Origin of the sequence: Marinobacter sp. SS5-14b (genome assembly GCF_030541005.1) — a bacterium.
In the GTDB taxonomy this organism is placed as follows: Bacteria; Pseudomonadota; Gammaproteobacteria; order Pseudomonadales; family Oleiphilaceae; genus Marinobacter.
The window spans coordinates 230,687-346,029 of the sequence record NZ_JASSVM010000003.1 but is presented as its reverse complement, the minus strand read 5'-3'; the positions used below and the strand labels follow the sequence as shown (position 1 = coordinate 346,029).

The following is a 115,343-nucleotide window of genomic DNA, read 5'->3' as shown; positions in this document are numbered from 1 at the left end:
AGCCATTGGTTCAATGCCCTGCCCAGCTCATGCTGTCCTTTGAGAATTTTCTCGCCAGCATGATGATGGCCGTAGCCTATATGTTTTTTAATAAAAGGCTCGGCACTGTGAGACAGTGGTGGGTGGCCAATGTCGTGTAACAGGCCGGCTATAATCAGATGTGCCTTCAGTTCAGGGTTGTAGCCACGGCGCGTGGAAACGTAATTGGCCAAAGCGGCTACATTCAAGGAATGGTCAGCGCGGCTTCCTGTTTGTTCTTCCTTGCGGCCAAATGCGTAGTCTAGCGCCCCCAGAAACGAGATACCCTTTAGCCTCTGGAATGCAGCGCTTTTCAGTAGCGGCTGATAGAAGTCGTCTTGCTCAATATCCGAACGCCAGTAGTCCAGCGTTTGTTCTGGCTCTGCCTGAACTTCGGGTGTAGGTGTTTGGAGCAAGCTGCGCTGTTCCATAATCTCTGCAGGTTCCTGCTAGTCGTTTATCAGGTCGCTAAGATAGCTACCGTAGCCGTTTTTTCTGAGCTCGTTAGCCTGAGCTAACAGACGCTCTTTACTCAGCCACCCCTGATTGTAAGCGATTTCTTCGAGACACGCGATTTTGTAGCCCTGGCGTTTTTCGATGGTTTCTACAAACTGCGCGGCTTCCAGCAGGCTTTCGTGGGTGCCGGTGTCCAGCCAGGCGAAACCCCGGCCCAGCAGCTCTACGTTCAGCTTGCCTTGTTCCAGATAGGCCCGGTTTACGCAGGTGATTTCCAGCTCGCCACGGTGGCTGGGTGTTACCTGTTTGGCGATGTCGACCACACTGTTGTCGTAGAAGTAGAGGCCGGTTACGGCGTAGTGGGATTTCGGGTGTTCGGGCTTTTCTTCTATGGAGATGGCGCGTTTGTTTTCGTCGAACTCGACGACGCCGAAGCGTTCCGGGTCTTTTACCTGGTAGCCGAATACGGTGGCGCCTTCGGTGCGCTGGGCGGCTTGTTTCAGTTTGGGGGTGAAACCCTGGCCGTAAAAGATGTTGTCGCCCAGTACCAGGCACACGCTGTCGTTACCGATGAATTCTTCGCCGATGATAAAGGCCTGGGCGAGGCCGTCCGGGCTTGGCTGGATTTCGTAGCTGAGGTTAATGCCGAACTGTTCGCCGGTGCCGAGGGCGCGTTTGAAGCCGGCCTGATCTTCCGGGGTGGTGATGATGAGGATATCCCGGATGCCCGCCAGCATGAGTACAGAGAGCGGGTAGTAGATCATGGGTTTGTCGTACACCGGCAGGAGTTGTTTGGAGGTGCCGAGTGTTATGGGGTACAGGCGGGTGCCGGAGCCGCCTGCGAGGATTATTCCTTTCATGCTGATGCTCCAAGGCGTTCACGTTGGTATGTGCCGTCCTGTACTCGTTGGCACCAATCGAGGTTATTGAGATACCACTGTACGGTTTTTTGGATGCCGGTTTCGAAGGTTTCTTCGGGCGCCCAGCCGAGTTCTTTCTGGATCTTTCCGGCATCTATGGCGTAGCGCATGTCGTGGCCGGGGCGGTCTTGCACAAAGGTGATCAGGTCCCGGTAGCTGCGTTCCTGCGGGCGAAGTTCCTGGAGGATGTCGCAGATGGTGTGCACGACTTCGATGTTCTGTTTTTCGTTGTGGCCGCCGATGTTGTAGGTTTCGCCGGGTTCGCCGTCGGTGACGACTTTGTAGAGGGCGCGGGCGTGGTCTTCAACGTAGAGCCAGTCGCGGATTTGGTCGCCTTTGCCATATACCGGGAGTGGCTTGCCTTCCAGGGCGTTGAGGATCATCAACGGGATGAGTTTTTCCGGGAAGTGGTAGGGGCCGTAGTTGTTGCTGCAGTTCGTGACCAGTACCGGCAGGCCATAGGTGCGCCGCCAGGCGCGTACCAGGTGATCTGAGCTGGCTTTGCTGGCGCTGTACGGGCTGCTCGGGGCGTAGGCAGTTTGTTCGCTGAACAGGTGTTGTTCCGCATTGGGTGTGTCGTTTGGGTGCGGGAGATCGCCGTACACTTCGTCTGTGCTGATGTGGTGGAAGCGGAAGTTGGCTTTCTTTTCGACTTCCAGCGTCTGCCAGTATTGGCGGGTGGCTTCCAGCAAGGTGTAGGTGCCGACGATATTGGTTTCGATAAAGTCTGCCGGGCCATCTATAGAACGGTCTACGTGGCTTTCGGCGGCCAGGTGCATGATGGCGTCTGGCTGGTGTTGGGCGAGTACGCGGTCTACTTCTTCGCGGTTGCAGATGTCTACTTGTTCGAAGGTGTAGCGTTCGCTGTCGCTCACTTCGGCCAGGCTTTCTAGGTTGCCGGCGTAGGTTAGCTTGTCGAGGTTGACCACTTCATCGCTAGTGTGGGTAATAATATGGCGGATGACGGCGGAGCCTATGAAGCCGGCGCCGCCTGTTATTAGTAGTTTCATTTTGGTGTTTTGCTCAGGTTTTAGAGATCGTCGCAGGCCTTGGGTGGGGTCTGACCGCGTAGGGTCAGACCCCTTTGTAGACTTCTGGCTCAATATTTTCTTCTTTACCGGAGCGGATAAAGGCTATGACGAATACGATGAAGACACCTAGCATCCCCCCGAGCATGGTGGCGACTATGGCTATCAGGGCGCGTTTGGGTTCGCTTTTCTCCTGGGGCGCTACCGCAGGGTCTACCGTTTTGAATACGTATTCACGCTGGGCATTGGCGAGCATCACGGTGCGTGTTTCGGTTTCTATGAGCTGGTAGAACACCTGCTGCATGCCGGCGATATTGGTTTGGCGCAGTTTGTCTTCCAGGTAGGCAATGCTGGCTTCGGCTTCTTGCACATCTTGGGTGCGCATGTGTTCATTGATGTCTTGCACCAGTTTTTCGGCCCAGTCTTTGGCGGCTACCGGGGAGAGGCTTTTGATGCTGACGGTAACCATGCCGGTGTCTTTGTTGTCGCTTACGCTCAGAAGTTCGCGGAAGGCTTTTACCAGGTCCCAGTTTGTGGGCTCTTGGGATTGTCCGGCGTCATCCTTCTGCCATTCGCTGGTTTCCGGGTTGTAGATGTCGCGATTGATTACCCAGCGTTCGTTGGTCATATCCCAGGCAGTTGTTGCCATTAGGGGGACTGATAGCTCGTGACGGTGGATGAAGTCTGTCAGGAATGCTCGAGAGCGCAGGGTTTCTTTGGCTAGTACGGTTTTGTTGGCCCCGTCTCCACCGCCTAGGTTAACGCCGGCTAAGCTCGCCAGGCCGCTGAGTTGGCCGCTGATTCGGCTGCCGCCTTCGTTCTGGGCTGGAGCTAGCAGGGCGCTGGCTTGGTAGATGTTTGGTTGGCTTAGGGCGTAGAAGACGCCACCGGCTGCGAAGACGATGGTGAAGGCGATGATTAGCCATTTTCCGCGCCATAGGGTGGCGAAGAGTTCGCGGAGGTCTATTTCGTCGTCTGGGTAGTGGGGTGTGGTTGGTTCGGCCACTTGTTTTGTTCCTTGGTTGTACTTTGGTGGGTCGTGGGGTCAGACCACGTAGGGTCTGACCCCGGCCGCTGATTTTGGTGACGTTGTGAGGTAGGCCCCGACCGCTGATTTTATAGGTTGCCTACGGCGGCGGCGCCCAGGGCCATTTGGTAGACGATCTGGCTTACGTTGGTCCAGAGTTCGAGTTGGTTCAGGCGGTCTACGTCTATTGGCATGATGACGGTGTCGCCAGGTTCAAGTTGCTGACTTCGACCGCCGAACCAGCGACTGCGTTCGGGGAGCATGACGGAGCCGTCGGCTTTTACGACGTAGACTCGGCTTTCGTCAGCCTGGCGGGTGGGGCCGCCGGAGCGTTCCAGGTAGTCATCCACGGTTAGTCCTGGCTGGTGCAGGTGGCTGGTGGGGAATTGTACTTCGCCGAATACGGTGACGGCCTGGGGGATGGTAGGCACGGTCAGGCGATCGCCGTCCTGAAGACGGATGGTTTGGTAGTTCTCGTTGCCCAGGACTGAAGCCAGGTCAATCACCATTCTGCCAACCGGGCGGCTGTTTTGTACTTCTTCAAGCAGGTCTTCTACTTGCTGAGCGCGCTCGGCGTTCTGGCCGCCTACGCCGTCGCCTTGCAACTGTACGCCAAGCAAATCACCTTGCAGGCGCTCTTCGGCTTCACGCAGGCGTTGGGCTTCCAGTTGGCGGAGTTTTTCGCGGGTGAATACGGCGCCGCGGGGAAAGGCGTTGCTGGTCAGCCCCCCTGCCCTTTGCAGTACGTCTTTAAGTGTTTCACCATCGCGGAAGGTGTATTCACCGGGGTAGCGGACTTCACCGGCCAGAGTGATGGTGCGGGTGGTGGCGAATTCCGGGATGGATTTGATGAGGATTCTATCCCGGCTTTGCAGTTGAAGCTGGGTATTGCCGGCCATGGCATCCGCCAGGTCGATGTTGAGGATGTTGGTTTCGCCAATGCCTTGCTCATCGGTGCCGTAGCGGGCTACTTCTGCGTGATAGAGGGAGGCAGAATCTTTCAGGCCGCCGGCCACGAAAATGGCATCTGCCAGGCTACGTGTGGCGGGCATGGGGTATTCTCCGGGGTAGCGCACGGGGCCGCTGATGCGGATGGTTTGCTGAGGTTCACCGGGTTTGGCCTGGCTTTTCAAACGTTGAAGCACCGGGGTAAACAGGCTTTCACGAGTGAAGTTCTCGCCGTCTTCCCCACCCTGTACTTTGCCAGCGTCGGAAAAGATCAGGATGCGGTCTTTCTCTTCCAGGGCAATGTCGTGCTCGCTGCCGGGCTGGGTGATGGCTTCGCGCAGGCGCAGGTTGAGTACGGAAATGCTGTCGGTGTTCTTGTCGGTGCGCACGATGGCGGCGAAGCGCTTATCGGCTACCGGCTGCAGGTCTGCGTCCAGGCTCTGGATGACTGAGCTCAGGCGCATGCCGGGCATCCAGGCGAATTTGCCGGCGCGAGTGGCGGCGCCCTGAATTTCGACGTACTGGCCGGTGATGTCTGAGATAGACGGTATGCGGATTTTATCGCCGGCTTGCACACGGGCCTGTCGACCTCTAGTGGTGGTGTAGTCGGCTTCGGCGATGATGCGCAGGAAGTCTTCGTTGGTGCGCTCTATGTTGATGCGCTGCGGGTAGGCCTGGGAGGTCAGGCCACCGGCCATCTGGATGAATTCGGCCAAGGTGTTTTCACCGTTCAGTTCATACAGTGCCGGGCGGTAGACTTCGCCGTCTATGCCGGCACGCTTGCCTACGGGCGGAATGAAGATGACATCACCCGGTTGCAGGCGGTTGTCGCCACTGCTGTCGCCTTTCTGGAGCAGATCGTACAGGTCCAGGGTGCCGACGAGTTTGCCATTGCGTTTGTGCTGGACGTTACGCAGGGAGCCGTTTTGTTTGATACCGCCGGATACGTACAAAGCGTTGGTGATGGTAGACAATGAACTGACGGTGTAAGAGCCGGGATTCCGGGCTTCACCCAGCACAAACACGCGCATGCTGCGCAATTCACCCAGGGTGATGGAGGCTTCTACGCCGATGTACTGCTCGGATACGCGTTTGCGGATTTGCTGACGGGCTTCGTCGAAGCTAAGGCCTGCCACGGCAACCGGGCCGGAATCCGGGAAGCTGATGGTGCCATCGCGGCTGACGGGAAGTTCCAGATTCTGGTTTTCGCTGCCCCACAGCTGAATGCGAAGCACATCACCCGGGCCCAGGGTGTAATCGGAGGGTACGGGGATTTCCGTTACTGGCGCAAAGGTGGTGGGGCTGCCGGCGAAGAGGTCGTAGCCGTAGGGCTTGAGACCGCCGTTTTTGGCGGTTTGTTTGTCTTCCTGCCGCTGTGCTTCTGACCGGGCTTTTTCCCGCTCTTCGTCGGTGATGCTGCTGATCGGCTCAACAACCTCAACCGGTTGTGGGCGCTCAGTGCGGGCACTACCGGCCTGCAGGTTGTTCAGATCTACCCCATATTGCCGGGCTAGGGCCTCTTGCTGAGCTTTGGGGAGTTGTTTGAACTGCTCGATTTGAGCCGGGGTAATAGATTGTGCGGTGGCTGCCATCGGTAGCAGCAAAGCCAGGGGTAGCAGAAGGTTTTTCAGGTTCACGGTTTTGTATTCCGGTTCTTAGCTTGAAAATTTTTGTCACTCACGGAGCCGCTTATGACGAGTATCTCTTTAGAATCGATAAGTCCAGCTGGCTCTTGCGGCCCACTGGTCTTTTTTACCGCTGATGTATTCAATTCTTTTGTCGGTGGCCTGGAGGGTCAGGTCCAACCAGCCGTTTAACATCTGAGTACCGTACGCCAAATCGACGATGGCCACGTTTTGCCCGTTAACGGGCACGGTGTAGAACACATCTGGATTAGGCGTGACCGTTCTGTTAGCGCCCGCAATGTTGAGTTCGGCGTATGTGGCTTTCACGCTGACGTTACTGCCGTTATCCAGGAAGTGAAAGCCGCCCAGGGTCAGCGCTTCGGCATCGCCATCGAAACTGGCGGCCATGTTGCGGCCGTAATGGCGGTATCCGGTCTGGTAGCGGGAGTGGTCGTAGGTGATGTTCGGGCGGGCATCACCCAGCAGGTCGTCGGCCAGGGTGTTGGTGTACTCCAGAAACCACTGTTGGTCTGCGCCCAGGAGTTGCGTTGTCCAGTCTGTGCCGAACTGCCAGGACTTTCTTCCCGGGAAGGCGCCGGCTTCGTCTTCACCCATCATTTGCGCATAGAGGCCCATGGATTGCTGACCTATGGGGAAACCGTAACGGACGTCAATGCTGCCGAGCTGGTTGCCTGGGTCCTCTTCTTCCAATTGGCCGTTGTCTTTGCCGATCAGCGCGTTCCAGATGGTGGATGCGTTTTCTGGCCGTCCTTCCCCGCCGAACATGATGGCTCGTGAGAGGCCAATATCCAGGCCGTCAATGGGCCGGAAAGTGAGGCGCATGCCAATGAGTTTGGCGTCCGGTACCGCTCGGTCACTTTCATATTGACCGGCGAGCAGGGTGAATTGCCAGGGGCCGACCCAGCTCAGCCATTGGCTTTCCGGGGCGTGGGTGCTGTTTCTGTTTACCCAGGCGGAGGGCAACGGCCGGGCGTTGTTAGACAGGATCAGGCTGGACTGCCAACCGGGGCCCCACCAACGATCAATGGCACCGGCACCCAATACCCAGTTGCCAGCCGTGGCAGCGAGGTAGGAGCCGTCCAGCAGGAATTCTTCGTCATCATCCGGGTTGTGGGCGTAGGCTGGGTTCAGGCCCATAGCCCAGAAGTCACCTTGCCACTGAAGCTTGAGGTTCGTACCGGCCTTGGCCAGGCTTGGACCTTCGAAGCCAGCGATGGCGGGGATTTCAGATTGTGCACTGAGACTGAATTCGCCCCGGAATCCCGTCTCCGCCTGTTCTTCCTGCTCAAAGCGCAGATACGCTGCGGCCATACCGGTGGCGCGCTGATCGGCCTTGATGCCGCTGTCAGTACCGCTTTCAACCGCGCTCCACATCAATGGCCAGGTGGTGACCGTGCGGTTCATGTGGCCACGGTCCGCCAGCTTTTGCGCCGCAAACCGGGCACGTGAATCGCCCGGCTCCAGCCAGGGCGCTGCTGCCAATGAAAAGCTGTTCAAGCACGCTACCGCCCCACCGACCAGGGCCCAGTGTTTTAAGGTCATAGAATCTAGTTTTCTAAGACAAAGGGATTTTACAAAAGCGAAGGGGATGCCCAACGCGCTCCCTGTCAGGTTGTGTAAGAAGTATTTCAAAACCGTGACGATTCTACGGCATGCCAGATGACACGCAAGTGACAAAAGGTCGGATACCCCCAGAATCAGGCGCCTACATGTGTAAAGAGTTGTTAAAGCATGGCAAATGCATTGAATTCCATACCTGGGGTCAGACCTCGGAGCATTTCACCGCACCAAATGTCAGGGGGTCAGACCCCGGGTCTGACCCCACCTTTACTCACCCGCGAATGGCAGAGACCGGTACCCTCACCTGTTGCTGCTTCTGCATAAACGTGATGAGCACAATGGCGCGCTCTTCACCGTCGTAAGCCTGAAAGATGGCGCTGATGCCTTTGAAGGGGCCGTCATCCAGTTCAATCGGCTGACCGGACTTTATGCCGCCCTGCTCGGCCACTTTGTCCATGCTGGCTTTTATGTGGTCGATCACTGCGTCGTCTATCGCTGCTGGCTTGTTCGCAAAGCCAACGATACGGGTTATGCCGCGGGTGGAACGGAGTTTCGCCCACATGGGATCGGTTTGCTCCAGGTTCACAAACAGATAGCCGGGGAACAACGGCTCCAGCTTTTTGGTGCGCTTGCTGGCCTTGATCTTCTCCACTTCGATTTTCGGGAAAAAGCAGGCGACATCCTGATTCTGCAAGTGCAGAACCGCGCGATCGCCCTGGGCGGGCTTGTGTTGTAGGGCGTACCAGGTCATGAAGCTTCCATCTTTGGGGTCAAATGTCTCGGGGTCAGACCCCGGGTCTGACCCCACTGCTCAAAAGTACCAGCTACCTGCCGCGATAAAGTGCGGGTTTAATACACCCTCTTTGCCGTATTGCAGGGGCTTACCTTCCAGGGTTTGCACTTTTCCGCCGGCAGCCAGGAGGATGGCGTGGGCGGCGGCGGTATCCCACTCGCAGGTGGGGCCCATGCGGGGGTAGATGTCGGCGTGGCCTTCGGCGATTCGGCAGAATTTCAAAGAGCTGCCGGCCTGAACGGTGTCGTGTTCGCCCAGGGTTTCGATGAAGGCGCGGGTTTCGTCGTTCAGGTGGTTTTTGCTGGCAACCACGCGTTTGGTGTCTTTGGGTTCGGCTACACGGATGCGATGGATGCGACCCGTTCGGTCACGCTTGTGAGCACCCTCGCCTTTGATGCCCCAGAAGGCTTCTTTTAGTGCCGGGGCGGTGACCACGCCCATCACCGGAACGCCGTCTTCGATCATGGCGATGTTAACGGTGAATTCGCCGCTGCGCTGGGTGAAGTCTTTGGTGCCGTCGATGGGGTCGATCAGCCAGAAACGGCGCCAGTGTTTGCGCTCTTCCCACGGAATTTCTGCACCCTCTTCCGACAGGATCGGAATGTCCCGGCTGATGCTGCGCAGCCCTTTCATGATGATTTCGTGGCTGGCCAGGTCTGCAGCGGTGATCGGCGAGTGGTCTTCCTTGTAGTTGACCTTGAAATCCGATTGATAGATGTGCAGCACTTTCTCGCTGGCTTCATCCGCCACTTTAATCACATCTGGAAGTATTGAGCTGTAATGCATGGTTGCGTCCTGCCTGGCTGCCTTTTCGGATTATAGTAACAAACTTTGGGGTCAGACCCCCGCGCATTTCACGGTGCAAAATGCTCCGGGGTCGGGTCCCGGGTCTGACCCCAACTTGAAATTTCTGGCGAGTTGGGGCAGATTGTTGCACTTTCAATACACCAATATACTTCACAAGGAATGTGAGATGGCCCGCCGCCCCAGGATTTGTCCGGCCGGTATGCCCCAGCATGTGATTCAGCGGGGGAATAACCGGCAACTGTGTTTTCAGGATTTTGCAGACAAAGCCACTTATATGATGCTGCTCACGCGGTATTTGAAGAAGTATAAGCTGGATATTCATGCCTGGGTGTTCATGACCAACCACACCCATCTGCTGGTTACGCCCCACTCGGATGATGCGCTTTCCGGGTTCATGAAATCGGTCGGGCAGGCTTATGCTCAATACTTCAACCACAAATACGAGCGCACCGGCACCTTGTGGGAAGGCCGGTTCAAGTCTTGCCTGGTGGATACTGAGAGCTATTTACTGCAATGCCAACGTTATATTGAACTGAACCCGGTGAAGGCTGGCATGGTTGAATACGCCGGGGACTACCAATGGTCCAGCTATCGTTGCCATGCTTACGGGATGGGATCATCGATTCACAGCCCTCACCTTAGTTACCTTGAATTCCAGCCAGACCCGGACCGACGCGGCGAGAGCTACCGGAACTTTGTGGGCACCCCTATGCCCAAAGAGCTCGACGAACTGATCCACTACACCGCCATTGCCGGGAAACCCCTGGGCTCCGCCGAGTTTCAGGAAGAGATGCAAGCTCGCTTCGCCTGAAGGGGGGGGCAGACCCCGGTGCATTTCTCTGCTCCAAATGCCCGGGGGTCTGACCCCGGGTCTGACCCCACTAGATTTCGACTTCTTCGAAGAGGTCTGGCACTTCTGCGTCCCAGCCGAACTTTTCGGTGATGCGTTTTCGCATGGTGTCGCTGGCAACGGCTTCGCCGTGGGTCACGTAGACTTTTTCGGGCTTCAGGCTGCCCTGTTCAAGCCAGGTGAGTATTTCACGGTAGTCGCCGTGGGCGCTCATGGACGCGAGGTTATGAATTTCGGCCTTCACTGGCCAGTATTCACCGTGAATTTTCACCGACTCAGCACCGTTCACTAGTGCATCGCCACGGGTGCCAGGCGCCTGAAAGCCTGCAAAGACAATGCTGTTGCGTGGGTTTGGCAACAGGGTTTTCAGATGGTGAAGAACGCGGCCACCGGATGCCATGCCGCTGGCCGAGATGATGATGCACGGAAAGCGCACTGCATCCAGTTCGATGGACTGCTCAACGGTGCGAACAAACTGGGTTTTGTCGTCAATCAGCTCGCATTGACTGCCGTTAAGCTTGTGTTCTTTGTGGTGCTTGCAGAATATTTCCGTTGCCTTGATGGCCATCGGGCTGTTCAGGTAAACCGGCAGTTTGGGAATGCGGCCCTGCCCCATCAGCTTGTGCACCACATAAAGCAGCATTTGCGCGCGGCCCACAGCGAAGGCCGGCATGAGGGTGATCCCGCCACGGGCTGCGGTTTTGGTGATCACTTCCTCCAATTCACTTTCCGGGTCTGAATCGCTGTGCGCGCGGTCACCGTAGGTGGATTCGCACACCAGCACATCGGCATGCTGAAGGGGTTCCGGTGGGCGCATGATGATGTCGTCTTGCCGCCCCACATCGCCACTGAACACCACCGTTCGCTGGCTTTCGCTGTGGCGAACGTGCACGCAGGATGACCCGAGAATGTGCCCCGCTGGTGTAAAACTCACTTCAAACCCTTTCACCGGCTCGAATGTCTCGTGGTAATGCAGCGACTCGAAATGCTTCAACGCTTCCCAGGCGTCTTTTTCGGTGAACAGCGGCTCTGGCTTTTCGTGCTTGGAGAACTTTTTCCGGAACGCGTACTTGGCATCCTCCTCCTGCAGGAAGCCCGCATCCGGCAACAGCACTTTGCACAACTCATGAGTGGCTTTGGTGCAGTAAATCTTGCCCTTGAAACCGTTTTTCACCAGTGCTGGAAGGTAACCTGAGTGATCGATGTGCGCGTGGGTTAACACCACGGCATCAATGGTGGACGGATCAACCGGAAACGCCGCCCAGTTTCGCCGCCTCAGTGTTTTCACACCCTGATACATCCCACAATCCACCAGCAATCGGTGGCGGTCATCAGAAAGCAGGTAGCGAGAGCCGGTAACCGTGCCCGTACCACCGAGGAAGCGAAGTTTCATAGCAAATCCTTGGCTAGTTCATAAGCCTTTAGCTTAACGCAAAATCAGGAATGGGGTCAGGTCCGGGACCCGACCCCTGTGCATTTGGCGGGGTGAAATGCACGGGGGTCTGACCCCAATTCGGTTTTTATTGATCTTTCTCAAGATTTGGCTTTTCCGCTGGAGCTAGGCTTCGCGTTTTCCTGAGCAGTAAGGGTGCCTTATGGTTTGCAGTCCTTGGGTGAGAAGTCTGATGTTGGTGGCGGGCCTTGGGTGCTCGATGTATGCGCATGCAGATTCAAGCGATGATGCGATGGAGCAGTTGAAGGCGATTATGGCGGATGAGGAGCAACGGCAAGCCAGTTACGAGGCCGGGCATGAGCGCATTCGGTTTTGTGGCTACTGTCACGGAGAAGACGGCAACAGCAAGCGCGATTACATTCCCAATTTGGCGGCACAGCATCCGCAATACTTGTTCAATCAGTTCGAGAAATTCGGTGATGGCACCCGCGAAGATTATGTGATGTCCAAGCTGGCAAAAACGTTGTCACTGGAGGAGCGGATCAATATTGCAGTGTATTTCAGTCAGCAGACGGCAAAAGCCCGCACGAATACTGACTCAGCCCGAATTGCGACCGGAGAAGCGCTGTTTGGCACACGCTGTGCCGCTTGCCATGGCAGAGAAGCCCAGGGTTTTCAGGATATGCCGCGCTTGGCCGGGCAGCCTTCGGAATACCTGGAAATTGCGCTAAATCGATTCAAGGGGATGGACCCAACAAAACACAACACGCCAATGATAGGCATTGCCGGCGTATTGACAGAGCAAGATATCAAGGCGCTTGCCGCTTATCTCACAACCCGATAAGAATTGGGGTCAGACCCGGGGTCTGACCCCAATCGGATTTAGGCTTTCCTGCGACGGAAGGCCAGACCAGTCAGGCCGAGGCCCAGAAGCGCCAGGGTGCCGGGTTCGGGAACAGTGGATACCGGCGGTTGCTCGGTAATTTCCTGAACCTTGGTATCTACGAACGAGCTGGTAAAGGACGCCGCGTTGTTGCCACCCTGACGAAGGATGCCCAGGTTCCAGGCTGCGCCGCCGGAGTCCAGTGCCAGGTCAATGTAATCAGACTTCGTGGTACCGGCACCAGAGCCAATAACACCCGCGCCTTCACACTTGGTGAAGCCACCAGCGCCATCGGCCTGGAAGCCGTTGTCATCGCTGTCGATACCGATGGCATTGCCAGAAGACACACCGCAACCAAAGTTGTTGTTAACCACAACGTTCAGCAAGGCATTCAGGCCATTCAGGCCAGAGAGCAGGCCCGGCTTGTTAAGAGCGCCGTTGGTGTTGTCACGGTCTTCATCGGTAACCAGAACGAAGTTGACTGCCGCATTGCCACGGTAGTTCAGGTTGTTAATAGCCCAATCCAGAGCGTTCCAACCATCTTCAGTGCCACCGGTTGTGACCAGGCTCGAAGTAGCAGACGCAAACTGAGTGGAGCTACCCCACGCCTGATTACCACCGGTCCCAGCGTCCATATCGTGCGAGTGTGGGTCGAGGTGGTTTTGATTATTGGACCCACCAAAGCCGACCAGTGAATACCGGTTGGCCTCCGACACACCTACGCCCTGCCCTTGCAGACCGCTTTCCAGGCTGGCAATCATGTTGCCAAGCCATGTGTGCTCGCCGCTCATGGAGCCAGATTCATCCACCAGAAAAACCACGTCGGCCGTAATCGGCGCAGCAACTGCGGCGGTGTTCATCATCACTGCAGCAGCAACACTAGCGGGAACCGCAATCCATTTTTTGTTCATGGTAAAACTCCTTTTAAATATGTGAACATTACATCCGTTTTTAAGCGCATTTCTTGCCAACGCCCGCTTTAAATTGACAACTCAAACAGTTACAACGCTTCTACCGATCAGAAAAAGAACAATGTGTAAAGTGACTTGACAGCTTGATGCGGGGTCAGACCCCAGTGCATTTCACCGCACCAAATGTTCCGGGGTCTGTTCCGGGGTCAGACCCCGGGTCTGACCCCGCACTGTTCGGCTGTGATACAGCGCACAGGCTGAGCCATTTACCGAAGAAAGCGAAAGCTTTTTATCTTTTTATTTTCAGCGTTTTACGGGTATTTGACCTGCCATAACCGCAATCAGTGGCACTTACGTCAATGGCAGCATGGCGGTTAGCTGGGAAGCTGGCGACACGATTGATTGAACCAGGAAGGTTTGCCTGATGCGCGTTTCCGAATACTCACTGCCCCGTCTGTTCCCGTTGCTGGCCATTCTGCTGGTTATTGTTGCGCTGTCTGGCTGCTCCCCTATCGGAGCGTCGATGAAGGCAAGCCCTACCCTGAGCCATTGGGGCGGTCTGGTCAGCATGGAGATGGACGATCTGAAGGATCGTTACACCAACGAGCATTCAAAGTTTGTAAAGGTGAATGGCTACAACATTCACTACCAGGACCGTGGCCAGGGCGACACCGTGATTCTGATGCACGGGATTTTTTCAGCGCTGCAAACCTGGGATGACTGGACAGAAGAGCTGTCGAAAACCCACCGGGTGATTGCCCTGGATATGCCAGGATTCGGCCTGACCGGCGGCCCTGAGGAGCTTGACGATTTTAATGAAGAGCACGCCCTGGATGCATTCGAAGGCTTCGTAAATAAACTGGACCTGAACACGGTGTCGCTGGCCGGTAACTCACTGGGCGGCTACATCGCGGCCCGGTACGCCGCCCGCCATCCGGGCCGGGTAGACAAGCTCATCTTGCTTGACCCCTTCGGCTACCCTCAGGACACCCCATGGATTTTGAGCGTAGGCACCTTCGCGCCAGTGGCCTTTGTTGGCCAATACATTCAGCCCGCCTGGGCGGTAACTTTGAACCTGGCCTGGGTTTACGGTGATTCTGACCGTATTGATGATGAGGACTACTTCCGCTACGTTCACATGAACATGCGCCCGGGTGCCAAGCCCTTGTATATCAAGACCCTGAAAATGATCGAAGCCCGAGCGGAAAACTTCGACCCGCCGCCGTTCAAGCGCATTACCGCCGAAACTCTGCTTATGTGGGGTGAGGATGATGCCTGGGTACCGTTGGCGCTTTCAGAAAAGTGGATGGCGGATATTCCGCAGGCCAAACTGGTTGTTTACCCGACGGTGGGGCATATACCGATGGAGGAATTGCCCGAAGAAACGGTGAAAGATGCAGCTTTGTTTTTGCGGAGAGGTTTGGGGGCTTTGGCCCAGCGGTTGAATTGAAGCCTCAATTTTGGGCAGGGCCGGTGTATTGACCAGACACCGGCATGCCCTTATTCTTCGCAGCCCAACATCCCCTGCAAAGTCGACAACCCGGCTCGCCATGACGCAAGACAACATCATCACCCGGTTTCAGAAGAGTCTTACCTACGTTTTCGATTACAAGAATTGGCCGGTCAGAATCTGGCCAATTTTTCTTGCCCCGCTTATACCGATCATAGGCATTCTTAGCCTGCTTTTACTCAAAGGCTGGCGTTTTGAAATGGTTCACAGCATCGCAGAGGGGCGAAATGATCTTCCACCCGTGAATATTATTTTGTGGCTCAAGCGCGGCGCGATTCTATGGTCCGCGCTCTTCGTCTACTTTCTGGTGCCATGGATAGTGTGCCGTGTTCTGGGAGTTTCGGGAATTGTTGACTGGATTTCAGATATCCATTTGCTTTTTACCGAAGGGGTGGAAGCTTTTGTTCAGGATGTAGGCTCTGATCTTTTGACCGTCTTTATGGTGTACAGCACCTGGGCGCTGATCTCAGCACCAACGTTTCAATGCGGAATGGTTCGTTATGTTTTATCCGGGGATTGGAGAAAGCTTTTTGGCTTTTTACCGAATTTCTATTTCGTCATGAGCAACATCGGTCTGTTTACCCACTTCTTTCTGATGTGGATACTGTTTGTTATCAGTGTTGTTGTCATCGACTTACTGCTGGCGGCATCGTTTGTCGGGGTGATTCTGATTCCTCTGGTGACGGTAACCTTCTTCTATGTGGCGACCGCCCATGAGCTTGGCGAATTAGCGCTGAAGATAAAATCGAGCGCCTCGCTTGCTTATTACAAATGACCAGGAGTTATGGCTATGCTGAACGTAAACGAATACTTTGACGGCAAGGTGAAATCCATCGGCTTTCAGGGTGAGTCTTTGCCTGCCACCGTGGGCGTGATCAGCCCGGGTGAATATGAGTTCGGCACCAGTAAAAAAGAAGTGATGACCGTTGTGAGTGGTGCGCTGACTGTGCAGTTGCCGGGCAGTGAGAGCTGGGCTCGTTTTGCAGCTGGCGACGCTTTTGAAGTGGAAGCCAATACCAGCTTCAAGGTTAAGGCGGATATGGATACGGCGTATTTTTGTACTTACGAATAAGAGAGCTGGCGATGAAGGTTGGGGTCAGACCCCGGGTCTGACCCCATCATTCTTTCATAATGAGAACGGCGCGATCATCCATGCAGCTTCGGACGAATGCATTCATGGCAGCCTGATCACCGGATTCGTAGAACTCGAGCATAAGCTCGTTAAACTCCAGCTGGCGTGAAGCAGGAACATTAATAGCTGGATAGCCGTTATTCAGCAGGTTGCCATTCATCATGAACCGACCCATACGTTTATTGACGCCATAAAAAAACCGGCAACGAGCCATGGTGAGAAAAATATGAATGGCCTGATCGTAAATATCATCGATCTCTCGGATTCGCGAGATCATGTCATCGAATAATTCCGGAAGTTCTTGTGCACGGGGTGGCAAGTAGTCTGTACCCGCAATCAGCACCGAGCCAGTTCGAAAACAACCCCACTCCAGAGCCTCCTCCTTGGCGGCAATCGCATGCAAGTCGGCGGCGCATGTGCGACTTAGCTCAAACTGCCTTTCGCGAATCATCCGGAAGAGGGCTTTCCAGGCTTCACCTTGATTGACCGCTATTTGCTGGTCACTCAGCTTGTGCCCGCCCACGGTCACGCCCTGAAGAAGGGTTTGCACCTCTGGCAGGGTAAAGTTAATGCCCTCCAACCGAACTGCGTCGCAAACAAAAACCGACACCACTCGCTGGGTCAGCATTAATGCTTTTCCCCGATTCGGCGACATAGACCAATGAGTGTCGCTGGCAGCAGGCATAAGAGTTCCAGAAAAGATTTTGACCGAGCAAGAGTATAGCAGGTTGCCTATTATGATCCGACACTCCTGCTGAGGCGCGCCTGTCCATCACGGCATTTGTTCGTTGTCCAGTTCACGTGCCCATGATCACCCGTTCAGCTCAGCACCCCAGTCTCTCAAGATCCGACTGACTGTGAGTTCTCAGATACTCCTGAAGCGCCTTGTCCATTCGGGTTTGCCAGCCGCTGCCTGTGGCGCGAAACTGCTCAACGACCTCCGGTGAAAGTCTGATAGTTATCCGCTCCTTCGTAACCTCTGCCTTTGGCCGACCAACCGGACGCAACCGGCGGAACTCTTCTTCCGTGAGCTCGCGTGTATCTGCGTCTTGTGCAATCCCCTCGTTAATGCCTGACTCTTCATCGCTCGAAGGCAGTGTAAACTTCCGACCTGATTTAGATTTTGTCTGCATAAAGCCTCACCTCCCGACGATTTGCCTTTCGAAGACTGATTATGCGGCGGATGCCTTTTCGCTCTGTGTAAACAACACAGTAGACACGATCGCCTATGGGGCCATACCCAATCATTCGGCGCTCGCCATAATCATTACGAAAATCCTCCATAGCCCACACCCAATCCCATTCGAGCCTGGCGGCATCAGCTAACGAAACACCGTGCTTTTCAGTGTTCTTCTCATCCTTCCTTGGATCGAATTCAATATTCATCTGGATTTATTGTACATACAAAAATAGAGTTTGAGAAATAGCAGAAATAAGGGAAACACACTAAAACACCAAAATACTGTACATCTATACAGATCCGAATTATTGATGCATGATATGAGCATGTCAACAGTCACGGAAGACAAGGACTTCACCATGCCCAAAGCCAGAGCAGAACTGGTCAGCGTTTCAGACACCCCCTTCTACCACGTGATCTCACGCTGCGTGCGCCGCACCTTCCTCTGCGGAAAAGACCGCGCCACCGGGCGCTGTTATGAACACCGGCGGGGCTGGATTGAAGAGCGAATCCGGCTTCTGGCATCAGTGTTTGCGGTAGATGTGGCCGCTTATGCGGTGATGTCGAATCATTATCACCTGGTGGTGAAACTCAGCCCGGATGACATAGAGCCGTGGAGCATGGATGAGGTGCTGGCGCGCTGGTGCAGCCTTTACAAAGGGCCTCCACTGGTACAGCGATATCATCGGGGCGACGAGTTGTGTGCTGCAGAGCTTCGGCGAGTGGAGGCGTACGCGGAAACCGTCCGGCAGCGGTTGGCGGATTTGAGCTGGTTTATGAAATGCCTGAATGAACCAATTGCGAGGCAGGCCAACCGGGAAGATGAGTGCACGGGCCATTTCTGGGAGAGTAGGTTCAAATCCCAGGCCCTGGACACCGAAGAAGCCCTTCTCTCCTGCATGGCCTACGTCGACCTGAATCCCATCCGCGCCGCCATGGCAGAGACACCGGAGACTTCCGACCACACCAGCATTAAGGAACGCATTCATCCTACCTTCGATCTGGCGGAAGCCATTGCACGGCAAACGGAACAGCAAGCGTTGAATGATTTTTCGGTACCGTTAAAACCGCTGCTGGGTTTTGAAGGCGTGATTCGAAACGGCTTCCAGCGAGGCATCCTGTTCAGCTTTGCAGATTACCTGGAACTGGTGGATTGCACCGGGCGGATCAGCCGGAGCGACAAACGCGGCTGCATTGACGAAAGCGCGCTGCCGATTCTGGAACGGCTGAATCTGGACCCGGAACGGTGGTGCCACCGGGCGACTGCCTTTGAAGATAGCTATCAGGATTACCGAAATCCTGGACGGCGACGACAAGCGGCTTAGACTCCCTCCCCCTTCTTTTTCAAATTTAACTATCGGCGCGCACGCCGAGGACGTCGCTCGCCTGAAATCGGCAGATTTCCAGAATTCACGGTGGGATAGCACCGCTGTTTCGCCATAACCCCGAAATAGACGCAGTGAAACCGAAAGCCAGAAACGACAAAGGCCCGGGGTCGAAACCTCCGCGCCTTTGAGAATCTGGTCAGGCTAGTGCCTGTCCATGATCAGCTAAAAGCGCTCCATGCGCCAGATCCACAAGGCCGGTGAAAAATGCTTTATTGACTACTGCGGTCAGGCTAGTGCCTGTCCATGATCAGCTGAACACACCAGCATCAAGGAACGCATTCATCCTAGCTTCAATCTGGCGGAAGCCATTGCACGACAGACGGAACAGCAGGCACTGAATGATTTTGCGGTACCGTTAAAACCGCTACTGGGTTTTGAGGGAGTCATTCGGAATGGTTTTCAGCGCGGAATACTGTTCAGCTTTGAAGATTACCTGGAACTGGTGGATTGCACCGGGCGGATCAGCCGGAGTGACAAACGGGGCGCTATTGACGAAAACGCGCTGCCGATTCTGGAACGGCTGAATCTGGACCCGGAACGGTGGTGCCACCGGGCGACAGCCTTTGAAGATAGCTATCAGGATTACCGAAATCCTGGACGGCGACGACGAGCGGCTTAGGCTCCCTCCCCTTCTTTCTCAAATCAGACTATCGGCGCGCCCGCCGAGGACGTCGCTCGCCTGAAATCGGCAGATTTCCACAATTCACGGTGGAATGCCGCCGCCGTTTTGTCATAACCCCGAATTAGACGCAGCAAATCGAAAACCAGAAACAACAAAGGCCCGGGGTCGAAACCGCCGGGCCTTTGGGGATCTGGTCAGGCTAGTGCCTGTCCATTGGTCAGGCTAGTGCCTGTCCATGATCAGTTTGGCTAGTGCCTGTCCATGATCAGTTTGGCTAGTGCCTGTCCATGATCAGTTTGGCTAGTGCCTGTCCATGATCAGTTTGGCTAGTGCCTGTCCATGATCAATTTTTTTGTAAAACCGAAAGCCAGAAACGACAAAGGCCCGGGGTCGAAACCACCGGGCCTTTGGGGATCTGGTCAGGCTAGTGCCTGCCCATGATGGTCAGGCTAGTGCCTGTCCATGATTATTGTCCAGTTTTTTGGGGATCTGGTCAGGCTAGTGCCTGTCCATGATTGATCCGGTCAGGCTAGTGCCTGTCCACGGTCAGGCTCGAAACAGCAAAGGCCCGGGGTTCGAAAACCACCGGGCCTTTGGGAATCAAGTCAGGCTAAGCTAGCTGTGCCTGTCCATGATTATTTTCTTCTTATGATGGATCTTGTCCATGATGGATCTGGTCCATGATCAGGGCGAGTGCCTGTCCATGATCATTAGTGCCTGTCCATGATCAATCATTACATGATCAGCCTGGGCTAGTGCCTGTCCATGATCAGTGACAAAGGCCCGGGGTCGAAACCACCGGGCCTTTGGGGATCTGGTCAGGCTAGTGCCTGTCCATGATCAACTTCAGTGCCTGTCCATGATCAGCTTTGGATCTTTATTAACGGCAGTTAGCTGGGCGGTACTTGTCTTCAAGTGTGCCATTGATGCTACAGCTCCAACTCACCTGCTTTCCAGCGTTAGCAACATTATCCAACTCAAGCACTGTAGTTCCGTCACCCTCAACCGGAGTCAGAAGCAGTGTATTAGTAGCCGCTGGCACAACAGACGTCTTATAGCTAATTGTAATCACGCCTTTAGTGTCACTCAGCACAGACGCCACGTTCGCGTTACCAGTCAATGCGTTTGTATCAAGCAAAGTAGCCCCTATCGCATCACATTCAACCTTAGTCGAGCAGACCATAGTCCCAGGCCCACGGCTCTGAAATGTCTCTGTAATAGCCGTTTTCAGCGATGACGAAAGCGTCAATCCCTCAGAGACCTTGGCCCGTATGGTATAATCCTGATACGCCGGTATAGCCACAGCCGCCAAAATACCAATAATCGCCACAACGATCATCAGTTCAATCAGAGTAAAACCCTGCTGACCTTTGTTCATCTGAATCTTTTGCATGTTATCAACCTCAAGAGTTGTCATTTTTCGTTTATCCAGCTCCGGGGCGGTGGAGCGTTGCCCCGTTTCCGCGCTGAGCGTGGTGTAACTTAAGCAGGCACCATGCCAATTGCAAGAAAATGTTAAAAATCAGCGTTCACACAGTGACTTAAATCAAAAAACGCCAACCACGCCAGTCCACACACCCAAACCCTGGTGCCCCTCCCCGCCCAAAGGTGACAATTTCCGTCACCCAAGCCGGCAATTTCAGACAGGCCACTTTTATCTGCATGTCTCTGAGAAAGATCAAACCTGAGACACACCCCGCTTTCCAAAGCAGGGTCATCCATCTAAACTCTGGTTCATAAATCCGAGATTCAGCCACTTATAAGACTTTCCTCAGAGCATTTATGGCGAGCAGCAACCGAAACGTAACGCTTACGGGCCTGGCCCGTCGATTTGTGGATGATGGGCTTCTAGACGAAGACATCGCAAAAGATGCCTTTATTCAGGCCTCTCAGAGCCGCATTCCTCTCATCACCTATCTGACCCAGAACGATCTGGCGGACAGTTCCAAGCTGGCGTTTTCAGCAGCCATGGAGTTTGGCGTTTCGGTACTGGATCTGGACTCGTTCCTTCCCGAAATGATGCCGGAGAAGTCCGTTGACGAGAAGCTGATCCGCAAACACAACGCCCTACCTCTGTACAAAAGAGGTAACCGGTTGTTTATTGCTGTTTCAGACCCGACGAACATTCAGGCACTGGATGAAATCAAGTTCAACACGGGGCTGAGCACGGATGCGGTTCTGGTTGACGACGCCAAGCTGCGAGCTGCCATCGATAAGTATCTGGAGTCCCAGGACAACACGATGGGCGATCTGGACGATGCCGACCTGGAAGGCGTAGAAACGGAAGGGGGCGAAGGCGACGAGGACAGCACGGCGTCTACAGCCGAAGTTGACGATGCCCCTATTGTAAAATACGTCAACAAAATGCTGCTGGACGCCATCCGTGGTGGCGCTTCAGACATACACTTTGAACCCTATGAAAAAACCTATCGGGTTCGCTACCGGACCGACGGCATTCTGAAAGAGGTTTCTCGCCCTTCGATTAAGCTTGCGCCGAAAATTTCAGCTCGGGTGAAGATCATGGCCCAGTTGGATATATCGGAGCGGAGAGTGCCCCAGGATGGCAGGATCAAGATGAAGCTGTCCAAAACCAAGGCCATCGATTTCCGGGTAAACACCCTGCCCACGCTGTGGGGTGAGAAAATTGTATTGCGGATTCTTGACCCCAGCCAAGCGAAATTAGGGATTGATGTACTTGGCTACGAAGAAGACCAGAAGAAGTTATACCTGGATGCGCTTGCACAGCCGCAGGGCATGATCCTGGTGACTGGTCCGACAGGCTCCGGTAAAACAGTTTCCCTCTACACCGGCCTTAATATTTTGAACACGCCAGGCATCAACATTTCCACCGCTGAAGACCCGGCTGAAATCAACCTGGAGGGCATCAATCAGGTCAACGTGAACACCAGAGTGGGCCTCGGTTTCGCCGAAGCACTGCGGGCCTTCCTGCGGCAAGACCCGGACGTCATCATGGTAGGTGAGATTCGAGACCTGGAAACCGCCAACATAGCAATCAAGGCGGCCCAAACCGGGCACCTGGTTCTGTCTACCCTTCACACCAACAGTGCCGCTGAAACCCTGACGCGGATGATGAACATGGGGGTGCCCGCCTTCAACATCGCCACCTCCGTGAGCCTGATCATTGCTCAACGACTCGGCCGCCGACTGTGTAGTTGCAAACAGCCCGCAGACATCCCGAAAGACGTGCTTTTGACGGAAGGGTTCACACAAGAACAAATTGATACAGGCTTTACGTTGTTCCGCCCTAAGGGCTGTGATAAATGCACTGGAGGATATAAAGGCCGCGTTGGTATTTACGAGGTGGTCAAGATTACCGACGAGCTGGCAAACATGATTATGGAAGAAGCCAGTTCGATTAAAATTGCAAAACAGGCTCAGGCGGAAGGCTTCCGCACTCTCAGGCAATCGGCCCTCATGAAAGTTATGCAGGGCGTGACGAGCCTTGAAGAAGCCAACCGCGTGACGAAGGATTAAGCATGGCAGAAAAATCACAGAAGCTGGAATCGTACGTTTGGGAAGGCAAAGACCGGAAGGGTAACAAAGCCAAAGGTGAACTTAACGGCTCCAATATGGCGCTGGTTAAAGCTCAGCTTCGTAAGCAGGGGATCATTCCCGACAAGGTGAAGAAAAAGTCAAAACCGTTGTTTGGTGGCAGCAAAAAAATTACGCCATTTGACATCGCCATGTTAACTCGTCAATTAGCCACAATGATGAAAGCCGGCGTGCCATTGGTGCAAAGCTTCGACATTGTGGCTGACGGCCTTGAAAACAAAGGTTTGCAAGAGCTGGTGATGGCAATACGGAACGACATCTCGTCCGGCTCCGGCTTCGCTTCCGCTCTTCGCAAACACCCGAAGCACTTTGATGACCTGTACTGCAACTTGGTGGACTCCGGCGAACAAGCGGGTGCACTGGAGGCCATGCTTGACAGAATTGCAACCTACCTTGAAAAAACAGAGCTGCTCAAGAAAAAGGTCAAGAAAGCCATGACCTACCCAATTGCGGTTGTTGTGGTTGCGATTGTGGTGACAGCAATCCTTTTGGTCAAGGTAGTCCCTCAATTTGAGAGCCTATTCCAAGGCTTTGGCGCGGAACTCCCTGTTTTCACCCAAATGGTAGTAAGGCTTTCTGAATGGCTTCAGACCTGGTGGTTTGTCGTCCTCCTCGGCATCGTAGGTACCATATTCCTCTTTAAGGAGTTCAAGCGCCGCTCACAAAAGTTCTCGGATATTGTTGATAAATACGTGCTGAAGCTTCCAGTTGTTGGCGAGATCCTCGACAAATCCGCGGTCGCAAAATTCGGCCGGGTACTTTCCACCACCTTTGCTGCGGGTGTTCCTTTGGTTGACGCGCTGGACTCGGTTGCAGGTGCAACCGGTAACGCGGTGTACCGGGACGCCATTATGAACATCAAGAATGACGTGTCCAGCGGGACCCAGTTGCAGGTCTCAATGCGCCAACAAGATGTATTCCCTGTGATGGCGGTTCAATTAACAGCGATCGGTGAGGAGTCTGGTAACCTGGACGAAATGCTGGCCAAAGTAGCCGAGCACTACGAAGCCGTGGTAGATGACATGGTTGACAACCTGACGGCTCTCATGGAGCCCATGATTATGGCCGTTCTGGGCGTTCTGGTAGGCGGCTTGATCATTGCAATGTACCTCCCGATCTTCCAGATGGGCCAGGTTGTCGGCTAACCACTCATCCCGGCGTCACGCTTATTGGAGCCCCTCCCGACAAAACAACGGAGGGGCCTGAACCGCCCCAAACACCACCGCAAGATCAACCGAGCACATCAATGCCCACACTCGACACTTTCCTCTCAACCCCCTGGCTGCTCTACCCAACCGTCACCATCGTCTCCCTCTGCATAGGCAGCTTCCTGAACGTCGTTATCCTGCGCCTTCCGAAGATGATGCAACAGGAGTGGCGCTGCCAGTGCGAAGAGTTTCTGGAGGTTCCGGAGGGTGACCGCACCAAGGATTCTACAATCACCCTATCCTCTCCGGCCTCCACGTGCCCTTCGTGTGGCCACAAAATCCGGCCTTGGGAGAACGTTCCGGTGATCAGTTGGTTGATGCTGGGAGGCAAGTGCGCCTCCTGTAAATCCCCGATCTCCGCTCGATATCCCGTCATTGAAGCGCTCACCGCTCTAGTCTCTGTCGCCACGGTTGCGCTACTGGGGCCGTCAGAGGCTGCTTTATGGGCTTTGCTGCTGATTTGGTCTCTGGTTGCCTTGACCGTGATCGATTTTGATACGCAACTCCTGCCGGACAACATGACGCTGCCCCTGATGTGGTTGGGGCTGGTGCTGAATTACTTTGGCGTGCTGACGGACTTTGCCAGTGCCTTCTGGGGCGCTGTTGCCGGATACCTTTCGCTTTGGTCGGTTTACTGGCTGTTCAAGCTCGTGACTGGCAAGGAAGGTATGGGCCATGGGGATTTCAAGTTGCTTGCCGCGCTTGGAGCGTGGCTTGGGTGGCAGTTGCTGCCAGCGGTTATTCTGATTTCGTCACTGGTTGGGGCCATTGTTGGCATCAGTCTTATGGTGTTCAGAAAGCATGGGCGGGAGGTGCCTATTCCTTTCGGGCCTTATCTGGCAGTGGCCGGGGTGGTTTGCTTGTGGTTTGGTGGAGAAATTCAGACGTTTTGGTTTGGGTTTCTTGGAGTTTGATTGCCAGGAAGCCAGATGGTGATTGGCGGTTGATTTGGGTGGGGTCTGACCCCGAGGGGTCAGACCCCTTTGTATCCGTCTTGGCATGGCGCAATTGACCCCTTTGCATCCGTTTTGGTTTGGAGTGTTTGGTGGCTGGCTTGAAGATTGTTGGGTTGACCGGAGGCATTGGCTCCGGGAAGTCTACGGTGGTGCGCGTGTTCGGGGATTTGGGTGTGCACTGGGTGGATGCGGATGATGTTGCCCGGGACGTGGTTGAGCCTGGCATGCCGGCGTTAGCAGCTATTGCTGAGCACTTTGGCGAAGGGGTGCTTATGGCGGACGGTTCGCTGAACCGTGCAGCATTGCGCCAGAAAGTTTTTGCAGAGCCGGATGAGCGGATCTGGCTTGAACGGTTGCTACACCCGGTTATTCGCAAGGAGCTGGTTCGGCAATTGCAACCAGAAGACTACCCCCTACCCTACGTATTGCTGGTTTCGCCTCTGCTGTTAGAGACTGACCAACGGGGCCTGGCCGCCAAAATCATCGTGGTCGACGTTCCGGAGTCGGTTCAGATTGAACGCACCATGGCTCGGGACGATAACTCACGCGAGCAGGTTGAGCGCATTATGGCAGCGCAAATGGCCCGGGAAGATCGGCGCTCGCAGGCAGATGCTATTATTGATAACAACCGTCCACTGAATGAGGTTGAGCGTCAGGTTTGTGAGTTGCATAATCGGTTCCTGTTTGAGTTCAGTTAAGGGGCTTCCGCTGCACCACCTCACCCGTTGTATCTTCTTTCTGCCACTGTTCCTGGCAGCCTCTCCCTTTGCCCTTAGTGCCGAACCGGTTGTAACTGTTCGGGCCAGCACGGTAGCCGAGGTGCTGTCGCCTTACCGTTTGCCGGTTTCGTTTTATACGTTTGAACCCGATGATTACTGGGCTGAGCCGGTAGACTCCTGGTGGATGAACTTCACCAACTGGGTGATTCGCCAGGAGCGCCGTCATGGTGGCACTGTGCAAAATATCGGCGCCTGGGCCGACAGAACCTTATCGGGCTCCCGGCACGCTTTACCAAACAATGAGAGTTATCTCCGAATGGGCTTCGCCGCGGAATCCGAATACAGCGATCCGGCTCAGTTCAAGCCCGAAGTACGTTTCAGACTGGATGTTCCCACTACCAAAGAAAAGTTGCGACTGGTTATCGAGAGCGAGAGTGAGGAGCAGATTCCCCTTGCGGAACGAGAGAGAGACCGACAACTGACTGAGCCGGAACGCTCGGATACCGACACTACTGGTGCGTTACGATTCCTGACCGATGTGGGTGATGCCATCAATCTTTCAATGGATGTCGGTGGTCGCCTGCGCCTGCCTCCGGAAGCGTTCTGGCGTTTAACCGCCCGCAAAGGGTGGCAGGTAGATACCAACTGGGCCCTGAATGTTCAGCAGCGGGTTTACTATTATCACCAGAGCGGCTGGGGTTCCCGCTCCTGGCTGGGCGCCGACAGGCCGGTCTGGAATGACTGGCACTTTTACACCTCTTCTGAACTGGAGTGGATTCATCGCGACAAAAAATTCGCCGCCGCGCAGATTTTCAGTGTGCGAAAACGGGTAAGCCCGAGGTCCGTTATTGCCCCACGCATCGGCATCCTGGGGGAAAGCCAGCCAACCTGGCGTACCACAAACTATTTTGCCGATATAACCTGGCGATATCGCGCCTATGAGGACTGGCTGTTCGCAGAACTGATTCCCGCGTTGGAGTTTCCCCGGGAGGAAAGTTTCAAAGACCAAGCCTCACTGATCTTCCGCATCGAGATGTATTTTGCCGGCACGATTGACAGAGACTGAGATGACCCGACCCAGACACAAAAGCAAACCGGCAGCCGACGCCCTTACACTTACGCCCATTGCCTACACCCAATCCTGTTTTAAGGACAAATTCGGGGTACCTCGCCAGCCGGGACTGACTCGGCACGCTCATGCCGACCTGGTGATCGAACCGCCATTCGACCGGGAAGACGCCTTCCGGGGACTGGAAACCTCAAGCCACCTGTGGCTGACCTTTCAGTTTCACGAAGCGATTCGGGCCGAATGGCGGCCGGTGGTGCGCCCCCCACGTTTAGGTGGTAACAAGAAAATGGGCGTATTCGCCAGCCGCTCGCCTTTCCGGCCCAACAGTCTTGGCTTGTCCGTCGTGCGTAACGAAGGCATCGCTCGAAAAAACGGGCGGCTGGTGCTCAAAATTCGAGACCACGATTTGATCGACGGTACACCGATTCTGGATATCAAACCCTACCTGCCGTTTGCGGATTCCATACCCGGTGCGTCACTCGGCTGGGCGGATTCCGGCCCGGTGGAACGAGCGGAAGTACACTTCAGCCCGGAGGCGGAAACGAATCTGTCCGCTCTGTCTACCGAGGCCTACCCGGATCTTCGGGGACTGATCGAGGATGTGGTGAGCTATGACCCCCGCCCTTCCTTCCGAAGGGGGCGCGATGAGGAACGGATTTACGGCGTTCATTTGTATGACCTGAACGTGCGCTTCCGGTTTCTGGCCGAGAACGGAAAGGTGTGTGTGGAAGTGGTATCTGTCTGTTAAACTGCCGCTGGTGATTTTGTAGTCGACACAGGGAACTCGTGCCTTGCCTTCAAACCAGTACCTAAAGCGCTGGGGTGTTCGCCCGCTGGCTCTTCGCTTGTTGGGGTGGGTGCTTCTGTACAGCCTTGTGCTGTCACTGGTGGCGACTGGCGTTCAGATGATTGGCGAGTTTGACCGTCAGAAAACGCAGCTTGAAGCTAACCAGGTTCGCGCTGCCGAGTTGATCTCCGGCACCATGAGCTCAAACCTTTGGGTCTTGAATTACAGCGAGGTAGCCGACAGCCTCGATGATTTGCTTACCATGCCTTCGGTTCAGTTTGCGCGGGTCATCACCTCAACCGGTGAAGATTTCAGCGCCGGCACCTACCCTGAAGGCCGGGTCATTTCCCAGTCTTTCCCCCTTGAGTTCAACCGTTCAAGCTTCGATCGCCCCCAGCCGGTTGGCGAGCTGACGGTGGTGTCCTCGGTCGATACCGTCTACAACGACATCCGCGACCGAGCCCTTCTTAACCTTTTGTTTCAGTCCATTGTCGTGATGCTGGGCACACTGGGGCTGCTCTTAATTGTACGATTCGCCCTGTCGAGGCACCTGGAATCCATGGCTGATTATGCCGCCAAACTGAATCTTGATGCTCTGGTAGACCCACTTAAACTGCGACGAAAGACACCCCGCAAGCCCGACGAGTTATCAGAGCTTGAACAGGCTTTGAACAAAATGCGCCTACAGATTCTCGAGGATACCCGCTCATTACGCCAGAACACCCTGAAAACCGAAGGCGAGCGAGACGAAGCGGTGCGCGCAAACCATGCCAAAAATCAGTTCCTGGCCAATGTAAGCCATGAACTGCGCATCCCCCTTCAGTCGGTACTGGGTTACGCCAACCTGCTGACCGATACACCACTCGATCAGGAGCAACGTGAGTACGTGGGCACGCTGCTCAATGCGTCTGAAAGCCTGTCTGCGATCATTAACGACCTTCTCGACATTTCCAGTATGGAGGCGGGGAAACTGGAACTGGAAGAGATACCGTTTGATCTTCGGGAAACCCTGAACGACCTGATCCATATGCTTGGCTCCCGCGCCAGAGAGAAGGGCCTGGCTCTGGAAATGCGGGTCGACGAAGATCTGCCGTGGGCGGTGGCAGGAGACCCTGTGCGCATCCGTCAGGTACTGCTCAATCTGCTGTCCAACGCGATCAAGTTTACCGATTCCGGCCATGTACTGATCAGCGCTGAAGTGCTGGGACGCAAAGAGGGAAAGGTGCGCGTGCGGCTTGCCGTGGAAGATACCGGCGAAGGTATTAACCCGGAAGATCTGCCTCTGGTTTACGAACCCTATGTGCAGCTGGGCCAGCGGTTCAAGCGTCAGTTACCCGGTGCGGGGCTGGGGCTGACCATCTGCCGGCAACTGATTGACTTAATGGGTGGCTCCCTGGATGTCGAGAGCCGGCCCGGTGAGGGCTCAACCTTCTGGGTTGAATTAAATCTGCAGGAATCCAGCGACAGTTCCGCCAAGGTTCGCCCGGACTCCCGAAAGGTTCGCGGCCGCAGGATCTTGGTGGTGGACTCCTATGAGCTGTCCCGGAAAATCACCCTTGAGATGCTGTCGCGCTTTGACATTCAGATTGAAGCCGTCAAATCGGCCGGTGAGGCGCTGACCTCTCTGCGGCAGGCCTATGACGCCGGTGAGCCATACCATGCCATCATTCTCGATGGTTTTGTGCCAGACATGGACAGTGACCTTCTGTGCCGACAGATTCGCAGTAACGCCGTGTGGGGCGATACCCGGCTGCTGATCTTGTCGTCCAACCCCCAACGGGGCGATGCCGAGCATTTCCGCCAGGCAGGCGCAGATGCCTTCCTGAGTAAGTCATTACGGGAGTCTTACCTGATCCCGATTCTTAACCAACTGTTCAGCGACGAAGAAAAGCAGGAGCGACGCTTCCTCACGCGTTTTTCTTTGCAGACTATGGGCGATTCCGGCAGCGTTCGACGGGACCTGCCCTGCGGCCGGATGCGGGTTCTTCTGGTGGAGGACAACCCGGTAAACCGGACATTAACCAAACGGCTTCTGGAAAAGCTGGGCTGTGAAGTGATGACCGCCAACGATGGCAGGGCGGCCACCTCACTGTGGCAGGTACACCGGTTTGATCTCATTTTTATGGATTGCCTGATGCCTCAGATGGACGGTTTCGAGGCCACCCAAAAGCTTCGGGCGTGGGAGCTGGAGCAGAATCAGCCCAGGGTTCCCGTGGTCGCACTGACCGCCAGCGCGATGGAAAAAGACGAAGAGCAATGCCGGGCCGCCGGAATGGATGCGTTTGTGGCAAAGCCTGTCAACCTTGAAATGCTACGGGCAGTGCTGGAACAATACTGCCACGCCGCTGCCACAACCTGAGCGCTGGCAGTTGATTCACACAGCCCGGACCCACAGCCATGAATGTTGAATGCCCCACCTGCAGGAAAACCGTCGAATGGTCGGATGCCAGCCCCTGGCGACCTTTTTGTTCCGAGCGCTGCAAACTGATCGATCTTGGCGCCTGGGCCAATGAGGAATACCGTGTGCCTGCAGAGAATGCGTCACCAGACGACCTGGACCAGGGCGGTGAAACCACTCACCATTAACGCTCCGGCCCTGCCTTACTCGCGGCTTACAGGCTTTTAAGTTGTACTGCTAAGAGCAGGTGTTTACCATCGTCCCCAGTCAGAACTATCGCTAATGCAGGCAGGTTTTGCCCGCCATGCATTCACTAATGACAGCAATAAAGGTGTAAACATGAGAATAACCCGCATCTCTGCTTTGGCACTCTCACTGGCCACTGCCCCCGTGATGGCGGCCGACCTGGACCTGAGCCTGACCAACGATTCGGTAAAAGGCCAGGTAAACTTCTTCGGCACTCAAGAGGAGTTACAACTGGGTGCAGGCTACACCTATCGCGAAGGCAGCCGCCATATCGGCAATGTAGACTTTCACGCACAGGGCCGCACCGCGCTGGGTAACTTGCCCACAACGGCTGGCATCGGTATGCGCGGCATTGCCTGGGATGACGACCAGGTGGACGGCGGCGCCATCGGCCTCGGCGGTTTCGCCACGGTCAACATTCCGGATGTGCCCGGCCTGTCGTTCGGAGGCAACTTGCACTATGCCCCAAGCATTCTGTCGTTCGGCGATTCCGACGACATGACCAGCCTGGAGTTGCGTGGCAGTTACCGAGTCATCCGCAACGCGGAAGTGTTTCTGGGCTACCGCTACCTGAACACCGAGCTGGATTTTGCCGGCAACCCGGATATCAATCTGGATGAAGGCGTACTGGCCGGCATGAAGATTTTCTTCTGAAGCCAAGTGTCTCACGGTTACCCGCTTTAACCCGCGGGTAACCTATTCGTGCATTCCTTCACGCCGTTCACTCTGAATACCTGTTAGGCTTTTCGTTACACTTCACACGGACAAGCCCCGGCATGAGACTGAAACTAGCCCCCCTGCTTTCTACCTCTCTGATTCTTGCTGCCTGCGGCGGTGGTGACAGCGCCATTGATGGCGCGCGAAACATGCCCAACCGCTTCGGCAATACCATTAATGCGCTGGATGACTTCAATACCGGCAGCACCGGCGACTCCAGCAACGCGGTCGGGCTTGAGACCAATCAGGTCAGGGTCACCATGGAAGTGCCTGTCACCTTCGCCCCGAACGGCGAAGCCACCCGGCGCAATCTGAGGATTGTGATTCCGGATCGGGTTCAGGTCTACCGAACCAACAATTCCCTGCAAAAACTGGACGACATCAACTACACCACCTCAAGCGGTGAAGATGGCCATGTCATTATTACCTTTGAGAACGGTTTGCCGGTCGGGCCGGATGTGCTGATTGAAGCCACCTGGAACGGCGGAGGCGGCATCACCATGAAAGCCCTGGCTGCCGATTCCGACCGCGACGTGAAGGTAAACCCGTTTTCTCACTATGTCGTGGAAGAAACCCTGGGCAACTATAGCGCCAGTGAGTTTCAAACCGTGATGAACTGTGTGAACGACTCGGGCGGCGGGCTGTGCCTGAACAAATATGTATGGGCCACGCTGGCAGACCAGGTTCATGACTTTGAAATTGAGATTGGCAGTAACGCCAAACTCAACACAGCGTTGACCTTTCTAAAAGAGCGGGTCGACTTCGCCGCCTATATCGACGACCTGGCTGACTATGCACTACTGGACGGCGATTCGGCAGGCAGCATCAGCGCCAGTTCCGCCGATTACAACTCGGTATTCTTCGGGCTGGAACTCGGGCAGACATTCCGGGATGACGGCACCGCCAATGCGGGCCAGTGGGGGGTGCGTACCGCCCAGGAAGAAGACCTGAGCGATAGCAGTGGAAAGGCTTTTCTGTATCCTGCCCTGACCTTGACCTCATTCAATGCTTTTGGGCTGAGCGTAACGTCTCTGGCCACGGATATCCCCTACGACCGACAGACCATCGCACACACGGCCGACGACCGCTTTGTCACCAAGGCATGGGCACGAAACACCCACACCAGCTCACCCGGTGCAGCAACGCTTACCCCAGTGTCCTCTGTTGAAGGCTCCGCAAGGCTGTTAGCCGGCCGGGCGCTTTATCAGAGCATAACGGACCAGGGCACCGCCCAGATTAACGGGTGGACCCGCAACCCCTATTACCTGGATGCCTTTACAACAGAACCGTTGGACACCCAAACTGGGCCAGATCGCGTGTTGGCGAGCTATTTTACTGCAGGAAAAGCGATTGAACTCGAAAATGAAGGCGGACAGCTGAAGCGAAGAGCCACACTGGAGAATCATTACCTGTCGGCATTTGAGCTGCATTTGTTGCGCAGCGAGAACTTTGATCTGAACAAGGTACAAGGGGACTACAATGTGGTCTATCTGTCGGGTCAATTTGGCCAGACAGATCCGGTGGTCTTTGAAACCGGTGCTGGCACTTTGAGCGCTGGCAGCCCTTCAGACAATGAGTTGCTTGCAAATGCCAACACGGACACCTTCACCCTTCGTCGCGCAGCAGATGGAAGCGTTACCGCGCCCCCGGCGATACCCGACACTCAAACGTTGCGCATAGCAAACCGGCTTTCGCTGCTGAGCAGTGGCAGCCGGCACATGGGTCGGCTAAGCCTGTGCATCACCTGCCCCGAAACCGATTTCACAACACCGGATGTAGGACAAGGTGCCGCCTCCCCAGACGGCTCCCTGCTGGCGTTCAACCTGGACGGTCAACTTGGGGACGGCCTGATGATTGCCGGCAAGGCACCCACGGCCAGCCTACCGGAAGGTGGCCAGTACCGGGTGCAAGGGGTTGTCGTCAGCATGACCGACAACACCAACGAACTCTACCAGGTCAACAATGGGCTACTGCAACTGACGAGCGGGACCGAAGCAACGCTCGGCGCAACCGGCTTTCAGATTAGCCATACTGTGACCGAAAGCCAGGTTTCCAGCCCCAAACGCACCACGTTCAGTGAAACCTTCACCTACGCGGCGGTCGACGGCACTGTCACCCTGACAGGCTCCGGAGTCGAGCTCCAGGGTTTTTACACCGGGGAAGCCGACCAGATGTTCCTGGTGCTTGAAGACAGCTCAGCCACCAATCCGCGTACCGGGCTGCTGATGGCCACGCTGATACCCAATGACCCAAACGCCAATCCGTGAACAGGCGTAAGCCGTATAACCTGTTATAATTTCAGCCATATCGATTTTAACGAGGGTTTTTATGACGGCGGTTCATCGGGCACTGATGCTGTGTGTTCCATTGATTCTGTTTGCGGGCGCCGGGGCGCTGTATGTCCCGCCAGGCACTCAGGACGGAGGGGCAAATGCTGACGGTGACGAGGTATCCCTGGCATCGCTGCCGTCCCTGCCCGCATGGGCCAACGCCCCCCTTCCTGATTTCTCAGGCATCCGGGATACCACAGAACGTAAGGTGGCTTTTTTCTCATTCCTGTACCCCAGAATTGTGCTGGCCAATTCCCGAATACTTCTTGAGAGGGAGTATCTTGACTCGCTTGAAGCCAAATCTGAGCTTTCCGGGAAGGAATTGAAGTGGCTCCTGGAGCAGGCTGACCGGCTTCGGGTTGATGCCGCCAACGGCAGCGACGCCCAGCTTGCGTTGCTGAAAAAGCGACTGGACGTCATCCCCCCTTCTCTGATTCTCGCCCAGGCCGCCAATGAATCGGCCTGGGGCACCTCCCGGTTCGCCACCCAAGGCAACAACCTGTTTGGCCAGTGGTGCTTCTCCAAAGGCTGCGGCCTGGTTCCGCTCAGCCGTGTAGACGGTGCCAGCCATGAAGTCGCAAAATTCTCATCGCCTTACTATTCCGTACGCTCGTACATCCAGAATCTCAACCGCCACCCCACTTACCAGAAGGTTCGGGAAATCCGCCACCAGGACCGACTGGCGGAACGGCCGCTATCCGGAATTGACATGGCGGAAGGGTTGCTCGGTTATTCTGAGCGGGGCGAGGACTACATTGAGGAAATTCGCGCCATGATTCGCTACAACAACCTTGAATTCTACGATCGGGAGTTTCGGGCCCTGTTGGAAGACCGGACCCCAGGGCTCTTCCGGCAGCTTGCTTCTGCACTTGACGCCAAGGTGCTGCTGCCAGGTGGAGGTGGCGTAACGCCTTTTGAAAGCTGACCCTTTGACCTGAAGACACAGAGACGTTGATGCATGCTTGATTTCCTGCCCGCCCCTCTGAAAGGGGCCCTGGTGATTCTGCTGATTTTGCTGAACACCCTGGTTTTTCTGCCATTCCTTCTGCTGTTTGCCATTATTAAGTTGTTTGTGCCCATGATTTCGGTTCGAAAGGCGTGCACGATCGTGGTCAATGGCATAGCTTGGTACTGGATCGGATTTAACAACACCCTGATGCGAACCTTCCACAGGGTGACATGGGACGTTCGCGGCGCTCAGACCTTGAGCCGAAAGCACTGGTATTTCGTGACCTGCAATCACCAGAGCTGGGCTGACATTACCGCTATTCAGTATGTGCTGAACAGCAAGATTCCGTTGCTGAAATTCTTCCTCAAGAAGGAGCTGTTCTGGGTGCCCCTGCTGGGTGTTGCCTGGTGGGCACTGGACTTTCCTTTTATGCACCGCCACACCAAAGAGCAGCTCGCGAAGCGACCGGAACTCAAGGGCAAGGACATTGAGGCAACGCGAGCTGCCTGCGAAAAATTCCGTTACACACCGGTGACCATCTTCAACTTTATGGAAGGCACCCGGTTTACACCGGAGAAGCACCAGCGCCAGAATTCACCCTATAAAAACCTGCTTAAACCCAAGGCAGGCGGCACGGCCTTTGTCTTTGGCGCCATGGGTGACATGATTCACACCATGCTCGACGTGACTATCGTTTATCCAAAGGGACGGCCAGGCATTTGGGATTACCTGTGCGGGCGTGTAGACAAGATTGTTATTGATATCCGAACCCGTGAAGTACCGGCGCAATTTCTGGGCATGGACTATGAGGGGGATCGTGAGCTACGAGCCAGCTTCCAACGCTGGGTGAGCGACATCTGGGCTGAAAAAGACGCCTTGATCGAGCAAATCAAAACAGAAATCTGATGGCACTCAGGTACCATCGCCGGGGCTCAGAGCAGCCCCAGCTCCCGTGCCCGGACAATCGCCTGAGTTCGGGATTTTACATCCAGCTTGGCGTTTATCCTGCGCGCGTGTGTTTTCACCGTATGCAGGGATATATGCAGCTTGTCAGCAATTTCCTGGTTCGAAAGACCCTTCGCAATTAACTCGAGTACGCCCTGTTCCCGATCACTGATTGGCTCTGCCAAACGCTCCACATCCGGTGCTGCAGGCTGGCAACCGAAAAGGGCACCCAAAGACCGGGTGAACTCATCGTCCGGCAACAACGAAAACGTTCTTTCCATTAACGGTGCAAGCTCTTTAAGCAGCTCGGTAAACGGACTGATAAAGTGTTCCGCGGCGGCTTGACTCACCACCATTTCCAGCTGTTTCCTGGCGACTTGAAAGCCCTTTTCTTCACCCAACAGTATGGCATTCAACAAGCCAGTGTGAATCTGGAGCCCCGAGGGCAGTGCATCACCATAGCGACAGTGAATATTTTCGAGGCCGTCTCTGGCCCGAATCAGGTCACCCGACGCAATATCAGCGCGAACCTCAAGACAGTCGAGTAAACCGGGCATGGTGGGGAATAGCTCAGGTACGCAGCCATCATGGCGGTAGGGCTCGAGCTTGGCGATCGCCTGAGCAGCACTTTCCAGCTGGCCGCAGGCGAGCCAGCAACTGGCCTTCAGTGCTTCCAGAACCGGTACATAGAGGGATTCATCAACTTGCCAGGCGTGCATGGTGCGCTCCGCCCTGCCAATCCAGACAAACGCATCATCTATGCGATTCTGGGCCCTGCACATAAACACTCTCAAGGCCATGGCCAGTAAAAGCCCCAGATCCCGGGTCTGTTCCGCGTGGCGGGCACAGCTTACCAGCAGCCGGTCTGCTTCCTTTAGCCGGCCCTGGTGCCACAACACCAACACCAGATTTAACTGAAGCCGGGTCTCGCCGATACGAGCCGGCCTGTTCAGCTCCTGCATGGCGGTATCCAGACCGGTCCGCAAGAGCTGTTCTGCATGACCCAAAGCGCCCTTACCCAACTCAATTCTGGCGTGAGCGTAGACTGCTAACGCCTCTGAGCCGGAGTCACCCGCCTCTCGCGCCAGCTTTGCCGCGGTTCGGTTCGCTTCACGTGCCTCTTGAAAGCGGCCTGCGGCACACAAGGCGCTTGAGCGAACGATTTGAGTCACCAGTTGGGCCTGGGTCGACAGGCCACCCGTTGCCAAGGCCTTGTCCGCCATGGCCAGGGCCGGCTGAACAAAGCCTTCGCCTCGAAGAATGAAGGCCTTCAGGGCAAAAATTCTTGCTTCGTGTTCACGCCAACCTTCCGGAGCAAAACCTTCCAGTAACTGTCTGGCCTGGCGGAACTGGCCACCAATGGCATGAACCCACCCGTAAACAATGCGCAGTCTTGCGCTACGCTCAAGAAGGTTTGCGGGCAGGCTTTTACGCAGTGTCAGAAGCGAGGCGGTGTCCTGGCCCAGCAAGAGAGCCTCAGTTCCCTCCGATGCAATACGGATCACCTCATCGTTATCCCCCGCAAGAAGAGCGTATTTCAGCGCCTCAGGGAACTGCTGGCGCTGGCCGAACCACCGACTGGCCAGTAGCATGCGGGTGGCATGACCACCCAATGGTGGGCTCTGCAAGAACGCCTGCAGCAAAGGGTTAAGCCTGAACCAACGACCTCGCCCCTGAGCCTGCTTGATGGGCATACCCCGCTCTGCCGCCGCTGACGGCGCCATATCCGCGTCACCTGCTGAACCATTCAGCACATAGAAAAGCTCATCAGAACAACTGTCGGGCTCTGCCATCACTTTTAGTGACCGTATCTGGCCGGGTGTTAGCTGCTGGAGCACCGAATCCTTCAAGAACCGTTCTACATAAGGGCTTTCGTGCAGGGGGCGCCGCTCCTCTGATGTTGACAACTCCCGGCGATACAATGCCAGGGGGGTTAGCCAGCCTTCAGTAAGATTGTAAATATGGTCAATGGCCACGCTGGTGATGTGGCTATGAGCCCGAGCCTGATGAAAAAACTCGAAGGTTTCAGAGCGCGTGAGCTCAAGGCGATCACTGCCTAGTCGCCGGTAGTTGCCATTGAGTTGCAGGGTGTGGCTCTCAAACGGAAGAGGTAAACGGGAAATAATGGCGATGGCCAGGTTCTGAGGAATATGACTCATCAAGTGATGCAAAAGGCCAGTAACGGCCGGATTGGTGAGGTGCTGAAAGTTGTCCAGCACCAGAACCTCCGGGCGGTCCCCAGCCTGCCGGGCTTTGGCAACCAGCATCATCGCCAGATGGTCGTCAAAGGTACCGCTATTGCGCTGGGCCAGATCAGGCAGCCTGAGGGCAGTGGCGAGCAGGGAAAGAAACCGGGAGGGGGCGTTATCACCCGCATTCAGTGATACCCAGCGCACGGTCGGCATACCGGAATTATCGGGGGACCCAACCAGCGCACTCACCAACGAATGGGTTTTGCCATAGCCACCGGGGGCCTCAAGAAAAAACACCTGGCCGGGCATAAGGGCATCGCGAATCATCTGATCCAGTTCCGGACGTATCAACCTGTCCGAGGGAATGGCCGGAATCTGAAGCCGGTGCTCAAGAAGATCTCGCACCAGTTCGCCATGCTGAATACCTGTGTTAGCAGTCTGGAACTCGTCGTTGGCTGCACAGCCTTCGTTCAAGGATTTCACGCTCTGCCCCATTCAAAACCGGATCAGAAGCTCAAGCTACCCGGTATATAAGATGAATCGCTTCTGTTTTAGGCTTGGCGCCCTGCATCGGGTACGCCTTTAGTATGATGTTCTGGGGTGAAGGTTAAACCAAAGGCTAGGTGATCTGCAAAAATTTGACGTGTAAAGAGATTGTAAGCGGCGAGTTTTCAACACGGAAGCACCATTGCTATAGCGAGGGGCTGGACTATCAGCCAGACAAAAAAAACGGCGAGCCATTCGAAATGGCTCGCCGTTTTCACGCCAGAAGCAAATGAAGCTTAGCGTGTGCCCGCGCGGCGCAATGCTGCTGGCGTGAAGTCACGAGACTGACGCTCAACACCAAAGGTGTACGGGTTGTTTTCTTCATTGGTCAGGCCAAGGGCCAGGTAGCGACCAGAGAGAAGGTCGTACAGCACTTCGATCGCGTACCAGGGCACTTCCTGATCGTAGAACTGCATGCTATGGGCTTCAGCAACACGCCAGAGCTCACCACGACCATCGTAATGATCAATGACCGATGCCTGCCAGGTATCCTCATCAATATAGAAGTCCCGCTGTGCGTATACGTGGCGCTCACCTTCCTTCAGGGTAGCGCGTACGTGCCACACACGGTGCAATTCATAACGGGCCAGATCCTGATTGATGTGGCCAGGCTTGATGATTTCATCATACGTCAGGCTGCGATCTACCAGCTTGTAGGAGTTATACGGAACGTACATCTCTTTTTTGCCGATCAACTCCCAGTTGTAACGATCCGGAGCACCGTTGAACATGTCGAAGTTGTCTGACGTACGCATACCGTCAGCTGCGGTACCCGGGCCGTCATAGGCTACCTGCGGTGCACGACGAACGCGACGCTGGCCGGCGTTGTAAATCCATGCACGACGTGGTTCTTTGACCTGATCCAGCGTTTCGTGAACCAACAGCACGTTACCCGCCAGTCGAGCCGGCCCGGTGATGGCCTGCTTGAAGAAGAACAGAACGTTGTCGTCCTGACCCGGGGTGTAGTCTGTCAGATAGCTGTTCCAGGTCAATTCATCCTGAAACTTGACTACTGAGAAGTCACCACCAGCCGTCGGGGTAGCCTGTCCAACGTTACGCTGAACCGAGCCACCACGGTAGCGAGTGATGTGGTTCCAGATCACTTCCAGACCATTCTGGGGAATCGGGAATGGGGTTGCGTTTGCGTAGTTGCCAATGCCGTTACCGCCCTGGATCAGCTCTGAAGCCGTCGCGTTCTTGACGGTTTCATCCATGATGTCCTGAGGGTAAACCGCAGTACGGTGAGTCGGGTATACCGGGAGCTTGTAATCCGGATACTGGCGAATCATCGCGACCTGGCCCGGCGACAGCTTGTCGGCGTATTGATCAACGTTGCTCTGATCAATCACGAACTCCGGGGTTTCATTCGGGAACGGATTAACGTAGATGCCGTCGCCCTTATAACCGGCAGGAGGCGTTTTAAGCCCACCGGTCCATGCGGGAATGGCTCCGCCATTACCAGCCTTTTCTGCTCCCATCGGAGTCAGGGTATCGCCAAGCTTGGCTGCTTCGCCGGCAGAAACCGCGCCCCAGGCCTGGCCAGCAAATAAACTTGCAGCCAGTACGCCTGTGGCCATGAGTTTCTTGTTCAGTTTCATTTAAGTTACCTCGTTGAACAAATTCTGTCCGGTTCAGAATGAATATGAAACGCTTGCGCTCACAAAATCACGATCGGTCAGCTCGTTATACGGCTTGCCACCGAAATAGTTCGTGTAGCCGATGTTGCCGGTGATCTTGTTCTGATATACGCCAGTCAGGGACAGACCGATGGATTTGTTGCCTTCGTTGAAGGCACCGCCGGGTTGTGGGCCGTAGCCTTTTACATCATGAGTCCAGGCAATGCCAGGAGACAGGTTGATTCCCGCCAGCGCATTCGGGTAATCCCAGATTACGCGAGCACGGTATCCCCACGAAAAATCAGTGACGAAGCCGTCGTTGGTGCAATTGCTGGGATTGATGTTAAGAGCAGCACCGGTAGTGCCAGTTCCATCACAGGCACCGCCTGGCAAAGTGCCAATGCCGAACGTGCCGGAGCGACCGTAACGAGCTTCATCCAGCCCCGGTAGATCATGAACGTAAGTCGCGCCAATCTCAGAGATGAACGACATGCGACTGGCGCCCATGACCTGATCAAAGAACTTGATCAGTGTCATCTGTGCCTGAGAGACATTAAAACGATCGTAGCCATCCACTTCCGTGCCAGCCAGATTGGCACCACCGGACTCTTCGAGGCGCTGCTTTTGAAGCAAACTTACAGGCTCACCGGTTTCCGGGTTAACCTGCTGGAGGCCACCATAGATCAGCTCAAACGCATTCCCCTGAATCGGCAGATCCTCTCTGAAGCTATACTCAGCACCAAGGGACCAACCTCCAGGCGTAGTGGTGTTGATACTGACACCGTAAAGTTTGATGTTCTCTGGGTACTCAATGTAATAAGCAGGGAATCTGACAAAATCCTTGGTGCGATCATTCGTCTGCCCGGTTGTCGGAGCGGAAGGATTACTGACGAAACCACTGATATACGGCAGACGACTGTTGTACTGGATGTAATAGAAGCCGAGTTCAGAGTCATTCAGCTCAGGCACGTACCAGCGCATAGCTACGCCAAACTGGTCTTTGGAGTCCGCTTCCCGATCTCCTCCACGGGGTGTAATAAAACCTTGAGCGTAGGCTTGGGAATCTGGCAACTGACCGGCCAGAAGCACAGGGCCACAGCCGTCGGCTACGAAATCATTCGTAGAGAAGAAGGTTCCGCAGTCATCAATGCGAACTTTTTCCCAATCGGTCTGTACGAACGTTTCGAGGGTGATGTTCTCCGTCACACCCGCCGACATGTAGAACATTTCCACCGGCAACAGGGCGTCCTTCAGCTCGGCACCGGGAGCGCGGAAGGCAGGAATATCGACCGGGTTAATGGTATTGATCCCCCCCTGAATGAACGTGCTTTCACCCCAGGAAACGACCTGCTTACCGTAACGAAGGCTCACTGGCACATTACCAAAGTACCAATCCGAGAAAACGTAAGCATCGAGAAATTCACCACCGGAGGCATTGTCTTTGCCGTCCCGGCTGAGCTCACGGCGTTGACCGACCGGGTCAATCGCGCGGTTCTCGTCTTTCAGTTCGAAGTCATACCAGTACCGCCCACGGAGCAGGCCGCCAACGCGGGTCAAAACGCTACTGTCCACGGAGTAGTCGATGAACAACTCACTGTTGCCTTTAACAACTTTTGAGTAGGTATCGCCTTTTTCGAAATTCAGGTTGCCGTCATCGTAGTTGTTGGTCGAGGAGCCACGTGTCGTGTACGCGTATGAGGGACCAAGGTTACCTTGGGCAATGAGCCGCTGGTCAGGATCCTCTACCCGCCAGCCAACACCTGCTGAAAGCGTGGTATTAAATTGTGCCTGCCCGGCATCCCCCAAGGGAAACGAAACAGCAAAGACCGGGCTGGCTACGCCAGCGGCGATGGCGACGGCAAGTGGTAACTTGGTCCAGCGCTGCCAGGGTTGAGTTTTTCTTGTCATTGGAAGGCTACTCCGTTGTTGTTCTGAGTCGCTGCTCGGTTGTTCTGTTGTTTGGTGTTCTGCGGCTTGGAATACAGTGCCGTTATGCTTGCACTATAGCTAACGCCTTTGGCGGCTTTGATCAGTCAAAAGTATGATTTTGCTATCACTCTCTGTCAGCCGCTGTTCTCGCACCTCCACACTATAGACAAGATTCCGGGATGCAACCACTTTGGGAATGTTACTGTTCAGGGGATAATCGTGGGCCCAAGACAGGGGCTTGGGCCCGGCAAATCAAAACACTTCAATCGCCATAGCGGTCGCCTCGCCACCACCAATGCACAAAGCTGCAATGCCTCTTTTCTTTCCGTAGCGCTGCAGAGAGTGCATCAGGGTGACCAGTAAGCGGGAACCGGTGGAGCCAACCGGGTGGCCCTGGGCGCAGGCACCGCCGTGTATGTTCACCTTGTCTGGGTCCAGGCCCAGCTCTCTGATGGGCATCATGGCAACCATGGCAAAGGCCTCGTTGATTTCGAAGAGGTCAACATCGTCTTTGCTCCAACCGGTTTTCCTGAACAAGCTTTCAATAGCGCCAACCGGTGCGCAGGTAAATTCGCTCGGGTGCTGGGAGTGAGTACTGTGAGCAACAATGCGAGCCATCGGCTTAAGGCCACGCTTTTCGGCTTCGGATTCACGCATCAGTACCAGAGCAGAGGCACCGTCGGAGATGGATGAAGCGTTCGCTGCCGTCACGGTGCCGTCTTTTGCGAAAGCCGGACGCAGGGTCGGGATTTTTTCAATGTTGGCATTGTGAGGCTGTTCGTCATCTTCAACGATCACGTCGCCCTTGCGGGTTTTGACGGTGACCGGGATGATTTCATCCTTCAGCAGGCCCTCGTCGATGGCTTTTTTGGCGCGGGTCAGGGAGGTGATGGCGTAGTCGTCCATTTCTTCCCGGGTGTAACCTTTCTTGTCTGCCATTTCCTGGGCGAAGGCACCCATCAGGCGACCGGTTTCGGCGTCTTCCAGGCCGTCGAGGAACATGTGGTCCTGGGGTGCCTGGCCAGGCCCCATGCGGTAACCCTGGCGAGCGCCGATCAGAACATAAGGGGCGTTAGACATGCTCTCCATGCCACCGGCGACCATGACGTCGTTGGTACCTGCCTTGATCAGGTCATGGGCGAACATGGTGGCCTTCATGCCGGAGCCGCACAGTTTGTTGATGGTGGTGGCACCAGTACCGTCCGGCAAGCCGGCTTTGCGCATAGCCTGACGCGCAGGACCCTGCTTGAGACCGGCGGGCAGCACGTTGCCCATGATCACTTCCTGAATGTCCTCTGGCTGCAAGCCGGCGCGCTTGACCGCTTCCGCGATCGTGATGGCACCCAGCTCCGGCGCAGAGACCGGGGCAAGACTGCCCATAAATCCGCCCATAGGGGTGCGCACACCACTCACAATAACGACGTTGTCCTGGCTCATGTTGTGACCTCTCAGTTTTGGTTCTTTTGATTTATGGCTTATGGGGCGCTTCAAGATACTCACGGGACTGCATTTCCAGCAGGCGAGATTCGGTACGCTCAAATTCGAAATTCAGTCGGCCGCCAGAGTAAAGCCCGGTAATAGGAGCGGCAGCGGACATGATCACTTTGACGTTGCGGTCGTAGAACTCGTCAATCATATTAATAAAGCGGCGGGCCTGATCATCTTTGTCTTTGCCCATAACCGGCACATTGCTGATGATGATCGCGTGGAACTGGCGAGCCATTTCTATGTAATCGTTCTGACTGCGGGGACCATCACACACGTCTTTGAAATCAAACCAGACGACATCGTCCGCATGAGCCTGGGCCGGAATTTTGCGACCGTTAATTTCCATCGTTTTACTGTGCTTGCCGGCTTCAACCGCAAGGGCATCGAAACTGCTGCGCAGGCTGTTATCCGCTTCGCTGTCCAGCGGGCAGTGGTACAGCTCAGCCTGTTCCAGGGTGCGCAGACGGTAATCCACTCCGCCGTCTACGTTGACGACATCGGTGTACTTTTTGACCAACTCGATAGCCGGCATGAAGCGAGCTCGCTGCAAGCCATCTTTATAGAGGCCGTCGGGAACGATGTTCGACGTACATACCAAGGTAACGCCGCGGCTGAACAGACCTTCCATCAGGGTAGCCAGAATCATGGCATCACCAATATCCGACACGAAAAACTCGTCAAAACAGATGACTCGGGTTTCGTCGGCAAAAGTTTTCGCTACCATTTCGAGCGGGTTTTTTTCGCCTTTGAGTTTCTTGAGTTCATTGTGAACGCGTTGCATGAAGCGGTGAAAATGCACACGCATTTTTCGGTCAAACGGCAGTGACTCGTAGAAGGTGTCCATCAGATAGGTTTTGCCCCGGCCAACGCCACCCCAAAAGTACAAACCTTTAACGGGCTCTTCTCTGCCCTTTTTGAGCTTGCGGCGCAGTTTTGCGAGCCCTTTGTTTCGTTCGCTTTCAGCTTCTGCCAGTTTGTCGTACAGTGCTTGTAAGCGCCGGACGGCATCTTCCTGAGCCGGGTCTTTGTGAAAATCCGGGCGCTCGAGATCCTTTTGGTAGCGCTGCCAAGGCGTCAGGGTCGCAACGGTTTCGGTAGACATGGCTTCTGTCATCAGGATTTTCCTGCCAGCTGGATGGATTTTGGGCGCGGTATTGTCGCTTATTTCACGATTTTTCGCCACGCTACACGGGCTATGGGGCAATACGACGATTGGCGCAGTGTTTCGGCATGGGCGCAGGTGGCTCGGGGAGTTATACTCTTTGAATGAGGTTTGGCTCACTCGCATGTACTAAAAGGACGATTGTTATATGACGAACCTGATTCTGGCGGCGGTTGCCGCGCTGGTGGTTGGCGTTATTATTGGGGTTCTGGTTGGCAGGTCGGGCCAAGGGGCTTCTTTGCGGCAACGCCGGGCTGAGCAGCAGGTTGATGAGTTGCGCGGAGAGTTCACCCGCTATCAGGCTCAGGTGAATGAGCATTTTATGGAGTCGGCGCATTTACTGCGCCGGTTCAACGATGCGTACCGCGATGTAAATCAGCACATGGCACGGGGAGCGAATCGCCTCTGCAATGATGAGGAGTGGCCTGATGAACTGGGACAGGACGCGTCTGGACGCCTGGGACACTCCGAAGCCGAGCCCTCTGAGCCGCCAAGGGATTATGCGCCCAAGGCAGACCCCGAGGCTAAAGGCACCCTGGCTGAGGATTACGGCTTGAACGCTGACGGCACCAAGCGTACGGCCTGAACTTGATCTCTTTTGGTTTGGCTCCTGCTTTCTTAAACCGGATTATCGCAGTCGATAAACTGGTGCTTCACCCCGAAAGTTTGAGCCAACGCTTCCCCTAATGCCTGCACACCATAGCGCTCGGTGGCATGGTGCCCAGCAGCAAAATAGTGGATGCCACTCTCTCTCGCGGTGTGGGTCGTTGGCTCGGAGATTTCTCCGCTGATATAAGCGTCGAGCCCGGCTTCAATCGCCACATTTATGAACCCCTGAGCAGCGCCGGTACACCAAGCCACGGTTCTGATGTGCTCGGGACCGCTGCCTACGTGCAGAGGTTGTCTGTGCAGGGTTCTTGCCAGGTGTAGACCAAGCTTTTCTGAGGTCATGGATTCTGGCAATTCTCCTTGCCAGACCAAACCACCCATCGGCCTGGGGTTTTGGATACCCAGGATGTCGGCCAGTTGTCGGTTGTTGCCATATTCGGGATGATCGTCCAGTGGCAGATGGTAGGCGACGAGGTTTATGTCGTTGTCCAGAAGCTGCTTGATGCGGTTCTTTTTCATGCCGCGAATGGTCTGATCTTCGCCTTTCCAGAAGTAGCCGTGATGCACGAGGATCATGTCGGCGTTGCGTTCGACGGCGGCGTCGATCAGGGCCTGTGATGCCGTCACGCCGGATACAATGACGCTTACGGTCTCGCGCCCTTCCACTTGCAGGCCATTCGGGGCGTAGTCCTGAAAGTTTTCTGGCTGAAGCCATTCGTTTATCTTTTTCAGAACCGTATTGCGGCTTACCATGGTTACGCCTCCTGTTTTTGGGGGATCGGATCGGCGCTCAAGACTCTGTGCGATGCAAGGGGCAGGCAGGGCTTTCCAAAAAACGCTCCTGCGGCCCCCCTTTGGGGTCCGGCCTGCAATCACAGATTGCAGTCGTTCGGCTGTCGCATGAAGCTTTGCTTCATAAGCGCTCGGCCGAACCCCTGTGGCGCTTGGGCTCCGCCATCCATGGCTCCGCACATTTTTGTAAAGCCCTGCCTGCCCCTCGCTTCAGACTTTAGTGCGCGCCGAATCCTCGTCTGATCTCCGTCTGAACTTAAAGCGAATCAAGGCCTTTGATCAAGGCGTTATTCTGGTCGCTGGTGCCAATAGTGATTCGCAGAAAATCGCTGATCCGCGGTTTGTTGAAATGCCGCACGATAACGCCCTGCTCTCTCAGCTTGGCTGCGACATCCGAACCTTCATGATCCGGATGACGAGCAAACACGAAGTTTGCCTTGGACGGCAACACCTCAAAGCCGAGCCTTTCAAGTTCCTCGGTTACCCTCTTCCGCTCGCGGATAACGCCGTTGCAGGAGTCTTCAAACCACTGTTTGTCTTCAAAGGCAGCAACCGCTCCGGCCAAGGCCAGACGGTCCAGCGGGTAGGAGTTAAAGCTGTCTTTTACACGGTTCAGAGCCTCGATCAGCTCTTCGTTACCCACGGCAAAGCCAACACGCAGGCCAGCCAGTGAACGGGCCTTGGATAGTGTCTGACAAACCAGGAGGTTCGGATACTGGCTTACCAGGCGAATCGCCGTGTCGCCGCCGAAGTCCACATAGGCTTCGTCTACCACCACCACGCTGTCCGGGTTGGCTTGCAGGATTTCTTCCACGTGTTGCAGGCCCAGGTAACGACCAGTCGGCGCGTTCGGGTTCGGGAAGATGATGCCACCGTTGGGGCGTTTGTAGTCTTCCGGATTGATCTCGAAGCTGTCGGTCAGCGGGATGACCTTGCTTTCGATCTGGTAGAGACCGCAGTACACCGGGTAGAAGCTGTAGGAAATATCCGGAAACAGGATCGGTTTGTCATGCTTCAAAAGGCCCTGAAAAATGTGCGCCAGAACTTCATCGGAGCCGTTACCAACGAAGACCTGGTTGGCTTCGATGCCAAAGTCGACGTGGTAAGACGCTATCGCCTCCTTCAGAGCCAGCCCTTCAGGGTCCGGATACAGGCGAAGATTATCATTGAGCTCTTTCTGAATGGCCTCGATCACCTTCGGGGAGGGGCCGAAAGGGTTTTCGTTGGTGTTCAGCTTCACCAGGTTGGCCATTTTCGGTTGTTCGCCCGGCACGTATGGCTGCAACTCGCTGACCAGTGGGCTCCAGTATCTACTCATATCTCTTGAACTCCAGAATGGTGCAGGAATCAGTCAGTCTTTTATACGGTACTCAGCAGAACGAGCATGGGCAGTAAGACCCTCACCGCGCGCCAACACAGAAGCCACACGGCCCATGCGGTCAGCGCCTTCCGGAGTAAAACCGATCAGGGACGATCGTTTTTGAAAATCGTAAACACCCAGCGGCGAGCTGAACCGGGCGGTACCGCTGGTGGGCAACACATGGTTCGGGCCGGCGCAGTAGTCGCCAAGAGCTTCTGCTGTGTAACGCCCCATGAAGATCGCGCCGGCGTGGCAGATGTCGTCCAGCATGGCTTTCGGGTCTTCCACCGACAGCTCCAGGTGCTCTGGTGCAATGCGGTTGGAAACCTCGGCAGCTTCTTTCAGGTCAGCCACTTTGATCAGCGCACCGCGGCTCAGCATAGACGTACGAATGATGTCTTCGCGCTCCATGGTCGGCAATAACTTGTTGATACTGGCTTCCACCGCATCCAGGAAATCCGCATCCGGGCTCACCAGAATACTCTGGGCCTGCTCGTCGTGCTCAGCCTGGGAGAACAGGTCCATGGCAATCCAGTCCGGGTCGGTTTTGCCATCGCAGATCACCAGGATCTCAGACGGCCCGGCGATCATATCGATACCGACCACGCCGAACACTTCCCGCTTGGCCGTGGCAACGAAAATATTCCCCGGGCCGACAATCTTGTCGACCGCCGGCACAGTTTCCGTCCCATAAGCCAGTGCAGCAACAGCCTGAGCACCACCCAGCGCGAACACACGATCAACACCCGCAATCGCTGCGGCGGCCAGAACCATATCGTTCACCACACCATCCGGCGTCGGCACCACCATAATCAACTCACCCACCCCTGCCACCTTGGCAGGAATCGCATTCATCAATACCGAAGACGGATACGCCGCCTTACCACCCGGCACATACAGACCGGCGCGATCCAGCGGCGTCACCTTCTGCCCCAAAATCGTTCCGTCTTCATCCTGATACTGCCAGGACTTCTGATTCTGCCGCTCATGGTAATCACGAATACGTTCAGCGGCTTTCTCAAGCCCCTCGCGCTGATCTTGAGGAATCTTCACCAACGCCGCCTGCAACCGATCCTGCCCGATCTCCAACTCAGCCATGGAACCAACCGTCAGGCGATCAAACTTCTCAGTAAATTCCAGAACCGCCGCATCACCGCGGGTCTTCACCTCATGCAGGATATGACGCACCGACTCGTTCACCTGATGATCCACACTGTCATCCCACGCCAACAGCTTGGCCAGCGCACTATCAAAGTCGCCCTGGGTGGTGTTTAGTCTGGTGATTCTGTCGTTCATCTCTTTAATCCTGCGTTGGATTGAATACTAATTTCTGCCGGATTACCCGCCAGCAAACCGGGAAATGCAAAGCAGAACTCTAGGGCTTCCAAACTCCTAAGTACGCGGAAGCCATCGGGTTGGCCCTTCCAAAAATGTGCGGAGCCATGGATGGCGGAACCCAAGCGTCACAAGGACGTGCCGAAGGAGCGTTTTTTGGAAGGGCCAACCCGATGGGTGACACACTCCCCAACTATAAGGAAGCCTTACTCAGATGCAGAGCGCCGGCGCTCAACGGCAACCGCCATCTTCTCGATAATGGGATTAATCTGCCCATGCTTCATCTTCATAGAAGCCCGATTCACCACCAACCGGCTACTGATGTAATCAATCAACTCCCTAGGCTCCAAACCATTCGCCTTAAGAGTGTTGCCGGTATCAACGATATCCACGATCTCATCGGCCAGATCCAGAATCGGCGCCAGCTCCATCGCACCATACAGCTTGATGATATCCGCCTGCCGGCCCTGTGATGCATAGTAGCGCCTGGCAAGATTTACGAACTTCGTCGCCACCCGGATGCGCCCGGTCGGGGGCTGCTCGCCCTTCTTGCCTGCCGTCATTAGCCGGCAACGGGATATATTCAGATCCAGCGGCTCATACAACCCTTCCCCGCCGTGTTCCATCAGAACATCCTTGCCCGTAACCCCAAGATCCGCCGCCCCGTACTGAACATAGGTCGGCACATCCGTCGCACGAATAATCAGAATCCGAACGTTCGGATCTGTGGTCGGGAACACCAGCTTGCGGGACTTTTTCACATCATCTACCAATTCAATGCCGGCTTCAGCCAACAGCGGCAGAGTCTCTTCAAGGATTCGTCCCTTCGACAAGGCGATGGTGATGGAATCTGTCATGGGTCTTTCCGGGTTCCCGTTGATGATTGATCAGGCCGGCAAGCGGCGAATACTTCCGCCCAGCAGCTGCAGTTTTTCTTCGATACACTCATAACCGCGATCAATATGGTAAATGCGGTCAACAATGGTATCGCCCTCGGCAACCAGGCCAGCAATAACCAGGCTGGCAGACGCACGAAGGTCCGTCGCCATCACCGGTGCACCGGTCAGATGATCCACACCCTTGATGATCGCTGCGTTGCCCTCCAGGGTAATATCCGCGCCCATGCGGATCAGCTCCTGCAGGTGCATGAAGCGGTTTTCAAACACCGTCTCGACAATGGTTCCGGTGCCTTCCGCCACGGCATTCATAGCGGCAAATTGTGCCTGCATGTCGGTTGGGAACGCAGGGTAAGGAGCAGTCCGGATATTCACCGCCTTCGGGCGCTTACCCTTCATGTCCAGCTCAATCCAGTCCGGGCCGGTCGTGATGTGGGCACCCGCCTCTTCCAGCTTGAGCAGAACCGCTTCCAGTAAATCTTCGCGAGTATCCTTCAGCTTTACCCGGCCGCCCGTAGCAGCGGCAGCCACCAGATAGGTCCCAGTCTCGATACGATCAGGCAGCACGTTGTAGTGGCAACCGTGCAAGCGCTCCACGCCGTTAATTTCAATGGTAGCCGTGCCGTGGCCCTTGATGTCTGCGCCCATGGCAATCAGGCATTCCGCCAGGTCGACCACTTCCGGTTCACGGGCAGCGTTTTCCAGAATGGTTTTACCATCCGCCAGCGTGGCCGCCATCAACAGATTCTCGGTACCGGTCACCGTCACCGTATCCATGAAGATGTGCGCACCTTTCAGGCGGCCATTGGTTTTTGCTTTGATGTAACCATTCTCAACCTTGATTTCCGCACCCATCAGTTCAAGACCGTGAATGTGCAGGTTGACCGGACGAGTACCAATGGCACAGCCACCCGGCAGCGACACTTCCGCCTCACCAAAATGCGCGACCAACGGACCAAGCACCAGGATGGAGGCCCGCATGGTTTTCACCAGTTCATAGGGCGCATGGAAGTGCTCGATGGTGTTGGCGTGTACTTCAACACTCATTTTTTCATCAATCAGCAATTCAACACCCATGCGGCCCAACAGCTCGATCATGGTGGTCACGTCATTCAAGTGCGGCAGGTTGCCTACGGTGACCGGCTCATCCGCCAGCAGCGTAGCAGCCAGAATCGGCAAGGCTGCGTTTTTTGCACCGGAAATGCGAATTTCGCCGTCAAGGGGTTTACGACCCCTGATCAGAAGTTTATCCACGATTATTATCCTGTTCTGTTCAGGCGCTGGCCTGCCGCTCGGCCCACTCGCTCGGAGTGAAGGCTTTCGGGTGAAGAGCGTGAATGGTGCCGTCCATAACGTGCTGGAACAGTACCTTGTTGATCATCTGCTGCCGCTTGATGGTAGGCAGGCCTTCAAATACGTCACCCACGGCAACCACCATATAGTGGTTGCCGTCAACCTGTACCTGAACCTCGCAACCGGGCAGGGCCTCTTTGACAAGTTCGGTAACCTGGGCGGCATCCATAGGAAATCCTCAGCTGTATTGAAATCAGGAGCCGAATTGTAACCAATTCCCGGGCGCCGGTCAGCTATGTCTGGCAAATCCGGGGAGTTGGTGCTCCAGGTTGCTGAGCGCAGCAAGAGAACGTAATCGGTCACTGGCGCCTTCGAACGAGAGCGCCTGCTGTTGAGACAGGGCCAGCCTTTGCCAGCACATCAACATGGAAAGCACAACGCTGTTGGCTGCGGCCAGCCCGGAAAGGTCAACCGTCAACGAGGCCTTCGCCTCGTTGATCAGCTTCTCGCCCTGCTTGCGCAACGGCATGACTGTGACAGCATCAACGTCACCTGTCACACGTAGTGACCCACCTTCGAGAGTGGCAGTCGGGGAAGCGCTCTTCATGAACGGTCGACATCCTCTTCAAGGTTCAGCGATTTCACCGCATCGCTCCAGCCATCAATAACCACCTGAACCTGACCGCGGCTTTCCTCCATCTCCTGGGCAAAACGATCCCGGAAAGCGAGGCCAATATTGACCCCCTCAACGATGACGTTTTCCATCAACCAACGACCTTCGCCGTTTTTGTACATGGAATAGGTCACCGGATAGCGGTTGCCAGCGGCGCTGACCACTTCCAGCTGTACGGAGGCCCGATCCTGATTTTCCGGCAGAATGACGGCCTCCAATACGGAAATCTCGAAGTTATCCGCAGTTACCAACGCTTTTGCGTAGCTATCGAACAGGCTGCGCTTGAACTTCTCGACAAACTCATCACGCTGCTCCGGAGAGGTCTGCCGGGCATAACGCCCCATCACCCGGGCCGCTATGCGGCGAAAGTCGACAAAATCATCAAGGGCTTCATCCATGCTGGTATAGAAAGCTTCCGGATCCTTTTCGTAAAGACCTTTTTCTTCATTCAGTTTCTGGACAAGTTTTTGAGTATTTTCATCCACATACTGCCTCAGATCTTCTTCAGCACCGGCAGCCTGGGCCTGCCCTGCAGCCAGGACAAAAACCGCGAAAACCGCAAACAGTCGTTGTGTTAAACCAAACATTGCATTCTCCCGTGAGAGCTCGGCGTCAGCGGCCAGAAGCGAAATTGCTGATCAACCGTTCCAGATTCATGGCGGACTGGGTGGAATAGAAGGTGTCGCCCTCATTAAGCGATTCCATATCGCCACCGATGGATATATCAATGTACTGCTCGCCCAGCAATCCGGATGTACGTATTACTGCAGCACTGTCCGACGGAATGTTGTCCACATCGGCATGAATAGACATGGCCACCCTGGCCTGGAACGTTTGCTTGTCGAGACTGATGGACTCGATCGTACCGACCGTCACACCCGCCATCGACACCTTTCCTCTCGGGGTCAGACCACCGGTGTCATTGAAATTCGCGTAAAGCGTATAGGTGGCCGTAGCCGCCTTCGGTGACAGCCCGCTGACCTGCAACGCCAGGAATAGCAAGGCGATCAACCCGGCAATCATGAAAAAGCCTACAACAATTTCTGTGGTTCTCTGCGCCATAACAGGCTCCCGGAATCCTTGATTAAAAATCGCCAAACATAACAGCGGTCAGTACAAAATCGAGACCGAGCACTGCCAGTGATGAGTACACAACCGTTTTGGTGGTTGCAGAGCTGATGCCCGCCGAGGTGGGCACGCAGTCATAGCCCTGGTAAACCGCAATCCAGGCGCAGACAAACCCGAATACCACGCTTTTGATAAAGCCGTTCAGCACGTCGTCGACAAAATCCACAGACGACTGCATGTTGCCCCAGAAGGAACCTTCAAACACACCCAGCCATTCCACACCGACCAGCATGCCTCCCCAAATACCGACCACGGAAAAGATCATGGCGAGCACGGGCATTGCGATAAAGCCTGCCCATAGCCTGGGGGCAATAACCCTGCGCAGCGGGTCAACGCCCATCATTTCCATGCTCGACAACTGTTCTGTAGCTTTCATCAGGCCGATTTCTGCCGTCAGCGCCGAACCCGCTCGACCCGCGAACAGCAGGGCAGTCACCACCGGACCCAGCTCTCGCACCAGAGTCAGCGCTATCATCTGGCCAATCGCGGCCTCAGATCCGTAATCACTGAGAATGGTATAGCCCTGAAGCCCCAGAACCATACCGATAAACAAGCCGGAGACCACGACGATGGCCAGCGAAAGCACGCCCACCGAATAGACCTGCTTGACCAGCAGTGGAAAACCGGTCGCCGGTTTTGGCACTCCGGCCAGAACGCCGGCCAGAAACTGTGTTGCGCGTCCCAGCGAGCCGACCACCTCAAGACTACTGCGGCCCAGCGACGCAATACGATCGATCATGACGCCTCTCCATTGGTACCAAAGTCCGCGCCCGGGTCTGCGGCAGGGTAATGAAACGGTACCGGGCCATCAGGCTGGCCATTCAGGAACTGTTGCACTTGCTCCGAGGGGTGTTCGCGCAGCTCTTCCGGTGTGCCCTCACCGATCACCTTGCCGTCGGCAATAATACAGGCGTAATGACAGATACTCAGGGATTCCGGCACATCGTGGGAAACCAGCACGCTGGTAAGCCCCACCGAACTGTTGAGATCACGAATCAGTTTGACGAGCACCCCCATGGCGATCGGGTCCTGACCAGCAAACGGCTCATCGTACATAATCAGTTCAGGGTCCAGCGCGATACTGCGGGCTAGCGCCACACGACGCGTCATGCCGCCGGAGAGCTCCGAAGGCATCAAATCACGGGCACCCCGGAGGCCTACCGCCTCCAGCTTCATGAGCACGATATCGCGAATCATGTCTTCCGGCAGCGCCGTGTGTACGCGCAACGGAAACGCTACGTTCTCGTAAACGCTGATGTCCGTGAACAGCGCCCCACTCTGGAACAGCATGCCCACCTTTTCCCGCAGCCGGTACAAATCCTTGCGCTTGAGCCTGGGAACTTCATGACCAGCCACCGTCACCTGCCCGGAATCGGGCCTGAGCTGGCCGCCGATCAACCGGAGCAGCGTGGTCTTTCCCGTACCACTGGGCCCCATAATCGCGGTGATTTTTCCTTCCGGGATATCCAGGGTAACACCGTCGAAAATGCGCCGGCCGGAGCGGGAAAACACCACATCCTTCAGCGTTATGTATGCAGATGACTCCATAATCCATCCTTTTCAAGGAGCGCCTACATTAAGTTAAGCGCAAGCAGAGCTCAATCACAGGACGTTAAAATGTCCTGATGGCAATGTTCAGTTTCCCTGAACGTTGGCAGCCCTGCCGCTTATAAATGATATACTCCTCGCCACAGTCATCCGATCCCCCAGCGGGACCGGGTTAACCAGACCGACCGAGCATATAAGCCAGCCGAGATGACAGACTCAAACTCTTCAGATTCCCGGGATTACCGCAGCTCAGCCGTTCGGGCCATCCGGATTGAACGGGAAGCCATCGAAGCACTCGAACACCGCATCAACGGTGACTTCACTCGCGCCTGCGAGGTCATCATGGCCTGCAAGGGCCGGGTGGTCGTCACGGGCATGGGCAAGTCCGGCCACATCGGCAATAAAATAGCAGCAACTCTGGCCAGCACCGGCACGCCGTCATTTTTCGTGCACCCCGGCGAGGCCAGCCACGGCGACCTCGGGATGATTACCCCCCAGGACGTTGTCATTGCTATTTCCAACAGCGGCAGCACCAGCGAAGTGGTCACCATTCTGCCCCTGATCAAGCGGATGGGCGCCCCGCTGATCAGCATGACGGGCAACCCGGACTCCGTGCTGGCAAAGGAAGCCGTGGCCAATCTTGACGTCAGCGTCGCCAGTGAAGCCTGCCCACTGGGCCTGGCACCCACGTCCAGCACAACCGCCACGCTGGTCATGGGTGACGCTCTGGCAGTCGCCCTGCTGGAAGCTCGCGGATTCAGTGCCGAAGATTTCGCATTCTCCCACCCGGGTGGCAGCCTTGGCCGGCGGTTACTGCTGCGGGTTTCAGATATCATGCACACCGGGGATGAAATCCCTCAGGTTATGGAAAGTGCCACCCTCAGCGATGCGTTACTGGAAATTACCCGCAAAGGCCTGGGCATGACCACGGTGGTCAATGCTGTAGGGGAAATGACCGGCATCTTTACCGATGGCGACCTGCGCCGAACGCTGGACAAGCCCGTTGATGTGCACACCACGACCATCAGCCAGATCATGACTCGTAACGGTAAAACCATCCAGGCGGACCACCTGGCCGCTGAAGCACTGAACCTGATGGACGAACTGAAAATCAACGCCTTGCCGGTTATCGACGGCGACGACAAACTGGTCGGAGCCATCAACATGCACGACTTGCTCCGGGCAGGAGTCATCTGATGTCAGAACTCACCCCACCACACAGCAAAGACTGGGGCGAGGAACTTCTCGCCAAAGCCGGAGCCATCAAGCTGATCGCCTTTGACGTTGACGGCATCATGAGTGACGGCCGGCTTTACTTCAGCGCCAGTGGCGACGAACTGAAAGCCTTCAATATTCTGGATGGCCTGGGGCTGAAACAGCTGATGCAAGCCGGCATAACCGTGGCCGTGATTACCGGCAGGCGCTCTCCGCTTACCGAAAAGCGCATGAACGATCTCGGCATAACCCACCTGATGCAGGGCCGCGAAGACAAGAAAGTTGCGCTGCAGGAACTGGTCGCCAACATGGCCATTTCGCCCGGCCAGATCGCCTACATGGGTGACGACCTTCCAGACCTCCCAGCCCTGCAGTTCGCCGGTCTCGGCATTACAGTACCCAACGGATACTGGCTGGTTCAGCAACAGGCTGACTATTGCACCCAGGCAGCCGGAGGCTGCGGCGCTGTGCGGGAAGTCTGCGACCTCCTACTCTGGTCGCAGGGTCGACTGCACGACACCCTCATCCCCTATCTGGACGCTCAAAAATGATAGCCCGCCTGCTCAACCCCGGTAACGGCAAAGCCTGGGCCAGAATGCTGGCACTGGGGGGCACCTTGGCCGCAACGGTATTTCTGATGTGGCAGAGCGACGAAACCCCGCCCCCCCGGAGCGATGCCGAGGCGCTGCGAGGCCCGGCAGAACCAGACGGCTTTATCGTGCAGGCGGATTACCGCACCTGGGATGAGCAGGGCAACCCGAAGATACGAATGACGAGCCCGAGAATCGAACAGTTCGACAGCCGCAACCTGGCTGCCATGGAACAACCTCGGGCCACCCTTTACGGCGAAGGCGATCCGATGCCGTGGATTATTGAAGCCGATAAAGGTAGCCTGCAGCAAAACAACGAGCTCGTTCATTTGAACGGCAATGTGGTTGTCAGCCGCCAGCTTCAAGGCTCTGAAGCCACACTGAAAACCCAGGCACTGACACTTAACAATGCCGAGCGCACGGTGTACACCGACCAGCCCGTCGTGATGTCGGAGCCGCACGGAACCACTCAGGCGACTGGCATGAAGGCCTGGATAGACGACCGCATACTGGAACTCAATTCCCGCGTGGAAGGGCAATATGAACCCATCAGGTAACCGACTTTTCAGCCCGCTGCTATTGGCAGTTGCTCTGCTATTGGCCGGGCCGGCATCCGCATTCACCCTGGACTCGGATGAGCCGATAAAAGTAAGCGCCGATTCGGCCCGACTGGACGACACAGCAGGCACGGCCATTTATTCCGGGGATGTGGAATTGATGCAAGGGCAGGTTCAGCTGAGCGCCGAACGCGTTGTACTGTACCGGAGCCCGGAAGGCTTGAGACGGATAGAGGCCAGCGGCAGCCCCGCGCATTACCGCCAACCTGCTCGCGAAGGTGAAGGCGTCACCAATGCCCGGGCACTGAACATTACCTGGTCAGCGGAAGAAAACAGACTCACCTTTGAGCGGGAGGCTGTTATAGAGCAAGAAGGCAACATCTTCAGGGGCGACGTCATTCACTACAACACCGTCAATCGCGTGGTCACCGCTGAAGGTGGCAGCTCTGCAGAAAACGGTTCAGGCCGTGTTGAAATGGTGATCCAGCCTCGCAGTTCAGGTCAATCCAGTAACGGGAAAGGTTCTGATGGCAGTTCTCAGGGCCAGTAATCTGGCAAAAAGCTATAAACAGAAGAAAGTGGTTCTGGACGTATCACTGGAGATACGCTCAGGTGAAATTGTCGGTCTTCTTGGGCCCAACGGGGCGGGTAAAACCACCTGCTTTTACATGATTGTGGGGCTGGTGCCGGCAGACCACGGTCGCATCACCATCGACAACCACGACATCACACCCCTGCCCATGCACGGGCGTGCCAGAAAAGGCATCGGTTACCTGCCGCAGGAAGCGTCGGTGTTCCGCAAACTGACCGTGCGCGACAACATCATGGCCATTCTGGAAACCCGTAAGTCCCTGTCGAGGGCAGACCGCGATGCAAAGCTGGAAGAGCTACTGGAAGAGTTTCACATCACCCATATTCGCGACAGCGTAGGTATGGCGTTGTCGGGCGGCGAACGGCGCCGGGTTGAAATTGCCCGGGCACTGGCCATGGAACCCGCATTCATTCTGCTGGACGAACCCTTTGCCGGGGTAGACCCCATATCCGTCAGCGACATCAAACACATTATCCGACACCTTCGCGACAAGGGTATCGGCGTACTGATCACCGACCACAACGTACGGGAAACCCTGGACATTTGCGAGAACGCCTACATCGTTTCCGGGGGTCATATCATTGCCTCAGGCAATGCTGAAGCGATCCTGGCCAACCAGCAGGTCAAGGAAGTGTACCTTGGCGACGAATTCCACCTTTAAGCCGCAAGCAATCTTCCCCTACGCTGGTCCGATTGTGTTGCTGAACGCTAGCAAGTAAACTCGGCAAAGAACTTGCTTAAATTGTTGCTACACAGCCGCAAGTAACCAGCGCGCAACAATTTTTTAAACACGCAGGCAAAGGTTTTTACCAGGATACAGGTACGTTATGGATTTTCAGCCATGGTTATGAAAGCTTCATTACAGCTTAAAATGGGCCAAAGCCTGACCATGACACCCCAGTTGCAGCAAGCCATCCGGCTACTGCAGCTCTCTACCCTGGACCTTCAGCAGGAAATCCAGCAAGCACTGGAATCCAATCCGATGCTGGAAACATCGGAAGACGACGATCACGCCGAAGCGTCAGAAATCGAAGACCGCGACCAAAACAGCCAGAACGACTCGGAACCCTCACAGGAAGACCATTCAGCAGACAGCCCTGCAACCGACTGGGACGAATCTGAGAGTGCCCCGGACTGGTCCTCTGAAAACCAGATGCCAGAGAACATACCCGAGGATCTTCCGGTCGACACGGCCTGGGACGACATCTATCAGTCGGCCCCTGCGCCGGCAAGCAGGGGCGATGACGAAAACGACTCCGACTTCGAAACCCGCAATTCTCCAACCGAAACCTTGCAAGACCACCTGGAGTGGCAGCTCAACCTGACCCCCCTCAGTGATCGGGACAGGGCCATTGCTCACGCCTTGCTGGATGCGGTAGACGTAAGAGGTTACCTGACCTCACCCATCGACGATATCCACGCGGGCTTGCTGGACGAATCAGAAGAAGATCCACTGGAGCTGGATGAAGTAGAAGCCGTGCTGCACCGCCTTCAACACTTCGACCCACCCGGCGTATTCGCCCGGGACCTTCAGGAATGCCTGCTGATCCAGCTGAACCAACTGCCACCGGATACCCCCTGGTTGCGCCAGGCCCGGCTGGTGGTCACCCAGTTCCTGCACTTGTTGGGCAACCGGGATTACGCTCAGCTTCTGCGCCGGAGTCGCCTGAAAGAAGACCAGCTGAAAGAAGTTCTGTCGCTGATTACCAGCCTGAACCCCCGCCCCGGCGATTCCGTAGACAACACCGAAACCGACTACGTGATTCCGGATGTTATCGTGCGCAAACATGAAGGCCGGTGGCGAGTGGAACTCAACCCCGAAATTGCTCCCCGGATTCGCGTCAACGCCAGCTACGCCTCACTGATCCGTCGGGCGGACAGCAGCGCTGACAACACCTACATGCGAGATCAGCTGCAAGAAGCCAAGTGGTTCATCAAAAGCCTGCAAAGCCGCAACGAGACCCTTCTGAAGGTGGCCACCCGTATCGTTGAGTACCAGCAAGGTTTTCTTGACCACGGTGACGAAGCCATGAAACCGCTGATCCTGTCAGATATTGCTCAAGCGGTTGAAATGCACGAGTCCACCATCTCCCGGGTCACCACGCAAAAATACATGCACACCCCCCGGGGTATTTTTGAGCTGAAGTACTTCTTCTCCAGCCATGTAGGCACCGCAGAAGGTGGAGAATGCTCCTCCACCGCCATTCGTGCCATGATCAAAAAGCTGATTGCAGAAGAAACTCCGAAAAAGCCATTGAGCGACAGCAAGATTGCGGCCATGCTAGGAGAACAGGGAATCAATGTGGCCCGGCGAACGGTGGCCAAGTACAGGGAGGCCATGCATATACCTCCCTCGAACGAACGAAAGCGACTGGTTTAATTTATCACCGGGGCAGAACGCACCGGTACTCAGTCCGGCCACACGGCCGGCTCGATGACAACAGGAGACGCCTATGCAACTCAACATTTCAGGCCATCACGTAGAACTGACTCCCGCATTGAAGGATTACGTTACCACCAAGTTTGATAAGCTTGAGCGGCATTTTGACCACATCAGTAACTGTCAGGTGACGCTGGAAGTTGAGAAAGTTCGCCAGATGGCTGAAGCTACCCTCCATGTTATTGGTGGTGAGATTCACGCAAAGGCCGAAAATGAGGATATGTACGCAGCAATCGATGCGCTGGTGGACAAGCTGGACCGCCAGATCCTGAAGCATAAAGAAAAGACAGTAGACCGGATGCACGGTAACGGTTAACGCGCTCAATTCTGCGCGAACCAGACCGGGTGTTTCAATGAGACGCGCTGCGGCAGGTAATACCGGCCGCAGCCTTTTTTTTACGGAAATAAAGTCGATCTATGAGCGACCCAACCCTGACTATCGACAACATTCTGGCCCCGGAACTCACGCTATGCCGTGTTGCGGCGTCCAGTAAAAAGCGTGTTCTGGAGTTCATCGCGGAACAGATTCACCATCAGGATGAAACCCTGAGCGATACAGACATCTTCAACAATCTCGTTTCCCGTGAACGACTGGGCAGCACCGGCATCGGCGAAGGCATTGCCATCCCCCACTGCCGCCTGGACGGCCTCGACAGGGTCATTGGCGTTCTGATGACACTGGCAGAGCCCATCGACTTCGATGCCATTGATAACCAGCCGGTTGACCTGGTTTTCGCGCTTGTCGTGCCTAAAGAGGCGACCAGCGAACACCTGGAATTACTCAGCCAGCTTGCCGAAAAGTTTAACGAAAGCACATTTTGCGAACAGTTGCGCCAATGCCAGGATGCCGACACGCTTTACCGCGCGATGACTGCGAGCAGCCACTGACAGCACGACTGGAAGAGGCACACCAGGGGGAGGAGTAAAGACATGAAGCTAATCATTGTCAGCGGTCGTTCCGGTTCGGGCAAAAGTACAGCGTTGCACGTTCTTGAAGACCTGGGATTCTATTGCATCGACAACCTCCCGATCGGCCTCCTCTTCCCACTCACCCAGGAAGCCACCGCCCAGGAGGCCCCCAACCGGCTGCGCAAGATGGCCGTGAGCATTGACGCCCGCAACCTGTCTGGTGAACTCGCCAATTTCGAGACGATCTACCATCAACTGAAAAACACCGGCGTCGAAGTTGAAATCATCTATCTCGATGCAGACGAGCAGTCGCTGCTTCAGCGCTTCCACGCGACCCGGCGCAAGCACCCGCTCAGTGACGACAACACGTCCCTGCGCGAAGCGATCGCCAGTGAGAAAGCCCTCCTGGAGCCGCTGTCCAAGCTGGCTGACCTTTACATCAATACCACCGGGCTTTCCATGTATGAGCTGCGGGACATGGTCAAGCAACGGGTAGCGGGCCGGAAAGACCAGGAACTGGCCCTGCTGTTCCAGTCGTTTGGTTTCAAACACGGTGTGCCGGTTGATTCCGACTATGTCTTTGATGTGCGCTGCCTGCCCAATCCCTACTGGGACACCAGTTTGCGAAAGTACACGGGCACGGATCAGCCGGTGATTGATTTTCTGGAAAGAGAACCTTTATCAAGGCAGATGGTGGACGACGTCACCCGGTTTCTGGACACCTGGCTGCCATCGTTTGCTGACAGCAACCGAAGCTATATGACCATCTCCATCGGCTGCACCGGCGGCCAACACCGTTCGGTGTATGTGTGCGAGCAATTAAGGCAATATTTCCGGGATAAATACCGCAACGTGCAGGTGCGCCATACCGAGCTGCCGCACTTGCAGGCCCGGGGGGAGATCTGATTCGTCATGATCTGCCGCCCCATCACGATCATCAACAAACTGGGCCTGCATGCCCGAGCAACCGCCAAACTGGTTGCCACAGCGTCCGCCTACGAAAGCAAGGTGCGTATTCGAGGCAAAGGCCGCGAAGTGGATGCCAAAAATATTATGCAGGTGATGATGCTGGCCGCCAGCCAGGGCACCAGCGTAGAGCTGCTGGCCGAGGGCCCGGATGAGCAGCAGGCCATCGACGCGCTGGTCGTATTAATTGATGACTATTTTGGCGAGGGCGGGTAAACCTTCGCCATTCACCTACAACTCTTTCTCACCTGTGTAACCTAACTTCGCTATAATACAAAGGTTTTCTGACCGCAGGTGTTTTCATGTCTGATATTCTGGAAAAAAGTCAGGCCCGCCAGAGGCTTCGCTCGCTCAGTGAGGCCCTGGACAGTGGCGCGCTGAAGCAGGTTGCCCGCATCCTGAACGGCGGCCTGAGCCCCAGTGATATCGCCCACCTGCTGGAATCCTCCCCGCCTCGCCAGCGGGCCTTGCTGTGGAACCTGGTCGACAAACAACTCGAAGGTGAGGTTCTCCAGTACCTCGGGGACGATATCCGAAGCTACTTCCTGAGCCAGCTCAACGCTCAGGAACTGGCCGATATTATCGAAGACTTTGAATCGGACGATCTGGCCGACCTTCTGCAGCAGCTACCGGACACGGTCATCCAGGAAGTTCTGGACACCATGGACGAGCAAGACCGGCAGCGGGTAGAGGAAGTTTTGTCCTACCCGGAAGACACCGCCGGCGGTCTGATGAACACGGACACCATCACGGTGCGCCCGGACATCAGCATAGACGTGGTTCTGCGTTACCTGCGCAGGCACCGTAGCCTGCCACCGATGACCGACAGCTTGATTGTGGTGAACCGACGGGATGAGTTTATCGGCACCCTGTCCATTACCCGGATGCTGGTTTCCAACCCGGCGTCTACGGTCCGGGAGGTAATGGATACCGATATTGAACCCATCCCGGTTACCCTGTCAGACAACAAGGTCGCCACTCTGTTCGAGCGGTACGACCTGATCTCCGCACCGGTTGTGGACGACGCCAACAAACTGCTTGGCCGGATCACCATCGATGACGTGGTCGACGTTATCCGTGAAGACGCTGACCACTCCCTGATGAGCATGGCCGGCCTTGACGAAGATGAAGATACCTTCGCACCGATCATGAAGACCACACGCCGGCGAGCCGTATGGCTAGGCATTAATCTACTCACCGCCTTCACCGCATCGGCCGTGATCGGCCTGTTTGAAGCAACCATCGAAAAAGTGGTTGCCCTGGCGGTGTTGATGCCTATTGTCGCCAGCATGGGCGGCATTGCCGGCAGCCAGACCCTGACCCTGGTGATTCGCGGGATGGCCGTGGGCCAGATCAGTGGTGCGAACGTGGGCTGGCTGCTGAACCGAGAGTTTATGTCCGGGGTGCTGAACGGCATGCTCTGGGCCCTGGTGGTTGCCACTGCCGCCATCGTCTGGTTCCAGGACTGGTTGATCGGTGCAGTAATTGCCGCCGCGCTGGTGATCAACCTGGTCGCTGCCGCCCTGGTGGGGACGGTGTTGCCCCTGTTCCTGAAATCCCGCAACATTGACCCTGCCCTTGCCGGCAGCGTTATTCTGACAACCGTCACGGATGTTGTTGGCTTTATGGCCTTTCTGGGATTGGCCACCCTTTTCTACGCCTGACAGAATCGATAATCACCATGACAGACCAAACCGACGATCAACTCCCGGAATACCTTGGCCCCAGCAAATCCCAGCTGAAGCGGGAGATGCATTCACTGCAGGATCTCGGCAAGCGCATGCTGGATCTGAACGATGAACAGCTGGCCACGCTCCATATCAGTGACACCCTGCACCGGGCTATTATGGAATCACGCCGCATTACTCAACGAGAAGCCCGGCGCCGTCACCTGCAGTACATCGGCAAGGTGATCCGCCAGGAGCATGACCCGGAAGCGATCAGCAAGACCATCGATGCTTTCCATGCAGGCAGCGAGGAGCACACCCGGCGGCACCACCTGGCGGAGCGCTGGCGTGACAAAATGATCACCGAGGGTGACAAGGTGGTTGGCGAGTTTATTGACTACTGCCCGGTGGCAGATGTTCAGCACCTTCGCAATCTGGTACGCAATGCGCGCAAAGAAGTAGAGAAACAGAAAAACACCGGGCAGGCCCGCAAGCTGTTCCGCGCGCTGCGAGAGTGGATAGACGAAGCCGAGCAGTAAACCCAGGCCCGGCTATTACGGCAGGCGCCGGTGCTCCCACACCGGCATGCGTGCTCGCACCTGTCTGAGCTTTTCCTCATCGAGGTTCGCTTGTGCCAGCCCCGGGCCTTCGTCGATTTCCGCAACCACCGCCCCCCAGGGATCACAAATCAGGCTGTGGCCGTAGGTTTTTCTGCGTTCGCTGTTCTGCCCGCCCTGCCCTGCAGCCACGATCCACACCTGGTTTTCAATGGCCCGAGCGCGAATCAAGGCATGCCAGTGCGCATCACCCGTCTGCCAGGTGAATGCACTGGGCAGGCAAACCCAGTCTGCCCCCTGCTCCCGCAGCGCGCGAAACAGCTCGGGGAAGCGAAGGTCATAACACACTGCCAGGCCCAGGCGGCCGGCCGGCGTGTCTACCGTAACCACACGGTCTCCGGGCTCAAAGGTATCGGACTCCCTATACTGGCCGTGGGCGTCGTCAACGGTGGCGTCGAACAAGTGAATCTTGTCATACCGGGCGACCTCACGGCCACTGTCGTCATAAACCAGGCAGCTGGCCCGAACCCGGTCCGGAATACGGGTGCCGTCCGGCCTGTTTGCCAGCGGCATGGAACCACCCACAATCCAAAGCTTGAGCGCTCTGGCCTGCTCTGCGAGAAAGCGGCGTATCACCGGCTCATCGCCGACCTCCTGTGCACCACAGGCCCGCATTTGCCCGGTCGCCAGCACAGCGAAATTCTCCGGAAGCACCGCAATCCGGGCACCCTTATCAGCCGCCTCGCGCATAAGACGCGCCGCTTCTGCCAGGTTTTCACCGATATCGTGCCCGCTGACCATTTGAACTGCTGCAACCTGTGCCATAACCAGACTCCTGAATTACTCGCCCGTATCAAACACGCCCCGCAGCTCAACTTCCGGCTCACTCCAGCTGCCGGTTACGCTGTAGGTGGCACTCGTGAGCTTGCTGAGCGGGTCACCCAGTATTTTATCCAATACGAACAGTGCGCCACCTATCGGCGCGCTCGCACCCATCAGTATGGCAGCCAGGGGCAAATTCTGAGTCACGGGCAACACCATGACCAAGCGCATATTCAGGCTCTCCTCGGCCATATCGGTGGTGCCATTGATCTTGAAGGCCCCGGAAGGGCCAACCAACTGCAATTCCGGGTCCAGTGAAAGCAAGCCGTTGATTATTTGAGCCTTGCCCGAAATGGCATCGAACGCCACGCCACGTTCGTACAGATCGGAGAAATCCAGACGTAACCGTCGCCATAGGGTATCAGTGTTCAAGAGATTAAATATCCGAAACAGCTGGGCTGAATTATTCTGCTCCAGGATAACGCCATCATCCAGCCGCGCACTAACCGTGCCACTGAGCTCACCCAAAGCAAGATCATCCGGGCTGCCCGGCCAGTCAATATCCAGTTCTACAGCTGTTTCAGCATTGTTCATGGGAATGGAGCTTCCGGTTAAGGCTTCGAGATCTTTCAGGGCGCCGCCTGCCAGCTGGCCTTTGAACCGTGTTGTTTCCCGGCTGTCCACCACGCTCCAGGTCATATCGCCAGATAGCACCAACGAACCCAGCCGGCCCTCGATATCGTTCACGTTCAACTGGTGAGGCTGTGGCCGCAGTTTGAATGCCCAACGCCCGGCCGATTCACCCCCCAGGCTTAAATCACCGATTCGGCCATCCACTTTCGGCCAGCCCCCGATGTCCAACTGCCGGAATGCCTCAAGTTGCTCTTCAAGGGTCAGCAACTCCGGCACATCAACCGATTCATCCTGGCCCTGTCGGTTCAACCGGAGAGTCTGCAGATCAACCTGCACAACACCCTCCCCCGTCGGGACAACCACACGACCCACCGCTCTCTCGGAATCGGTGTTGATCACCCAGCGATCGCCCAGATCCAGGGCATTGATGCTGATATCCGTGAGCCGGTGACGGCCGAGATACAGGTGGCCCAATTGCAGATCTACCCCGGACTCCTTCAGGAGCAGATCGAAAGCCAGCCTGCTGGCCCATTCCCCCGTAATTCGCACCCCCTCTGGTATAAAGGGATCCACAAGGGCATTCAGCTGGGTGATATCCGGTGCGGCTTTACCCAGAGGGTCAGGCCAATCCACCGCCAGCCCGCTGAGGTCTGAAGAAAACGAAATGGCGGACGGCCCGTCAGAGCCTACCGTCAGGCCGGCGGTGTATTCCAGCGTGCCATCCAGCCCGAAGGTACGATTGTCCGCCAGCCCCACTTGTTGCAAAAAAGACGGCAACGCCAGCTTCCCGCTCTGCCGAACAGTCAAGGCATCGCCCTGACCGGTTCGGCCAAACCGGACCGCCACCGGCTGCCCCATAAACCGGGCTCGAACCGGCCCGCCAGAAAAGCCATCTTCGGTGTGGTAAGTCAGGTCGGTCGTAATATTGCGCCAACTCAGGCCACTCTCGGGCAGTGTGAATTCGGCACCTTGGGTCTGCACCCTGGCCGTTACAGCGGTCTGCTGATCACCGTCCAGGGGAATATCGATATTCAGCGCGACTTGAAACAAGCCAAGAAACTCCGAATTTGCGACGGCCGCACCTGCCATGTCGCCCAACGGGCTATTTTGCATCCACCAGCTCACCGCATCACCAGACGCCTCGGCTGAGACGTCCACCAACACGCGGGTCGACTCTTCATCACGCCCGGGAACGACGCTCACCCGCGCCGGGTCGACTTCAAGGCCACCTGTGGAACTGCGCTCAAGAGTCACCCGCGTGTCGGCATTTTGCACCTCTACACGGCCGGTTGCGTTTTCAACCAGGGGCCAGCGCTCATCGTAACGAACACGGGCATTGTCAAACTCGTACCACATGGATGAGACAAAGGAGCCAGCCGGCGCTGCGGAATCAATACGGCCATGACCGTAGTATTCGCCGTTACGTATGTCTGCCTGAAGAATGCTGGTGGTCAACCACCGATACAGGCCTTCATCCACGACATGGCCGGGGACAAAGGCCGACAGCATGGCGGCATCACCGTCTTTAACGCCAATGCGCAAGCCAAGGTTGTCTTCGCCGTCCCGGTTCATTCGCAAATCAAAAGCCCCGGTAAGCACAGTACTATCCTGGTAACCAAACCGGATGTCGTCAGCGTAAACCCTGGTAATGGGGCCAGACAGAAGCCAGGAAACACGCCCTGCAACGGAGCGAAACGTCCAGTCTTCCAGGAACAACTGAGGGAAACCCAGGGTGACGGGCGCCCGGGAATCCAGTTCTACCGAGCCGCCACGAGCAGACATCGAAAACGCCCCGTGCAGACCGGTGGCCCCCGGAGAGCCTTGCCAGGCCCGCACACTGAGGTCCCGAATCCGTCCCGACAGCCGGAAATCGCTCGCCTGTTCCGGCAGTATCAGCAGCATGTCGTCGAGGTAACCGGAGGGGCGATAATGCTCCAGCGCCCGGTTCGCCGAATCCGGCAATAACTGCAAATTGCGAACGAGTCGCCGGAGGGGGGCCACCGGCAGGGCATCGGCGACCATCGCCATGCCCGCTTCTTGCGGCTGAATCCTGAAGCTGAAAGGCTGCACGACATCCCCGGCCCATCGCCACTGCAGCTGTTGCAGCATCACGGCCTGGCCCCGCTTCCAGCCGAACCGGGCCTGAATGTCCTCCAGGGGCGCCAATGACTGATGATTCACGCCCAGCTGCAGGTAGGGCGTCTGAACCCGCCCCTGCACCTGGTGCAGTTTACCTTGTTCAAACGTCAGCCAGGCACGCCCGCCAAGATCAAATCCTTCAAGCCGGACACCCCGCCAACTGACATCATCCAACAGGCCGTCAAACAAGCGACCTGAGTCTATATCGAGGTACAACTGACCCGTGAAATCGCCGCGAAAGAAGTGCTGACCTACCAGAGCAAAACTGGCCAACTGAGTGGTGGTACCGCTTTGCATAGCACGGCCAGAGGCCTGAAAAAGACCGCCACGGTAGAGCAAATCCAACTGAGGTATATCGAGATGCCTGAGATGGTTCTTGCCATCGCCAAGCGCCACACTCACCCGGGTGATACGCACCTGCGGGTCTGAAAGCCAGCGACCGGCTATATCGAACCATTTTTGCAGATCGTCACTTACGTTCTGCGGACTTTGCAGCAGGTCTTCCACCGGGCTGGCAAAACCGGTGTCGGCGGGGCGAATATAGGTGAGGGACAGGCCATCGGCTTCAAAATCTTCAAAGACGATTCTGAAGCGCATCAGGGATGACAGAAAATCGAGCCGCAACCGAAGATACTCAAGCTCGGCCACCGCCTCACCGGTCTCAGGGTTAACCGCCGCGATGTCGGTGGCCGTAATGGCAGGGTTGAGCCACTGCCAGGAGGAGGACAGGCGACCAATTGAGACCTCCAGGCCGGTCTGCTCAGACAAAGCCTGCGCGGCACGGCTGGAAAACTGATCGATGTTGGCCGTGAGTTGCCGGCCAAGGCCGGCATAAAGTGCCAGCAGAACCAGAAAAACAAGCAGCGACCACCACACCAGTGAGGCAAGGCCGGCCAATAACTGACCCACCCAGCCACCCGGTGGCGGGGCAGCCTGCACACTGTCCTGATCGCGGCTCGACATACGGTCCGTCAGCTCCCTGGGATACTCCGCTGGTCAGGCGTCAGAGCAAGACCACGTCGTACTGTTCCTGGCTGTAGAAGGGTTCAACCTGGAATCGAATGCTTTTACTGATAAAGGTTTCGAGGTCTGCAACGTTGTCGGATTCCTCATCCAGCAGACGGTCCACCACATTCTGAGAGGCCATAACCAGATAATTCTCAGCCTCATAGGCCCGGTTCACCCGCAGAATTTCCCGGAAAATTTCGTAGCACACGGTTTCGGCGGTTTTCAGAAAGCCGCGGCCATCACAGATCGGGCACGGCTCACACAATACCTGGCCCAGGCTTTCGGTGGTGCGCTTGCGGGTCATTTCTACCAGGCCCAGTTCGGAAACACCGGTAATCTTGGTTTTTGCGTGGTCCCGCTCGAGCATTTTCTCGAGCATGCGGTGCACCTGACGCTGATGCTCCGGGTCTTCCATATCAATAAAATCAATGATGATGATGCCACCAAGATTGCGCAGCCGGAGTTGGCGACTAATAGCCCGAGCCGCCTCAAGGTTCGTCTTGAAGATGGTTTCTTCCAGATTTCGGTGACCAACAAACGCGCCCGTATTGATATCAATCGTGGTCATCGCTTCGGTTTGGTCGATGATTACGTAGCCACCGGATTTGAGCTGAACCTTACGGCTCAGGGCCTTCTGAATTTCATCTTCTACCGAATACAGATCGAAAATTGGCCGCTCACCCGGGTAGTACTCAACTTTATCGGCAAATTCCGTCACGAACTCATGCACGAAGTCCATCACCCGTTGATAGCTTTCCCGGCTGTCGATACGAACTTTCTCTGTTTGCGGGCGAATCAGATCACGAATGGTCCGGATGAACAGCGGCAAATCCTGGTAGACCGCCGCTGGCGCCTGTACTTTGGCAATGCGTTCGTGAATCGACTGGCTGAGCCGATGCAGGTAAGTCATATCGGCAAGCAACTCTTCGGCCTGGGCGCCTTCAGCGGCCGTTCGGATAATGTACCCTCCCTGAACCTCTTCCTGTTCAGTGGCGCCCTCTTCGATCAGCGACTTCAGGCGAGCCCGCTCGTTATCGTCCTCAATACGCTGGGAAATGCCGATATGCCGTACCCCGGGCATAAACACCAGATACCGGGACGGAATGGACAGCTGGGTCGTCAGGCGTGCGCCCTTGGTGCCAATCGGATCCTTGGTTACCTGAACGACAAGGGATTGGCCTTCTCGCAGCAGTGTCCGGATATCCGGTACCACCTTGGGTGTTTCAGGCACGTCGTCTATTGAGGACTGACTGGTAATAACATCAGAGGCATGGATAAAGGCGGCCCGCTCAAGGCCGATATCCACAAAAGCAGCTTCCATGCCCGGCAGCACACGAACCACTTTGCCCCGGTAGATATTGCCCACGATACCCTTGCGGCTGGTGCGCTCAATGTAGGCTTCCTGCAGCATGCCGTTTTCGACCAGTGCTACCCGGGTTTCTACCGGGGTCACGTTAATCAGAATTTCTTCACTCATGCTTGGCTCTCCTTACTGCTCGGCCAGTTCTGCCAGACCGGATGACCAGCCTCCGCCAGCAATCCCGCGGTTTCCTGAAGCGGGAGGCCAACCACGGCGCTGTAACTTCCCTCAAGGGCGCTCACAAAGATACCCCCCAGGCCCTGAATTCCGTATCCGCCTGCCTTGTCCATAGGCTCTCCACTCGCCACGTAGGCCTCAATTTCTTCTGCCCCAAGCACTCGAAAGGTCACATCGGTGACCACCACTTGAGACCGACATTGATCACCCCAGACCAGGGCAACCGCCGTCATCACCTGATGCGTGGCGCCAGATAGCCCATGCAGCATCGCCGCAGCCTGCTGCTCAGACTCGGGCTTACCCAGTATGTTGCCATCCTGAACGACTGACGTGTCTGAGCCAATCACCAAGCTGCCTGGATGCTCTCGCGAGACGGCGAGCGCTTTCTCACAGGCCAGACGATCAACATACCGTTCGGGAGACTCTGCAGGCCAGGGTGTTTCATCAATATCTGCTGGCTGCACCTGAAAATTCAGGCCGATCTGCTTCAGAAGTTCGGACCGGCGTGGCGACGCCGAAGCGAGAATCAGATGGCTCATCACACTACCCCAACTTTCGGTTGATGTGATCCAGAACACTGCTGATCAAGGGCCAGACAAGTGCACTGGTAAGCGCGGGCCAAAGATAGCTGAACCCGGAACTTTCCGCGCCCACCAACTGTTTCACGAAGTGAACCAGCATCTGATTGATCCCCAGCAGCAGGAATACCATCAGGCACTGTTGCGGCAGCGGGTACATTCGAAGGCGCTGGTGAATGGTAAGCACAAGAAAGGCAATCAAAGCCATGCCCATGGCGTTAACGCCCAAAGGCGTTGACTCCAGAATATCCAGCAGCAGGCCGAGACACCACGCCATAATCACACCAAACTGGGCGGGCGCCCGGAAGGTCCAGTAAAACACCAGGAGCCCCAGCCACTCGGGCCGAAACTCAAACCAATCGGCGGGGAACAGGGAAATACTCAGTACCAGAGAGAAAATAACCGATATCGCAAACAGCGGATAACTGATGACCGACAGCATCAGCGAGCCTCCTCATCAGTGATAAGGGGCTCGGGAACAGAATCTTCCCTGCGGGACTCTGGCTGAAACACCACCAGCACCATACGACTCTGGTTCAACCGAGCTTTCGGGGTTGTTCGTATGGTAACGAAGGGCTCTCCGGACTCTTTGGTGATCTCGCTGATTTCGGCCACCGGATAACCTCTCGGAAAACGGCCACCAAGCCCGGAACTGACCAGGATATCGCCTTCCCGGATATCGGCTGTATCTGGCACATACACCAGGTCAAGCTCGTCGGTTTCACCGCTGCCCAAAAGAATGGCCCGCAGACCATTCCGGATCACTTCAACGGGAACGGCGTGGCTGCTATCAGAAACCAGCAACACACGGGAGGTAAACTGGCTGGTCTGAACCACCTGCCCCATCAGACCCTCTGCATCAAGCACTGCCTGGCCCACGGTAACGCCGTCGCTCTGGCCTTTGTTGATAATAATTTCGTGTGAATAAGGGTCCGGTGAAATACCAACAACCTCGCCAACAATCACCCGGTCATCCAGCACTTCGGCCGAGTTCAGGAGACGACGGAGTTCATTATTTTCTGATGCCAACGCTGCGTATTTGAGCGCCCTGCGCTCAAGAATGAGCATGCGGGTCTTGAGTTCTTCGTTTTCCTGCTGGAGGTCATCCCGACTGACAAACAGCCCACCAAACCAGTCACCAAAACGGGATGGCGCGTTACCAAGCCAGTAGACAGGGGCCAGGCCGGTCGCGATGCTGCTTCTTACCAGAGACAGCTTCTCAAAACGGGCATCGGCAGCGATCAACGCTGCCGATACCAGAATCACAAGAAAGAGTCGGAAGCCGGGCACCGGCCCCTGAACAAAGATGGTTTTAATGGTGAGATCCTCCCACGGGATCAACCCTCCTGGGAGAACATTCCGATACCACCGCGATCAATGACTTCCAGAGCCTTGCCACCGCCACGGGCAACACAGGTCAGGGGGTCTTCTGCGATGATCACCGGCAGACCGGTTTCCTCACTGATCAGTTTGTCCAGGCCGCGCAGCAATGCGCCACCGCCGGTCAGAACGATTCCCCGCTCGGCAATGTCTGATGCCAGCTCCGGGGGAGATTGCTCCAGTGCGCTTTTGACCGTCTGAACAATCTGGGCCAGAGATTCCTGCAAGGCATCCAGAATTTCTTCACTGTTCAACGTGAAGGCGCGGGGTACACCTTCCGCAAGGTTGCGGCCACGCACGTCGATTTCACGTACTTCCAGGCCTTCGTAGGCACAGCCGATTTCGTGTTTGATGCGCTCGGCGGTGGAATCGCCAATCAGGCTGCCGTAGTTACGGCGCACGTAGGTAACGATGGCTTCGTCAAACTTGTCACCACCCACACGAACGGAGTCCGCATACACAATGCCGTTCAGGGAGATAATGGCGATCTCGGTGGTACCGCCGCCGATATCGACGATCATGGAGCCGCTGGCTTCTTCGACCGGCAGGCCGGCGCCGATGGCTGCCGCCATCGGCTCCTCAATCAGAAAGACTTCCCGAGCACCGGCGCCAAGGGCTGATTCACGAATCGCCTTGCGCTCTACCTGGGTGGATTTGCTGGGCACGCAAACCAGCACACGAGGGCTTGGGGTAATAAAGCTGTTTTCATGCACTTTGTGGATAAAGTGCTGGAGCATCTTCTCGGTGACTACGAAGTCAGCGATGACCCCGTCTTTCATCGGGCGAATGGCAGTGATATTACCGGGCGTGCGGCCAAGCATACGTTTTGCTTCAGCACCTACCGCTGCCACCATTTTCTGGGAGCCACTGGTACGTATGGCGACAACGGAGGGTTCGTCCAGAACGATGCCGCGACCACGCACGTATATCAATGTGTTGGCGGTGCCCAGATCAATGGACAGGTCGCTTGAGAATAGGCCTCGGAGTCTTTTGATTAACATTCGTGTTGTTTCAACCTGAGAGTTGCGGTTGCGGAGATGAATGCCGCAACTTTATCAGCGGGGCCCCGTGCAGGCAAGGCGCCATCCGGCCCGCGGGCTTACCATTCTCACATTTTCCGTCTTATTTCGGGACCAAACTTCAGCACGGTTCTGCTAGTATATCGAGCTTTATGACCGTCAGGGTCCGGTGCGCTCTTCTTATTGGTGCACAGATGCTTGTGGGTAGGGCTTTCCAAAACACGCTCCTTCGGCACATCCATGTGGCGCTTGAGCTCCGCCATCCTTGGCTCCGCACAGTTTTGGAAAGCCCTACCCACAAGCATCTCCAAACATTATTCCTGGCGTCAGAACAGTCATTAAATTGTTTTCACACTCTTTTATTCCTATTGGAGGCAACGTGAGCATTTCCCGTGAGGACATCGAAAAAGTTGCCGTGCTCGCCCGCATTAAAGTGGACGACGAGCAGGTTTCGGCTCTGGAGAAAGATCTGGGCAACATCCTGGATCTGGTGGATCAGCTGAGTGCCGCGGACACCGATTCGGTAGAGCCCATGGCACACCCTCTGGATGCGGTGCAGCGGTTGCGACCGGATGTGGTGACCGAAATCAACCAGCGGGAGGCGTTTCAGGCGATTGCGCCGGCCACCGAGGACGGGTTGTATCTAGTGCCCAAGGTTATTGAGTGAGCCGTTGCTGCCTCCTTTTACGAGCAGGTTTTCTGACCATCATAGATTTCAGGATTGATGATGCATAACAAGTCCGTAGCAGAGCTTTCCAAAGAACTGGAAAGCGGCAAGATTTCAAGTCTGGAGCTGACTCAACAGTTCCTGGACCGTCTGAAGCGAGAAGACGGCAAGTACAACAGCTTTATTACCATCTCCGACGAGCAGGCTCTGGCCGAGGCAGAGTCGGCGGATGAGATGCGGGCGGCAGGCAAGGCCACGGTGTGGACCGGAGTGCCCTTTGCTCACAAGGATATCTTCTGCACCAACGGCGTTCGCACCAGCTGCGGCTCGAAGATGCTTGAAAACTTTGTACCGCCCTACGATGCGACGGTAACCGAGAAGTTCAAGGCAGCCGGCGCGGTGTGCCTGGGCAAGACCAACATGGATGAGTTCGCCATGGGCTCCTCCAACGAATCCAGCTTCTTTGGTGCGGTCACCAACCCCTGGGGCCTGTCGAACGGCGAAAAACGCGTTCCCGGTGGTTCATCCGGTGGATCTGCGGCGGCGGTCGCAGCGCGCCTCGTGCCTGCAGCGACGGGCACCGACACTGGTGGCTCCATTCGCCAGCCAGCCGCCCTGTGCGGTATTACCGGGCTGAAGCCCACCTATGGCCGGGTATCCCGTTACGGCATGATCGCCTTTGCCTCGTCACTGGACCAAGGTGGCCCGATGGCCCGCTCAGCCGAAGACGCCGCGTTGATGATGAACGTCATGGCCGGATTCGACCCGAAAGATTCCACCTGCATTGATCGGGACGTGCCGGACTACACCGCGACCCTGAACGAGCCGTTAAAAGGCCTGAAGATCGGCCTGCCCAAAGAGTATTTCAGCGAGCAGCTGTCTCCGGCCATGGAGGAGCAGGTTCGCAATGCCGTTCGCGAGTACGAGAAGCTGGGGGCAACCGTAAAAGAGGTTTCCCTGCCCAACGCCAAGCTGGCCATTGCCGCCTACTACGTGATAGCTCCGGCGGAGGCCTCCGCCAACCTGTCCCGTTTTGACGGCGTGCGCTACGGCTACCGCTGCGCAGATCCCAAGGATCTCATGGACATGTACACCCGCACCCGGGCCGAGGGTTTTGGCAATGAGGTCAAGCGCCGGATTCTGGTTGGCTCCTACGCCCTGTCGGCGGGTTACTTCGACGCCTATTACCTGAAAGCCCAGAAAGTGCGCCGGTTGATTCAGCAAGATTTCATTAATGCGTTCAAGGAAGTGGACGTGCTGATGAGCCCGGTAACGCCTTCCCCTGCGTTTATCCAGGGCGAGAAGACCACCGATCCGGTCTCCATGTACCTGGAAGACGTGTTCACCATCGCCATCAACCTGGCGGGGATCCCGGCCATGTCGGTACCGGCCGGGTTTGTCGACGGACTGCCAGTAGGCCTTCAGATTATCGGAGATTACTTCTCCGAAGCCCGCTTACTGAACGCCGCCCATCAGTTCCAGCAGGTGACCGACTGGCACCAGCGTGAACCCCAATAAGCCCGGCTAAAGGAGTCGAACACATGCAGTGGGATATCGTGATCGGGCTGGAAATTCACGTTCAGCTTGCGACCAAAACCAAAATTTTCTCGGGTTCCAGTACCGCCTTCGGTGCCGAGCCCAACACCCAGGCCAACGCGGTCGACCTGGCCATGCCCGGCACATTGCCGGTGCCCAACGAGCAGGCATTTCGCTACGCAGTGATGTTCGGCCTGGCCACCAACGCCGAAATCGGCCGCCGCTCCATGTTCGAGCGCAAAAACTACTTCTACCCGGATCTGCCCAAGGGCTACCAGACCACCCAGCTGGCTCAGCCAATCGTTGGCCCCGGGCACGTGGACATCGACCTGGCCGACGGCACCAACAAGCGAGTGCGCATTCACCACGCCCACCTGGAAGAAGACGCTGGCAAGTCCCTGCACGAGGACTACCACGGCATGTCCGGCATCGACCTGAACCGGGCCGGAACGCCTCTGATTGAAGTGGTCACCGAACCGGACATGAACACCGCCGAAGAAGCGGTCGCCTTCGCCAAGAAGCTGCACAGCCTGGTGACCTCTCTGGGAATCTGCGACGGTGATATGTCGCAGGGCTCCATGCGCTTTGACGTCAACATCTCGCTAAAACCCAAAGGCTCCGAGACCCTCGGCACCCGCACCGAAACCAAGAACCTGAACTCGTTCCGGTTTATGGAACAGGCCATTGCCCACGAAGTTGAACGACAGATGGATATCCTGGAAGACGGCGGCACCATCATTCAGGAAACCCGTCTGTACAACGGTGATCGCGACGAATCCCGCTCCATGCGCTCCAAGGAAGAAGCCAACGATTACCGCTACTTCCCTTGCCCTGACCTGTTGCCAGTGGAAATCGACGATGCCTTCATCGAAGACGCCCGCGCCCGCCTGCCGGAGTTGCCGGACGCCCGCAAGGCAAGGTTCAAGGAGCAGTACGGCCTGAACGATTATGACGCCGGCGTGCTGTCTGGCGACGCCAAGCTCTCTGCGTTCTTTGAGGAAACCATGGCTCACGGCAAGGACGCGAAACTGGCGGCTAACTGGATTCAGGGCGAGTTCTCCGCGCGCCTGAATGCCGAGGAGAAGTCGGTTGCTGAGTCGCCCATTTCCGGCGCCCAACTGGGTGCGCTGGTGACTCGCATTGCCGACAACACCGTGTCGTCAGCCGGTGCCAAGAAGGTATTCGAAGCACTGTGGTCTGGCGAAAACGACAACGTTGACGCGATCATCGATGCCAAGGGTCTTAAGCAGGTGTCAGACACCGGCGCTTTGGAATCCATGGTCGATGAGGTGTTGGCCGGCATGCCGGATCAGGTTGCCCAGTACCAGGGCGAAGAAGATCCTAAGAAGCGCAAGAAGATGCTCGGTGGCTTTATGGGGCCTTTGATGAAGGCCTCCAAGGGCCAGGGCAACCCCAAGCTGTTCAACGAGATTCTTGTTCGCAAGCTTGGCGATTGATCTCTGACTCTGGTGCAGGGCCTCTTGCTTGGGCCCTAGCCTGCTGTATATGGGGAGGGGCGGGTAGCGCCTCCCAAAAATCTGGAGCGCCAGGGATGGCGCGACGAAGCCCTACAGGGACGTATTTACGGGCGTTTTTTGGGAGGCGCTACCCGCCAAGGCCATCCCGCACAAACAAGCAGGCTAGGGCCGAAACCAGACGCAAAACACCAGACTAAGACCCCAAACGGCGAAACAACCGCTCAAACTGGGCAATGTTCTGCTGAATGTAGTCAATGAACGCCTGCATGGCCGGAGTCGGGTGTCGAGCCTGCGGGTAGACCACGCACCAACTGCGCCGCAGGGGGAAGCCGGTGATGTGGAGGGCGTGCAGGGAACCCAGGGCCAGCTCGGAGAGCACGCTGAGTTTTGGCACCACCGCCACACCCAATCCGGCGAGCACGGCGTGCTTTACCGCATCATTGGAACCCAGCTCAATGGTGGGTTCCATCTTCAGGCGGTGTTGCTGGCAATACACCTCCAGCGCCAGCCGACTGCCAGAGCCAGGCTCCCGAACCAGCAACTGACTGTCGAGAAACGCCTGCGGGCTAACGCCTTCCGGTTCCAGCAAAGGATGACCAGCAGGCACCACCGGCACCAGTTCATTGTCCAGAAAAGGCAGCGAGGTCAGCGGGCGTTCCGGCGGTACCATGCCCATGATCACCAGGTCATCGCTGTTGTCGTTCAGGCGTTGCAAAGCCGTGGCGCGGTTGACCACCGCTACCGACACATTGACCTGCGGGTTGATCTGCAAAAATGAGCTCAGCAAATATGGCACCACGTACTGGGCAGTGCTGACCGCAACCAATTTGAGATCACCCGCCACCCTGCCCTCCAAAGCAGCCAGGCGATTTTGCATATCTCCCAGTTCCCGGAAGACCGAGCTTACACAGGCGGCCATTTCCTCACCCGCAGCCGTGCAGTAGAGCTTGCGCCCCACGTACTCGAACATCGGCATGCCAAGGGCCTGCTCCAGGTGGCGCACCTGGCTGCTGACGGCGGGCTGGGTCAGACCCAGCAGCTCACCAGCCTTGCTGTAGCTTTTCAGGTCGTAGACCGCTTTGAACACCTGCAGCTGCCGGAAGGTCAGGCGGTTAGCGAGTTTCTGGATGCTCAGGGGCATAGTGTGATTCGCTCTCGGCTTATATATAAGCAATAGATTATATATTAACGAAATAATATCAATTTTTACTCATCGATCACCAACGCTAATCTTGCAACACCTTCAATCGGGACGACGAGACGAGGAATCGCCCATGCCGAAGCCCATGTTGAAAAAAGTACTGATCGCCAACCGTGGCGAGATTGCCGTGCGCATTGTGCGGGCGTGTGCCGAGATGAACATCCGTTCAGTCGCGATCTACACCGAGCCTGATCGCTACGGCCTGCATGTAAAGCGAGCAGATGAAGCCTACTCGCTCGGGGAAGACCCACTGGCCGGCTACCTGGACCCGGCCCGCATTGTCAATCTGGCCCTGGAAACCGGCTGCGACGCCATTCATCCGGGCTACGGTTTTTTGTCTGAAAACGCCCGCTTTGCGCAATTGTGCGAGGCACAGGGTCTGACGTTTATCGGCCCGAAATCCGATGTCATTCACAAGATGGGGGACAAGACCCAGGCCCGCGACAGTATGCGAGCGGCCGGAGTGCCCATCACTCCAGGCTCCGAAGGTAACCTGACAGACCTGGACGAGGCCCTGAAGCTGGCCAGCGAGATCGGCTATCCGGTGATGCTGAAAGCCACCTCCGGTGGTGGTGGCCGGGGCATTCGTCGGTGTGATTCTCCAGAGGAGTTGAAAACTCAGTATCCCCGGGTGATTTCCGAGGCCACCAAGGCTTTCGGATCCGCCGAGGTGTTTATGGAGAAGTGCATTGTGAACCCGCGCCACATCGAGGTGCAGGTGCTGGCCGACAGCCAGGGCAATGCCATTCACCTGTTCGAGCGGGACTGCTCCATCCAACGCCGCAATCAGAAGCTGATCGAGATTGCCCCCAGCCCACAGCTCACTCCGGAGCAACGCCAGTACATCGGTGGCCTGGCAGTGAAGGCTGCTAAAGCGGTGGGCTACGAGAACGCTGGCACCGTAGAGTTTCTGCTCACCGGCAACGAAGTCTATTTCATGGAAATGAATACCCGGGTGCAAGTGGAGCACACCATCACCGAAGCCATCACAGGGGTAGACATTGTGCGGGAGCAGCTGAGAATTGCCTCCGGGCTGCCCCTGAGTTACCGACAGGAAGACATTTCCTATCGAGGTTACGCCATGCAGTTCCGGATCAACGCCGAAGATCCGAAGAACGATTTCTTGCCCAGCTTCGGGCGCATCACCCATTACTACGCGCCGGGCGGGCCCGGCGTGCGGGTGGATACCGCGATCTACACCGGCTACGAGATTCCACCTTATTACGATTCCATGTGCCTGAAACTGGTGGTTTGGGCGCTGACCTGGGACGAAGTAATCGCCCGGGGCAAGCGAGCCCTGGATGACATGCGCCTGCACGGCATCACCACGACCGCTAACTATTACCAGCAGATACTGGACCACCCGGATTTCCGCAAGGGCCTCTTCGATACCAGCTTTGTGCCGAGCCACCCGGAACTGCTGAATTATTCCGCCAAACGTCATCCCAGTGAAATTGCGCTGGCCATTGCCGCTACGATCGCCGCCCACGCCGGTTGGTAATCCACAGGAGGATTGAACATGAGCAATACCAAAAAAATTGAAGTAACAGACGTGATCCTTCGTGATGCACACCAGTCCCTGATTGCCACCCGCATGCGCACCGAAGACATGCTGCCGATCTGCGACAAGCTGGATCAAGTAGGCTACTGGTCCCTGGAAGTCTGGGGCGGCGCCACCTTCGATGCCTGCGTACGCTTCCTGAAAGAGGACCCCTGGGAGCGCCTGCGCCAGCTGCGCCAGGCTCTGCCTAACACCCGCCTGCAGATGCTACTGCGGGGCCAGAACCTGCTGGGCTACCGACACTACGCCGATGACGTAGTGGAGGCGTTTGTGCAGAAGGCCGCCGACAACGGCATCGATGTGTTCCGGGTGTTTGATGCCCTGAACGACCTGCGCAACCTGGAAACCGCGATGAAAGCGGTAAAGAAAGCCGGCAAGCACGCCCAGGGCACCATCTGCTACACCACCAGCCCGGTGCACACCCCGGCGCTGTTTGTTAAGCAGGCCCAGGAGCTCAAAGCCATGGGCGCAGACTCCATTGCCATCAAGGACATGGCTGGCCTGCTGACGCCCTATGCCACCTATGACCTGGTAAAAGCCATCAAATCCGACGTGGACCTTCCCCTGGTGATTCACAGCCACGCCACCGCTGGCCTCGCAGCCATGTGCCAGCTCAAGGCCATCGAAGCCGGTGCGGACCGGATCGATACCGCCATTTCATCCTTTGCCAACGGCACCAGCCATCCAGCGACCGAATCGCAAGTAGCTGCTCTGAAAGATACGGACTATGACACCGGGCTGGATCTGGAGCTATTGAGCGAGATTGCCGACTACTTCCGGGAGGTGCGCAAGAAGTATCACCAGTTTGAAAGCGAATTCACCCGGGAAGATGTCTCGGTACAGATCAATCAGGTGCCGGGCGGCATGATGTCCAACCTGGCCAATCAGCTCAAAGAGCAGAATGCCCTCGACAAGATCCGGGATGTCTTCGCCGAAATACCCCGTGTACGGGCGGATCTGGGGTATCCTCCACTGGTAACACCCAGCTCGCAGATTGTCGGCACCCAGGCGGTCTACAATGTACTGGCGGGCCAGCGCTACAAGACCATCACCAACGAAGTGAAGCGCTATCTCCAGGGGGGTTACGGCCACCCACCCGCGGAAGTGAACGCCGAGGTACAGAAAAAAGCCATCGGTAATGAAACCGTCAATGAAGGCCGGCCGGCGGACCAGCTCAGCCCTGAGCTGGACAAACTGCGAACCGACATTGGTCGACTGGCAAGCTGTGAAGAAGATGTGCTCACATACGCCATGTTCCCCGACCTGGGCCGGGAGTTCCTGCAGCAACGCAACGACGGCACGCTGCAGCCGGAAGAGCTGCAGCCAACCGAACACAAAGGCCGGGATCGGCTGGGCACTGCGGTGGCCACGGAATTCCGCATCGAAGTGCACGGAGAAAGCTACGAGGTCGCGGTTACGGGCGCAGGTGCCTCCGGCCCCGGCAAACGCAAGCTGTACATGTCACTGGACGGCATGCCACAGGAGGTGGTGTTTGAGTCGCTCAATGAGTATGAAGCCGCAGCGGGCGGCAGCGGCCGAAAGCGGGCCACTGATCCGGGACATGTAAGCACCACCATGCCGGGTAATGTGGTGGATGTGCTGGTCCAGGAAGGCGACACCGTGAGCTCTGGCCAAGCCGTGCTGATTACCGAAGCCATGAAAATGGAGACTGAAATCCACTCCAGCGTAGACGGCACCGTGCAGGCGGTTCACGTCACCAAGGGCGACCGGGTTACCCCGGGCGAAGTATTGATCGAAATTGCCTGACCGGCACAAGGAGAAACCATGGACCACATTGTTCGAGGCGTACTGGATTTTCGGAAAAACGTCTATCCGGAACACAAAGACCTGTTTGGCGCCCTGGCAGACAGCCAGAACCCGGACGTGCTGTTTTTCACCTGCTCGGACTCCCGCATCGATCCGAACATGGTGACCGGCTCAAACCCGGGCGACCTGTTCATCTGCCGCAACGCTGGCAACGTGATACCGCCCCACAGCAACGAAACCGGGGGCATGACCGCCTCCATCGAATATGCTGTGGCGGTGCTCGGCGTGCGGCACATCATCGTCTGCGGCCACACCGACTGCGGTGCCATCAAGGGCGCACTGGATATCCCGGCCCTTAAGGGCCTGCCCCACGTAAAAGAGTGGCTGGGTCATTGCCGCTCGGCCATGGAGATTGTCCGTGAACGCCATAACATTGCCAGCGATGAGCGGCTGGACCCCAAGTACCTGAATGAAGCCATCGAAGAAAATGTGCTGCAACAGGTTCAACACCTGCGCACGCACCCCGTGGTAGCCGCCAAACTGGCTACCGGAAAGATCGAGATTCACGGCTGGGTGTACGACATCAAATCCGGAAATATCCGCTGCTGCGGTCGCGATAGCATGGAGTTCAAGAACTTCAACGAATACTACGCGGACATCATTTCCCGAGTCGGCAAAGACTGAGCCGAACCAGAACAACAAAGCCCCGGAGTTCCGGGGCTTTGTTGTTCATTCCGAGGCTGAGGGGCTCAGGCGGGTGTTGCCCACAGATCGTGCTCATCCGCGTGCTCAACCAATGCCCGAACAATCTGCCCGGGCTCCACATCGGTGACGCCATTCAGGTATACCATGCCGTCGATCTCGGGGGCATCTGCCTTGGAACGGCCAATAGCGCCTTCCTCATCTACTTCGTCGATTAATACCTCGATGGTCTTGCCAATTTTGGCCTGTAGGCGAGCTGCCGAGATCTCCGCCTGCTTCTCCATAAACCGGGCCAGGCGCTCCTCTTTTACGTCTTCCGGCACCGCACCTTCCAGCTCATTGGCTTTGGCGCCCTCTACCGCGCTGTAGGTGAACGCCCCCACGCGATCCAGCTGGGCTTCGTCAAGCCAGTCCAGCAGGTACTGGAAGTCTTCTTCAGTTTCACCGGGGAAGCCGACAATAAAGGTGGAGCGAATGGTCAGTTCCGGGCAGATTTCCCGCCACTTATTGATACGCTCCAGGGTTTTGCTGTCGTGGGCCGGCCGCTTCATGGCCTTGAGCACCTTTGGGCTGGCGTGCTGGAACGGGATATCCAGGTACGGCAGGATCTTGCCTTCCGCCATCAACGGGATAATGTCGTCCACATGGGGATACGGGTAGACATAGTGCAGGCGCACCCATACGCCCATCTCACCGAGTGCTTCACACAACGCCTGCATCTTGGTTTTGACCGGGCGCCCCTGCCAGAAACCGGTACGGTATTTAATATCCACACCGTACGCCGAGGTGTCCTGGGAAATCACCAGCAACTCTTTGACGCCGGCATCCACCAACCGCTGGGCTTCGTCCATCACATCGCCGATGGGACGGCTGACCAGTTTGCCGCGCATGTCCGGGATGATGCAGAAGGTGCAGCTGTGGTTACAGCCCTCGGAAATCTTCAGGTAGGCATAATGGCGCGGGGTCAGCTTGATGCCTTGTGGCGGCACCAGGTCCACAAACGGGTCGTGGTTTTTATTCGGGGGCACAAACTGGTGCACCGCGCCCACGACTTCTTCGTAGGCCTGGGGGCCGGAAACCGCCAGCACACCGGGGTGGGTTTCGCGGATTTTGTCTGCTTCTACGCCCATGCAGCCAGTTACAATAACCTTGCCGTTCTCGCTGATGGCCTCGCCGATGGCGTCCAGAGATTCCTGCTTGGCGGCGTCAATGAAGCCGCAGGTGTTTACCACCACGATATCGGCGTCGTTGTAGGTGGGCACCACGTCGTACCCGTCCAGGCGCAGCTGAGTAAGAATGCGCTCGGAATCAACCAGTGCCTTCGGGCAACCCAGGCTGATAAAGCCTACTTTTCCGCCCTTGGCGGTGTTTTCTGTTTTCTCGGTCATAACGGTTCTGCAGGAATCCCGGAGCAAAGCTCCTGATGAATGTGGTCGCGATTTTACCTCAGCGCAGCCTCAACTGCAGCCACCCATACAGCACTTATTGCCGCGAATAGTACGGATTTTCCGGCACCGAGCGATTCAATTTGTGACGTCGTGTTCATCTTTTTTTCTCAGAACTGTCACAATTGTGTGCAGAATTCTTGCTGTTCACTTTTTGATCATCTAAACTTTCAACGAGTTACGCACTTTTTATGGAAGGCATTATGGGAAAGGCGACGACTTTTGATACTTCACATGCCAGAAGAGTGAACATGAAGCCCCTTATGACTAAGCCGAATCTGCGAAACCAGCAGCGTGTGGATGTTTCAACCGAGATTACGATCGAAAAATCCGATGGATGCCATCTTACCTGCAAGGTTTCCAACATTTCCCGCACCGGTGTCATGATTGACTGCGACCAGGAAACCGCCAAACAACTGGTACCCGACATGCGGCCACCCGCTCCCGGAAACCTGGTTGGCGTAAAGGCTCGCTTTTCCGTTCCCGTACTCCCGACTCAACCGGTCACTGTAGAGGCTGAGGGCAAAATTGTGCACATGCGCCGAATTGCCAGGAACGATTTCCAGGTAGGGCTCCAGTTTTCCACCTTTGAAGGCAACGGTTTTAACTACGTAGACCAATACGTTGCGAAATTATTGGCCGACGCCAGAAACGAGCAACCGTCTGCCTAAAAAGAACACCAGGCACTTCCTGCGCCAACCGCACGGCAGCTCAGCCTCTGTCCGCTGCTATATTGTTAGAATCTAAAATTCTTACCAGCGTCCTTCTTATACCCTACACCCCCCTGTTATAGTTGGTCATCTGATTTACAGCCATCATAAGGCCTGCGCGGCAACGGATGACCATGACCACATATAACCTTACCCATCTGAAACAGCTGGAAGCCGAGAGCATCCACATAATCCGGGAAGTTGCGGCCGAGTTTGATAACCCGGTGATGCTCTACTCCGTCGGCAAAGATTCCGCCGTGATGCTGCACCTGGCTCTGAAAGCCTTTTACCCGGGCAAGCCGCCCTTCCCCCTGATGCACGTAGACACCACCTGGAAGTTCCGGGAGATGATTGAGTTTCGTGACAAGCAGGTGAGCCGATACGGCCTGGACCTGATCGTCCACACCAACGAAGAAGGCGTTAGGCAAGGCGTTGGCCCCTTCACGCACGGCAGCGCCAAGCACACCGATATGATGAAAACCCAGGCCCTTAAACAGGCCCTGGACAAGTACAAGTTCGATGCAGCCTTCGGCGGCGCCCGCCGGGACGAAGAGAAGTCACGGGCCAAAGAGCGGGTCTATTCATTCCGCGACGAGCACCACCGCTGGGACCCGAAAAACCAGCGCCCGGAGCTCTGGAATCTCTACAACGGCAAGGTTAACAAGGGCGAGAGTATCCGCGTATTCCCACTGTCGAACTGGACGGAACTGGATATCTGGCAGTACATCTATTTGGAAAACATCGACATCGTGCCTCTGTACTACGCCGCCAAGCGCCCAGTCGTCGAGCGCGACGGCACCCTGATCATGGTGGATGACGACCGCATGCCGCTGAAGGAAGGTGAAACACCCATGATGAAATCGGTGCGCTTCCGCACCCTGGGCTGCTACCCACTCACCGGCGCTATTGAGTCTGAGGCGGACACGCTGCCTGAAATCATTCAGGAAATGCTGCTGGCCACCAGCTCCGAACGACAGGGCCGCGTGATCGATCACGATTCGGCCGGCTCCATGGAACAGAAAAAGCGGGAAGGGTACTTCTGAGATGTCACACCAGTCTGAACTGATCGCCGACGATATTCTGGCGTACCTGAAACAACATGAGAACAAACAGCTGCTGCGTCTACTCACCTGCGGCAGCGTGGACGATGGCAAAAGCACCCTGATTGGCCGCCTGCTGCACGACACCAAAATGATCTACGAAGATCACATGGCCAGCCTGAAAACCGACAGTGCCAAGATGGGCACCACCGGCGAAAAACTGGACCTGGCCCTGCTGGTAGACGGCCTGCAGGCCGAGCGTGAACAGGGCATCACCATTGATGTGGCCTACCGCTACTTCAGCACCGACAAGCGCAAATTCATCATCGCCGACACCCCGGGCCACGAGCAGTACACCCGCAACATGGCCACCGGCGCCTCCACCGCGCAACTGGCGATACTGATGATCGACGCCCGCCACGGCGTAATGACCCAGACCCGCCGCCACTCGTTCATCGCCTCGCTGTTGGGCATTCGACATATTGTGGTGGCGGTGAACAAGATGGACCTGGTGGACTTCAGCGAAGAGCGCTTCAATGAAATCCGCGACGAGTACCTGGCCTTTGCCACCAAGCTGGGCCTGAAGGATATCCGCTTCGTGCCGATTTCCGCCCTGGACGGCGACAACGTGGTGAACAAGAGCGACAACACGCCCTGGTTTACCGGCCAGCCGCTGATGGAAATCCTGGAATCCGTGGAGGTCTCACGGGACAAGAACCTGGAGCATTTCCGCTTCCCGGTGCAGTACGTCACTCGCCCCAACCTCAACTTCCGGGGCTTCTGCGGCACCATTGCCTCCGGCGTAATCCGCCCGGGCGACACCGTGATGGCCCTGCCGTCACGCCGCACCAGCAAGGTCAAAGAAATTGTTACGTTTGACGGCAACCTGAGCGAAGCCTGTATCGACCAGGCGGTCACCCTGACCCTGGAAGATGAAATCGACATCAGCCGCGGCGACATGTTGGTGAAGGCAGAAGACGAGCCAGAGGTGCACAACCGTTTCAACGCCAACCTGGTGTGGATGATCGACGCGCCGCTGGAAACCGGCCGCCTGTACGACATCAAACTGGGGCCCACGTTTACCTCTGGTACGGTGAAGAAGATTCACCATCAGACCGACGTAAACACCCTGGAGCAAAACCCGAATCCAAGCCAGCTGCAGCTCAACGAAATCGGCCTGTGTGAACTGACCCTGAACCAGCCCATCGCGTTCGACACTTACCAGCGCAACCACGCCACCGGCAGTTTCATTGTCATCGACCGTCTGACCAACGTCACCGTGGGCGCAGGCATGATCGCCGGTTTAACCGATGGCCTGGAATCGCTGGACCCGGTCACCCCGGAAGAACGCGAACGTCGCCTGGCCCAGAAACCGGCGATCATCGCCTGCACCGGAAAACAGGCCCCACAACTGGCCCTGGCCGTGGAGCGGGCTTTGTTTGACCAGGGCAAGACGGCGGTGGTGGTGTCCGAAGAAAACACAGGCGACGCCGACGAACGCCGGCGCGTGGCTCAGCTGCTGACTTCCCATGGGCTGGTGGCTGTGGCGGTAAACCTGGGTACTGACATTGCCAATGCCGGTGTTTCGGCTGATTCGGAGGCCGATATTCCGGCTGCCGTTGCCGGGCTTTTGCAGGAACTGGGTCGGAGTCAGCGGGTTTAAGCTCTTGATTCCCCATCCTTGGCGGGCGGGCTGCCGGGGTGGGGAATGGTTTTCTTTGGAAAAACAACTCGCTTCGCTCAGACATCTTTTTCCGGCAGAAAACCATCCCCCACCCCGACGCCGGCAGAGATTTTTAGGGGGTTCTGTAATCCAACTGTTTGTTGGTGGTTGCCACTTTTTAGCCTGCACAGTATCCTGTACAGTACAGCATTCTGTACAGGGTATATTTTATGGACGCTATCAGCTATACCGTTGCAAGAAGTAATCTGGCGAAAACCATGGAGCAGGTTTGTGAAGACCACTCACCGGTGATTATTACCCGGAGCAAGGCCCAGTCTGTGGTGATGATTTCGCTGGAGGATTACGAAGCACTGCAGGAAACCGCCTATCTGCTACGGGCACCCAAAAACGCCCGCCGATTGCTGGAATCCGTCGCTGAGCTGGAACAAGGCGGCGGTCAGGAAAAGGATCTTCTTGAATGAAACTCATCTTCTCCGAGCACGCCTGGGAAGACTATTTGTACTGGCAGAGAACTGACAAAAAGGTCGTTAGTCGCATCAACAAACTTATCAAGGCGACCATGCGGGGGCCCTTCGAAGGCATCGGCAAGCCGGAGCCACTAAAGCACAACCTCGCCGGTTACTGGTCACGCCGGATTAACGAAGAAGACCGCATGGTCTACAAAGTCACCGAAGACGCCCTACTCATCGCCCAGCTCCGATATCACTACTGACAGCAAACACCCCCTTATCCTCAGCAGTTCCAGAAAAAGCCGACTTCACTCAAATTGTCTGCCGGTCGTGGGATGGTGGTTTATTTTTCTGCCGGAAAAAGATGTCTGAGCAAAGCGAGTTGTTTTTCCAAAGAAAAATAAACCACCACCCCGCGACCCGCCCCCACAACTCGAAAGCTACAATGAATCCCACGCCGAACCATGGCAAAATCCCCCGCCACCAAGATTAACCACAGGAGCTGAACACCATGGCCATCAAACACCTGCGCACCGCCTTCGCCAGCCAGTACCAGCCGGGCCAGCCCGCCCGCCTTGTTGCCGGCGAGGCTCAGCAGGAGCCCGGTGGCGATTACGAAGCCCTGCACAAGCAAATGAAGCGCCTGTTTAACAGCAAGCCCGGCAAGAAGTACGGCCGCTTCTCGGACGACATCGGCGAATGCCCGTTCAGCGCCTGGCTCAAAGACTACCTGGAAGACAAACAAACCTTCGCCGCCATGACCGACCGCCTGTTCGGCCAGTGGCAGGAACTGCTCAACGGCAGCCAGGAAGAATTCGCTGGCCACCTGATGGTGGTTCACGACGCCCTGGCAGATTCGGAAGTGGTCTACCTGTTCATCCTCGAAACCGACGGCGCGATGCGTTTTGACGGCAGCCAGAAACTGGACGCCACGGACGTGCTGAGCCTGTCCCGCCTGAACCTCGCCGTCCGAATCGAACTGGACGAATGGCGTAATGAAAACACCAGTGACAACTACATGACCGTCGTCCACGCCCGCGGCACCGGCGACCCAGGCGAATTGTTCCTGCGCCTGTGCGCGTTCACCAACAGCGTGGACGTAGAAAAAGAGACCATGACCTTTCTGGATGCGGTGGAAGCCTTCGCCAAGTCCAGCGAACCGGAAAAGGCCGGTGAAGTCCGCGCCAAGGCCTACGAGTTCTGCAAAGACCAGCACGCCCTCGGCGAGCCGGTCGCCATCGAGGCGCTGTCGAGCTACCTGGACGAAAGCCAGCCCGAACGCTTCAAGGAATTCGCCAGCAAGAACGCGGAAATGCCCGAAACCGGCGTGCTGCACCCGGACCACCGCAAGGTCAAGAAACTGGTGCGCATTGCCGGCTCTGGTGGGGGTATGAGCGTGTCTTTCTCGTCGGACTTGGTGAACCAAGCCGTTTACTATGACCGTGACAAAGACGCCCTGACCATTACCCGCCTGCCCAAGGCGTTGCGGGAGCAGCTGCAGCGGTACCTGGAAGCCCGCGAGGACTGAGTTGTGCTTTCCTAGCCTGCTGGTTTTGGGGGCGCGTCGCGGGGTGGGTGAAGCTTTTTTCTTTGGAAAAACAACTCGCTTCGCTCAGACATCTTTTTCCGGCAGAAAAAAGCTTCACCCACCCCGCACCGGCATTGCTCCATACTGACCGCTTAGGTTTCGGATTCTATGGGGAACACTACGACGATGGTCAGTCTGATCGGGAAAGTCTATGCTTGTCTCCATGGTTGGATAATGGCGGAGTTAACAAGGGGGGCGTCACTGTGAGGTTAACGGCTGAAGAGGTACTTGTTATCAAAGCCTCTGTCAGGGAGATTTTTGGCCCGGGCGCCAGAGTGGCCCTGTTTGGGTCGCGCGCCGATGACACAGCCAGAGGGGGCGACATCGACCTGCTGGTCACTATCGACGAAGTAGCAGACCACCCTGCCTGGGATGTAGCCAGACTTCAGGCCAAAATTATCAAACAGCTAGGCGACCGAAAGATTGACATTCTATTGGATGCTCCAAATCTTGAGCGAGCCGTAATTCACCAAATTGCCCGGGCACAAGGAATTGCTCTGTGAAGGTATCACCAGAAGTGCAGGAAAGGCTCAAATTTTTGAGCCGAGTGATTGACAAGGAAATCAAGCACCTGAACTACGCCGCACAACAGGTATTTGATCCAGTTTTACCCTTTCAGGCGGTTGAAACACTGGACTCAAACCCTGAGCTGGCAATGAAGGTCGAAGCCTTCACCAGCCGCTTTTGCCGACTGCAAGACACCCTGGGAGATAAACTACTTCCCGCGTTGTTAATAGCCTTGGGCGAACCCAAACAGGCTCTGTTATTCAACCTCGAAAAAGCCGAGAAGTACGGTTGGCTTGAATCTTCTGAGCAATGGATTGCACTCAGGCAGTTACGCAACCAAATGATCCACGAGTACATCGAGAACGCTCAGACATTATTTGATGCGCTGATCACGGCGCACTCCAAGATCAGCGTGCTGACAGAATTTGCGAGCGAGCTCGAGAAACAGGTTGGAGTACTAGTCCACCAAGACTAGCCTGCTTCGATATTCTCCGGCTGCTCATCCCATCTCGGGCGATTCGCCCTTATTTTTCTGACCTCCTGCATCCAGCCTACCCCGTCGATTAACTCACCGGTTTCGTGGTCGATGGGCGGATACGGCAGGTTGCGGTCGTCGCAGTAGCGCTTCACCGTGGGCTGGCACCAACAGAACAGCAGGCGGTTGTATTCGTCATCCGGCATCCGCCGCTGATCAAACATACCCGCCAGCTTTCGCTGCCGTTGAGCCTCCGAGAGAATAATCGAGCAGGCCGAGGACACATTCAGCGACTCCACCATCCCCATCATCGGAATCACGATATGCTCATCCGCCTGCTCGGCGGTCACCGGGTTCACACCATCCACTTCGTTACCCATGATAATGGTGCACGGCACAGTGAAATCCACCTCCCGAAAATCCACCGCCCGGTCTGATAACTGCGCGGCATAAAGCTTGTGCCCCTGCGCCTTCAGCTCGGTCACCGCGTTATCCATGGTGGGATGGGTGTGCGTCGTCACCCAGTGAAAACTGCCGCCGGCTGTTTTGCGAAACGCCCGAAAACCCTCCTTGGGCCAGACCACGTGCATATTGGCCAGGCCAAAGGCATCACAGGACCGGATGATGGCCGAGAGGTTTCTGGGTTTGTGTACCTGATCCGTCAGCACCCGCAGGTCGGGTTGACGGGTGTTGAGGACTTGTTTGATTCGGGCAAGGCGTTCAGGGGTCATTTTTCAAAATTCGGTCAGTTTGCGGAGCGGTCATGGAGCAGCTTTATGTCTTTCGAGATTCCAGCTCCAACAGTTGGGGAAGGCTTTTGGGCTGGGCTTTCCAAAAATTTCGAAGGCCATGGATGGCCTGAGAGAAGCGCACATGGATGTGCTCGTAGCGGTTTTTGGAAAGCCCAGCCCAAAAGCCTTCTTGCACAGAAGCAACGAATAATAGCACAGAGCCAAATGAGGAATACCGAGACAACGGTGGTTGAAGTTTAGGCACCCCGTTATAATACGCAGTCAATTTTTGCCAGCGCCCCACACCACCCCGGCGCCAACACACCAAACTACGTGAGACCCATGGCCAAAAAGCTGTTCATCAAAACCCACGGCTGCCAAATGAACGAGTACGACTCCGCCCGCATGGCTGATCTGCTCAAAACTGGCGAAGCCGTCGAAATGACCGACTCGCCTGATGACGCCGACATCCTCCTGCTGAACACCTGCTCCATTCGCGAAAAAGCCCAGGACAAAGTGTTTCACCAGCTTGGCCGCTGGAAAAAGCTGAAAAGCAAAAAGCCCGAACTGATCATCGGCGTTGGTGGTTGTGTCGCCAGCCAGGAAGGCCAGGCCATTATCGATCGGGCGCCGTTTGTCGACATGGTATTCGGCCCACAAACCCTGCACCGCCTGCCGGACATGATCACCGAAGTGCGCACGAAGGGTAACGGCGTCGGCGTGGTCGATGTCAGCTTTCCGGAAATCGAAAAATTCGACAACCTGCCCGACCCCGGCGCAGACGGCCCCTCGGCCTTTGTCTCCATCATGGAAGGCTGCAGCAAATACTGTACCTTCTGCGTAGTGCCCTACACCCGCGGCGAAGAAGTCAGCCGGCCGGTCGACGACGTGATTGCCGAGGTCGCTCACCTGGCCAGCCAGGGTGTACGTGAGGTGAACCTGCTGGGCCAGAACGTCAATGCCTACCGTGGCGAAACCCACGACGGCGATGTCATGGACATGGCAGAATTGATCGAACTGATTGCCTCCATCGACGGCATCGACCGCATCCGCTACACCACGTCTCACCCGGTGGAATTCAGCGATGCCCTGATTGAAATCTACGAGCGGGTGCCGGAGCTGGTCAGCCATCTGCACCTTCCGGTACAAAGTGGCTCCGATCGGATTCTGGCGGCCATGAAACGCGGCCACACTGCGCTGGAGTACAAATCCAAACTGCGCCGTTTGCGCAAGATTCGGCCAGATATCAGCTTTTCGTCGGACTTTATCATTGGCTTTCCGGGAGAAACCGACAAAGACTTCGAAGACACCATGAAGCTGATCAACGATATCGGTTTCGATGCCTCATTCAGTTTCGTCTACAGCGCCCGCCCGGGCACACCGGCGGCGGATTTACCGGATGACACGCCGATGGACGTCAAAAAACAGCGGTTGTCGATTTTGCAGGACCGGATCAACCAGCAGGTGATGGACATCAGTCGCAAGATGGTCGGCAGCACCCAGCGGATTCTGGTCACGGGCCTGTCCAAGAAAGATCCTGGCGAATACTCCGGCCGCACAGAGAACAACCGGATCGTCAATTTCCGCCACGACAACCCTGAGGTGGTCGGCCATTTTGTCGATGTCGAAATCGTCCAGGCCTACGCCAATTCATTGCGCGGGGTTCCGGTTAACTCTGAGCTGTTCTGATTTTGGAGTTTGGCCTATAGCCTGCCCCCATTTGCTCTGGGCTTGGCGTGGGGAGGCAGGTTGGAGGGGCCTCCCAAAAAACGCTCCTTCGGCACATCCATGTGACGCTTGGGCTCCGCCATCCATGGCTCCGCACATTTTTGGGAGGCCCCTCCAACCCACCTCCGTCCGACAATGGAATGGCATGCCTACAAAAATGGGCGCCTCAGAGTGGGGCAAAGTCTCTCGTTAACTTATGCATCAGCGCCTACTTGTTTTTAACCCTGCGGGCCTGCACATTAGTTAGATAAGGAGAGGGCTGGTGGGGCTTTCCAAAAATCTGGAGCGCCAAGGATGGCGCGACGAAGCCCTACAAGGACGTATTTACGGGCGCTTTTTGGAAAGCCCCACCAGCCCTCAACCCAGGCACCAAACACAGAAATGCAAACTCCGGCCCAAGCACCCAGGCCAGGAGCAAACCAGACGGAGCAAGATTGAACACTCAAGACAGCAGACAATTTGACCTGCACCCAGTAGACCAAAGAAGGCTGACCACGCTGTGCGGTCAGTTTGATGAACACCTGAAGATGATTGAAAAGCGTCTGCAGGTAAAAGTGGGCCGCCGTGGCCACCACTTCCGGGTTGAGGGGCACACCGAAAACGTCGCTGCCGCCACCGAAGTTATCCGACATATGTATCGGGAAACCGAAGCCACCAGCGACATAAGGCCCGATACCGTGCACCTTTACATCCGCGAGACCGGGCTGGAAAGACTGCCTGATGATGTGCCCTACGACGACGGGCAGGTGACCATCATCAAAACCCCCAAACTGACCGCCAAGCCCCGCGGCAAAAACCAGCAGAAGTATGTGCACAGCATCCGCACACACGATATCAACTTCGGTATTGGGCCCGCGGGCACCGGCAAGACCTGGCTGGCCGTCGCCTGCGCGGTAGAGGCGCTAAAAGACGAACAGGTGAAACGCATCCTGCTGGTACGCCCGGCGGTGGAAGCCGGTGAGAAACTAGGCTTTCTGCCCGGCGACCTGGCCCAGAAGGTGGATCCTTACCTTCGGCCGCTATACGACGCGCTTTACGAAATGCTCGGCTTTGAACAGGTTACCCGGTTGATTGAGAAAAGCGTGATCGAGATTGCACCGCTGGCCTTTATGCGTGGTCGCACGCTCAACAACTCGTTTATCATCCTGGACGAAAGCCAGAACACCACCCGGGAACAGATGAAGATGTTCCTGACCCGCACTGGCTTTGGCTCCACCGCTGTGATCACCGGCGACACCACCCAGGTCGACCTGCCACGCGGCCAGAACTCGGGGCTGATTCATGCCGCAGGGGTTCTGAGCAAGGTGCGAGGCATCGGCTTTACCCGGTTTGAATCGAAAGACGTGGTGCGTCATCCGCTGGTTCAGCGCATTGTCGAGGCCTACGATTCCCTGGACGACGTGAGCAACAAAAACCAATGAGCAGGCTGAGCGTTGATTTTCAGGATGCCTTTGAAGGCTCCGGCGTTCCGGACGAAGCGCAACTTCAGGCCTGGGCTGAGCTTGCGTGGCAGGGCGAGGATCCGTCGGAGGTCACGATTCGTATTGTTGGTGCTGAAGAGAGCCAGGCTTTGAACTTTCAATACCGGGGAAAAGACAAACCCACCAATGTTTTGTCCTTTCCATTTGAAGCACCACCGGGTATAACGATGCCATTGGCCGGAGATCTCGTGATTTGCGCGCCGGTTGTTGAAAATGAGGCGCGGGAACAGCATAAAGCCCCTGTCGCCCATTGGGCTCACATGGTGGTGCATGGCATGTTGCACCTCCAGGGCTACGATCATATTGAAGACGATGATGCCGAGGTCATGGAAGCCCTCGAGATCCGACTGCTTGCGCAGCTCGGATTTATCAACCCTTACGAAGCAGAGGAAACGGAACAAGACTCATGAGCGACGATCAGTCGAGTCGCAGTCAGGGCGGTAAGTCCTGGCTGGAGCGTATATCACAGGCCTTTTCCAGTGGGCCGGAGTCCGTAGAGGACGTACTGGAAATTCTGCGGGATGCCGAATCCCAGAGCATTATTGATACCGACTCCATGAGCATCATCGAGGGTGCCATGCAGGTGATCGACATGCGGGTCGATGAAATAATGATCCCCCGCTCTCAGATGATCACCGTCAAAGCCTCTCAGGAACCGAAAGAATTCTTGCCTGAAATCATGTCCTCCGCCCACAGCCGTTTCCCGGTGATTGGCGAAAGCCAGGATGACGTGATTGGTGTTCTGCTGGCAAAGGATCTGCTTCCGCTTGCGCTGAACAACGAGCTTGTCTGGCCTCGCATCCGCGAAATTCTTCGCCCGCCCACCTTCGTACCTGAGAGCAAGCGCCTGAACCAATTGCTCAAAGAGTTCAAAGAAAACCGCAATCACATGGCTATTGTGGTGGATGAGTACGGCGGTACCGCCGGATTGATCACGATTGAAGACGTGTTGGAACAGATCGTCGGCGAGATTGAAGACGAACACGACTTCGACGAAGAAACCCACATCAAGGCCCGGGGCGACGGCACCTACGCAGTCAAGGCTGTGACTCCGATTGATGACTTCAACGATTTTTTCGAAACCACCATGGACGAAGAAGAGTTCGACACCATCGGCGGCCTGGTTCTGAAAGAGTTTGGTCACCTGCCCAGACGGGGCGAAGCGGTTGAATTCGGCGGCTTGCAGTTTACTATTGCCAACGCTGATAACCGAGTCATCCGTCTGCTGCAGGTAACCCGAAGTGAACCATGAAGCCCGTTTACGCCACCCGCTGAACCTTAACGTTACCGCCAACCCCTGGTTCGGCGCAGCGACGCTTCTGGTCGCCGGCGCCCTGCAGACTCTCACCTTTTCACCCTTTCACTTGTGGTGGCTGGGGCCGGTGTCTGCCTTTCTCATCTTACTGATCACCCTGAATCAGGCATCGGAGAAGCTATTCCGATCCGGCTGGCTGGTCGGCCTGGGGCTTTTTGCCTCCGGAGCCAGCTGGATCTATGTCAGTATCAGCGAGCATGGGAACACCTCCATACCCATCGCCATCGTACTCATGGTGCTGTTTGTTGCCGGGCTGGCCCTGTTCCATGCTCTGGCCTTCTGGTTCTGGGGCAAGCTGGCAAAACAAAGCCAGATTCGGCGCCTGATTCTGTTCCCTGCCATCTGGGTATTGGGTGACTGGCTCAGGGGCTGGCTGCTAACCGGCTTTCCGTGGCTTTATCTGGGCACCGCCCATACGGATGGCCCTTTGGGCGGTCTGGCACCGGTTCTGGGCGTTCACGGCGTTACCTTCTGGGTGGTTGCAACGGGGGCTGCGGCCTATGCAGTCTGGTGGATGTCAAGGGCATCCCGAACAAAACCCGCCATCGCAACGCTGATTCTCGCACTTATCCCCTGGTTTGCGGCGCCCGCAGTGAAGCAGGCGGACTGGACAGAGCTCAGCAAGGACCCGGTGACCTTCGCGACTATGCAGGGCAACATACCTCAGCAGATCAAGTGGGATCCGGATTTTCTTCGGGATCAGATCGTGGCTTATCTGGGCATGACTGAGGAGCACTGGCAAAAAGACATTATTCTATGGCCGGAAACCGCCATCCCCATTCCCCAGGACCAGGCTGGCCAGATCATCGCCCACATCCAGGATCGACTGGGCGACCAGAGCACCCTGATTACTGGCATTCCGTGGTACGGCTACAGTGAACGCATCGAAGACAACACCTTCCACAACAGCATCATGGCGATCGGTAATGGCAGTGGCATTTACCACAAACAGAAGCTGGTTCCTTTCGGTGAATATGTGCCGCTGCAGGGGTTATTACGGGGCCTGATCGGTTTTTTTGACCTGCCCATGAGCAGCTTTTCCCCCGGTCCGGATAACCAGTCGCCACTGCAGGCTAACGGAATCAACGTGATGCCATACATATGCTATGAAGTCGCCTACCCGGACTTCGTCGCATTCAACGCTCGCCATTCCGGACTGTTGCTGACGATAAGCAATGACGGCTGGTTCGGGGATTCACTCGGCCCTCTGCAACACCTTCAGATTGCGCGAATGAGAGCGCTGGAAACAGGCCGCTATATGCTTCGTGGCACCAACAACGGCGTAACGGCCATTATCAATGAAAAAGGTGACATCACCGAACGCATTCCCCAGTTTCAGCGGGCGGTACTGACCGGCGAAGTATTTACCGCAAAAGGCAGCACACCCTATATGCAAACCGGCTCATGGCCAGTGCTGACCCTGGCCCTGATCCTGATTGTCTTCGTTCGGGAACGGGTGATTCCCAAAAACTGACAAACATTACATCGCTTTGGGCGGCCATCGGCTGGTCACTCTTTCAAAGTAGTGTGAGCCGCAGGCCTCGCAGGGGTGCAAATGGCTGGTTTTTGTCAGGCACAGCATATGGCTGCAGTTCAGGCAGCGGAACATGCCAGCGGTGGCCACCTCTCCGGATATGTAGTGCCCGACATCTTCATTCTCGAGCTTTTGGGAGAGCTCGAGGGTGTCCACCAGTGTTTTGTCAGCCACTGATAGCAAACGATCCGCCAAGGTTTGTTCCAGCAGGGAAATATCCAGCTGGAGCCACTCTTTGAGGCCCTCCCCGGTTTCTTCCACAAATTGCATCAGATGCTCAAGGTCTCGTTCGAGGTACGCTCCCAGCAGGTCGGCCTCTTCACGGGTCATTTCTTCCAGTTCGTACTCGAATTCAACGGCCTTCTGAACTTCCTCTTCCAGGGTCTGAAGGGACGTTTCCTGAAGTTCATGCAAGCGGGTTTGAACCCGTTCAAGCATTCTGTCATAAGCCTCAAGGGCTTTACCTGAAAGGTGACTGCGTTCTGGTGTTGTCATGGACTCGTCTCGCTCTATAGTTGGCCAAGTACTCAATTCCTGACTTCGCTTTATGGTGCAAGAGCCAGAGTGCGGGTGCGCTTTCCGGGACACGCTGTGAATACGTCCGTGTACGCTTGACTGCAGCATCCCTGCTGCAGACAGTCCCGGAAAACACACCCGCACTCTGCCTCCCCCAACAGCAGGCGTGGATTCATCGGAATCCCCGACAGTGCCCCGGGGCAACGGCCGGTGAGGCCTCCTGAGACTGTGCGCAGCAGGGACGCTGCGCTCAAGCCCCCACGGACGGGTTTACGGCGTGTCTCAGGAGGCCTCACCGGCCGTTGCCTTTCTCCATAAAAAGACACCACGCCAATATCAGAAGTCTGGCACAAGTCAGCCAAATTGGCAGACTACCTGTTAGGCCTTGGGTACGTTAGAATAACCGCCCCTTTCGAACATCATTCTGATACAGGTTAATTTTGGTAATGGCTGGAATGGACGAGCAATACAACCCACGTGATGTAGAACAGACCGCCCGCGACTTCTGGGAAACCAACCAGACCTTCAAAGTTAAGGACGATCCCAGCAAGCCAAAGTACTACTGCCTGTCCATGTTCCCCTACCCCAGCGGCAAGCTGCACATGGGCCACGTCCGCAACTACACCATCGGCGACGTGATCTCCCGTTACCAGCGAATGCAGGGCAAAAACGTGATGCAGCCCATGGGTTGGGATGCCTTCGGTCTGCCCGCGGAAAACGCTGCCATTGCCAACAAGTCCGCACCGGCCAAGTGGACCCGGGCCAATATTGACTACATGAAAAAGCAGCTCAAGCAACTGGGTTTCGGTTACGACTGGGGCCGCGAGCTGGCCACCTGCGATCCCGAATATTATCGCTGGGAGCAGTGGTTCTTCGCCCGCCTGTACGAGAAAGGCCTGGTCTACAAGAAGATGTCTACCGTCAACTGGGACCCCGTCGATCAGACCGTTCTGGCCAACGAGCAGGTTGTTGATGGTCGAGGCTGGCGCTCCGGCGCCCTGGTTGAGCAGAAGAAGATTCCCCAGTGGTTTATTCGCATCACTGAGTACGCTGACCAGCTGCTGGAGGATCTGGACCAGTTGGAAGACTGGCCGGAACAAGTCAAAACCATGCAGCGGAACTGGATCGGCAAGTCAGTGGGGACTGAACTGACCTTCCCCCTGAAAGATCGCGATGAAGGCATGACCGTTTACACCACCCGCCCGGATACCCTGATGGGTGTCAGTTACATGGCTGTGGCGGCAGAGCACCCGCTGGCCAAAGCAGCCGCCGAGCGACATCTCGATGTTGCCGAGTTTGTCGAGCAATGCCGTAACAGCAAGGTGGCCGAAGCCGAGCTGGCCACCATGGAAAAGAAAGGCATCGACACCGGTTTCAAGGCGATCAACCCGCTGACACAGGAAGAGGTCCCTGTCTGGATTGCCAACTTTGTGTTGACCGATTACGGCACAGGCGCCCTGATGGCCGTACCCGGTCATGATGACCGCGATCACGAGTTCGCACTCAAGTACAAGCTGCCCATCAAACAAGTAATTGCGCCGAACGACGGCCGCGATATTGATGTTCAGGAAAAGGCGTTCACTGAAAAAGGATTCCTGGTGTCTTCCGGCAAGTACAGCGGGCTGACCAGTGAAGAAGCCTTTGAAGAAATCGCCAGCTATCTGGAAGACAGCGGTATTGGCAAACGCACGGTAAACTATCGCCTGCGGGACTGGGGCGTGTCGCGCCAGCGTTACTGGGGCGCTCCGATTCCGATGATGACCCTGGAAGATGGTACCGAAATGCCGGTACCAGACGACCAGCTGCCGGTCCGCCTTCCAGAAGATGTTGAAATGGACGGCGTTCAGTCGCCCATCAAAGCAGACGCGGACTGGTGCAAGACCGAATACAACGGTCAGCCGGCCACTCTTGAAACCGATACCTTCGACACCTTCATGGAGTCGTCCTGGTATTACGCCCGATTCTGCAGCCCGAATTACGACAAGGGTATGCTCGACCCGGCAGCAGCCAATTACTGGCTGCCGGTTGACCAGTACATCGGCGGTATTGAACATGCCATTCTGCACTTGCTGTATGCCCGCTTCTTCCACAAGCTGCTGCGGGACGTCGGCCTGGTCGACAGCTCTGAGCCCTTTAACCGCTTGTTGTGCCAGGGCATGGTGCTGGCCGAAACCTACTATCGGGATGAAGACAACGGCGGCAAGACCTGGTTTAACCCTGCCGACGTCACCGTTGAGCGGGACGCCAAGGGCCAGGTTATCCGTGCCGTACTGAACACCGACGGTCAGCCGGTTGAGATCGGCGGCGTCACCAAAATGTCCAAGTCGAAGAATAACGGCATCGACCCCCAGTCCATTATTGATCAGCACGGCGCCGACACCGTGCGCCTGTTCATGATGTTTGCCGCACCTCCTGAACAATCCCTGGAGTGGTCTGACAGCGGCGTGGAGGGTGCGCATCGTTTTCTGAAGCGGCTCTGGCGTCTGGTCAATGAACACACGGCCGGCGGCAACGTGCCAGTACTCGATGCGGCCAGCCTGACAGACGCCCAGAAAGACCTGCGCAGGAAGACCCACGAAACCATTGCCAAGGTCAGCGACGACATCAGTCGCCGACTCACCTTCAACACCTCCATTGCCGCCGTTATGGAACTGCTCAATGACGTCAGCAAGCTGACGGATGAGGAACCACAAAGCCGTGCGGTTCGCCAGGAGGCTTTGGACGTGGCGGTACTGGTGTTGTCACCGATTGTTCCGCACATCTGCCACAATCTCTGGCACGCGCTTGGGCACACCGAAACCGTTGTTGATGCCGGCTGGCCAATCGCAGACGAGAACGCCATGGTGCGCAGCGAAATCGAGGTTGTACTCCAGGTGAATGGCAAGGTACGGGCCAAGGTCAGCGTCCCGGCTGATATCGGCAAAAGCGACCTGGAGAAGCTGGCTCTGGAAAACGAAAACGTCATGCGCTTCACCGAAGACAAGACCGTCCGGAAAGTCATCGTTGTTCCAGGCAAACTGGTCAACGTGGTAGCAAACTGATATGCGCTGGGCGCCCTCCGCACTGAACAGGCTTAAGTTACCGTTTTTACTGGTACTGACCATGACTACCCTTGCGGGTTGCGGTTTTCAGTTGCGGGGCACGTCTCCGGTTCCGGCAGCCTTGCAACCTCTGGCGGTGGAGTGCCCTGACTCCCTGCCAGGGCGGTTCTGCCAGTCTGTAAGGGAACAGCTGTCATTGGGCGGCATTGAGCTCAAGCCCGCGACAGAGGCCGACTACCTGTTGCGGCTCGGGCGCTATCAGCAAGATCGGAGAGCATCAGCAATTACCGCCCAGGCTGCAGCTGCGGAATATATTCTGCGCCACACCGTCACCATTGAGCTTATGACCACTGACCGGGTTCCCCTTATTGCGGCAACGGATCTGTCTGCCAGCGAAACCTACCGCTACGATGAAACCAATGTACTGGCGAAACAACGGGAAGAAGAGGAGCTTCGCCAGCAGCTGGGTGACCGGCTGGCACAGCAAGTCATATTTCGACTTGCGCCGATGACCCGGGAACGAATAGATGCCGCGATTGAAGCTCACGCAGCCAGCCAGGACGCTGCTGGCTCACCATGAAAACTCAACCTGGCCAGCTCCCCCAGTTACTGAAAAAAGGCCTGGCACCGGTTTACCTGATCTCCGGTGATGAGCCGCTGCTGGTTCAGGAGTGTTGCGACCAGGTACGCAAAGCCGCCAAAGACGCAGGATTCCAGGATCGAATCACCTACCATGCCGACCATCAGCTGGATTGGAACACCATTGCAGATGAGTGCAACGCGCTGTCTTTATTTGCTGAGAAGCGGCGAATCGAAATTCACCTGCCTACCGGCAAGCTCGGCGATGGCAGAAAAGTCATGGAGCAGATTCTGCAGTCCCCACCAGAGGATGTCGTTCTGCTTCTGATCAGTGCCCGGCTTGATGCCGCAGAAACCAAACGCAAGTGGTACAAGGAGTTACAGGGCACCGGAGTACATGTGCCACTATGGCCGGTTGAGCCCGAAAAATTTTCAGGCTGGCTGCAGCAACGGGCCAACCACAAGGGACTGCACTTTACCCGAGGTGCCCTGGCCATGTTAGCGGAGCGGCTCGAAGGCAATCTGCTGGCGGCCAGCCAGGAGCTTGACCGGCTTGCGCTGCTGACCGACGGCAAGACCATCGATGAAGAAACCATCGAACTTGCCGTTCAGGACAGCGCCCGTTTTAGCGGTTTCGAGTTGGTGCCCGAGCTACTCGCAGGCAAAGTGGCTCATGCCGGCAAGATCATTGGCGTTTTGCAGCAGGAAGGTGAGAACCCGTTAGGCCTCCTCAGCGTGTTGATTCGCGACATTCATCTGGTCATTGAACTGAAGACAGCGCTTCCGGCCGGAGACAATCCGGCCGGATTCCTGAAGAAGAGGGGCGTATTCCAGCCCAGGCGAGCCTCTGCCATCCAGCAAGCTGCCCGGCGATTGAGCATCCAGCAACTGCATCAGGCCATCAAGCTCTGCAGCGTTACCGATCGGGCTGCAAAAGGCTTTGGCGGCCTTTCGCCCTGGCACCACCTCCGAGAGCTCTCGGCTCTCCTTTCCGGCCTGTAAAGACTGACTTGCATCAAGCCAACGAGATCCGGCGCTCACCATGCTATTGACACTTTTTTACAATCAGGCGCATTGTATTCACTCCAACTCATCAAGGAAGGAGAACGACCATGAGCCTGCAAGAAGAGTTCAACAAGCTATCCGACAAAATCAAGCAATACCGGGACGAAGCAAGGGTTCAACTTCACCTTGCCAGAGAAGACGTTAAAGACGAATGGGACGACCTGGAGCAAGACTGGGACAAGTTTCGCTCCAAGCTGGACCAGGTACTTCATGATGCGGAAAATGCCAGTCAGGAAGCCAGAGAAACCGCCAGGAAACTTGGTGAGGAACTGAAAACCGGTTACGAGAACATTCGCAACAAATTGAAATAAAACGCAAACTGGTTAACAAATATACACATCAAACCACGCACGGGGGCTTTCGTACCACCGCCCCTGTGTCATACTTCACAGTAATGAATGAACACGTCGTCATAATTTTGACGATATGATCATTTTGCCGTCAGTTGGCCGTCTGGCTGGCCACGGTATCAGCAGTATACTGTGAGGTATAAAGTCTCCATGAAAAAAATCATCGCTATACCCGCAACCTTTGCTTTAATGCTCTCAACCGGTCTGGTCATTGGCCAGAACACCCGTTTCAGCGATCCAGAAAGCGTTATCAAGAATGAATTCTGGGGTAAGCTTTACGCCGATGGCGGCACATCTTTCTTTTGCGATGTGCCGTTTAAATCCAAGGGCTTTGTGATGACAGATGGGTATGTCTACCCTCTGGCGGATATTCGCTCAGCTCTTGATTGCGGCACCAATTCTCAGTGCAAGCACGACAATCGTTATCGCCAGATTGTTTCTGACATGCATAACATGGTGGTTGTGCCTACGCGACTTGAAATGCGCCGTCGGACTGCCCGCTATGAGAATCTTGGCGAGACAATCAATACTGATGATTGTGGTATCCGGGAGAGCAATCAGTTTTTCGAACCGCCAGAGCACGTTAAAGGTGATGTAGCCCGGACGATGGCGTACATGGTCGATACTTATGGCTTACCCTGGCTTGGCGCGACTCCGGTTTTTCAGGGCTGGAGTCGCATGGATCCGCCGGATGACAAGGAGCTCACCCGGCATCGGATGGTTGCCGAGATTCAGGGCAATGAGAATCCGTTTGTGACCAATCCGGATTTGATTAACCGGCTCTGAGCTCTATTTTTGGAGCATGCGGGGGGCGGGTACAGCTCTCCGAAACACGCTGTGAATACGTCCATGTACGCTCTGCTACGCCATCCATGGCTCCGCAAGGTTTCGGAGAGCTGTGCCCGCACCCCCGCCCCGACATATTTATTAGCTTCCACAAAAAAGCAGGCCACATGGGCCTGCTTTTTTGTCTTTCGGGGCTTAGAAACCTGATCAGATTTCGTTAGCCGCCAGGGCCATCATGGCATCACTGCCACTGCGAATACCTTCGGCCAGAGACACAGTCTTCGGCAGCAAACGATCGAAGTAGAAGCGGGCTGTTTTCAGCTTGCCGGTGTAGAAGCCAGAGGTGTCACCCTCGGCTTTCGGTGCGGCAGCTTTGACCGATTTGGCCCACATGAATGCCAGTGCGGTGTAACCGAACATGTCGAGGTAGTCGACCGCCGCAGCGCCGATGGCGTTGGGGTTGTCGCTGGCCTGTTTGATGACGTGTTCAGTGACGTCAGACAAGCGCTCGACAGCGGCAGCCAGCGGCTCCAGGTAGGGTCTCAGGGCGGCGTCACCGGTGTTCGCTTCGATGAAGGCCGCAACGTCCTGTACAAACAGTTCGTAGAGTTTGCCCTGACTACCGACCACTTTACGGCCCATCAGGTCCATGGCCTGTATGCCATTGGTGCCTTCGTAGATCTGGGTGATACGGCAGTCACGAACCAGTTGTTCCTGGCCCCATTCACGGATAAAGCCGTGGCCACCGAAAACCTGCTGGCCGATGATGGTGGTTTCCAGGCCGCGGTCGGTCAGGAAGGCCTTGGCTACGGGTGTCAGCAAAGCAACCATACCCTCGGCGTGCTTGCGCTGCTCGTCGTTATCCGAGTATTTGGAGATATCCAGCCACTGGGCAACGTAGGTTGAGAACGCCCGACCACCTTCAACGTAGCTCTTCATGGTCAGCAGCATCCGGCGCACGTCCGGGTGTACAAGGATCGGGTCAGCGGCTTTTTCAGGCTGCTGGGCTCCGGTCGGGGCGCGGCTCTGGATGCGATCGTTAGCGTATTCACGGGCGTTCTGCAGGGAGGCTTCGGCGGCACCGATGCCCTGAATGCCAACGCCCAGGCGCTCGTAGTTCATCATGGTGAACATGGCCGCCAGACCTTTGTTTTCCTCTCCGACCAGCCAGCCTTTTGCACCGTCGAAGTTCATGACACAGGTGGCGGAGGCCTTGATGCCCATTTTCTTCTCGATTGAGCCGCAGCTGAAGCTGTTGCGCTCGCCCAGGGAACCGTCGTCGTTGACCATGAACTTGGGCACCAGGAACAGGGAGATGCCTTTGGGCCCTTTCGGTGCGTCCGGCAGTTTGGCCAGTACCAGGTGGATAATGTTCTCCGCCAGATCGTGCTCGCCCCAGGTGATGAAGATCTTGGTGCCAGTGACGTTAAAGGAACCGTCGTCGTTGGGTTCGGCTTTGGTGCGGATGATACCCAGATCGGTGCCGGCGTGGGGCTCGGTCAGATCCATGGCACCGGACCATACGCCGGAGTACATGTTGGGCAGGTACTTTTCTTTAAGCTCCTGGCTGCCGTGGGCATCCAGGGCCAGGCAGGCGCCGGCAGTGAGCATCGGAGCCAGACCAAAGGCCATGTTGGCGCCCTGCATCATTTCTTCAAACTGGGCGACCAGAGTCTTGGGCATACCCATGCCGCCAAAATCCGGATTACCGCCAAGACCGTTCCAGCCGCCTTCTACGATGGTCTGGTAGGCTTCTTTGAAGCCTTCCGGGCTGGTGACTTCGCCGTCATTCCATTTACAACCCTGCTCGTCTGCCTCGCGGTTCAGCGGAGCCAGTACGCCGCCGGTAATCTTTCCGGCTTCTTCAAGAATCGCGTCTGCCGTTTCGGGATCAACGTTCTCAGCAATTTTAGGTAAAGAAGCCCACAGTGAGGGGGCATCAAACACTTCGTTCAGCAAGAAACGAATGTCACGAAGGGGTGCCTGATAATCAGCCATGTATAACTCTCCAGAAATTCAGTCAGTCTCTTCGGGGGAACTGTTCGTTAGTCGCCTTTCTCAGAAGGCTCGGTTGCGTCCACCCGCTCGGCAATGTGTCCGAAACAAAGTTGTTATTCTGCGGCGCGCTATTCTACCCCATAGCCGCCACGAACTCATGAAAAAAGCCCGCCTCCTTACGGATAACGGGCTTTTTCTACGCCATCAATCAAATACCAACCCCAGCCTTAGAGGGCGAAGGCTTCTTCCGGCATATCCAGCAGGCTGGCGGAACCCGCCAGCATGGTTTCTGCGTGGGTTCTGGTGCGCGGCAACAGACGCTTGAAGTAGAAGCGCGCTGTCTGAACCTTGGCGTTGTAGAACATCTCTTCAGAGGTGCCATCGGCCATCTTGTCCAATGCCACTTTGGCCATCTGGGCCCAAAGATAGGCAAAGACCGCGTATCCGGAGTACATCAGGTAATCAACTGCCGCCGCGCCGACTTCTTCACGGTCCTTCATCGCAGTCATACCGACCTTCATGGTCAGGTCGCCCCACTCCTTGTTGATCGCTGCCAGCGGTTCAACAAACTCTTTCAGCTGTTCGTTGTCCGCGTTTTCCTTGCAGAATACGTGCACTCGCTTGGTGAACACTTTCAAGGCTTCCCCCTGAGTCATCAGAACCTTGCGGCCCAGAAGATCCAGCGCCTGGATACCGGTAGTGCCCTCGTAGATCATGCCGATACGGGAGTCACGAACGTTCTGCTCCATGCCCCACTCAGCGATGTAGCCGTGACCGCCAAACACCTGCATACCCAGGTTGGCAGACTCGTAACCGATTTCGGTCAGGAAGGCTTTCGCGATCGGAGTCAGGAAGCCCAGCAGCGCGTCAGCGGCTTTGCGCTCTTCTTCGGTCTTTCCGCTATGAACGACATCCACTTGCTGGCCGGCCAGGTAGATCAGGGCGCGTGCGCCCTCAGCTACGGCTTTCTGGGTCAGCAGCATGCGGCGAACGTCCGGGTGTACGATGATCGGATCAGCAATGCCGTCAGGATTCTTCGGGCCGCTCAGTGAGCGCATGGCCAGACGATCTTTGGCGTAAGCCAGAGAACCCTGGAAGCCCAGCTCAGCGGAACCCAGACCCTGGATTGCCGTACCAATACGAGCCGTGTTCATAAAGGTGAACATACAGTTCAGGCCTTTGTTCTCAGGCCCGATCAGCCAACCTTTAGCGCCGTCGAAGTTCATCACGCAGGTTGCGTTGCCGTGGATGCCCATCTTGTGTTCGAGGGAGCCGCAAGATACTGCGTTGCGCTCGCCAGCAGAACCGTCTTCGTTCGGCAGCTGCTTGGGTACGATGAACAGGGAGATACCCTTGGTGCCTTCCGGAGCACCCGGCAGGCGCGCCAGAACGATGTGGACAATGTTCTCGGCCATATCGTGCTCACCGGCAGAGATAAAGATCTTGGTACCAGTGATGCTGTAAGTGCCGTCAGCGTTCGGCTCGGCCTTGGTACGCAGGGTACCCAGGTCGGAACCACAGTGCGGCTCGGTCAGACACATGGTGCCAGTCCACTCGCCACTGATCAGTTTGGTCAGGTAGGTCTGCTTCTGCTCTTCGGTGCCGTGTTCTTCGATGGTATTGGTAGCACCATGGCTCAGGCCGGGGTACATGCCCCAAGACCAGTTGGAGGTACCAACCATTTCACTGACAACCAGAGCAATGGAGTGCGGAAGACCCTGACCACCATAGTTGGGATCTGCGGTCATGGACGGCCAGCCACCCTCGACATACTGCTGATAGGCTTCTTTGAAGCCGGTCGGTGTTTTCACCACGTCGCCATTCAGGGTACAGCCTTCCTGGTCACCCACCTGATTCAGCGGAGACAATACCTGCTCACAGAACTTTGCACCTTCCTGGATAATGGCATCAACCATGTCCGGGGTTGCATCTTCAGCACCTTCCAGATTGGCGTAGTGCTGCTCGCTGTTCAGCAGCTCGTTCATTACAAATTTGATATCACGCAGGGGCGCTTTGTACTCAGGCATGGAATCCACCTCAATTTTCGGTTTCAGCTGAATGCTGTAACAGCTTTGGCCTTTGGTTTGCTCAGACACCATGATGCATCGCATCACAGCCTTAATTAAACACTTGTTTGAAACATACGTTTTGCAGCACAGAATTGTCAAGAGAATTGAGTCAAATTTGTGGTTCTTTGTGTTCAGAAAAGTAACAAGGGAAGGCGCAGGTCAATGCAGCAATGACCGATCAATACAGTAACCAGAGGGGGTGTTCAGGCAAATACGGAAGTAGCAGCCTCGGAGCCGGTGCCATAGCCCTGCATTTCGGAAACGCTACGGTAAGCGTCGCTGGCCTGTCGGGACCGAGCCTCGCCGGCATCTTCCCCCTGCCCTGAAACTCTTGGCTTCACGGCAGAAGCGTCGTTGCCACTGTCAGCCTCACCTGCAGCCATTTCAGACTGGGCCTGCAACATGGTTTGCATGGCTTGGGCAGCCACGGCGCGGTCTTGTGATGAGGGCTGTGCAGGGGCCATGGCAGCAGCACGCACCACCCGCATTTTTTCAATCGTGGCCTGGGGGTCTCCGGACACGGGCGCCACATCAATCGGCACCTCTCCACCGACCGCATATTGCGCACCATCTGGCCCACGCTGATAGGAGAAGGACATGGCGCCGGCATACTGCCCGCCGACGGCCTGGTGCGCTGCTTCATGGGCGCGCACTTCACGATCCCGGGATTTGAGTTCCGTCAGTTCCTTCAGTTCGGTTTCGGTTAGCCCCTGAGACCCGGTTCTGGCAACATCAGGCCGCTTTTCAGAGTCTGTTTTTTCTTCAGCGGTCGTGGTTGCAGATTTACCTTCGGACGCCTGTTCGGCAGGACGCAAAGATCGGGTGTCATTCGCAGCAGGTTGCTCACCCACGACCGACGGGTTACCAGTCGCAGCGACACCACTACCCGTAACAGCCGATGACGACCCGGAGGCCGAGGGATACATCGGAGGAATCGATGAGAGCACATTCACAGGTAGGGTTCCGCCACTCAGGCCTTGATGTCCAGGAGTGTCCCGAGCGTCTCGTCGGCGGTTTTAACCACCTGTGCCGACGCTTCTACACTGCGCTCATAGAGGTTGAGCTCAATAAGAGGCTCCGCAAGGTTGCCTGCACCTTCGGCAGTGCCCTGGGGCCCATCCGCGCCTGCGCGAGCAATTTTACGGGCAGCGTTTTCCATGCCAGCCATGCCATCCTGGATACCCTGAATGCCGATGCCGAGCGTGTTGTTAATCATGGCTGAAACTCCCGTGGCAATATCTTGGCTCAATTAACGCACATTATTGGTCAATTTTCAATCAACACGGAGATATTTAGATACCGCGCCAGGATAGCGGGCAGATCGACGACGGGCGCATCGTCGATCCAAGGCAATATGCCCAGGCAGGGCGCCCCGATGTGTGTTGTCAGGTAGTTCAGGGTTTCTTGCTCGCAGCTCATGGCTTGCGGCTCAGGGTGGTTGGCAACCCAGCCTGCAACCGTAAGGCCATCAGCGCGAACGGCCTCAGCCGTGAGCAAGGCATGGTTGATGCAGCCCAGCTTGAGCGGCACCACGATGATCACCCCCAGGCCCAGCTCCAGAGGAACTTCAGCGTAGGTTTCCCGGTCGTTCAGGGGCACGCGCCAGCCACCGGCACCCTCGACCAACATCATGTCGGCGGGTCGGATCTGCAGGCCTCGGCAAAATCCGACCAGGCGCTGGGCTGTGATGTGTTTGCCGGCTTGCTGCGCTGCCACATGGGGCGCAATGGCGGGCGCAAGGGCGATAGGGTTGATGGAGTCGTAAGGCAGTGTTTCGGTAATGGCGGCCTGGAGCATCAGGGCGTCTTCATTGCGCAGGCCTTCTGCGGTCTCGTCGCAGCCGGAGGCAATGGGCTTTATCGCCAATGTGCGCTTGCCGCCCGCTTTAGCCGCTTCAAGTATGGCGGCGGCGACGATGGTTTTGCCCACGCCGGTATCAGTGCCGGTCACGAAATAGGTTTTCTTTGCCATCCTCTACTGCCTCGCAAGTTCGGGTGCAAGGCGAGGTTGGGGTTGGTGTTCCAGGACACGCTACAAGCACATCCATTTGCGCTTGTTTCAGGCCATCCCTGGCCTTCAACAGTCCTGGAACACCAACCTCAACCTCACCCCGTGAATTTGTATTTGCCGCCAAACCTATAATCAAACTCAGGTAAGGGCTGGCAGTTTCTAGCTACCGCTTTTCCAGTACAGCCAGCCTGCCTCATAAGTCGCTAATACCTCTTTTGTGTCGTTCCCTGGATAAGCACGACACATGGCCCGAAAGCGCCCTGGGGCAGTCGCAGTACGGCGTCTTTCTTCGCCTTTGAAAACTGCCCCGAGATGCTTCAGCTCCCGGTTCAGTGCCATTGGCGAATCATAGGGCAAAACGATGGCGCCTACCTCAAGCTCTGAGCCAGGCAGAATGTCAGCTGTCAGGGTTCGCCAATCTCCCTGAGCGACAAACCGGTTAACATGAGCCTGCCCAGGGTCCGCTTTCGCCCAGGCCTGCTTGAGCTCTCTCAGGGTGCCGTCCAACAAGGTTGAGATGGCCAGAAAGCCGCCCGGCTTCAGGACTCTTCGGCACTCTGCCAGAACGACTTCGGGGCGGGGGCTCCATTGAATCATCAAGTTGCTAAAGATCAGATCGACGCTCTCATCCGCCACCGGCAGCTGTTCGGCATCGGCATTTAGCCACAGGGCGGTATCGGGGCCGCTGGCTTTGGCCTGTTCCAGCATTCCGGGAGCCAGGTCGGCGCCGGTGATCTCTGCATCCGGATAGTTTGCCGCGAGCCTCCGGGTAAACCAGCCTGTGCCACAGCCCAGGTCGAGCACAGCGCGGGGGCTTAGTTCAGACGGGATGCGGGCCAACAGACTGTCACCCATGTTTTTTTGCAGGCGGGATGCGCTGTCGTAGGTGCGACAGGCACCGCCAAAACCACGGGCAATCGATTGCTTGGTGCCGGTGCCACCGTCGGCACTGGTCATTATGGACAGGTCAGCAAACGCACTCATACTGTTGCCATCGCCCTGGAGCTGCCATCAGGAATCAGCGCTCGACTTTGAGCCAAAGCGCTCAGTAACCGCTCGACCTGTTCGACTGTGTGGGCAGCGCTCAAGGTCACCCTCAGCCTGGCCTGTCCGTCCGGCACCGTTGGCGGCCGGATGGCGGTAACCAGCAGGCCTTGCTGCTCCAGAGCTTCGCTCAGAGCAAGCGCTTCCTGGTTGCCACCGACCATTATGGGCTGGATGGGCGATTGCGACGGCATTAGCTCATAACCCAACTGCTCCGCCCCGAAGCGAAAACGGGCAATGAGTTGACGCAAATGTTCCCGACGCTGATCGTCTGCCTCGATCCGATCCAGGCTCGCACAGGTTGCTGCGGCCAGGGCGGGTGGCATCGCTGTAGTGTAGATATAAGTCCGGGCCTTCTGTACCAGATAGTCCATCAACACCTCAGGCCCTGCCACAAAGGCGCCGCTGGTTCCGACCGCTTTACCGAGAGTGCCAATCAGAACCGGCACATCGCTCTCAGACAGCCCTTCCGCCAGCGCACTGCCCCGCCCTTGCGGACCAAGCACGCCAATGCCATGGGCATCATCCACCACCAGCAATGCGTCATGGGCCTTGCACACACGGGCCAACTCCTTCAGCGGGGCCACATCGCCGTCCATACTGAACACACCATCAGTCACCACCAGCTTGTGGCCGGAAGTCTCCGCCAACATGGCCTCCAGCGCACCAACATCGCCATGAGCATACCGCCGGACCCGGGCACGGCTGAGAATACAGCCATCGATAATGGAGGCATGGTTCAGCCGATCGGAAAATACCGTATCGCCACGGCCCGCCAACGCAGAGATCACCCCAAGATTCGCCATGTACCCGGTCGAGAAAAACAGCGCCGAACTGCGCTGCGTAAAATCTGCCAGCCGCTGTTCCAGTTGATGGTGGGCATTGTGATGACCGCAAACCAGGTGTGATGCAGCACCGCCCAGGCCGGTTTTCGGAAGTGCGCTATTGAGCACATCAATGTTTCCCGGGTGGTTAGCAAGCCCGAGATAATCATTACTGCAGAACGACAACAGCGGTTTGCCGTCGGCCACCAACTCTGGCTGTTGAGGGCCGGAAATCAGGCGACGGGTTCGATAAAGACCGGCCTGTTTCCGCTGTTCAATTTCGTGGGCAAAGTCACGCATATCAACAGCACAACCTATTAGAGTGAACCGTCATTGAAACCCGCACGAGGCTTGAGCGTGAGGGTCGGGTGAGGCTTTCCGGGACTATAAAGGGCCAGGGATGGCCCGTCCTAAGCGCACAGGGACGTCTTGAGCGTGTCCCGGAAAGCCTCACCCGACCCTCAACGCCACACCAAAGCCAAAAAATCAGGCAGATTCCCGAGTCGCGTCATAAAACATGTGCCGGGTAGCCTCATACTCGACAGCCTCCGCCAGCACCTCTTCCTCCTGCTCCTCGGTCGCACACTGCTCCCTCTGCTCAGGCCGGATTCCCAACTTACGGAACAACTGCATATCCGAATCGGCCTCCGGGTTTGAGGTCGTCAGCAATTTCTCGCCATAGAAAATTGAATTGGCACCTGCCATGAAACACAGCGCCTGCATCTGCTCGTTCATCTGCTCACGCCCGGCCGAGAGCCGAACATGAGACGCCGGCATCATGATCCGTGCCACCGCAAGCATCCGGATAAAATCAAACGGCTCTAGATCTTCCACATTCTCCAACGGCGTACCTTTAACTTTCACCAGCATATTGACCGGCACACTCTCCGGGTGCTGCGGCAGATTCGCTAACTGAACCAGCAGGCCGACGCGATCATCCTCGTCTTCCCCCATACCCATAATGCCGCCACAGCACACCTTCATACCGGCCTTGCGCACGTTATCCAGAGTATCCAGACGATCCTGATACGTACGTGTGGTGATGATATGGTTGTAGTACTTCTCCGAGGTATCCAGGTTGTGGTTGTAATAATCCAACCCGGCCCTGGCCAGCTCCTGCGCCTCCTCTTCCTTCAGCATGCCGAGCGTCATACAAGTCTCCATGCCCAGGGATTTGACCTGCTTGACCATATCCAGAACATAGGGCATGTCCTTTTTTGAAGGGCTGCGCCAAGCCGCGCCCATGCAAAAGCGAGATGCACCTTTTTGCTTTGCAGCCCGAGCCTCGGCCACCACCTTTTCGATTTCCAGCAGCTTTTCTTTTTCCAGGCCGGTGTTGTAATGACCACTCTGCGGGCAATATTTGCAGTCTTCAGGGCATGCGCCAGTCTTGATGGATAGCAGAGTACTGACTTGAACTTCGTTCGGGTCAAAATACTCACGGTGGATCAACTGGGCCCGGAACAACAGATCATTGAACGGCAAATTGAAAAGATCACGAGCTTCCTGAAGCGTCCAGTCATGGCGTAGTGCGGTGGCAGTCATGGCAGAGTCCTGTTAACCTTATCAAGGTTATTGGTTTACGGATAAACCGAGATGATAAACGGACTGAATTCGCTGTCAACCTTCGTTGAGAAAAAGGTTAACAGCGCAAACAAAAGTGGACGCTGTGTTACGTGCCTTTCGCCAGACGCCCGCTTCGGGCTTTGCGACGGCTGTCGGGCCGATCTTCCAGGCAATCGCTGGCGCTGCCACACCTGCGCCCTGCCGATGGCGTTTTCAATACCAGGCATGCGTTGTGGTGAATGCCAAACCTCACCTCCGCCCTATTCCAGATCCCTCATCCCATGGCGTTATCAGTTTCCTGTCGATGGCATGATTGGGCGCTACAAATACCATGGCCACCGGAAGTTCGCCCGGCCCTTGCTGGCAGATTTCGGTGGTTTTCTGGATGAGCAGTTGACACAGAATGAGCGGCCAGAAGCACTGATTCCGGCCCCGATGCACTGGTTTCGGCGATGGCAACGCGGGTTCAACCAGGCCCAGGACATCGCAGAGCACCTGGGCACATATCTGGACATTCCGGTAGCCGCAAACATTGTGCGCCGAAAAAAACGAGCCAAAGCCCAACGAGAGCTGGGCCGGGCTGGAAGGCTGCGCAATCTCGACGGCGTTTTCGAAATTTGCGGCCCGGTGCCCCAAAGGGTCGCCATTATCGATGACGTGGTCACGACTGGAGCAACCGCGAGGGTTCTGGCCCGCACCCTGGCGGATGCCGGCGCCACCGACATTCAGGTATGGGCTCTCGCCCGGACACCCGGCTAACCCAGTTTTTGGTTCGCATACTCAGCAATCGCCAGACAGGATGTGAGCCCCGGTGACTCAATACCAAACAGGTTGACCAGGCCAGGAACTCCGTGCTCGTCCGGGCCATCGATCCTGAAATCTGAAAAGCCGTCATCGGGCCCTGCCAGCTTTGGCCGGATACCCGCGTATGCAGGCTGAAGCCTGGCTGCATCGAGCGCTGGCCACCACTTGCGAACGCCTTCCGCGAAGATCACCCGGCGATTCGAATCCACCGCGTAATCCTCGGCGTCAAGCCACTCCACATCCGGGCCAAACCGGGCCTGCCCCGCCATGTCCAGGGTCAGATGCACGCCGAGCCCCCCTGGCTCGGGCAACGGATAGATCAGCGTGTCAAAAGGGTGTTTTCCGGCGTAACTGAAATAGCTGCCGCGGGCCAACCATTGGACAGGCTTGCCAGAGTCCGGCAGCCCTTGCCAACAGCGGGCCAGACCCGGAGCACCCAACCCGGCAGCATTGATAACCTCTGCGGCATCCAGGGTAACGCCGGCCTCACCGCCCACCCACAAAGTGTGGCCATGGTTGGTTGACTCCGCATGCAACACCGGGCTATTGAGCACCAGCCGCCCCCCTGCATCCTCAAACTCACCCAACAGAGAAAGCATCAAGCCGTGGCTATCGACAATACCGGTTTCAGGGGACCAAAGCCCGGCTTCGGCCTGAACACCCACGCACCTGCTTCTAACGGCGTTGCCGTCGGCAGGTTGCAGCTGTACCCCGTTATGGCCAGCCTGCTGGCGAATGGCCTCAAGACGGACAGCCTGTGCCTCATCCGTGGCAATAATCCATTTTCCGCACTTGCGATGGCCGACCTTCCGCGCTGCACAATAGTCGTAGAGCAAATGCCGGCCGCGCACACAAAAATCAGCCTTGAGTGAATCCTTCGGATAGTAAATTCCGGCATGAATGACTTCGCTGTTACGGGACGACGTGCCTTCGCCAAACCGTGGCCCGGCCTCCAGAACCAGCACCTCCCGCCCCGCTTTTGCCAACTCACGGGCAATCGCCAGGCCCACTACTCCTGCACCAATCACCACGGTTTGCACACGGTAACTTTCTTCCGTCACGACACTTGCCTGCTTTTCAGTTGGTAGACGCGAAATTAACCCAGATCGCACGGTGTTGCATTACCTGAGCTATCAGAACCGTTATACTTTACCCCAAGCGTAACGGGTGCACGGAGCATAGGGTATGTCAGACAGGAAGCAGTTTATTACGGTGATGGTGGTTGCCGCTCTATTCGTGAGCTGGATTGGCTGGCGTGGTTTTGAAGTCATCAGCCTGAACGAACGACTCAAATCCGATAAGATGGTAGCCAGCTACCCCTATCAGCACCGGGTGCTCAGAGTAGAGGGTGACACAGCGATCATCAGCTCGCTAAGGTCCCATTCGGTTCCGACCCAGCGGGCACTGTCGGCGGTTTTCCCCGGCATGAAGCACCTGGCCGACACCAACCGCGATTGGCAAAAGGCAGAGCGGGAACTGGCGCAGGTCCAGGCCAGAGCCGGCGATATCATTCTGGCGGAATCCGCCATCAAACGTGTGCGCTGGGAGCTGGACGAAAACTGGTACCACCTGCAAGCCTTGAAATCCCGACAAGCAACGGCCTTCTGAACTTTATGCACAATGCGCCTTCTGACCTGACATCTTCCTCTCACCCTTACGACAGCCTCACCCCGGAAGTCATTCTGGACGCCCTTGAGGAGGCCGGCTTTGACGTTAGCGGGCGATTGTTTGCCCTCAACAGTTATGAAAACCGGGTCTATCAGGTAGGGCTGGAAGAAGGCGCACCCGTCATTGCCAAATTCTACCGGCCGGGGCGTTGGTCTGAGGCCGCCATTCGCGAAGAGCACGACTTTAGCCTGGAACTGCAAGCCGAGGACATTCCAGTGGTGGCACCACTGATCATGAGCAACGGTGAATCCCTCGGCCGCCATGGTGAATTTCATTTTGCAGTGTTTCCACAGCGGGGCGGGCAGGCACCAGACACCAGTGTTACCGATACCCTTTACCGGCTTGGCCAATGGCTCGGCCAGATCCACAACATCGGCGCCACCAGATCCTTCAAACACAGGCCGGGATTTGACCTGATTCAGGGTATGGAAGAGAGCAACGCATTGCTGGTTAATGGAGGCTGGGTACCTGACGACCTTCGGCCAGCCTGGGACAGCCTGATGCCTGACCTGATCGCCGGCTGCAAACAGCGGATGGACGATGCGGGCCCTGTAGACACCCTGCGCATTCACGGCGACTGCCATGCCGGCAACATACTGTGCCGGGATGAAAGCATGCTGTTTGTAGACCTGGATGACTGCCGCACTGGCCCGGCGGTTCAAGATATGTGGTTGCTGCTCAACGGCGAAGCCACCGAAAAGGGCCAGCAATTGGGCGAACTTCTGGAAGGCTATGAAATGTTTCGCGACTTCAACAGGCGCGAGCGACACCTTATCGAACCCCTGCGCTGTTACCGGCAGGTGGCCCACTGCGCCTGGCTGGCCCGGCGCTGGGAAGACCCTGCGTTCCCCCGATTCTTCCCCTGGTTTGGCCAGCCCCGGTTCTGGTCGGATCAGATTCTGGCATTAAGGGAGCAACTTTCTGCCCTGCAGGAGCCAGCCATCACCCTGCCAGGCCAATACTGAATACTAAATAGAGAGGTAGTCATGAGCGCAAGCGAAAACCGGTACTCAGTGCGGAGCCTGATCATCACGGCCGTGGTCGCGATCACTGGCACGGTTCTGGCTCTGGAGGCCAGCGGTCGAATTGATCACTCTGACAACAAGGACCACGCTCCGGTCGGTGACTTCCAGGCTATTCACGTAAAGCCCGGAGAAGAGTTCCTGATGTCCCGAAAATCCTCCGAATTGCATGCCGTCTGCGAAAACGGCTTCCTTGCCATTGCCGCTGATGTAGACCCGTCTTTCCGCGGCATCCTGGTAGACTACAAGAACCGGGG

The 115,343-nt window shown here is 56.3% G+C and carries 109 protein-coding genes (2 of these 109 running past the window's edge); 59 read left to right on the top strand and 50 right to left on the bottom strand.

Annotation, left to right across the window (positions count from 1 at the left end; genetic code table 11):
- From QPL95_RS09225 to cysQ, 8 genes are all read right to left on the bottom strand, one after another.
- Positions 1-449, bottom strand: the start of a protein-coding gene (locus QPL95_RS09225; protein WP_303290691.1) for an HD domain-containing protein. The gene continues 607 nt to the left of window position 1, outside the view; only the first 449 of its 1,056 coding nucleotides appear in the window; it begins with the start codon at positions 447-449; its stop codon lies off the left edge, out of view.
- A gap of 18 nt (positions 450-467) precedes the next feature.
- A complete protein-coding gene (gene rfbA, locus QPL95_RS09220; RefSeq protein WP_303290690.1) occupies positions 468-1,334 on the bottom strand; it encodes a glucose-1-phosphate thymidylyltransferase RfbA in 867 nt (288 codons plus the stop codon).
- Positions 1,331-2,404, bottom strand: coding sequence for a dTDP-glucose 4,6-dehydratase (rfbB, locus tag QPL95_RS09215; RefSeq protein WP_303290689.1), 1,074 nt, complete (start codon positions 2,402-2,404; stop codon positions 1,331-1,333). The genes rfbA and rfbB overlap by 4 nt, the downstream gene beginning before the upstream one ends.
- Before the next feature lie 64 nt (positions 2,405-2,468).
- On the bottom strand, positions 2,469-3,428 hold the full coding sequence (locus QPL95_RS09210; RefSeq protein WP_303290688.1) for a Wzz/FepE/Etk N-terminal domain-containing protein: 960 nt from the start codon (positions 3,426-3,428) through the stop codon (positions 2,469-2,471).
- Between the two features lie 110 nt (positions 3,429-3,538).
- Positions 3,539-6,034: an SLBB domain-containing protein gene (locus QPL95_RS09205; protein WP_303290687.1), complete on the bottom strand. Its 2,496-nt coding sequence runs from the start codon at positions 6,032-6,034 to the stop codon at positions 3,539-3,541.
- 69 nt (positions 6,035-6,103) lie between these two features.
- Entirely contained in the window at positions 6,104-7,585 is a 1,482-nt protein-coding gene (locus QPL95_RS09200; RefSeq protein ID WP_303290686.1) for a capsule assembly Wzi family protein, read from the bottom strand.
- 289 nt (positions 7,586-7,874) lie between these two features.
- Positions 7,875-8,354: a transcription/translation regulatory transformer protein RfaH gene (rfaH, locus tag QPL95_RS09195; RefSeq protein ID WP_303290685.1), complete on the bottom strand. Its 480-nt coding sequence runs from the start codon at positions 8,352-8,354 to the stop codon at positions 7,875-7,877.
- A gap of 60 nt (positions 8,355-8,414) precedes the next feature.
- Positions 8,415-9,182: a 3'(2'),5'-bisphosphate nucleotidase CysQ gene (gene cysQ / locus QPL95_RS09190; protein WP_303290684.1), complete on the bottom strand. Its 768-nt coding sequence runs from the start codon at positions 9,180-9,182 to the stop codon at positions 8,415-8,417.
- A gap of 187 nt (positions 9,183-9,369) precedes the next feature.
- On the opposite strand from cysQ, the gene QPL95_RS09185 reads away from it, so the two are divergent.
- Positions 9,370-10,014: a transposase gene (locus QPL95_RS09185; protein ID WP_303290683.1), complete on the top strand. Its 645-nt coding sequence runs from the start codon at positions 9,370-9,372 to the stop codon at positions 10,012-10,014.
- A gap of 70 nt (positions 10,015-10,084) precedes the next feature.
- Here QPL95_RS09185 and QPL95_RS09180 read toward each other — a convergent pair whose 3' ends face one another.
- Positions 10,085-11,446, bottom strand: coding sequence for an MBL fold metallo-hydrolase (locus QPL95_RS09180; protein ID WP_303290682.1), 1,362 nt, complete (start codon positions 11,444-11,446; stop codon positions 10,085-10,087).
- 292 nt (positions 11,447-11,738) lie between these two features.
- On the opposite strand from QPL95_RS09180, the gene QPL95_RS09175 reads away from it, so the two are divergent.
- Positions 11,739-12,290, top strand: a complete 552-nt coding sequence (locus QPL95_RS09175; RefSeq protein ID WP_303290681.1) for a c-type cytochrome — start codon at positions 11,739-11,741, stop codon at positions 12,288-12,290.
- 38 nt (positions 12,291-12,328) lie between these two features.
- Here the strand turns inward: QPL95_RS09175 and QPL95_RS09170 are convergent, their stop codons facing one another.
- On the bottom strand, positions 12,329-13,240 hold the full coding sequence (locus QPL95_RS09170) for a PEP-CTERM sorting domain-containing protein (protein WP_303290680.1): 912 nt from the start codon (positions 13,238-13,240) through the stop codon (positions 12,329-12,331).
- Between the two features lie 424 nt (positions 13,241-13,664).
- Between QPL95_RS09170 and QPL95_RS09165 the strand changes: the two genes are divergently transcribed.
- The 3 genes from QPL95_RS09165 to QPL95_RS09155 all read left to right on the top strand — a co-directional run bounded on the left by QPL95_RS09165 (position 13,665) and on the right by QPL95_RS09155 (position 15,822).
- A complete protein-coding gene (locus QPL95_RS09165; RefSeq protein ID WP_303290679.1) occupies positions 13,665-14,690 on the top strand; it encodes an alpha/beta hydrolase in 1,026 nt (341 codons plus the stop codon).
- 100 nt (positions 14,691-14,790) lie between these two features.
- Entirely contained in the window at positions 14,791-15,525 is a 735-nt protein-coding gene (locus tag QPL95_RS09160; RefSeq protein ID WP_303290678.1) for a DUF4013 domain-containing protein, read from the top strand.
- A 15-nt stretch (positions 15,526-15,540) separates the two neighbouring features.
- Positions 15,541-15,822: a pyrimidine/purine nucleoside phosphorylase gene (locus QPL95_RS09155; protein WP_303290677.1), complete on the top strand. Its 282-nt coding sequence runs from the start codon at positions 15,541-15,543 to the stop codon at positions 15,820-15,822.
- Between the two features lie 46 nt (positions 15,823-15,868).
- Here the strand turns inward: QPL95_RS09155 and QPL95_RS09150 are convergent, their stop codons facing one another.
- The 3 genes from QPL95_RS09150 to QPL95_RS18530 all read right to left on the bottom strand — a co-directional run bounded on the left by QPL95_RS09150 (position 15,869) and on the right by QPL95_RS18530 (position 17,268).
- Positions 15,869-16,567 (bottom strand): Fic family protein, encoded by a 699-nt coding sequence (locus QPL95_RS09150; protein WP_303290676.1) that lies wholly within the window; start codon positions 16,565-16,567, stop codon positions 15,869-15,871.
- Between the two features lie 139 nt (positions 16,568-16,706).
- Positions 16,707-17,015: a BrnA antitoxin family protein gene (locus QPL95_RS09145; protein ID WP_303290675.1), complete on the bottom strand. Its 309-nt coding sequence runs from the start codon at positions 17,013-17,015 to the stop codon at positions 16,707-16,709.
- Positions 16,999-17,268 carry a BrnT family toxin gene (locus QPL95_RS18530; protein ID WP_023011846.1) on the bottom strand — a complete coding sequence of 90 codons (270 nt, stop codon included), beginning with the start codon at positions 17,266-17,268 and terminating at the stop codon, positions 16,999-17,001. The genes QPL95_RS09145 and QPL95_RS18530 overlap by 17 nt, the downstream gene beginning before the upstream one ends.
- A gap of 120 nt (positions 17,269-17,388) precedes the next feature.
- Between QPL95_RS18530 and QPL95_RS09140 the strand changes: the two genes are divergently transcribed.
- Entirely contained in the window at positions 17,389-18,387 is a 999-nt protein-coding gene (locus tag QPL95_RS09140; protein WP_303290674.1) for a transposase, read from the top strand.
- A gap of 1,565 nt (positions 18,388-19,952) precedes the next feature.
- Here QPL95_RS09140 and QPL95_RS09135 read toward each other — a convergent pair.
- Complete coding sequence (locus QPL95_RS09135; RefSeq protein ID WP_303290673.1) at positions 19,953-20,489, bottom strand: pilin; 537 nt, start codon at positions 20,487-20,489, stop codon at positions 19,953-19,955.
- Positions 20,490-20,854: 365 nt separating this feature from the next.
- Here QPL95_RS09135 and pilB point away from each other — a divergent pair, with 365 nt between their 5' ends.
- The 12 genes from pilB to QPL95_RS09075 all read left to right on the top strand — a co-directional run bounded on the left by pilB (position 20,855) and on the right by QPL95_RS09075 (position 34,930).
- On the top strand, positions 20,855-22,567 hold the full coding sequence (pilB, locus tag QPL95_RS09130; protein WP_303290672.1) for a type IV-A pilus assembly ATPase PilB: 1,713 nt from the start codon (positions 20,855-20,857) through the stop codon (positions 22,565-22,567).
- Positions 22,568-22,569: 2 nt separating this feature from the next.
- The gene (locus QPL95_RS09125) at positions 22,570-23,790 is read left to right on the top strand and encodes a type II secretion system F family protein (protein WP_303290671.1); all 1,221 of its coding nucleotides are present in this window, start codon (positions 22,570-22,572) and stop codon (positions 23,788-23,790) included.
- Between the two features lie 101 nt (positions 23,791-23,891).
- Positions 23,892-24,767, top strand: coding sequence for an A24 family peptidase (locus tag QPL95_RS09120; RefSeq protein WP_303290670.1), 876 nt, complete (start codon positions 23,892-23,894; stop codon positions 24,765-24,767).
- Positions 24,768-24,907: 140 nt separating this feature from the next.
- The gene (coaE, locus tag QPL95_RS09115; protein ID WP_303290825.1) at positions 24,908-25,507 is read left to right on the top strand and encodes a dephospho-CoA kinase; all 600 of its coding nucleotides are present in this window, start codon (positions 24,908-24,910) and stop codon (positions 25,505-25,507) included.
- Positions 25,494-26,594, top strand: a complete 1,101-nt coding sequence (locus QPL95_RS09110; RefSeq protein ID WP_303290669.1) for a hypothetical protein — start codon at positions 25,494-25,496, stop codon at positions 26,592-26,594. The genes coaE and QPL95_RS09110 overlap by 14 nt, the downstream gene beginning before the upstream one ends.
- Position 26,595: 1 nt before the next feature.
- Positions 26,596-27,345: a tRNA (N6-threonylcarbamoyladenosine(37)-N6)-methyltransferase TrmO gene (tsaA, locus tag QPL95_RS09105; RefSeq protein ID WP_303290668.1), complete on the top strand. Its 750-nt coding sequence runs from the start codon at positions 26,596-26,598 to the stop codon at positions 27,343-27,345.
- A 43-nt stretch (positions 27,346-27,388) separates the two neighbouring features.
- Positions 27,389-29,743 carry a response regulator gene (locus QPL95_RS09100; RefSeq protein WP_303290667.1) on the top strand — a complete coding sequence of 785 codons (2,355 nt, stop codon included), beginning with the start codon at positions 27,389-27,391 and terminating at the stop codon, positions 29,741-29,743.
- A 38-nt stretch (positions 29,744-29,781) separates the two neighbouring features.
- Positions 29,782-29,970, top strand: coding sequence for a DNA gyrase inhibitor YacG (yacG, locus tag QPL95_RS09095; RefSeq protein ID WP_303290666.1), 189 nt, complete (start codon positions 29,782-29,784; stop codon positions 29,968-29,970).
- Positions 29,971-30,121: 151 nt separating this feature from the next.
- Positions 30,122-30,682: a YfaZ family outer membrane protein gene (locus QPL95_RS09090; RefSeq protein ID WP_303290665.1), complete on the top strand. Its 561-nt coding sequence runs from the start codon at positions 30,122-30,124 to the stop codon at positions 30,680-30,682.
- A gap of 122 nt (positions 30,683-30,804) precedes the next feature.
- Positions 30,805-33,012 carry a hypothetical protein gene (locus tag QPL95_RS09085; RefSeq protein ID WP_303290664.1) on the top strand — a complete coding sequence of 736 codons (2,208 nt, stop codon included), beginning with the start codon at positions 30,805-30,807 and terminating at the stop codon, positions 33,010-33,012.
- 61 nt (positions 33,013-33,073) lie between these two features.
- Positions 33,074-34,000, top strand: coding sequence for a glucosaminidase domain-containing protein (locus tag QPL95_RS09080; protein ID WP_303290663.1), 927 nt, complete (start codon positions 33,074-33,076; stop codon positions 33,998-34,000).
- 33 nt (positions 34,001-34,033) lie between these two features.
- Positions 34,034-34,930: an acyltransferase gene (locus QPL95_RS09075; RefSeq protein ID WP_303290662.1), complete on the top strand. Its 897-nt coding sequence runs from the start codon at positions 34,034-34,036 to the stop codon at positions 34,928-34,930.
- A gap of 26 nt (positions 34,931-34,956) precedes the next feature.
- On the opposite strand, the gene QPL95_RS09070 is transcribed toward QPL95_RS09075, so the two are convergent.
- The 5 genes from QPL95_RS09070 to zapE form a co-directional block, all read right to left on the bottom strand.
- Entirely contained in the window at positions 34,957-37,644 is a 2,688-nt protein-coding gene (locus tag QPL95_RS09070; RefSeq protein ID WP_303290661.1) for a LuxR C-terminal-related transcriptional regulator, read from the bottom strand.
- Positions 37,645-37,943: 299 nt separating this feature from the next.
- Positions 37,944-39,305, bottom strand: coding sequence for a DUF1329 domain-containing protein (locus QPL95_RS09065; RefSeq protein ID WP_303290660.1), 1,362 nt, complete (start codon positions 39,303-39,305; stop codon positions 37,944-37,946).
- Between the two features lie 33 nt (positions 39,306-39,338).
- Entirely contained in the window at positions 39,339-41,231 is a 1,893-nt protein-coding gene (locus QPL95_RS09060) for a DUF1302 domain-containing protein (protein WP_303290659.1), read from the bottom strand.
- A 273-nt stretch (positions 41,232-41,504) separates the two neighbouring features.
- A complete protein-coding gene (locus QPL95_RS09055; protein WP_303290658.1) occupies positions 41,505-42,689 on the bottom strand; it encodes a thiolase family protein in 1,185 nt (394 codons plus the stop codon).
- Between the two features lie 31 nt (positions 42,690-42,720).
- Positions 42,721-43,818, bottom strand: a complete 1,098-nt coding sequence (zapE, locus tag QPL95_RS09050; RefSeq protein WP_303290824.1) for a cell division protein ZapE — start codon at positions 43,816-43,818, stop codon at positions 42,721-42,723.
- Positions 43,819-44,050: 232 nt separating this feature from the next.
- Between zapE and QPL95_RS09045 the strand changes: the two genes are divergently transcribed.
- Positions 44,051-44,488 carry a YhcB family protein gene (locus tag QPL95_RS09045; protein ID WP_303290657.1) on the top strand — a complete coding sequence of 146 codons (438 nt, stop codon included), beginning with the start codon at positions 44,051-44,053 and terminating at the stop codon, positions 44,486-44,488.
- Positions 44,489-44,520: 32 nt separating this feature from the next.
- Here QPL95_RS09045 and QPL95_RS09040 read toward each other — a convergent pair whose 3' ends face one another.
- From QPL95_RS09040 to QPL95_RS08990, 11 genes are all read right to left on the bottom strand, one after another.
- Positions 44,521-45,264 carry a Nif3-like dinuclear metal center hexameric protein gene (locus QPL95_RS09040; protein WP_303290656.1) on the bottom strand — a complete coding sequence of 248 codons (744 nt, stop codon included), beginning with the start codon at positions 45,262-45,264 and terminating at the stop codon, positions 44,521-44,523.
- Positions 45,265-45,559: 295 nt separating this feature from the next.
- Positions 45,560-46,621, bottom strand: coding sequence for a histidinol-phosphate transaminase (hisC, locus tag QPL95_RS09035; protein ID WP_303290655.1), 1,062 nt, complete (start codon positions 46,619-46,621; stop codon positions 45,560-45,562).
- 33 nt (positions 46,622-46,654) lie between these two features.
- Positions 46,655-47,959, bottom strand: a complete 1,305-nt coding sequence (hisD, locus tag QPL95_RS09030) for a histidinol dehydrogenase (protein WP_303290654.1) — start codon at positions 47,957-47,959, stop codon at positions 46,655-46,657.
- Between the two features lie 245 nt (positions 47,960-48,204).
- Entirely contained in the window at positions 48,205-48,855 is a 651-nt protein-coding gene (gene hisG, locus QPL95_RS09025; RefSeq protein WP_303290653.1) for an ATP phosphoribosyltransferase, read from the bottom strand.
- Between the two features lie 30 nt (positions 48,856-48,885).
- Positions 48,886-50,148: a UDP-N-acetylglucosamine 1-carboxyvinyltransferase gene (murA, locus tag QPL95_RS09020; RefSeq protein WP_303290652.1), complete on the bottom strand. Its 1,263-nt coding sequence runs from the start codon at positions 50,146-50,148 to the stop codon at positions 48,886-48,888.
- Positions 50,149-50,167: 19 nt separating this feature from the next.
- Entirely contained in the window at positions 50,168-50,416 is a 249-nt protein-coding gene (locus QPL95_RS09015) for a BolA family protein (protein WP_303290651.1), read from the bottom strand.
- 60 nt (positions 50,417-50,476) lie between these two features.
- The gene (locus QPL95_RS09010; RefSeq protein ID WP_303290650.1) at positions 50,477-50,794 is read right to left on the bottom strand and encodes a lipid asymmetry maintenance protein MlaB; all 318 of its coding nucleotides are present in this window, start codon (positions 50,792-50,794) and stop codon (positions 50,477-50,479) included.
- Entirely contained in the window at positions 50,791-51,447 is a 657-nt protein-coding gene (locus QPL95_RS09005; RefSeq protein WP_303290649.1) for a phospholipid-binding protein MlaC, read from the bottom strand. The genes QPL95_RS09010 and QPL95_RS09005 overlap by 4 nt, the downstream gene beginning before the upstream one ends.
- 25 nt (positions 51,448-51,472) lie before the next feature.
- Entirely contained in the window at positions 51,473-51,922 is a 450-nt protein-coding gene (gene mlaD, locus QPL95_RS09000; protein ID WP_303290648.1) for an outer membrane lipid asymmetry maintenance protein MlaD, read from the bottom strand.
- Positions 51,923-51,944: 22 nt separating this feature from the next.
- Positions 51,945-52,727, bottom strand: coding sequence for a lipid asymmetry maintenance ABC transporter permease subunit MlaE (mlaE, locus tag QPL95_RS08995; RefSeq protein WP_303290647.1), 783 nt, complete (start codon positions 52,725-52,727; stop codon positions 51,945-51,947).
- Positions 52,724-53,536: an ABC transporter ATP-binding protein gene (locus QPL95_RS08990; RefSeq protein WP_303290646.1), complete on the bottom strand. Its 813-nt coding sequence runs from the start codon at positions 53,534-53,536 to the stop codon at positions 52,724-52,726. The genes mlaE and QPL95_RS08990 overlap by 4 nt, the downstream gene beginning before the upstream one ends.
- Positions 53,537-53,743: 207 nt before the next feature.
- Here QPL95_RS08990 and QPL95_RS08985 point away from each other — a divergent pair, with 207 nt between their 5' ends.
- The 12 genes from QPL95_RS08985 (at position 53,744) to yjgA (ending at position 63,011) form a co-directional block, all read left to right on the top strand.
- Positions 53,744-54,733, top strand: a complete 990-nt coding sequence (locus tag QPL95_RS08985; protein ID WP_303290645.1) for a KpsF/GutQ family sugar-phosphate isomerase — start codon at positions 53,744-53,746, stop codon at positions 54,731-54,733.
- On the top strand, positions 54,733-55,302 hold the full coding sequence (locus QPL95_RS08980) for an HAD family hydrolase (RefSeq protein ID WP_303290644.1): 570 nt from the start codon (positions 54,733-54,735) through the stop codon (positions 55,300-55,302). Before QPL95_RS08985 ends, QPL95_RS08980 begins: the two co-directional genes overlap by 1 nt.
- A complete protein-coding gene (gene lptC, locus QPL95_RS08975; protein WP_303290643.1) occupies positions 55,299-55,898 on the top strand; it encodes an LPS export ABC transporter periplasmic protein LptC in 600 nt (199 codons plus the stop codon). Before QPL95_RS08980 ends, lptC begins: the two co-directional genes overlap by 4 nt.
- On the top strand, positions 55,882-56,448 hold the full coding sequence (gene lptA / locus QPL95_RS08970; RefSeq protein WP_303290642.1) for a lipopolysaccharide transport periplasmic protein LptA: 567 nt from the start codon (positions 55,882-55,884) through the stop codon (positions 56,446-56,448). The genes lptC and lptA overlap by 17 nt, the downstream gene beginning before the upstream one ends.
- The gene (lptB, locus tag QPL95_RS08965; RefSeq protein WP_303290641.1) at positions 56,426-57,151 is read left to right on the top strand and encodes an LPS export ABC transporter ATP-binding protein; all 726 of its coding nucleotides are present in this window, start codon (positions 56,426-56,428) and stop codon (positions 57,149-57,151) included. The genes lptA and lptB overlap by 23 nt, the downstream gene beginning before the upstream one ends.
- Before the next feature lie 186 nt (positions 57,152-57,337).
- On the top strand, positions 57,338-58,870 hold the full coding sequence (locus QPL95_RS08960) for an RNA polymerase factor sigma-54 (protein WP_303290823.1): 1,533 nt from the start codon (positions 57,338-57,340) through the stop codon (positions 58,868-58,870).
- A 73-nt stretch (positions 58,871-58,943) separates the two neighbouring features.
- A complete protein-coding gene (hpf, locus tag QPL95_RS08955; RefSeq protein ID WP_303290640.1) occupies positions 58,944-59,246 on the top strand; it encodes a ribosome hibernation promoting factor in 303 nt (100 codons plus the stop codon).
- Between the two features lie 101 nt (positions 59,247-59,347).
- A complete protein-coding gene (gene ptsN / locus QPL95_RS08950) occupies positions 59,348-59,818 on the top strand; it encodes a PTS IIA-like nitrogen regulatory protein PtsN (RefSeq protein ID WP_303290639.1) in 471 nt (156 codons plus the stop codon).
- A gap of 42 nt (positions 59,819-59,860) precedes the next feature.
- Positions 59,861-60,745: an RNase adapter RapZ gene (gene rapZ / locus QPL95_RS08945; RefSeq protein WP_303290638.1), complete on the top strand. Its 885-nt coding sequence runs from the start codon at positions 59,861-59,863 to the stop codon at positions 60,743-60,745.
- Positions 60,746-60,751: 6 nt separating this feature from the next.
- The gene (locus QPL95_RS08940) at positions 60,752-61,021 is read left to right on the top strand and encodes an HPr family phosphocarrier protein (protein WP_303290637.1); all 270 of its coding nucleotides are present in this window, start codon (positions 60,752-60,754) and stop codon (positions 61,019-61,021) included.
- An 86-nt stretch (positions 61,022-61,107) separates the two neighbouring features.
- Entirely contained in the window at positions 61,108-62,469 is a 1,362-nt protein-coding gene (mgtE, locus tag QPL95_RS08935) for a magnesium transporter (RefSeq protein WP_303290636.1), read from the top strand.
- Positions 62,470-62,486: 17 nt separating this feature from the next.
- Positions 62,487-63,011, top strand: coding sequence for a ribosome biogenesis factor YjgA (gene yjgA, locus QPL95_RS08930; protein WP_303290635.1), 525 nt, complete (start codon positions 62,487-62,489; stop codon positions 63,009-63,011).
- Positions 63,012-63,026: 15 nt separating this feature from the next.
- Here yjgA and QPL95_RS08925 read toward each other — a convergent pair whose 3' ends face one another.
- The 7 genes from QPL95_RS08925 to QPL95_RS08895 are packed head-to-tail and all read right to left on the bottom strand — an operon-like array spanning position 63,027 to position 72,127.
- Positions 63,027-63,854 (bottom strand): carbon-nitrogen hydrolase family protein, encoded by an 828-nt coding sequence (locus tag QPL95_RS08925; protein WP_303290634.1) that lies wholly within the window; start codon positions 63,852-63,854, stop codon positions 63,027-63,029.
- 15 nt (positions 63,855-63,869) lie between these two features.
- Positions 63,870-67,586: a YhdP family protein gene (locus tag QPL95_RS08920; protein WP_303290633.1), complete on the bottom strand. Its 3,717-nt coding sequence runs from the start codon at positions 67,584-67,586 to the stop codon at positions 63,870-63,872.
- 40 nt (positions 67,587-67,626) lie between these two features.
- Positions 67,627-69,108, bottom strand: coding sequence for a ribonuclease G (gene rng / locus QPL95_RS08915; protein ID WP_303290632.1), 1,482 nt, complete (start codon positions 69,106-69,108; stop codon positions 67,627-67,629).
- Positions 69,105-69,707, bottom strand: coding sequence for a nucleoside triphosphate pyrophosphatase (locus QPL95_RS08910; RefSeq protein WP_303290631.1), 603 nt, complete (start codon positions 69,705-69,707; stop codon positions 69,105-69,107). The genes rng and QPL95_RS08910 overlap by 4 nt, the downstream gene beginning before the upstream one ends.
- Positions 69,708-69,711: 4 nt before the next feature.
- A complete protein-coding gene (mreD, locus tag QPL95_RS08905) occupies positions 69,712-70,188 on the bottom strand; it encodes a rod shape-determining protein MreD (RefSeq protein WP_303290630.1) in 477 nt (158 codons plus the stop codon).
- Positions 70,188-71,087 carry a rod shape-determining protein MreC gene (gene mreC / locus QPL95_RS08900; RefSeq protein ID WP_303290629.1) on the bottom strand — a complete coding sequence of 300 codons (900 nt, stop codon included), beginning with the start codon at positions 71,085-71,087 and terminating at the stop codon, positions 70,188-70,190. Before mreC ends, mreD begins: the two co-directional genes overlap by 1 nt.
- Positions 71,084-72,127 carry a rod shape-determining protein gene (locus QPL95_RS08895; protein WP_303290628.1) on the bottom strand — a complete coding sequence of 348 codons (1,044 nt, stop codon included), beginning with the start codon at positions 72,125-72,127 and terminating at the stop codon, positions 71,084-71,086. Before QPL95_RS08895 ends, mreC begins: the two co-directional genes overlap by 4 nt.
- A gap of 397 nt (positions 72,128-72,524) precedes the next feature.
- Between QPL95_RS08895 and gatC the strand changes: the two genes are divergently transcribed.
- From gatC to gatB, 3 genes are read left to right on the top strand one after another with little or no spacing between them, the layout of a single operon-like run.
- Positions 72,525-72,812: an Asp-tRNA(Asn)/Glu-tRNA(Gln) amidotransferase subunit GatC gene (gene gatC / locus QPL95_RS08890; protein ID WP_303290627.1), complete on the top strand. Its 288-nt coding sequence runs from the start codon at positions 72,525-72,527 to the stop codon at positions 72,810-72,812.
- A 60-nt stretch (positions 72,813-72,872) separates the two neighbouring features.
- Entirely contained in the window at positions 72,873-74,330 is a 1,458-nt protein-coding gene (gene gatA, locus QPL95_RS08885) for an Asp-tRNA(Asn)/Glu-tRNA(Gln) amidotransferase subunit GatA (protein WP_303290626.1), read from the top strand.
- Positions 74,331-74,353: 23 nt separating this feature from the next.
- Positions 74,354-75,805, top strand: coding sequence for an Asp-tRNA(Asn)/Glu-tRNA(Gln) amidotransferase subunit GatB (gene gatB / locus QPL95_RS08880; RefSeq protein WP_303290625.1), 1,452 nt, complete (start codon positions 74,354-74,356; stop codon positions 75,803-75,805).
- Positions 75,806-76,019: 214 nt separating this feature from the next.
- Here gatB and QPL95_RS08875 read toward each other — a convergent pair whose 3' ends face one another.
- Complete coding sequence (locus QPL95_RS08875; protein WP_303290624.1) at positions 76,020-76,967, bottom strand: LysR family transcriptional regulator; 948 nt, start codon at positions 76,965-76,967, stop codon at positions 76,020-76,022.
- A 145-nt stretch (positions 76,968-77,112) separates the two neighbouring features.
- Between QPL95_RS08875 and QPL95_RS08870 the strand changes: the two genes are divergently transcribed.
- The 3 genes from QPL95_RS08870 to QPL95_RS08860 are packed head-to-tail and all read left to right on the top strand — an operon-like array spanning position 77,113 to position 81,039.
- The gene (locus tag QPL95_RS08870) at positions 77,113-78,528 is read left to right on the top strand and encodes an acetyl-CoA carboxylase biotin carboxylase subunit (RefSeq protein WP_303290822.1); all 1,416 of its coding nucleotides are present in this window, start codon (positions 77,113-77,115) and stop codon (positions 78,526-78,528) included.
- 18 nt (positions 78,529-78,546) lie between these two features.
- Positions 78,547-80,355 carry a sodium-extruding oxaloacetate decarboxylase subunit alpha gene (oadA, locus tag QPL95_RS08865; protein ID WP_303290623.1) on the top strand — a complete coding sequence of 603 codons (1,809 nt, stop codon included), beginning with the start codon at positions 78,547-78,549 and terminating at the stop codon, positions 80,353-80,355.
- An 18-nt stretch (positions 80,356-80,373) separates the two neighbouring features.
- Positions 80,374-81,039 carry a carbonic anhydrase gene (locus QPL95_RS08860; RefSeq protein ID WP_303290622.1) on the top strand — a complete coding sequence of 222 codons (666 nt, stop codon included), beginning with the start codon at positions 80,374-80,376 and terminating at the stop codon, positions 81,037-81,039.
- Positions 81,040-81,104: 65 nt separating this feature from the next.
- Here the strand turns inward: QPL95_RS08860 and rimO are convergent, their stop codons facing one another.
- Positions 81,105-82,445: a 30S ribosomal protein S12 methylthiotransferase RimO gene (gene rimO / locus QPL95_RS08855; RefSeq protein WP_303290621.1), complete on the bottom strand. Its 1,341-nt coding sequence runs from the start codon at positions 82,443-82,445 to the stop codon at positions 81,105-81,107.
- 320 nt (positions 82,446-82,765) lie between these two features.
- Between rimO and QPL95_RS08850 the strand changes: the two genes are divergently transcribed.
- The 8 genes from QPL95_RS08850 to QPL95_RS08815 all read left to right on the top strand — a co-directional run bounded on the left by QPL95_RS08850 (position 82,766) and on the right by QPL95_RS08815 (position 88,955).
- Entirely contained in the window at positions 82,766-83,173 is a 408-nt protein-coding gene (locus tag QPL95_RS08850) for a PilZ domain-containing protein (RefSeq protein ID WP_303290620.1), read from the top strand.
- Between the two features lie 167 nt (positions 83,174-83,340).
- On the top strand, positions 83,341-84,255 hold the full coding sequence (gene cysD, locus QPL95_RS08845; RefSeq protein ID WP_303290619.1) for a sulfate adenylyltransferase subunit CysD: 915 nt from the start codon (positions 83,341-83,343) through the stop codon (positions 84,253-84,255).
- Position 84,256: 1 nt separating this feature from the next.
- Positions 84,257-85,915, top strand: a complete 1,659-nt coding sequence (cysN, locus tag QPL95_RS08840; RefSeq protein ID WP_303290618.1) for a sulfate adenylyltransferase subunit CysN — start codon at positions 84,257-84,259, stop codon at positions 85,913-85,915.
- 230 nt (positions 85,916-86,145) lie between these two features.
- Positions 86,146-86,397, top strand: coding sequence for a type II toxin-antitoxin system Phd/YefM family antitoxin (locus QPL95_RS08835; RefSeq protein ID WP_022989702.1), 252 nt, complete (start codon positions 86,146-86,148; stop codon positions 86,395-86,397).
- Positions 86,394-86,648: a Txe/YoeB family addiction module toxin gene (locus QPL95_RS08830; RefSeq protein WP_303290617.1), complete on the top strand. Its 255-nt coding sequence runs from the start codon at positions 86,394-86,396 to the stop codon at positions 86,646-86,648. The genes QPL95_RS08835 and QPL95_RS08830 overlap by 4 nt, the downstream gene beginning before the upstream one ends.
- A gap of 248 nt (positions 86,649-86,896) precedes the next feature.
- Positions 86,897-87,913 carry a nucleoid-associated protein gene (locus QPL95_RS08825; protein WP_303290616.1) on the top strand — a complete coding sequence of 339 codons (1,017 nt, stop codon included), beginning with the start codon at positions 86,897-86,899 and terminating at the stop codon, positions 87,911-87,913.
- A 62-nt stretch (positions 87,914-87,975) separates the two neighbouring features.
- Positions 87,976-88,476 carry a nucleotidyltransferase family protein gene (locus QPL95_RS08820; protein ID WP_244177284.1) on the top strand — a complete coding sequence of 167 codons (501 nt, stop codon included), beginning with the start codon at positions 87,976-87,978 and terminating at the stop codon, positions 88,474-88,476.
- Positions 88,477-88,520: 44 nt separating this feature from the next.
- Entirely contained in the window at positions 88,521-88,955 is a 435-nt protein-coding gene (locus tag QPL95_RS08815; protein ID WP_303290615.1) for a hypothetical protein, read from the top strand.
- Here the strand turns inward: QPL95_RS08815 and trmH are convergent.
- Positions 88,952-89,686: a tRNA (guanosine(18)-2'-O)-methyltransferase TrmH gene (gene trmH, locus QPL95_RS08810; RefSeq protein WP_303290614.1), complete on the bottom strand. Its 735-nt coding sequence runs from the start codon at positions 89,684-89,686 to the stop codon at positions 88,952-88,954. The two genes, QPL95_RS08815 and trmH, sit on opposite strands and share 4 nt — an antisense overlap.
- A 342-nt stretch (positions 89,687-90,028) precedes the next feature.
- Between trmH and miaB the strand changes: the two genes are divergently transcribed.
- The 5 genes from miaB (at position 90,029) to lnt (ending at position 95,684) form a co-directional block, all read left to right on the top strand.
- Complete coding sequence (gene miaB / locus QPL95_RS08805) at positions 90,029-91,375, top strand: tRNA (N6-isopentenyl adenosine(37)-C2)-methylthiotransferase MiaB (RefSeq protein ID WP_303290613.1); 1,347 nt, start codon at positions 90,029-90,031, stop codon at positions 91,373-91,375.
- A gap of 473 nt (positions 91,376-91,848) precedes the next feature.
- The gene (locus tag QPL95_RS08800; RefSeq protein WP_303290612.1) at positions 91,849-92,835 is read left to right on the top strand and encodes a PhoH family protein; all 987 of its coding nucleotides are present in this window, start codon (positions 91,849-91,851) and stop codon (positions 92,833-92,835) included.
- The gene (ybeY, locus tag QPL95_RS08795) at positions 92,832-93,305 is read left to right on the top strand and encodes an rRNA maturation RNase YbeY (RefSeq protein ID WP_303290611.1); all 474 of its coding nucleotides are present in this window, start codon (positions 92,832-92,834) and stop codon (positions 93,303-93,305) included. The genes QPL95_RS08800 and ybeY overlap by 4 nt, the downstream gene beginning before the upstream one ends.
- Positions 93,302-94,147, top strand: a complete 846-nt coding sequence (locus QPL95_RS08790; RefSeq protein WP_303290610.1) for an HlyC/CorC family transporter — start codon at positions 93,302-93,304, stop codon at positions 94,145-94,147. The genes ybeY and QPL95_RS08790 overlap by 4 nt, the downstream gene beginning before the upstream one ends.
- A gap of 19 nt (positions 94,148-94,166) precedes the next feature.
- On the top strand, positions 94,167-95,684 hold the full coding sequence (gene lnt / locus QPL95_RS08785) for an apolipoprotein N-acyltransferase (protein WP_303290821.1): 1,518 nt from the start codon (positions 94,167-94,169) through the stop codon (positions 95,682-95,684).
- Between the two features lie 6 nt (positions 95,685-95,690).
- Here lnt and QPL95_RS08780 read toward each other — a convergent pair whose 3' ends face one another.
- Positions 95,691-96,239, bottom strand: coding sequence for a zinc ribbon-containing protein (locus QPL95_RS08780; RefSeq protein WP_303290609.1), 549 nt, complete (start codon positions 96,237-96,239; stop codon positions 95,691-95,693).
- Positions 96,240-96,715: 476 nt separating this feature from the next.
- Between QPL95_RS08780 and leuS the strand changes: the two genes are divergently transcribed.
- The 5 genes from leuS to QPL95_RS08755 all read left to right on the top strand — a co-directional run bounded on the left by leuS (position 96,716) and on the right by QPL95_RS08755 (position 102,081).
- On the top strand, positions 96,716-99,301 hold the full coding sequence (gene leuS, locus QPL95_RS08775; RefSeq protein WP_303290820.1) for a leucine--tRNA ligase: 2,586 nt from the start codon (positions 96,716-96,718) through the stop codon (positions 99,299-99,301).
- A 61-nt stretch (positions 99,302-99,362) separates the two neighbouring features.
- Positions 99,363-99,881 (top strand): LPS assembly lipoprotein LptE, encoded by a 519-nt coding sequence (lptE, locus tag QPL95_RS08770; RefSeq protein WP_303290608.1) that lies wholly within the window; start codon positions 99,363-99,365, stop codon positions 99,879-99,881.
- On the top strand, positions 99,878-100,882 hold the full coding sequence (holA, locus tag QPL95_RS08765) for a DNA polymerase III subunit delta (protein WP_303290607.1): 1,005 nt from the start codon (positions 99,878-99,880) through the stop codon (positions 100,880-100,882). The genes lptE and holA overlap by 4 nt, the downstream gene beginning before the upstream one ends.
- A 110-nt stretch (positions 100,883-100,992) precedes the next feature.
- Entirely contained in the window at positions 100,993-101,256 is a 264-nt protein-coding gene (locus tag QPL95_RS08760) for a hypothetical protein (RefSeq protein WP_303290606.1), read from the top strand.
- Positions 101,257-101,445: 189 nt separating this feature from the next.
- Positions 101,446-102,081: an endonuclease gene (locus QPL95_RS08755; RefSeq protein WP_303290605.1), complete on the top strand. Its 636-nt coding sequence runs from the start codon at positions 101,446-101,448 to the stop codon at positions 102,079-102,081.
- 207 nt (positions 102,082-102,288) lie between these two features.
- On the opposite strand, the gene QPL95_RS08750 is transcribed toward QPL95_RS08755, so the two are convergent.
- The 8 genes from QPL95_RS08750 to bioB all read right to left on the bottom strand — a co-directional run bounded on the left by QPL95_RS08750 (position 102,289) and on the right by bioB (position 111,571).
- A complete protein-coding gene (locus QPL95_RS08750; protein WP_303290604.1) occupies positions 102,289-104,079 on the bottom strand; it encodes an acyl-CoA dehydrogenase C-terminal domain-containing protein in 1,791 nt (596 codons plus the stop codon).
- A gap of 227 nt (positions 104,080-104,306) precedes the next feature.
- A complete protein-coding gene (locus QPL95_RS08745) occupies positions 104,307-106,106 on the bottom strand; it encodes an acyl-CoA dehydrogenase C-terminal domain-containing protein (RefSeq protein WP_303290603.1) in 1,800 nt (599 codons plus the stop codon).
- Positions 106,107-106,351: 245 nt separating this feature from the next.
- Positions 106,352-107,101, bottom strand: a complete 750-nt coding sequence (locus QPL95_RS08740; RefSeq protein ID WP_303290602.1) for a putative metalloprotease CJM1_0395 family protein — start codon at positions 107,099-107,101, stop codon at positions 106,352-106,354.
- A gap of 17 nt (positions 107,102-107,118) precedes the next feature.
- Complete coding sequence (locus tag QPL95_RS08735; protein ID WP_303290601.1) at positions 107,119-107,364, bottom strand: flagellar basal body rod C-terminal domain-containing protein; 246 nt, start codon at positions 107,362-107,364, stop codon at positions 107,119-107,121.
- Between the two features lie 50 nt (positions 107,365-107,414).
- The gene (gene bioD / locus QPL95_RS08730) at positions 107,415-108,119 is read right to left on the bottom strand and encodes a dethiobiotin synthase (RefSeq protein WP_303290600.1); all 705 of its coding nucleotides are present in this window, start codon (positions 108,117-108,119) and stop codon (positions 107,415-107,417) included.
- Positions 108,120-108,317: 198 nt separating this feature from the next.
- Positions 108,318-109,142 (bottom strand): malonyl-ACP O-methyltransferase BioC, encoded by an 825-nt coding sequence (gene bioC / locus QPL95_RS08725; protein ID WP_303290599.1) that lies wholly within the window; start codon positions 109,140-109,142, stop codon positions 108,318-108,320.
- Positions 109,139-110,326, bottom strand: a complete 1,188-nt coding sequence (gene bioF, locus QPL95_RS08720) for an 8-amino-7-oxononanoate synthase (protein ID WP_303290598.1) — start codon at positions 110,324-110,326, stop codon at positions 109,139-109,141. The genes bioC and bioF overlap by 4 nt, the downstream gene beginning before the upstream one ends.
- A gap of 186 nt (positions 110,327-110,512) precedes the next feature.
- The gene (bioB, locus tag QPL95_RS08715; protein ID WP_303290597.1) at positions 110,513-111,571 is read right to left on the bottom strand and encodes a biotin synthase BioB; all 1,059 of its coding nucleotides are present in this window, start codon (positions 111,569-111,571) and stop codon (positions 110,513-110,515) included.
- A gap of 51 nt (positions 111,572-111,622) precedes the next feature.
- On the opposite strand from bioB, the gene QPL95_RS08710 reads away from it, so the two are divergent.
- Complete coding sequence (locus QPL95_RS08710; RefSeq protein ID WP_303290596.1) at positions 111,623-112,351, top strand: ComF family protein; 729 nt, start codon at positions 111,623-111,625, stop codon at positions 112,349-112,351.
- On the opposite strand, the gene QPL95_RS08705 is transcribed toward QPL95_RS08710, so the two are convergent.
- On the bottom strand, positions 112,348-113,457 hold the full coding sequence (locus QPL95_RS08705; protein ID WP_303290595.1) for an NAD(P)/FAD-dependent oxidoreductase: 1,110 nt from the start codon (positions 113,455-113,457) through the stop codon (positions 112,348-112,350). The two genes, QPL95_RS08710 and QPL95_RS08705, sit on opposite strands and share 4 nt — an antisense overlap.
- A gap of 124 nt (positions 113,458-113,581) precedes the next feature.
- Here QPL95_RS08705 and QPL95_RS08700 point away from each other — a divergent pair, with 124 nt between their 5' ends.
- The 3 genes in view from QPL95_RS08700 to QPL95_RS08690 are tightly spaced (at most 21 nt apart) and all read left to right on the top strand, a layout consistent with a single transcriptional unit that may run on beyond the window.
- Positions 113,582-114,004 carry a hypothetical protein gene (locus QPL95_RS08700; RefSeq protein ID WP_303290594.1) on the top strand — a complete coding sequence of 141 codons (423 nt, stop codon included), beginning with the start codon at positions 113,582-113,584 and terminating at the stop codon, positions 114,002-114,004.
- 5 nt (positions 114,005-114,009) lie between these two features.
- On the top strand, positions 114,010-115,029 hold the full coding sequence (locus tag QPL95_RS08695) for a serine/threonine protein kinase (protein ID WP_303290593.1): 1,020 nt from the start codon (positions 114,010-114,012) through the stop codon (positions 115,027-115,029).
- A 21-nt stretch (positions 115,030-115,050) separates the two neighbouring features.
- On the top strand, positions 115,051-115,343 hold the 5' portion of the coding sequence (locus QPL95_RS08690; protein ID WP_303290592.1) for a kinase. The gene runs 79 nt beyond the window's last position; only the first 293 of its 372 coding nucleotides appear in the window; it begins with the start codon at positions 115,051-115,053; its stop codon lies beyond the right edge, outside the window.

Excerpts from the sequence above, each read along its gene's own strand:
- rfbA (WP_303290690.1), bottom strand. The coding sequence starts at position 1,334 with ATGAAAGGAATAATCCTCGCAGGCGGCTCCGGCACCCGCCTGTACCCC.
- rfbB (WP_303290689.1), bottom strand. The coding sequence starts at position 2,404 with ATGAAACTACTAATAACAGGCGGCGCCGGCTTCATAGGCTCCGCCGTC.
- QPL95_RS09200 (WP_303290686.1), bottom strand. The coding sequence starts at position 7,585 with ATGACCTTAAAACACTGGGCCCTGGTCGGTGGGGCGGTAGCGTGCTTG.
- rfaH (WP_303290685.1), bottom strand. The coding sequence starts at position 8,354 with ATGACCTGGTACGCCCTACAACACAAGCCCGCCCAGGGCGATCGCGCG.
- cysQ (WP_303290684.1), bottom strand. The coding sequence starts at position 9,182 with ATGCATTACAGCTCAATACTTCCAGATGTGATTAAAGTGGCGGATGAA.
- QPL95_RS09185 (WP_303290683.1), top strand. The coding sequence starts at position 9,370 with ATGGCCCGCCGCCCCAGGATTTGTCCGGCCGGTATGCCCCAGCATGTG.
- QPL95_RS09180 (WP_303290682.1), bottom strand. The coding sequence starts at position 11,446 with ATGAAACTTCGCTTCCTCGGTGGTACGGGCACGGTTACCGGCTCTCGC.
- QPL95_RS09175 (WP_303290681.1), top strand. The coding sequence starts at position 11,739 with ATGGAGCAGTTGAAGGCGATTATGGCGGATGAGGAGCAACGGCAAGCC.
- QPL95_RS09170 (WP_303290680.1), bottom strand. The coding sequence starts at position 13,240 with ATGAACAAAAAATGGATTGCGGTTCCCGCTAGTGTTGCTGCTGCAGTG.
- QPL95_RS09165 (WP_303290679.1), top strand. The coding sequence starts at position 13,665 with ATGCGCGTTTCCGAATACTCACTGCCCCGTCTGTTCCCGTTGCTGGCC.
- QPL95_RS09160 (WP_303290678.1), top strand. The coding sequence starts at position 14,791 with ATGACGCAAGACAACATCATCACCCGGTTTCAGAAGAGTCTTACCTAC.
- QPL95_RS09155 (WP_303290677.1), top strand. The coding sequence starts at position 15,541 with ATGCTGAACGTAAACGAATACTTTGACGGCAAGGTGAAATCCATCGGC.
- QPL95_RS09150 (WP_303290676.1), bottom strand. The coding sequence starts at position 16,567 with ATGCCTGCTGCCAGCGACACTCATTGGTCTATGTCGCCGAATCGGGGA.
- QPL95_RS09145 (WP_303290675.1), bottom strand. The coding sequence starts at position 17,015 with ATGCAGACAAAATCTAAATCAGGTCGGAAGTTTACACTGCCTTCGAGC.
- QPL95_RS18530 (WP_023011846.1), bottom strand. The coding sequence starts at position 17,268 with ATGAATATTGAATTCGATCCAAGGAAGGATGAGAAGAACACTGAAAAG.
- QPL95_RS09140 (WP_303290674.1), top strand. The coding sequence starts at position 17,389 with ATGTCAACAGTCACGGAAGACAAGGACTTCACCATGCCCAAAGCCAGA.
- QPL95_RS09135 (WP_303290673.1), bottom strand. The coding sequence starts at position 20,489 with ATGACAACTCTTGAGGTTGATAACATGCAAAAGATTCAGATGAACAAA.
- pilB (WP_303290672.1), top strand. The coding sequence starts at position 20,855 with ATGGCGAGCAGCAACCGAAACGTAACGCTTACGGGCCTGGCCCGTCGA.
- QPL95_RS09125 (WP_303290671.1), top strand. The coding sequence starts at position 22,570 with ATGGCAGAAAAATCACAGAAGCTGGAATCGTACGTTTGGGAAGGCAAA.
- QPL95_RS09120 (WP_303290670.1), top strand. The coding sequence starts at position 23,892 with ATGCCCACACTCGACACTTTCCTCTCAACCCCCTGGCTGCTCTACCCA.
- tsaA (WP_303290668.1), top strand. The coding sequence starts at position 26,596 with ATGACCCGACCCAGACACAAAAGCAAACCGGCAGCCGACGCCCTTACA.
- yacG (WP_303290666.1), top strand. The coding sequence starts at position 29,782 with ATGAATGTTGAATGCCCCACCTGCAGGAAAACCGTCGAATGGTCGGAT.
- QPL95_RS09090 (WP_303290665.1), top strand. The coding sequence starts at position 30,122 with ATGAGAATAACCCGCATCTCTGCTTTGGCACTCTCACTGGCCACTGCC.
- QPL95_RS09085 (WP_303290664.1), top strand. The coding sequence starts at position 30,805 with ATGAGACTGAAACTAGCCCCCCTGCTTTCTACCTCTCTGATTCTTGCT.
- QPL95_RS09080 (WP_303290663.1), top strand. The coding sequence starts at position 33,074 with ATGACGGCGGTTCATCGGGCACTGATGCTGTGTGTTCCATTGATTCTG.
- QPL95_RS09075 (WP_303290662.1), top strand. The coding sequence starts at position 34,034 with ATGCTTGATTTCCTGCCCGCCCCTCTGAAAGGGGCCCTGGTGATTCTG.
- QPL95_RS09065 (WP_303290660.1), bottom strand. The coding sequence starts at position 39,305 with ATGAAACTGAACAAGAAACTCATGGCCACAGGCGTACTGGCTGCAAGT.
- QPL95_RS09060 (WP_303290659.1), bottom strand. The coding sequence starts at position 41,231 with ATGACAAGAAAAACTCAACCCTGGCAGCGCTGGACCAAGTTACCACTT.
- QPL95_RS09055 (WP_303290658.1), bottom strand. The coding sequence starts at position 42,689 with ATGAGCCAGGACAACGTCGTTATTGTGAGTGGTGTGCGCACCCCTATG.
- QPL95_RS09045 (WP_303290657.1), top strand. The coding sequence starts at position 44,051 with ATGACGAACCTGATTCTGGCGGCGGTTGCCGCGCTGGTGGTTGGCGTT.
- QPL95_RS09040 (WP_303290656.1), bottom strand. The coding sequence starts at position 45,264 with ATGGTAAGCCGCAATACGGTTCTGAAAAAGATAAACGAATGGCTTCAG.
- hisC (WP_303290655.1), bottom strand. The coding sequence starts at position 46,621 with ATGAGTAGATACTGGAGCCCACTGGTCAGCGAGTTGCAGCCATACGTG.
- hisD (WP_303290654.1), bottom strand. The coding sequence starts at position 47,959 with ATGAACGACAGAATCACCAGACTAAACACCACCCAGGGCGACTTTGAT.
- hisG (WP_303290653.1), bottom strand. The coding sequence starts at position 48,855 with ATGACAGATTCCATCACCATCGCCTTGTCGAAGGGACGAATCCTTGAA.
- QPL95_RS09015 (WP_303290651.1), bottom strand. The coding sequence starts at position 50,416 with ATGGATGCCGCCCAGGTTACCGAACTTGTCAAAGAGGCCCTGCCCGGT.
- QPL95_RS09010 (WP_303290650.1), bottom strand. The coding sequence starts at position 50,794 with ATGAAGAGCGCTTCCCCGACTGCCACTCTCGAAGGTGGGTCACTACGT.
- QPL95_RS09005 (WP_303290649.1), bottom strand. The coding sequence starts at position 51,447 with ATGTTTGGTTTAACACAACGACTGTTTGCGGTTTTCGCGGTTTTTGTC.
- mlaD (WP_303290648.1), bottom strand. The coding sequence starts at position 51,922 with ATGGCGCAGAGAACCACAGAAATTGTTGTAGGCTTTTTCATGATTGCC.
- mlaE (WP_303290647.1), bottom strand. The coding sequence starts at position 52,727 with ATGATCGATCGTATTGCGTCGCTGGGCCGCAGTAGTCTTGAGGTGGTC.
- QPL95_RS08990 (WP_303290646.1), bottom strand. The coding sequence starts at position 53,536 with ATGGAGTCATCTGCATACATAACGCTGAAGGATGTGGTGTTTTCCCGC.
- QPL95_RS08985 (WP_303290645.1), top strand. The coding sequence starts at position 53,744 with ATGACAGACTCAAACTCTTCAGATTCCCGGGATTACCGCAGCTCAGCC.
- QPL95_RS08980 (WP_303290644.1), top strand. The coding sequence starts at position 54,733 with ATGTCAGAACTCACCCCACCACACAGCAAAGACTGGGGCGAGGAACTT.
- lptC (WP_303290643.1), top strand. The coding sequence starts at position 55,299 with ATGATAGCCCGCCTGCTCAACCCCGGTAACGGCAAAGCCTGGGCCAGA.
- lptA (WP_303290642.1), top strand. The coding sequence starts at position 55,882 with ATGAACCCATCAGGTAACCGACTTTTCAGCCCGCTGCTATTGGCAGTT.
- lptB (WP_303290641.1), top strand. The coding sequence starts at position 56,426 with ATGGCAGTTCTCAGGGCCAGTAATCTGGCAAAAAGCTATAAACAGAAG.
- QPL95_RS08960 (WP_303290823.1), top strand. The coding sequence starts at position 57,338 with ATGAAAGCTTCATTACAGCTTAAAATGGGCCAAAGCCTGACCATGACA.
- hpf (WP_303290640.1), top strand. The coding sequence starts at position 58,944 with ATGCAACTCAACATTTCAGGCCATCACGTAGAACTGACTCCCGCATTG.
- ptsN (WP_303290639.1), top strand. The coding sequence starts at position 59,348 with ATGAGCGACCCAACCCTGACTATCGACAACATTCTGGCCCCGGAACTC.
- rapZ (WP_303290638.1), top strand. The coding sequence starts at position 59,861 with ATGAAGCTAATCATTGTCAGCGGTCGTTCCGGTTCGGGCAAAAGTACA.
- QPL95_RS08940 (WP_303290637.1), top strand. The coding sequence starts at position 60,752 with ATGATCTGCCGCCCCATCACGATCATCAACAAACTGGGCCTGCATGCC.
- mgtE (WP_303290636.1), top strand. The coding sequence starts at position 61,108 with ATGTCTGATATTCTGGAAAAAAGTCAGGCCCGCCAGAGGCTTCGCTCG.
- yjgA (WP_303290635.1), top strand. The coding sequence starts at position 62,487 with ATGACAGACCAAACCGACGATCAACTCCCGGAATACCTTGGCCCCAGC.
- QPL95_RS08925 (WP_303290634.1), bottom strand. The coding sequence starts at position 63,854 with ATGGCACAGGTTGCAGCAGTTCAAATGGTCAGCGGGCACGATATCGGT.
- QPL95_RS08920 (WP_303290633.1), bottom strand. The coding sequence starts at position 67,586 with ATGTCGAGCCGCGATCAGGACAGTGTGCAGGCTGCCCCGCCACCGGGT.
- rng (WP_303290632.1), bottom strand. The coding sequence starts at position 69,108 with ATGAGTGAAGAAATTCTGATTAACGTGACCCCGGTAGAAACCCGGGTA.
- QPL95_RS08910 (WP_303290631.1), bottom strand. The coding sequence starts at position 69,707 with ATGAGCCATCTGATTCTCGCTTCGGCGTCGCCACGCCGGTCCGAACTT.
- mreD (WP_303290630.1), bottom strand. The coding sequence starts at position 70,188 with ATGCTGTCGGTCATCAGTTATCCGCTGTTTGCGATATCGGTTATTTTC.
- QPL95_RS08895 (WP_303290628.1), bottom strand. The coding sequence starts at position 72,127 with ATGTTAATCAAAAGACTCCGAGGCCTATTCTCAAGCGACCTGTCCATT.
- gatA (WP_303290626.1), top strand. The coding sequence starts at position 72,873 with ATGCATAACAAGTCCGTAGCAGAGCTTTCCAAAGAACTGGAAAGCGGC.
- gatB (WP_303290625.1), top strand. The coding sequence starts at position 74,354 with ATGCAGTGGGATATCGTGATCGGGCTGGAAATTCACGTTCAGCTTGCG.
- QPL95_RS08875 (WP_303290624.1), bottom strand. The coding sequence starts at position 76,967 with ATGCCCCTGAGCATCCAGAAACTCGCTAACCGCCTGACCTTCCGGCAG.
- QPL95_RS08870 (WP_303290822.1), top strand. The coding sequence starts at position 77,113 with ATGTTGAAAAAAGTACTGATCGCCAACCGTGGCGAGATTGCCGTGCGC.
- oadA (WP_303290623.1), top strand. The coding sequence starts at position 78,547 with ATGAGCAATACCAAAAAAATTGAAGTAACAGACGTGATCCTTCGTGAT.
- QPL95_RS08860 (WP_303290622.1), top strand. The coding sequence starts at position 80,374 with ATGGACCACATTGTTCGAGGCGTACTGGATTTTCGGAAAAACGTCTAT.
- rimO (WP_303290621.1), bottom strand. The coding sequence starts at position 82,445 with ATGACCGAGAAAACAGAAAACACCGCCAAGGGCGGAAAAGTAGGCTTT.
- QPL95_RS08850 (WP_303290620.1), top strand. The coding sequence starts at position 82,766 with ATGACTAAGCCGAATCTGCGAAACCAGCAGCGTGTGGATGTTTCAACC.
- cysD (WP_303290619.1), top strand. The coding sequence starts at position 83,341 with ATGACCATGACCACATATAACCTTACCCATCTGAAACAGCTGGAAGCC.
- cysN (WP_303290618.1), top strand. The coding sequence starts at position 84,257 with ATGTCACACCAGTCTGAACTGATCGCCGACGATATTCTGGCGTACCTG.
- QPL95_RS08835 (WP_022989702.1), top strand. The coding sequence starts at position 86,146 with ATGGACGCTATCAGCTATACCGTTGCAAGAAGTAATCTGGCGAAAACC.
- QPL95_RS08830 (WP_303290617.1), top strand. The coding sequence starts at position 86,394 with ATGAAACTCATCTTCTCCGAGCACGCCTGGGAAGACTATTTGTACTGG.
- QPL95_RS08825 (WP_303290616.1), top strand. The coding sequence starts at position 86,897 with ATGGCCATCAAACACCTGCGCACCGCCTTCGCCAGCCAGTACCAGCCG.
- trmH (WP_303290614.1), bottom strand. The coding sequence starts at position 89,686 with ATGACCCCTGAACGCCTTGCCCGAATCAAACAAGTCCTCAACACCCGT.
- miaB (WP_303290613.1), top strand. The coding sequence starts at position 90,029 with ATGGCCAAAAAGCTGTTCATCAAAACCCACGGCTGCCAAATGAACGAG.
- ybeY (WP_303290611.1), top strand. The coding sequence starts at position 92,832 with ATGAGCAGGCTGAGCGTTGATTTTCAGGATGCCTTTGAAGGCTCCGGC.
- QPL95_RS08790 (WP_303290610.1), top strand. The coding sequence starts at position 93,302 with ATGAGCGACGATCAGTCGAGTCGCAGTCAGGGCGGTAAGTCCTGGCTG.
- QPL95_RS08780 (WP_303290609.1), bottom strand. The coding sequence starts at position 96,239 with ATGACAACACCAGAACGCAGTCACCTTTCAGGTAAAGCCCTTGAGGCT.
- leuS (WP_303290820.1), top strand. The coding sequence starts at position 96,716 with ATGGACGAGCAATACAACCCACGTGATGTAGAACAGACCGCCCGCGAC.
- lptE (WP_303290608.1), top strand. The coding sequence starts at position 99,363 with ATGACTACCCTTGCGGGTTGCGGTTTTCAGTTGCGGGGCACGTCTCCG.
- holA (WP_303290607.1), top strand. The coding sequence starts at position 99,878 with ATGAAAACTCAACCTGGCCAGCTCCCCCAGTTACTGAAAAAAGGCCTG.
- QPL95_RS08760 (WP_303290606.1), top strand. The coding sequence starts at position 100,993 with ATGAGCCTGCAAGAAGAGTTCAACAAGCTATCCGACAAAATCAAGCAA.
- QPL95_RS08755 (WP_303290605.1), top strand. The coding sequence starts at position 101,446 with ATGAAAAAAATCATCGCTATACCCGCAACCTTTGCTTTAATGCTCTCA.
- QPL95_RS08750 (WP_303290604.1), bottom strand. The coding sequence starts at position 104,079 with ATGGCTGATTATCAGGCACCCCTTCGTGACATTCGTTTCTTGCTGAAC.
- QPL95_RS08745 (WP_303290603.1), bottom strand. The coding sequence starts at position 106,106 with ATGCCTGAGTACAAAGCGCCCCTGCGTGATATCAAATTTGTAATGAAC.
- QPL95_RS08735 (WP_303290601.1), bottom strand. The coding sequence starts at position 107,364 with ATGATTAACAACACGCTCGGCATCGGCATTCAGGGTATCCAGGATGGC.
- bioD (WP_303290600.1), bottom strand. The coding sequence starts at position 108,119 with ATGGCAAAGAAAACCTATTTCGTGACCGGCACTGATACCGGCGTGGGC.
- bioC (WP_303290599.1), bottom strand. The coding sequence starts at position 109,142 with ATGAGTGCGTTTGCTGACCTGTCCATAATGACCAGTGCCGACGGTGGC.
- bioF (WP_303290598.1), bottom strand. The coding sequence starts at position 110,326 with ATGCGTGACTTTGCCCACGAAATTGAACAGCGGAAACAGGCCGGTCTT.
- bioB (WP_303290597.1), bottom strand. The coding sequence starts at position 111,571 with ATGACTGCCACCGCACTACGCCATGACTGGACGCTTCAGGAAGCTCGT.
- QPL95_RS08710 (WP_303290596.1), top strand. The coding sequence starts at position 111,623 with ATGATAAACGGACTGAATTCGCTGTCAACCTTCGTTGAGAAAAAGGTT.
- QPL95_RS08700 (WP_303290594.1), top strand. The coding sequence starts at position 113,582 with ATGTCAGACAGGAAGCAGTTTATTACGGTGATGGTGGTTGCCGCTCTA.
- QPL95_RS08695 (WP_303290593.1), top strand. The coding sequence starts at position 114,010 with ATGCACAATGCGCCTTCTGACCTGACATCTTCCTCTCACCCTTACGAC.